The organism is Caloranaerobacter longqiensis, from assembly GCF_050286925.1.
GTDB lineage: Bacteria > Bacillota > Clostridia > Tissierellales > Thermohalobacteraceae > Caloranaerobacter.
On the sequence record NZ_JBFWFX010000001.1, the window covers coordinates 172,842 to 288,184 of the forward strand.

At 30.2% G+C, this 115,343-nt stretch carries 122 protein-coding genes and 2 pseudogenes (1 of these 124 only partly in view); 121 read left to right on the top strand and 3 right to left on the bottom strand.

Annotation, left to right across the window (positions count from 1 at the left end; genetic code table 11):
* The first annotated feature begins 299 nt into the window (after nt 1–299).
* The 22 genes from kal to AB4Y15_RS00975 all read left to right on the top strand — a co-directional run bounded on the left by kal (nt 300) and on the right by AB4Y15_RS00975 (nt 22,656).
* Nucleotides 300–689 carry a 3-aminobutyryl-CoA ammonia lyase gene (gene kal / locus AB4Y15_RS00870; RefSeq protein WP_427337864.1) on the top strand — a complete coding sequence of 130 codons (390 nt, stop codon included), beginning with the start codon at nt 300–302 and terminating at the stop codon, nt 687–689.
* Complete coding sequence (gene kce, locus AB4Y15_RS00875; protein ID WP_427337865.1) at nt 689–1,507, top strand: 3-keto-5-aminohexanoate cleavage enzyme; 819 nt, start codon at nt 689–691, stop codon at nt 1,505–1,507. The genes kal and kce overlap by 1 nt, the downstream gene beginning before the upstream one ends.
* 205 nt (nt 1,508–1,712) lie before the next feature.
* Nucleotides 1,713–3,155 (top strand): RNA-guided endonuclease TnpB family protein, encoded by a 1,443-nt coding sequence (locus tag AB4Y15_RS00880; protein WP_427337866.1) that lies wholly within the window; start codon nt 1,713–1,715, stop codon nt 3,153–3,155.
* A gap of 96 nt (nt 3,156–3,251) precedes the next feature.
* Nucleotides 3,252–3,914 (top strand): hypothetical protein, encoded by a 663-nt coding sequence (locus tag AB4Y15_RS00885; RefSeq protein WP_427337867.1) that lies wholly within the window; start codon nt 3,252–3,254, stop codon nt 3,912–3,914.
* Between the two features lie 212 nt (nt 3,915–4,126).
* Nucleotides 4,127–4,978: a class II fructose-1,6-bisphosphate aldolase gene (locus tag AB4Y15_RS00890; RefSeq protein ID WP_427337869.1), complete on the top strand. Its 852-nt coding sequence runs from the start codon at nt 4,127–4,129 to the stop codon at nt 4,976–4,978.
* Nucleotides 4,979–4,995: 17 nt separating this feature from the next.
* Nucleotides 4,996–5,640 carry a fructose-6-phosphate aldolase gene (gene fsa / locus AB4Y15_RS00895; protein WP_427337870.1) on the top strand — a complete coding sequence of 215 codons (645 nt, stop codon included), beginning with the start codon at nt 4,996–4,998 and terminating at the stop codon, nt 5,638–5,640.
* 88 nt (nt 5,641–5,728) lie between these two features.
* On the top strand, nt 5,729–6,736 hold the full coding sequence (gene glpX, locus AB4Y15_RS00900) for a class II fructose-bisphosphatase (protein WP_427337871.1): 1,008 nt from the start codon (nt 5,729–5,731) through the stop codon (nt 6,734–6,736).
* A 244-nt stretch (nt 6,737–6,980) separates the two neighbouring features.
* Entirely contained in the window at nt 6,981–7,952 is a 972-nt protein-coding gene (glpX, locus tag AB4Y15_RS00905; protein WP_427337872.1) for a class II fructose-bisphosphatase, read from the top strand.
* A 421-nt stretch (nt 7,953–8,373) separates the two neighbouring features.
* On the top strand, nt 8,374–9,585 hold the full coding sequence (locus tag AB4Y15_RS00910) for an RNA-guided endonuclease InsQ/TnpB family protein (protein ID WP_427337874.1): 1,212 nt from the start codon (nt 8,374–8,376) through the stop codon (nt 9,583–9,585).
* Between the two features lie 323 nt (nt 9,586–9,908).
* A complete protein-coding gene (rho, locus tag AB4Y15_RS00915; RefSeq protein ID WP_427337875.1) occupies nt 9,909–11,261 on the top strand; it encodes a transcription termination factor Rho in 1,353 nt (450 codons plus the stop codon).
* Between the two features lie 120 nt (nt 11,262–11,381).
* Nucleotides 11,382–11,582, top strand: a complete 201-nt coding sequence (gene rpmE / locus AB4Y15_RS00920) for a 50S ribosomal protein L31 (protein ID WP_069650551.1) — start codon at nt 11,382–11,384, stop codon at nt 11,580–11,582.
* A gap of 96 nt (nt 11,583–11,678) precedes the next feature.
* Nucleotides 11,679–12,257, top strand: a complete 579-nt coding sequence (locus tag AB4Y15_RS00925; RefSeq protein WP_427337876.1) for a thymidine kinase — start codon at nt 11,679–11,681, stop codon at nt 12,255–12,257.
* A gap of 332 nt (nt 12,258–12,589) precedes the next feature.
* Entirely contained in the window at nt 12,590–12,835 is a 246-nt protein-coding gene (locus AB4Y15_RS00930; protein WP_427337877.1) for a (2Fe-2S) ferredoxin domain-containing protein, read from the top strand.
* The gene (locus AB4Y15_RS00935) at nt 12,835–14,559 is read left to right on the top strand and encodes a [Fe-Fe] hydrogenase large subunit C-terminal domain-containing protein (protein ID WP_427337878.1); all 1,725 of its coding nucleotides are present in this window, start codon (nt 12,835–12,837) and stop codon (nt 14,557–14,559) included. Before AB4Y15_RS00930 ends, AB4Y15_RS00935 begins: the two co-directional genes overlap by 1 nt.
* On the top strand, nt 14,559–15,731 hold the full coding sequence (locus AB4Y15_RS00940) for a SpoIIE family protein phosphatase (RefSeq protein ID WP_427337879.1): 1,173 nt from the start codon (nt 14,559–14,561) through the stop codon (nt 15,729–15,731). Before AB4Y15_RS00935 ends, AB4Y15_RS00940 begins: the two co-directional genes overlap by 1 nt.
* A gap of 22 nt (nt 15,732–15,753) precedes the next feature.
* A complete protein-coding gene (locus AB4Y15_RS00945) occupies nt 15,754–17,214 on the top strand; it encodes a 4Fe-4S dicluster domain-containing protein (RefSeq protein ID WP_427337880.1) in 1,461 nt (486 codons plus the stop codon).
* Nucleotides 17,215–17,364: 150 nt separating this feature from the next.
* Complete coding sequence (locus AB4Y15_RS00950) at nt 17,365–18,321, top strand: DUF1385 domain-containing protein (protein ID WP_427337881.1); 957 nt, start codon at nt 17,365–17,367, stop codon at nt 18,319–18,321.
* Nucleotides 18,315–19,208, top strand: a complete 894-nt coding sequence (gene prmC / locus AB4Y15_RS00955) for a peptide chain release factor N(5)-glutamine methyltransferase (RefSeq protein WP_427337882.1) — start codon at nt 18,315–18,317, stop codon at nt 19,206–19,208. The genes AB4Y15_RS00950 and prmC overlap by 7 nt, the downstream gene beginning before the upstream one ends.
* On the top strand, nt 19,199–19,732 hold the full coding sequence (locus AB4Y15_RS00960) for a chromate transporter (protein ID WP_427337883.1): 534 nt from the start codon (nt 19,199–19,201) through the stop codon (nt 19,730–19,732). Before prmC ends, AB4Y15_RS00960 begins: the two co-directional genes overlap by 10 nt.
* 59 nt (nt 19,733–19,791) lie before the next feature.
* Nucleotides 19,792–20,310, top strand: coding sequence for a chromate transporter (locus AB4Y15_RS00965; RefSeq protein ID WP_427337884.1), 519 nt, complete (start codon nt 19,792–19,794; stop codon nt 20,308–20,310).
* Nucleotides 20,311–20,378: 68 nt separating this feature from the next.
* Nucleotides 20,379–21,443, top strand: a complete 1,065-nt coding sequence (gene prfA, locus AB4Y15_RS00970; protein WP_427337885.1) for a peptide chain release factor 1 — start codon at nt 20,379–20,381, stop codon at nt 21,441–21,443.
* Nucleotides 21,444–21,471: 28 nt separating this feature from the next.
* Nucleotides 21,472–22,656 carry a cation:proton antiporter gene (locus AB4Y15_RS00975; RefSeq protein ID WP_427337886.1) on the top strand — a complete coding sequence of 395 codons (1,185 nt, stop codon included), beginning with the start codon at nt 21,472–21,474 and terminating at the stop codon, nt 22,654–22,656.
* A gap of 96 nt (nt 22,657–22,752) precedes the next feature.
* On the opposite strand, the gene AB4Y15_RS00980 is transcribed toward AB4Y15_RS00975, so the two are convergent.
* Entirely contained in the window at nt 22,753–23,493 is a 741-nt protein-coding gene (locus AB4Y15_RS00980; RefSeq protein WP_427337887.1) for a ZIP family metal transporter, read from the bottom strand.
* Nucleotides 23,494–23,777: 284 nt separating this feature from the next.
* Here AB4Y15_RS00980 and AB4Y15_RS00985 point away from each other — a divergent pair, with 284 nt between their 5' ends.
* The gene (locus tag AB4Y15_RS00985; protein WP_427338135.1) at nt 23,778–24,404 is read left to right on the top strand and encodes a DUF1906 domain-containing protein; all 627 of its coding nucleotides are present in this window, start codon (nt 23,778–23,780) and stop codon (nt 24,402–24,404) included.
* Between the two features lie 41 nt (nt 24,405–24,445).
* Here the strand turns inward: AB4Y15_RS00985 and AB4Y15_RS00990 are convergent, their stop codons facing one another.
* Nucleotides 24,446–24,958 (bottom strand): hypothetical protein, encoded by a 513-nt coding sequence (locus AB4Y15_RS00990; protein WP_427337888.1) that lies wholly within the window; start codon nt 24,956–24,958, stop codon nt 24,446–24,448.
* Nucleotides 24,959–25,409: 451 nt separating this feature from the next.
* Here AB4Y15_RS00990 and AB4Y15_RS00995 point away from each other — a divergent pair, with 451 nt between their 5' ends.
* From AB4Y15_RS00995 to murA, 36 genes are all read left to right on the top strand, one after another.
* Nucleotides 25,410–26,465 (top strand): L-threonylcarbamoyladenylate synthase, encoded by a 1,056-nt coding sequence (locus AB4Y15_RS00995; RefSeq protein ID WP_427338136.1) that lies wholly within the window; start codon nt 25,410–25,412, stop codon nt 26,463–26,465.
* A gap of 34 nt (nt 26,466–26,499) precedes the next feature.
* On the top strand, nt 26,500–27,198 hold the full coding sequence (locus AB4Y15_RS01000) for a low molecular weight protein arginine phosphatase (RefSeq protein ID WP_427337889.1): 699 nt from the start codon (nt 26,500–26,502) through the stop codon (nt 27,196–27,198).
* A 14-nt stretch (nt 27,199–27,212) separates the two neighbouring features.
* Complete coding sequence (rpiB, locus tag AB4Y15_RS01005; protein WP_427337890.1) at nt 27,213–27,662, top strand: ribose 5-phosphate isomerase B; 450 nt, start codon at nt 27,213–27,215, stop codon at nt 27,660–27,662.
* A gap of 64 nt (nt 27,663–27,726) precedes the next feature.
* The gene (gene upp / locus AB4Y15_RS01010) at nt 27,727–28,356 is read left to right on the top strand and encodes a uracil phosphoribosyltransferase (RefSeq protein WP_427337891.1); all 630 of its coding nucleotides are present in this window, start codon (nt 27,727–27,729) and stop codon (nt 28,354–28,356) included.
* A 325-nt stretch (nt 28,357–28,681) separates the two neighbouring features.
* Nucleotides 28,682–29,137 carry a deoxycytidylate deaminase gene (locus tag AB4Y15_RS01015; protein ID WP_427337892.1) on the top strand — a complete coding sequence of 152 codons (456 nt, stop codon included), beginning with the start codon at nt 28,682–28,684 and terminating at the stop codon, nt 29,135–29,137.
* A gap of 135 nt (nt 29,138–29,272) precedes the next feature.
* Complete coding sequence (locus AB4Y15_RS01020) at nt 29,273–30,331, top strand: glycosyltransferase family 4 protein (RefSeq protein ID WP_427337894.1); 1,059 nt, start codon at nt 29,273–29,275, stop codon at nt 30,329–30,331.
* 83 nt (nt 30,332–30,414) lie between these two features.
* Nucleotides 30,415–31,533, top strand: coding sequence for a non-hydrolyzing UDP-N-acetylglucosamine 2-epimerase (gene wecB / locus AB4Y15_RS01025; RefSeq protein WP_427338138.1), 1,119 nt, complete (start codon nt 30,415–30,417; stop codon nt 31,531–31,533).
* A 631-nt stretch (nt 31,534–32,164) separates the two neighbouring features.
* Entirely contained in the window at nt 32,165–33,592 is a 1,428-nt protein-coding gene (locus AB4Y15_RS01030) for a sugar ABC transporter substrate-binding protein (protein ID WP_427337895.1), read from the top strand.
* Nucleotides 33,593–33,658: 66 nt separating this feature from the next.
* On the top strand, nt 33,659–34,615 hold the full coding sequence (locus tag AB4Y15_RS01035; protein ID WP_427337896.1) for a carbohydrate ABC transporter permease: 957 nt from the start codon (nt 33,659–33,661) through the stop codon (nt 34,613–34,615).
* Between the two features lie 15 nt (nt 34,616–34,630).
* Nucleotides 34,631–35,512, top strand: a complete 882-nt coding sequence (locus AB4Y15_RS01040) for a carbohydrate ABC transporter permease (RefSeq protein WP_427337897.1) — start codon at nt 34,631–34,633, stop codon at nt 35,510–35,512.
* 44 nt (nt 35,513–35,556) lie between these two features.
* Nucleotides 35,557–36,654 (top strand): ABC transporter ATP-binding protein, encoded by a 1,098-nt coding sequence (locus AB4Y15_RS01045; protein WP_427337899.1) that lies wholly within the window; start codon nt 35,557–35,559, stop codon nt 36,652–36,654.
* A gap of 208 nt (nt 36,655–36,862) precedes the next feature.
* Nucleotides 36,863–37,522 (top strand): acetate CoA-transferase subunit alpha, encoded by a 660-nt coding sequence (gene atoD / locus AB4Y15_RS01050; RefSeq protein WP_427337900.1) that lies wholly within the window; start codon nt 36,863–36,865, stop codon nt 37,520–37,522.
* Nucleotides 37,522–38,181: a CoA transferase subunit B gene (locus AB4Y15_RS01055; protein WP_427337901.1), complete on the top strand. Its 660-nt coding sequence runs from the start codon at nt 37,522–37,524 to the stop codon at nt 38,179–38,181. The genes atoD and AB4Y15_RS01055 overlap by 1 nt, the downstream gene beginning before the upstream one ends.
* A gap of 83 nt (nt 38,182–38,264) precedes the next feature.
* Nucleotides 38,265–39,614: a TIGR00366 family protein gene (locus AB4Y15_RS01060; RefSeq protein ID WP_427337902.1), complete on the top strand. Its 1,350-nt coding sequence runs from the start codon at nt 38,265–38,267 to the stop codon at nt 39,612–39,614.
* Between the two features lie 169 nt (nt 39,615–39,783).
* Nucleotides 39,784–40,512, top strand: a complete 729-nt coding sequence (locus tag AB4Y15_RS01065) for a LytR/AlgR family response regulator transcription factor (protein ID WP_427337903.1) — start codon at nt 39,784–39,786, stop codon at nt 40,510–40,512.
* A gap of 48 nt (nt 40,513–40,560) precedes the next feature.
* Nucleotides 40,561–41,037 carry a hypothetical protein gene (locus AB4Y15_RS01070; RefSeq protein ID WP_427337904.1) on the top strand — a complete coding sequence of 159 codons (477 nt, stop codon included), beginning with the start codon at nt 40,561–40,563 and terminating at the stop codon, nt 41,035–41,037.
* Nucleotides 41,038–41,051: 14 nt separating this feature from the next.
* Nucleotides 41,052–41,906, top strand: a complete 855-nt coding sequence (locus AB4Y15_RS01075) for a sensor histidine kinase (RefSeq protein ID WP_427337905.1) — start codon at nt 41,052–41,054, stop codon at nt 41,904–41,906.
* Nucleotides 41,907–41,920: 14 nt separating this feature from the next.
* Complete coding sequence (locus AB4Y15_RS01080) at nt 41,921–42,511, top strand: accessory gene regulator B family protein (RefSeq protein ID WP_427337906.1); 591 nt, start codon at nt 41,921–41,923, stop codon at nt 42,509–42,511.
* A 259-nt stretch (nt 42,512–42,770) separates the two neighbouring features.
* Entirely contained in the window at nt 42,771–43,406 is a 636-nt protein-coding gene (locus AB4Y15_RS01085; RefSeq protein ID WP_427337907.1) for a hypothetical protein, read from the top strand.
* 601 nt (nt 43,407–44,007) lie between these two features.
* The gene (locus tag AB4Y15_RS01090) at nt 44,008–44,433 is read left to right on the top strand and encodes a type II toxin-antitoxin system HicA family toxin (protein ID WP_427337908.1); all 426 of its coding nucleotides are present in this window, start codon (nt 44,008–44,010) and stop codon (nt 44,431–44,433) included.
* Between the two features lie 661 nt (nt 44,434–45,094).
* Nucleotides 45,095–45,508: a hypothetical protein gene (locus AB4Y15_RS01095; protein ID WP_427337909.1), complete on the top strand. Its 414-nt coding sequence runs from the start codon at nt 45,095–45,097 to the stop codon at nt 45,506–45,508.
* 159 nt (nt 45,509–45,667) lie between these two features.
* Nucleotides 45,668–45,913 carry a hypothetical protein gene (locus AB4Y15_RS01100; RefSeq protein ID WP_427337910.1) on the top strand — a complete coding sequence of 82 codons (246 nt, stop codon included), beginning with the start codon at nt 45,668–45,670 and terminating at the stop codon, nt 45,911–45,913.
* 129 nt (nt 45,914–46,042) lie between these two features.
* Nucleotides 46,043–46,591: a hypothetical protein gene (locus AB4Y15_RS01105; protein ID WP_427337912.1), complete on the top strand. Its 549-nt coding sequence runs from the start codon at nt 46,043–46,045 to the stop codon at nt 46,589–46,591.
* A gap of 230 nt (nt 46,592–46,821) precedes the next feature.
* Entirely contained in the window at nt 46,822–46,956 is a 135-nt protein-coding gene (locus AB4Y15_RS01110) for a cyclic lactone autoinducer peptide (RefSeq protein WP_427337913.1), read from the top strand.
* 672 nt (nt 46,957–47,628) lie between these two features.
* Nucleotides 47,629–47,850: an AtpZ/AtpI family protein gene (locus AB4Y15_RS01115; protein WP_427337914.1), complete on the top strand. Its 222-nt coding sequence runs from the start codon at nt 47,629–47,631 to the stop codon at nt 47,848–47,850.
* A 4-nt stretch (nt 47,851–47,854) separates the two neighbouring features.
* Nucleotides 47,855–48,253: an ATP synthase subunit I gene (locus AB4Y15_RS01120; protein ID WP_427337915.1), complete on the top strand. Its 399-nt coding sequence runs from the start codon at nt 47,855–47,857 to the stop codon at nt 48,251–48,253.
* A gap of 24 nt (nt 48,254–48,277) precedes the next feature.
* Nucleotides 48,278–48,949: a F0F1 ATP synthase subunit A gene (atpB, locus tag AB4Y15_RS01125; RefSeq protein WP_427337916.1), complete on the top strand. Its 672-nt coding sequence runs from the start codon at nt 48,278–48,280 to the stop codon at nt 48,947–48,949.
* 69 nt (nt 48,950–49,018) lie between these two features.
* Entirely contained in the window at nt 49,019–49,285 is a 267-nt protein-coding gene (gene atpE / locus AB4Y15_RS01130) for an ATP synthase F0 subunit C (RefSeq protein ID WP_054870765.1), read from the top strand.
* A 128-nt stretch (nt 49,286–49,413) separates the two neighbouring features.
* Nucleotides 49,414–49,926, top strand: a complete 513-nt coding sequence (locus tag AB4Y15_RS01135; RefSeq protein WP_427337917.1) for a F0F1 ATP synthase subunit B — start codon at nt 49,414–49,416, stop codon at nt 49,924–49,926.
* Complete coding sequence (locus AB4Y15_RS01140) at nt 49,914–50,480, top strand: F0F1 ATP synthase subunit delta (protein WP_427337918.1); 567 nt, start codon at nt 49,914–49,916, stop codon at nt 50,478–50,480. The genes AB4Y15_RS01135 and AB4Y15_RS01140 overlap by 13 nt, the downstream gene beginning before the upstream one ends.
* Nucleotides 50,477–51,997: a F0F1 ATP synthase subunit alpha gene (gene atpA / locus AB4Y15_RS01145; protein WP_427337919.1), complete on the top strand. Its 1,521-nt coding sequence runs from the start codon at nt 50,477–50,479 to the stop codon at nt 51,995–51,997. The genes AB4Y15_RS01140 and atpA overlap by 4 nt, the downstream gene beginning before the upstream one ends.
* Before the next feature lie 146 nt (nt 51,998–52,143).
* Entirely contained in the window at nt 52,144–53,004 is an 861-nt protein-coding gene (gene atpG / locus AB4Y15_RS01150) for an ATP synthase F1 subunit gamma (protein WP_427337920.1), read from the top strand.
* 69 nt (nt 53,005–53,073) lie between these two features.
* Nucleotides 53,074–54,471: a F0F1 ATP synthase subunit beta gene (gene atpD, locus AB4Y15_RS01155; RefSeq protein WP_427337921.1), complete on the top strand. Its 1,398-nt coding sequence runs from the start codon at nt 53,074–53,076 to the stop codon at nt 54,469–54,471.
* Between the two features lie 24 nt (nt 54,472–54,495).
* Entirely contained in the window at nt 54,496–54,897 is a 402-nt protein-coding gene (locus AB4Y15_RS01160) for a F0F1 ATP synthase subunit epsilon (protein WP_427337922.1), read from the top strand.
* Nucleotides 54,898–55,067: 170 nt separating this feature from the next.
* Nucleotides 55,068–55,880, top strand: a complete 813-nt coding sequence (locus AB4Y15_RS01165; RefSeq protein ID WP_427337923.1) for a YwmB family TATA-box binding protein — start codon at nt 55,068–55,070, stop codon at nt 55,878–55,880.
* Between the two features lie 266 nt (nt 55,881–56,146).
* Nucleotides 56,147–57,397 (top strand): UDP-N-acetylglucosamine 1-carboxyvinyltransferase, encoded by a 1,251-nt coding sequence (murA, locus tag AB4Y15_RS01170; protein WP_427337924.1) that lies wholly within the window; start codon nt 56,147–56,149, stop codon nt 57,395–57,397.
* 293 nt (nt 57,398–57,690) lie between these two features.
* On the opposite strand, the gene AB4Y15_RS01175 is transcribed toward murA, so the two are convergent.
* Entirely contained in the window at nt 57,691–57,867 is a 177-nt protein-coding gene (locus tag AB4Y15_RS01175; protein WP_427337925.1) for a hypothetical protein, read from the bottom strand.
* A 49-nt stretch (nt 57,868–57,916) separates the two neighbouring features.
* Between AB4Y15_RS01175 and spoIID the strand changes: the two genes are divergently transcribed.
* The 62 genes and pseudogenes from spoIID to AB4Y15_RS01485 form a co-directional block, all read left to right on the top strand.
* On the top strand, nt 57,917–58,900 hold the full coding sequence (gene spoIID, locus AB4Y15_RS01180) for a stage II sporulation protein D (RefSeq protein ID WP_427337926.1): 984 nt from the start codon (nt 57,917–57,919) through the stop codon (nt 58,898–58,900).
* A gap of 148 nt (nt 58,901–59,048) precedes the next feature.
* Nucleotides 59,049–59,867, top strand: a complete 819-nt coding sequence (locus AB4Y15_RS01185) for a peptidoglycan DD-metalloendopeptidase family protein (RefSeq protein WP_427337927.1) — start codon at nt 59,049–59,051, stop codon at nt 59,865–59,867.
* A gap of 83 nt (nt 59,868–59,950) precedes the next feature.
* Nucleotides 59,951–60,208: a sporulation transcriptional regulator SpoIIID gene (gene spoIIID / locus AB4Y15_RS01190; RefSeq protein WP_054870754.1), complete on the top strand. Its 258-nt coding sequence runs from the start codon at nt 59,951–59,953 to the stop codon at nt 60,206–60,208.
* 503 nt (nt 60,209–60,711) lie between these two features.
* On the top strand, nt 60,712–61,740 hold the full coding sequence (locus AB4Y15_RS01195; RefSeq protein WP_427337928.1) for a rod shape-determining protein: 1,029 nt from the start codon (nt 60,712–60,714) through the stop codon (nt 61,738–61,740).
* Nucleotides 61,741–61,843: 103 nt separating this feature from the next.
* Nucleotides 61,844–62,917, top strand: a complete 1,074-nt coding sequence (locus AB4Y15_RS01200; RefSeq protein ID WP_427337929.1) for a flagellar hook-basal body protein — start codon at nt 61,844–61,846, stop codon at nt 62,915–62,917.
* Nucleotides 62,918–63,103: 186 nt separating this feature from the next.
* Nucleotides 63,104–63,901: a flagellar basal-body rod protein FlgG gene (gene flgG / locus AB4Y15_RS01205; RefSeq protein WP_427337930.1), complete on the top strand. Its 798-nt coding sequence runs from the start codon at nt 63,104–63,106 to the stop codon at nt 63,899–63,901.
* Between the two features lie 8 nt (nt 63,902–63,909).
* Nucleotides 63,910–64,239, top strand: a complete 330-nt coding sequence (locus AB4Y15_RS01210; protein WP_427337931.1) for a rod-binding protein — start codon at nt 63,910–63,912, stop codon at nt 64,237–64,239.
* Between the two features lie 110 nt (nt 64,240–64,349).
* On the top strand, nt 64,350–65,276 hold the full coding sequence (locus AB4Y15_RS01215; protein WP_427337932.1) for an AEC family transporter: 927 nt from the start codon (nt 64,350–64,352) through the stop codon (nt 65,274–65,276).
* A gap of 170 nt (nt 65,277–65,446) precedes the next feature.
* A complete protein-coding gene (locus AB4Y15_RS01220) occupies nt 65,447–65,932 on the top strand; it encodes a coiled-coil domain-containing protein (protein WP_427337933.1) in 486 nt (161 codons plus the stop codon).
* A 190-nt stretch (nt 65,933–66,122) separates the two neighbouring features.
* On the top strand, nt 66,123–66,725 hold the full coding sequence (locus tag AB4Y15_RS01225; RefSeq protein ID WP_427337934.1) for an IS607 family transposase: 603 nt from the start codon (nt 66,123–66,125) through the stop codon (nt 66,723–66,725).
* Nucleotides 66,718–68,154 carry a transposase gene (locus AB4Y15_RS01230; RefSeq protein ID WP_427337935.1) on the top strand — a complete coding sequence of 479 codons (1,437 nt, stop codon included), beginning with the start codon at nt 66,718–66,720 and terminating at the stop codon, nt 68,152–68,154. Before AB4Y15_RS01225 ends, AB4Y15_RS01230 begins: the two co-directional genes overlap by 8 nt.
* Nucleotides 68,155–68,249: 95 nt before the next feature.
* Nucleotides 68,250–68,891 carry a pyroglutamyl-peptidase I gene (gene pcp, locus AB4Y15_RS01235; protein WP_427337937.1) on the top strand — a complete coding sequence of 214 codons (642 nt, stop codon included), beginning with the start codon at nt 68,250–68,252 and terminating at the stop codon, nt 68,889–68,891.
* Nucleotides 68,892–69,124: 233 nt separating this feature from the next.
* Complete coding sequence (gene nagA, locus AB4Y15_RS01240; protein WP_427337938.1) at nt 69,125–70,279, top strand: N-acetylglucosamine-6-phosphate deacetylase; 1,155 nt, start codon at nt 69,125–69,127, stop codon at nt 70,277–70,279.
* A gap of 116 nt (nt 70,280–70,395) precedes the next feature.
* Nucleotides 70,396–72,105, top strand: a complete 1,710-nt coding sequence (ptsP, locus tag AB4Y15_RS01245) for a phosphoenolpyruvate--protein phosphotransferase (RefSeq protein WP_427337940.1) — start codon at nt 70,396–70,398, stop codon at nt 72,103–72,105.
* A 134-nt stretch (nt 72,106–72,239) separates the two neighbouring features.
* A complete protein-coding gene (locus AB4Y15_RS01250) occupies nt 72,240–72,845 on the top strand; it encodes a TetR/AcrR family transcriptional regulator (RefSeq protein ID WP_427337942.1) in 606 nt (201 codons plus the stop codon).
* Nucleotides 72,846–72,869: 24 nt separating this feature from the next.
* The gene (locus AB4Y15_RS01255) at nt 72,870–74,966 is read left to right on the top strand and encodes an efflux RND transporter permease subunit (protein ID WP_427337943.1); all 2,097 of its coding nucleotides are present in this window, start codon (nt 72,870–72,872) and stop codon (nt 74,964–74,966) included.
* A 2-nt stretch (nt 74,967–74,968) separates the two neighbouring features.
* Nucleotides 74,969–77,149 carry a coiled-coil domain-containing protein gene (locus AB4Y15_RS01260; RefSeq protein WP_427337944.1) on the top strand — a complete coding sequence of 727 codons (2,181 nt, stop codon included), beginning with the start codon at nt 74,969–74,971 and terminating at the stop codon, nt 77,147–77,149.
* Nucleotides 77,150–77,393: 244 nt separating this feature from the next.
* A complete protein-coding gene (locus AB4Y15_RS01265) occupies nt 77,394–78,713 on the top strand; it encodes a GumC family protein (protein WP_427337945.1) in 1,320 nt (439 codons plus the stop codon).
* A gap of 159 nt (nt 78,714–78,872) precedes the next feature.
* Entirely contained in the window at nt 78,873–81,836 is a 2,964-nt protein-coding gene (locus tag AB4Y15_RS01270) for an O-antigen ligase family protein (protein ID WP_427337946.1), read from the top strand.
* Nucleotides 81,837–82,101: 265 nt separating this feature from the next.
* Nucleotides 82,102–82,416, top strand: a pseudogene (locus AB4Y15_RS01275) (four helix bundle protein); the annotation flags it as partial.
* Between the two features lie 81 nt (nt 82,417–82,497).
* Entirely contained in the window at nt 82,498–83,100 is a 603-nt protein-coding gene (locus AB4Y15_RS01280) for a sugar transferase (RefSeq protein WP_427337947.1), read from the top strand.
* 3 nt (nt 83,101–83,103) lie between these two features.
* Complete coding sequence (locus AB4Y15_RS01285) at nt 83,104–84,033, top strand: NAD-dependent epimerase/dehydratase family protein (RefSeq protein WP_427337949.1); 930 nt, start codon at nt 83,104–83,106, stop codon at nt 84,031–84,033.
* Nucleotides 84,034–84,052: 19 nt separating this feature from the next.
* Nucleotides 84,053–85,171: a glycosyltransferase family 4 protein gene (locus AB4Y15_RS01290; protein WP_427337950.1), complete on the top strand. Its 1,119-nt coding sequence runs from the start codon at nt 84,053–84,055 to the stop codon at nt 85,169–85,171.
* A 33-nt stretch (nt 85,172–85,204) separates the two neighbouring features.
* Nucleotides 85,205–86,578, top strand: coding sequence for a nucleotide sugar dehydrogenase (locus AB4Y15_RS01295; protein ID WP_427337951.1), 1,374 nt, complete (start codon nt 85,205–85,207; stop codon nt 86,576–86,578).
* 1 nt (nt 86,579) lies between these two features.
* Nucleotides 86,580–87,554: an SDR family oxidoreductase gene (locus tag AB4Y15_RS01300; RefSeq protein WP_427337952.1), complete on the top strand. Its 975-nt coding sequence runs from the start codon at nt 86,580–86,582 to the stop codon at nt 87,552–87,554.
* 23 nt (nt 87,555–87,577) lie between these two features.
* Nucleotides 87,578–88,681 (top strand): glycosyltransferase, encoded by a 1,104-nt coding sequence (locus AB4Y15_RS01305; protein WP_427337953.1) that lies wholly within the window; start codon nt 87,578–87,580, stop codon nt 88,679–88,681.
* Nucleotides 88,682–88,751: 70 nt separating this feature from the next.
* Nucleotides 88,752–90,116, top strand: coding sequence for an O-antigen polymerase (locus tag AB4Y15_RS01310; protein ID WP_427337954.1), 1,365 nt, complete (start codon nt 88,752–88,754; stop codon nt 90,114–90,116).
* Between the two features lie 49 nt (nt 90,117–90,165).
* Entirely contained in the window at nt 90,166–91,245 is a 1,080-nt protein-coding gene (locus tag AB4Y15_RS01315; protein ID WP_427337955.1) for a glycosyltransferase, read from the top strand.
* Nucleotides 91,246–91,390: 145 nt separating this feature from the next.
* A complete protein-coding gene (locus AB4Y15_RS01320) occupies nt 91,391–92,647 on the top strand; it encodes a lipopolysaccharide biosynthesis protein (RefSeq protein ID WP_427337956.1) in 1,257 nt (418 codons plus the stop codon).
* 2 nt (nt 92,648–92,649) lie between these two features.
* The gene (asnB, locus tag AB4Y15_RS01325) at nt 92,650–94,527 is read left to right on the top strand and encodes an asparagine synthase (glutamine-hydrolyzing) (protein WP_427337957.1); all 1,878 of its coding nucleotides are present in this window, start codon (nt 92,650–92,652) and stop codon (nt 94,525–94,527) included.
* Nucleotides 94,528–94,919: 392 nt separating this feature from the next.
* On the top strand, nt 94,920–95,165 hold the full coding sequence (locus tag AB4Y15_RS01330) for an acyltransferase (RefSeq protein ID WP_427337958.1): 246 nt from the start codon (nt 94,920–94,922) through the stop codon (nt 95,163–95,165).
* A 234-nt stretch (nt 95,166–95,399) separates the two neighbouring features.
* The gene (locus tag AB4Y15_RS01335; RefSeq protein WP_427338140.1) at nt 95,400–95,696 is read left to right on the top strand and encodes a VanZ family protein; all 297 of its coding nucleotides are present in this window, start codon (nt 95,400–95,402) and stop codon (nt 95,694–95,696) included.
* Nucleotides 95,697–95,778: 82 nt separating this feature from the next.
* Nucleotides 95,779–97,662, top strand: a complete 1,884-nt coding sequence (locus AB4Y15_RS01340) for a polysaccharide biosynthesis protein (RefSeq protein ID WP_427337959.1) — start codon at nt 95,779–95,781, stop codon at nt 97,660–97,662.
* 24 nt (nt 97,663–97,686) lie between these two features.
* Nucleotides 97,687–97,809 carry a sugar phosphate nucleotidyltransferase gene (locus AB4Y15_RS01345; protein ID WP_427337961.1) on the top strand — a complete coding sequence of 41 codons (123 nt, stop codon included), beginning with the start codon at nt 97,687–97,689 and terminating at the stop codon, nt 97,807–97,809.
* 41 nt (nt 97,810–97,850) lie between these two features.
* Nucleotides 97,851–98,405: a UTP--glucose-1-phosphate uridylyltransferase gene (locus AB4Y15_RS01350; protein WP_427338142.1), complete on the top strand. Its 555-nt coding sequence runs from the start codon at nt 97,851–97,853 to the stop codon at nt 98,403–98,405.
* Nucleotides 98,406–98,415: 10 nt separating this feature from the next.
* Nucleotides 98,416–98,604 carry a hypothetical protein gene (locus tag AB4Y15_RS01355; protein ID WP_427337962.1) on the top strand — a complete coding sequence of 63 codons (189 nt, stop codon included), beginning with the start codon at nt 98,416–98,418 and terminating at the stop codon, nt 98,602–98,604.
* A gap of 84 nt (nt 98,605–98,688) precedes the next feature.
* Nucleotides 98,689–98,865 carry a hypothetical protein gene (locus tag AB4Y15_RS01360; protein WP_427337963.1) on the top strand — a complete coding sequence of 59 codons (177 nt, stop codon included), beginning with the start codon at nt 98,689–98,691 and terminating at the stop codon, nt 98,863–98,865.
* Nucleotides 98,866–98,894: 29 nt separating this feature from the next.
* Nucleotides 98,895–99,350, top strand: coding sequence for a transposase (locus AB4Y15_RS01365; protein ID WP_427337964.1), 456 nt, complete (start codon nt 98,895–98,897; stop codon nt 99,348–99,350).
* Between the two features lie 85 nt (nt 99,351–99,435).
* Nucleotides 99,436–99,612 (top strand): hypothetical protein, encoded by a 177-nt coding sequence (locus AB4Y15_RS01370; RefSeq protein WP_427337965.1) that lies wholly within the window; start codon nt 99,436–99,438, stop codon nt 99,610–99,612.
* A gap of 650 nt (nt 99,613–100,262) precedes the next feature.
* The gene (locus AB4Y15_RS01375; protein WP_427337966.1) at nt 100,263–100,505 is read left to right on the top strand and encodes a hypothetical protein; all 243 of its coding nucleotides are present in this window, start codon (nt 100,263–100,265) and stop codon (nt 100,503–100,505) included.
* A 195-nt stretch (nt 100,506–100,700) separates the two neighbouring features.
* The gene (locus tag AB4Y15_RS01380; RefSeq protein ID WP_427337968.1) at nt 100,701–100,997 is read left to right on the top strand and encodes a hypothetical protein; all 297 of its coding nucleotides are present in this window, start codon (nt 100,701–100,703) and stop codon (nt 100,995–100,997) included.
* Between the two features lie 293 nt (nt 100,998–101,290).
* Nucleotides 101,291–101,416: a hypothetical protein gene (locus AB4Y15_RS01385; protein WP_427337969.1), complete on the top strand. Its 126-nt coding sequence runs from the start codon at nt 101,291–101,293 to the stop codon at nt 101,414–101,416.
* A complete protein-coding gene (locus AB4Y15_RS01390; RefSeq protein WP_427337970.1) occupies nt 101,409–101,549 on the top strand; it encodes a hypothetical protein in 141 nt (46 codons plus the stop codon). The genes AB4Y15_RS01385 and AB4Y15_RS01390 overlap by 8 nt, the downstream gene beginning before the upstream one ends.
* Nucleotides 101,550–101,584: 35 nt before the next feature.
* Complete coding sequence (locus tag AB4Y15_RS01395; RefSeq protein ID WP_427338144.1) at nt 101,585–101,695, top strand: HepT-like ribonuclease domain-containing protein; 111 nt, start codon at nt 101,585–101,587, stop codon at nt 101,693–101,695.
* Nucleotides 101,696–101,697: 2 nt separating this feature from the next.
* The gene (locus AB4Y15_RS01400; RefSeq protein ID WP_427337971.1) at nt 101,698–101,895 is read left to right on the top strand and encodes a hypothetical protein; all 198 of its coding nucleotides are present in this window, start codon (nt 101,698–101,700) and stop codon (nt 101,893–101,895) included.
* Nucleotides 101,896–102,256: 361 nt separating this feature from the next.
* Nucleotides 102,257–103,702, top strand: coding sequence for a TldD/PmbA family protein (locus AB4Y15_RS01405; protein ID WP_427337972.1), 1,446 nt, complete (start codon nt 102,257–102,259; stop codon nt 103,700–103,702).
* A complete protein-coding gene (locus tag AB4Y15_RS01410; RefSeq protein WP_427337974.1) occupies nt 103,692–104,957 on the top strand; it encodes a TldD/PmbA family protein in 1,266 nt (421 codons plus the stop codon). The genes AB4Y15_RS01405 and AB4Y15_RS01410 overlap by 11 nt, the downstream gene beginning before the upstream one ends.
* A 204-nt stretch (nt 104,958–105,161) precedes the next feature.
* Nucleotides 105,162–105,377, top strand: a complete 216-nt coding sequence (locus AB4Y15_RS01415) for a nucleotidyltransferase domain-containing protein (RefSeq protein ID WP_427337975.1) — start codon at nt 105,162–105,164, stop codon at nt 105,375–105,377.
* A gap of 184 nt (nt 105,378–105,561) precedes the next feature.
* Nucleotides 105,562–106,038 carry a VanZ family protein gene (locus AB4Y15_RS01420; protein ID WP_427337976.1) on the top strand — a complete coding sequence of 159 codons (477 nt, stop codon included), beginning with the start codon at nt 105,562–105,564 and terminating at the stop codon, nt 106,036–106,038.
* A gap of 52 nt (nt 106,039–106,090) precedes the next feature.
* The gene (locus AB4Y15_RS01425; protein ID WP_427337977.1) at nt 106,091–106,456 is read left to right on the top strand and encodes an AlbA family DNA-binding domain-containing protein; all 366 of its coding nucleotides are present in this window, start codon (nt 106,091–106,093) and stop codon (nt 106,454–106,456) included.
* Nucleotides 106,457–106,468: 12 nt separating this feature from the next.
* Nucleotides 106,469–106,672 (top strand): annotated as a pseudogene (locus tag AB4Y15_RS01430) (DUF8451 domain-containing protein); the annotation flags it as partial.
* 119 nt (nt 106,673–106,791) lie between these two features.
* Nucleotides 106,792–106,944: a hypothetical protein gene (locus tag AB4Y15_RS01435; RefSeq protein WP_427337979.1), complete on the top strand. Its 153-nt coding sequence runs from the start codon at nt 106,792–106,794 to the stop codon at nt 106,942–106,944.
* A 296-nt stretch (nt 106,945–107,240) separates the two neighbouring features.
* Nucleotides 107,241–108,353 (top strand): polysaccharide deacetylase family protein, encoded by a 1,113-nt coding sequence (locus AB4Y15_RS01440; protein ID WP_427337980.1) that lies wholly within the window; start codon nt 107,241–107,243, stop codon nt 108,351–108,353.
* A gap of 54 nt (nt 108,354–108,407) precedes the next feature.
* The gene (locus AB4Y15_RS01445) at nt 108,408–108,890 is read left to right on the top strand and encodes an SWIM zinc finger family protein (protein ID WP_427337981.1); all 483 of its coding nucleotides are present in this window, start codon (nt 108,408–108,410) and stop codon (nt 108,888–108,890) included.
* 32 nt (nt 108,891–108,922) lie between these two features.
* A complete protein-coding gene (locus tag AB4Y15_RS01450; RefSeq protein ID WP_427337982.1) occupies nt 108,923–109,864 on the top strand; it encodes an SNF2 helicase associated domain-containing protein in 942 nt (313 codons plus the stop codon).
* A gap of 7 nt (nt 109,865–109,871) precedes the next feature.
* Nucleotides 109,872–110,783, top strand: a complete 912-nt coding sequence (locus tag AB4Y15_RS01455) for a DEAD/DEAH box helicase (protein WP_427337983.1) — start codon at nt 109,872–109,874, stop codon at nt 110,781–110,783.
* Nucleotides 110,784–110,880: 97 nt separating this feature from the next.
* Nucleotides 110,881–111,282 (top strand): hypothetical protein, encoded by a 402-nt coding sequence (locus AB4Y15_RS01460; RefSeq protein ID WP_427337984.1) that lies wholly within the window; start codon nt 110,881–110,883, stop codon nt 111,280–111,282.
* 222 nt (nt 111,283–111,504) lie between these two features.
* Nucleotides 111,505–111,927, top strand: a complete 423-nt coding sequence (locus AB4Y15_RS01465; protein WP_427337986.1) for a MarR family winged helix-turn-helix transcriptional regulator — start codon at nt 111,505–111,507, stop codon at nt 111,925–111,927.
* A 101-nt stretch (nt 111,928–112,028) separates the two neighbouring features.
* Complete coding sequence (locus tag AB4Y15_RS01470; RefSeq protein WP_427337987.1) at nt 112,029–112,385, top strand: carboxymuconolactone decarboxylase family protein; 357 nt, start codon at nt 112,029–112,031, stop codon at nt 112,383–112,385.
* Between the two features lie 51 nt (nt 112,386–112,436).
* Nucleotides 112,437–114,149 (top strand): dihydrolipoyl dehydrogenase, encoded by a 1,713-nt coding sequence (lpdA, locus tag AB4Y15_RS01475; RefSeq protein ID WP_427337988.1) that lies wholly within the window; start codon nt 112,437–112,439, stop codon nt 114,147–114,149.
* Nucleotides 114,139–115,140 (top strand): lipoate--protein ligase, encoded by a 1,002-nt coding sequence (lplA, locus tag AB4Y15_RS01480; protein ID WP_427337989.1) that lies wholly within the window; start codon nt 114,139–114,141, stop codon nt 115,138–115,140. Before lpdA ends, lplA begins: the two co-directional genes overlap by 11 nt.
* A gap of 121 nt (nt 115,141–115,261) precedes the next feature.
* On the top strand, nt 115,262–115,343 hold the 5' end (the start) of the coding sequence (locus AB4Y15_RS01485) for a hypothetical protein (protein ID WP_427337991.1). The gene runs 371 nt beyond the window's last position; the window shows 82 of its 453 coding nt (coding positions 1–82); it begins with the start codon at nt 115,262–115,264; the stop codon falls past the right edge of the window.

A 115,343-nucleotide genomic window follows, 5' to 3' on the forward strand; every position in this document is an offset into this window, starting at 1 on the left:
TAAAGCGGCAAATTTGTCGCTTTAATTTCTTGTAATAAATTGTTTTTATAATCCATAGGAAATTATAATAAAGTCTTTTAATAAAAAAATAATGTTGACTTTATTGAAACTTTGTTTGGCATGTAAACATGCCAGAGTTGTTACAAACCTTACTAAATTATGGATAATTTTAAATATAATTTCCGTAATGGATTAGGGCAAAATCATCCTTAAAATTTATTTAAATCGAAGATTTTGTTTTTTTTAGAAATTTAGTATAATTTAAATTGTAGTATAAAAAAATCTAGGGGGTAAGGGATATGGAAAAGGCTATGATAAGAGTTAGAATGAGCATGCATGATGCACATTATGGGGGGAATTTAGTAGATGGTGCTAAGATGCTTCAACTGTTTGGAGATGTTGCTACAGAACTTCTTATAAGACATGATGGAGATGAGGGACTTTTTGCAGGGTATGAAGAAGTAGAATTTACAGCACCTGTTTATGCAGGAGATTATATTGAAGCAGTAGGTGAAATAATTAAAGTTGGTAATACATCAAGAAAAATGAAATTTGAGGCAAGAAAAGTAATAACTCCGAGACCAGATATAAATGAGTCGGCATGTGATGTTCTTGAAGAGCCAATAGTAGTTTGTAGGGCAGTAGGAACTTGTGTTGTGCCAAAGGATAAGCAGAGGAGGAAAGAATAATGCAAAAACTCATAATTACAGCTGCACTTACTGGTGCAGAAGTAACAAGAGAGCAGCAGCCAAATCTTCCAATTACACCAGAAGAGATAGCAGAGGCTGCATATGAAGCCTATAAGGCAGGAGCATCAATAGTTCATATACATGCAAGAGATAAAGATGGAAATCCTACACAGGATTATGAGGTATATAAAGAAATAAAGAAAAGAATAGAAGCTAAATGTCCTGTAATATTCCAGCCTTCTACAGGTGGGGCTGTATGGCATACACCAGAGGAGAGACTTCAACCTGTTGAATTAAGACCAGAAATGGCTACATTAAGTTGTGGTACATGTAATTTTGGTCCAGATGTATTTATGAATACACAAGAGTACATGGAAAAGTTTGCAAAGAGAATGAAAGAGTTAGGGGTTAAACCTGAGCTTGAAATATTTGAAAGAGGCATGATAAAAAATGCTTTAACATTGGTTAAAAAAGGTTTGATTGATGAACCACTTCATTTTGATTTTGTTATGGGTGTTCCAGGCGCAATACCGGGTGAAATAAGGGATTTACTGTACTTAGTTGAAAGTATACCAAAGGGTTCAACATGGACTGTTGCAGGTATAGGAAGATATGAATTACCACTTGCTACTGCAGCTATATTATTAGGGGGACATGTTAGAGTAGGTTTTGAAGATAATATATATTATAAAAAAGGTGAATTAGCTAAATCAAATGCACAATTAGTAGAGAGAATAGTTAGACTAGCACATGAATTAGGACGAGAAGTAGCTACACCAGATGAAGCAAGAGAAATATTGAATATCAAAAGAAAGTAAAACGGCTTTATAAGCCGTTTTTTTCGTTAACTATTAAAGAAGGATTTATAAAACAAATGAAGAAGTATTAAGAGAAGGAGTAAACCAACTGCTGAAAAATATTTATAAAAACCTCAAAACAATTATAGATTTATTTAATGTGATTATACCATAAGAGAAGTAGACAGCTAATAAAGATAAAAAACAATTAAGGAGTTAAAAGAAAATGAGTAAATCAGTAGATGAAAGTAAAAATATAAGAACATATAAAATGAGAATAAAAGACAAAAAATTCAAATCCAAAGTCATAAATTACATTTACAAGTATAGACATTTTGAAAACATGTATATAATACTCCTTAATCAAGACTATAAACAAAATATTGGAGACTTCAAATTACTAATTAACTATGAAATAATGAGAGCACTATTTAGAGGAACTACTCCTAAAAAGCTAGAAGAAGAATTAACTTATATTAGAAAAAAATATAAAAATCATCAAATAATGAATGACTTAATAAGATTATCTAAAGAACTTAAAATTCATAATCTAGTAGAAATAATGAAAAGAGTTAAATCACAATATAAAGGATTTTTTACGAAAATAAAAAATGGAGATTACAAAGCAAAGCCGCCTAAACCTAAAAAACTATCAAAACTAGCTAACTATACAATTCCATTAGATAGTGCTAAAGGGTTTTCATTAAAAAGAAAAAATAGGCTCGGAATAAACCTTAACGATAAAATGATAAGGACATATATAAACCATAAAGAATTAAAGAAAGTAGTAGGAGATTTATCTAAAATAAAAGCAGTACATCTTAATTTTTCAAACAGTGAATTGTACTTACTCTTTATATATGAAAAAGAAGAAAAAGAAATAAAAGAAAAGCCTTACAAAAGTGCAGGAATAGATATAGGAATAAACAGCCTTTTAAGCATATATGTAGACGATAAATACACACCGAGTTTAATAATAGATGGTAAAAAATTTAAAACATATAACGCTAATTTCAATAGATTTATAGCAAAATTAAACAGAGAAATAATGACTACAAAAGACAAAAACAGAAAAAGGTATTTAGAAAAATACAGAACATATCTTTATGAAAAAAGAAATAGGTATTTTTACGACCAATTTCACAAAATCAGTAAAAGAGTATTAGAATATCTAGAAAAACATAACGTAACAGAGATAGTATTATCGGACAACTTAAACAATCTAAAAAATAATGGTAAATGTAAATTAAATAAAACTAACAAGCAAAGCTTTATACAAATACAATTTGGAAAGCTAATAAGCTATATAGAATACAAAGCCAAAGATTATGGAATAGAAATAAAATTTGTAGATGAAAGCTATACATCTAAAGTAAGCAGCTTAACAGAAGATATAAAAGTAATACAAGAATTATTCCAATATAACCTTGATTTAACTAATGCTTTAAATGGAAAGCGAGTTAAACGAGGTTTATTTAAAGACAAAACTATAAATAAAATCGTTAATGCTGATTTAAATGGTGCGAGGAATATATGCATATTAGGCAATAAAAAAGTACAGCAAAATTATAAAAAAGGAGGTGTAAGCCGTTGGCTTAATGTTAAGCTGTGTAATCCTATCAAAGTAGAAAGCGACTTCGAGTTATGCAAACTTATAAAATCTGCATAATAGAAGTGTCGGATAAGACCTATAAATTTATAAAGATTTATAGGTATGCGTTGCTTTCTATAAGGTTTTTATAGATATAAGTCAACGGTGCACGGTTTGTTAATTGATTCTAATATTGCCATTGCTATTAGGTGTGATATATGTGGAGAAATTACTATACATAATATTTCTTTATTTGATTTTAGCAGAAGTAAAAAAATAACTTTAGAGTGTGAGTGCGGACAGTCTAGTGCAATAATAAAAACGAGAGATTATAAAAGTTTTTGGATAGAATTATTCTGCTTTGCTTGTCAGGATATTCATGTCTTCAAATATAGTTTGCGAAGATTATTAAAAGGTAAAATAATTGCCAGATGTATAGAAACGGGAATTGAAATATCTTTTATAGGGAAAAATTATGATGTAAAACAATTAGTAAAAGAATATGAAAAAGATTTTGAAGAAATATTAAGCGAATTAGGATTTTATGATTACTTTCAAAATTTTGAAATTATGATGAAAGTTATAGATAGAATTAGAGAAATGGATAATGAAGGCAGAATATTTTGTGATTGCGGTTCAGACAATATACAGATAGATTTATATCCTGATAAGATAGAATTAAAATGTCCAGAATGTGGTAGTACATATTTGCTTTATGCAGAAACAGAGAAGGATTTAAAAAAAATATTAGAATGTGAAGAAATACAGATGCATAAGCATTTTCTTCAATGTATAGATATTAAATTTGGTAATAATGATAGTAATAAGAAAAGGTGATATTAGTACTAGGTACTGAGTATTAGTAGTAGTGGAAAATTAATTTTCTATTACTGCAGGATGTTTAGCAATTATTTCTGTTCTGTTTATAAGCATTGAAATTCGAACAGAGGATGACAAATAGCGAATATCGCTGGACAAATAATTATGTGGATAAATAATGATTAATCTATTATAATAGTATTGTGTTAAATAAAGAAGGAGGGGTATTAATGTTAGTATCAGGAAAAGAGATTCTTTTAGATGCTCATAAGAAAGGATATGCAGTAGGAGCATTTAATGTAAACAACATGGAAATAGTTCAAGCTATTATTGAAGCTGCTAGAGAAACAAATTCACCTGTAATCTTACAGGCTAGTCAAGGTGGATTAAAATATGCAGGAGTAGAGTACATAGCGGCAATGGCTAAGGTAGCAGCTGAAAGTGTTAAGGTGCCTGTAGCTATCCATTTAGATCACGGTACTGATTTTGTACAAATAATGAAATGTATAAGAAACGGATTTACTTCAGTAATGATAGACGGCTCAAAATATCCATTAGAAGAGAATATTGCAATTACTAAAAAAGTTGTAGAAATTGCACATGCTGTTGGAGTATCAGTAGAGGCAGAACTTGGTAAAATCGGTGGTACTGAAGATGATATAACAGTTGACGAAAGAGATGCTACATTCACTGATCCAGATGAGGCTGAAAGATTTGTAAAAGAAACAGGTGTAGACTATCTTGCAATAGCTATAGGAACTGCACATGGCCCATATAAAGGAGAACCTAAACTAGACTTTGATAGGTTAAAAGTAATAAAAGAAAGATTAAATATGCCAATAGTATTACACGGTTCATCAGGTGTGCCTGAAGAAAGTATCAAAAAAGCAGTAAGTCTTGGTGTTAATAAAATCAACATAGATACAGATATCAGAATGGCATTCAATAAAGGAGTAAGGGAGTTTGTAAAAAATAATCCTGATGTATATGATCCAAGAAAAATATTAGGCCCTGCTAGAGAAGAAATGAAAAAAGTAATAATTGAAAAGATGATAATGTTTGGTTCAGCTGGCAGAGCTTAAATGATTGGAGGTGAAATATGAAACTTTTTATTGATACAGCGAACATAGATGAAATTAGAGAAGTAAATGACTGGGGTGTAATTTGCGGAGTTACTACAAATCCTTCACTCATTGCAAAAGAAGGTAGAGATTTTAAAGAAGTAATAACAGAAATTACTGAAATTGTAGATGGTCCAATTAGTGCCGAAGTAATTAGCCTTGAAGCAGAGGGCATGATAAAAGAGGCAGAACAATTAGCGGCAATTCATCCGAATATAGTTATTAAAATCCCTATGACGAAAGAAGGACTTAAGGCAGTTAAAGTTTTAAGTCAAAAAGGCATTAAAACAAATGTTACTTTGGTATTCTCTGCCAATCAAGCATTATTAGCAGCAAGGGCAGGAGCAACATTCGTTAGTCCATTTGCAGGAAGAATGGATGATATAGGAAATAGTGGAATGGATATAATTAGTGACATAGTAGAAATATTCGATATACATGGTATTGAAACAGAAGTAATTGCTGCAAGTATAAGACACCCTATGCATGTAATAGAAGCAGCAAAATTGGGAGCACATATTGCAACTGTACCTTATAATGTATTTACAAAAATGCTTAAGCATCCAATGACAGATAAAGGTATAGAAAGATTCCTAAAAGACTGGGAAAATGCTAAAAAGTAGCAGATAAAAGGATAGGTAAAGTCTAATCTTTACTTATCCTTTATTTTAGTATTTTTAGATATTTCTGTAGATTAGGGGAGTGAAAAGTATGGTTTTAGATAGAAACTTATCTTTATCTTTGGTACGTGTTACTGAGATAGCAGCGTTATCATCGGCTAAATTCATGGGTAGAGGAGATAAAAATGGAGCAGACCAAGCAGCTGTAGACGGAATGAGAGAAGCTTTTGAGCTAGTAAATGTTAGAGGAACAGTAGTTATAGGTGAAGGAGAGCTAGACGAGGCTCCTATGTTATATATTGGTGAACAAATTGGAGCAGGTACAATAGATGATATAGAAGTAGATATTGCTGTTGACCCATTAGATGGGACTAGTTTAGTATCAAAAGGGCTTCCAAATGCGATATCAGTAATAGCTATGGCTCCTAGAGGATGTTTGCTTTATGCACCAGATACATATATGAAAAAAATAGCTGTAGGACCAAAAGCGGCAGGGAAAATAGATATTGAAGCTCCTATTGAAGATAATCTGAAGGCGGTTGCCAAGGCTTTAAATAAGGATATATCGGATTTAACTGTAATAATACAGGACAGGCCTAGGCATTATGAAATGATACAAGAAATAAGAAGAGTAGGTGCAAGAATTAAGTTGTTTGGTGAAGGTGATGTAGCAGCAGCTATTGCTACTGGATTTGAAGATACAGGAGTCGATGTATTAATGGGAATAGGAGGAGCTCCAGAAGGGGTTATAGCAGCAGCAGCGTTAAAATGTATGGGTGGAGAAATGCAGGGTATACTTTACCCAATGTCAGATGAAGAAGTTGAGAGGTGCCATCAATTAGGATGGAGTGATGAAGATATTAAGAAGGTTTTAACATTAGAGGATTTAGTTAAAGGAGAAGAAGTATTTTTTGCTGCAACGGGAATTACAGATGGCGATCTATTAAAGGGAGTAGTATACTATGGAAATAACTCTGCTAAAACACATTCAGTAGTTATGAGAGCTAAAACAGGTACAATAAGATTCATAGAAGCAAGACATAAATTAGATAAAAATGATATACTAATTAGATTGATGAAAAAATATGGGCAAGTGTAGATTAAAAAATAGACCTGAATTAATCAGGTCTATTTTTTTATTTATTATTCACCTCTCGCTATTCAACTGCCGACTATTGAATATCGACTAATTTTAAATTTTAAATTTTACATTCTACATTTTTAATTTAATACCTAGCCCTTATTTAAGCTACACTTTATAAAAATAACATATATATTTTGACATACAATATTGAAATAGAATATACTATAATTGTAATATTCATTATAAAGGGGGACACATTATGGATAGAGAATTAGCATTAAATCTTGTTAGAGTAACTGAAGCTGCAGCATTAGAATGTGCTAGACACATGGGTAGAGGTGATAAAATAATAGCAGATCAATCTGCAGTTAATGGTATGAGGAAGATGTTCGATACTATAAACATAGATGGAGTTGTAGTTATTGGAGAAGGTGAAATGGATGAAGCTCCAATGTTATATATTGGAGAGAGAATAGGAAAAGCACAAGAAGGATGTCCTAAAGTCGATATAGCTGTAGACCCTCTTGATGGGACTACTGCAGTAGCTAAGGGATTACCTAATGCAATTTCTGTAGTTGCAATAGCTCCACGTGGATGTTTATTACATGCACCTGATATGTATATGAATAAAATTGCAGTAGGACCAAAAGCGGCGGGTAGAATTAATCTTGATGCTCCAGTTGAAGAAAATTTAAAAGCAGTTGCTGATGCTTTAAACAAAAGTATATCAGATCTAACAGTAACATTGTTAGATAGACCGAGACATAAGGAGTTAATAGATAGAATAAGAGAAGCAGGAGCAAGAATTAAATTATTTGGAGATGGAGATGTTGCTGCTGCAATTGCAACCTGCTTTGAACATTCAGGAGTCGATATATTAATGGGAATAGGAGGAGCTCCAGAAGGGGTTATAGCTGCTGCTGCATTAAAATGTATGGGTGGAGAATTTCAAGGGAAGTTAGTACCGATGGATGAAATTGAGCTTGAAAGATGTTATAAAATGGGCATCACTGATGTTAATAAAGTATTGACAATGGAAGATTTAGCGAAGGGTAATGAAATATTCTTTGCTGCTACAGGAGTATCTGATGGCGAATTATTAAAAGGAGTAGTATATTACGAAAACAATATGGCGAAGACACATTCAATGGTAACAAGAGCAGAAACGGGTACAATAAGATTTATTGAGTCAATTCATAAGCTAGACAAAAAACCAGATTATGCAAAATAATTTTTCAGCTAATAGTTATAAGTTTAGTAGCGGGGGAGTAATCTTCCGCTAAAAATTTTTATTTCAATCCATATGGGGATTATTAGATGATTATTATATAATATACCCATACATAGATATTTTTGAAAATAAGGATTTTTAAACTAAGTAGAGTTAAAAAAGTTTAGAAGGGGGATATTTTTGAAAAAGTTAATTCTTCTTATATTAATAGCTTTATTGATCCTAACTAGTTGTAATTTTAATTCAAATAGAGAAGTAAATAATACAAAAATCAACGAATTATAGCTTGAAAACTTGAGATTAAAAAGTAAAATACAAGAACTTGAAAGAGAAAACAAAAAACTAAAAGAAAAAGATAATATGAAGTTATATTCAAAAAGAAAGGTTAAAAAATCAAAGAACTGATAAAGGAAGATGAGTAATGGAAGTTATTAGAGTAGAACAGCATCAAATAAAACCAACTCACTATCTTTATAAATACTGTAATGATTTATGCTTTAAATCTAAAAACTTATACAATTATGCTAACTATCTCATAAGACAGGAATTTATCAATAATGGCAAATGGTTAAGATATAAAGATATTTACAAAATAATAAAAGACCACGAAACATATAAGGCACTAATGGCACAAACATCACAGCAAATACTAAAACTTTTAGACCAAAATTGGAAGTCATTTTTTAAATCAATTAAAGAGTGGAAGGACAACAAAGAAAAATATTTGGGCAGACCAAAACTTCCGAAATATAAGAAGAAAAATGGTAGAAATATCGTTATTTTTACTAATCAAAACTGTAAGTTAAAAGATGGATATATAAAATTTCCTAAAATAATGAATAAAGAAAAGTTAAAAACTAAAATTAAAGGTAAATTACAGCAAATACGAATAATACCTAAAGGACAAATATATGTAATAGAAATTATCTATAAGAAAGAAATTGAAGATAAAACAACTAAAAATAAAGGCAGAATTATAGGAATTGACTTAGGGCTTAATAACTTTGCAACCATAGTAAACAACATAGGATTAAATCCTATTGTTGTTAAGGGCAAAGTTATTAAGTCAATAAATCAATATTACAACAAACAACTAGCTTACTATAAAAGTATTCTTAAAAAACAAAACAACAAAGATTGGAGTAAAAGATTAGAAAGAATAACAATGAAGCGAAACAACAAAATAAAGACCTTTATGCACAAAGCAAGTAGATTTATTATTAATTATTGTATCGAAAATAACATAGATACAATTGTTTTAGGCAACAACAAGAATTGGAAGCAAGAAGTTAAATTAGGCAAAAGAAATAACCAAAACTTCACATCAATACCTTATGAAACATTCATACAGCAATTGCAGTACAAAGCCGAAGAAGTAGGAATTAAAGTAATAGTAGTAGAAGAAAGTTACACATCAAAAGCAAGTTTTCTTGATAAAGACAAGATGGGACAAGATGCTAAATTTAGTGGAAAAAGAATAAAAAGAGGACTTTATAAAAGTAAAGATGGTATTTTGATTAATGCAGATGTAAATGGTGGATATAATATCATAAGAAAAGTATTCCCAAAGGCATTTGCCAATGGGATAGAGGGTGTAGGGTTACACCCAGTTAAGCTACAAATAGTAGCTTAACAAAGAATGATGTTTATTAAAATTTTTAATGTTATTTTATGAAATAAACATTATTCATAACCTAGAAAGTAAATACATTGAAATAATTGATAATGAGAAAAAAATAATATATAAGCAAAAAAGTAAAGGCAATATTCGTCTATTTTTTGGTATGTAAACATAAAGAGAGAATATCAATGCTTTTTGTGTTCTTGACTTCTTAATAATAAAGTGCTAATATTACATTAATGAAGCCTGTCTAGAAGTTCTTTCCTAATATGTTCCCATTATTATGTTAAGATATAAATATTAATAAAAGCTCTATATGTTTTGGAGGTGAAGCTTTGAATAGTTCTGATTTAAGTAGTAAGAAGATAAACGAGCTTAGAAAGATTGCTAAAGAAGTAGGTATAAAAGGTTATTCTAAATATAAGAAAGCTGAACTGATTGAAAAAATATTAGAATATTATAAAAATGGGAAATCAGAGGAAATAAAAGAAGTAGCAGCTAAGTTAGAAGAAAAAGAAAGACATAAGCAAGAATTACCAGAAAGACTAAGTGAAGAAATAGATAGAAGTGATGAAATTGGTACAGCAGAGGGAATATTAGAGATTCATAGTGATGGTTATGGCTTTTTAAGATCAGAAAATTATCTTTCAGGTGCTGAGGATATATATGTATCTCCATCACAAATCAGGAGATTTAATTTAAGGACTGGAGACAAAATTTTTGGTATCACAAGGCCTCCAAAATCAGGAGAAAAGTATAAAGCTCTTTTATATGTGAAAAAAGTTAATGGAGAAGACCCAGAAACAGCAAATAATAGACCTGATTTTGATACTTTAACACCTATATATCCTAATGAGAGAATAACTTTAGAAACTACTCCAACAGAATTATCTACAAGAATAATAGATTTAATTGCTCCTATAGGTAAAGGACAAAGGGGAATGATTGTCGCTCCTCCTAAAGCTGGTAAAACTATCTTACTAAAAAAAATAGCTAACAGTATTGCAGAAAATTACCCAGATATAGAGATTATAGTTTTACTAATAGATGAAAGACCAGAAGAAGTTACAGATATGCAGAGATCTGTAAAAGGAGATGTAGTTTATTCAACATTTGACGAGCCTCCAAAGCATCATATAAAGGTAGCAGAGATGGTGCTTGAAAGGGCAAAAAGGCTAGTAGAGCATGGAAAAGATGTTGTTATTCTTTTAGATAGTATAACAAGATTGGCAAGGGCATACAATTTAACAATACCTCCAACTGGTAGAACACTTTCAGGAGGTTTAGATCCTGGAGCTCTGCACAAGCCGAAAAGATTTTTTGGTGCAGCAAGAAATATTGAAAACGGAGGAAGTCTTACAATATTAGCTACTGCATTAATAGAAACTGGAAGTAGAATGGATGATGTAATTTTTGAAGAATTTAAGGGTACAGGGAACATGGAAATTCATTTAGACAGAAAATTATCTGAAAAGAGAATATTCCCAGCAATTGATATTAATAAATCTGGTACAAGAAGAGAAGATTTATTATTAAATCAAAAAGAGCTAGAGACAATATGGAGCATTAGAAAAGCTTTAAGTAACTATCCGACGATAGAAGTTACGGAGAGAATTATTAATATGTTAGTATCAACTAAGACTAATATTGAGTTTATTGAAAATATGAGAAATAAGATTTGGGATTAATTTACTCATGTTTATTGAAATAAGATTATGAATATGCTATAATGTATTAGTTGAAAACTGGATAATTATATTAAATATAATATTACAGAAAAGAATGATTTTGGAAGAGAGGTGATTTCGGTGAAAAAAGGAATTCATCCAGAATACAAAAGAGCTAAAGTACACTGTGCATGTGGAAATACTTTTGAAACTGGTTCAGTAAAAGAAGAACTTAGAGTAGAAATTTGTTCTGAGTGTCATCCATTCTTTACAGGGAAGCAAAAACTTGTTGATAAAGGCGGACGTGTTGAAAGATTTAAGAAGAAATACGGTCTTGACTAATCAAAATATGTTCAAGAGGTTAGATGCCATGAGGCTTCTAGCCTTTATTTTTTGAAGATTCATAGTTAATCATTATTAATTAAAGGAGGAATTCTAATGTACGGACCTAATCATCATGGTTGGATTGAGGTAGTAGTTGGCCCTATGTATAGTGGTAAAAGTGAAGAGCTTATAAGAAGGTTGAGGAGAGCTCAGATAGCTAGGCAGAAAATTCAAGTATTTAAGCCGTCTATTGATGACAGATATAGTGTGGATGAAGTTGTTTCTCACAATGGAGAGAAAATTAAAGCTATACCAGTAAAAAATTCTGATGAAATATATAAATTATTATCAGAGGATACAGAAGTTGTAGGTATTGATGAAGTGCAGTTTTTTGATGATGGAATTATAGATTTATGTAGGCATTTAGCAGATAAAGGATTGAGAGTAATAGTAGCTGGATTAGATATGGACTTTAGAGGTGAGCCATTTGGACCTACTCCTAGTTTGATGGCAATTGCAGAATTTGTAGACAAGCTAACGGCTGTATGTGTAATTTGTGGACATCCTGCAAATAGAACTCAGAGATTAATTAACGGAGAGCCTGCTAATTATAATGAACCTACTATTTTAGTTGGTGCTAAGGAGAGCTACGAGGCTAGATGTAGATTACACCATCAAGTTCCAGGGAAATAATATAAATACATAGGCAAAATCTTCCTTAATTCATTTGAATCAAAGATTTTGTTCATTATAGCTAAAATAGACAAAGAAGATATTCCTAATGACTTAAAGAATATATATTTTTCTGATTAAAGAAAGATGAGTTTGTTTTTTAAATGTCTAAAAAAGCAATCAGCAGGAAATAAAAATGCCAACTTTACTAGAACCTACAGTAACTTGACAAAATCGTTATATACAAAAATCTTGATAAAGAAGTAATAAAATAGTATATTTTAAGTGTAAGCTAAAATTTTTTTACCAAACATTGTTTAAAAATTAACAAAGTTTAAAGGAGGAAAATTTTTATGTTAACGATTAATGTATGTATTGGTAGTGCATGTCATTTAAAGGGTGCGTATAATGTAATAAATAAACTTCAAAAGATAATCGAGGAAAGAAAATTAGAAGATAAGGTTGTTGTTAAAGGAGCTTTCTGTCTTGGAGAGTGTACTAAGGCAGTATCAGTCAGAATTGATGAAGGCCCTATTATTTCTGTTAGTGAAGAAACAGTGGATGATTTCTTTGAGCAGTATGTTGCTGGGAGGTTATAATGGTGAATTTGATTAAGTTTGAGAAGGGCAATTGTAATAATTGTTACAAATGTTTACGTTTATGCCCATCTAAAGCTATTAAAATAATAGGAGATCATGCAGAAATTGTTACTGAAAGATGTATTTCATGCGGCTATTGTCAAAGCGTCTGTCCTCAAGGAATAATAAAGATAATGAGTAGCATTGAAGATGTTAAAAAAGCTATAAATGAGGGGAAAAAGGTTATTGCTAGTATAGCTCCTTCTTTTGCTGGAGCTTTTGATATGAATAATGAAGGACAAATAGTGACAGCTCTAAAGAAATTAGGGTTTGATGTTGTTGAAGAAACAGCTATAGGAGCAGAAGTTGTTTCAAACTTATATTCCAAATGCGTTGAAGAGGGAAATTACAGAAACCTTATTACTACGAGTTGCCCTTCGGCTAACTATCTAATTGAAAGATACTATCCATCTTTAGTACAGTATATGATTCCAGTAGTTTCACCCATGATAGCGCATGGAAAGCTATTAAAAAAGATATATGGAATAGATAGTTATATAGTATTCATAGGGCCTTGTATTGCTAAAAAGCTTGAAGCGAATGAATTTCAGCATGATGATATTATCAATTCAGTTTTAACTTTTGAAGAAATAGCTAATTGGTTAGAAGAAGAAAAAATTAATATAAAGGAACTTGAACCACAAGATTTTGATAATGAATCTTATAAGAAAGGGTGTGCTTTCCCAATCAAAGGAGGAATACTTGCTAACTGCTTAGATAAAAATATTTCTAGTAAATATGAAATGATTCAAGTTGATGGGGTAGATGCATGTAAAGATATATTAGATTGTATTAAGAATAACCTTATAAATGGAGTTTGTGTTGAGCTTAATATATGTAAAGGTAGTTGTATAGGTGGTCCTGGTATGCCAAAAGATGAAACGAATTTTTATCTTAGAGAGAAAAGAGTAAAAGATTATGTAAAGAAAAAGAAAAAATGTATAAATAGTGAAGTTTGTATTACTGAAGAATTAGATTTTTCAAAGAAATTTTTCAATAAAGAATTAAAAATTGAAGTAGCTAGTGAAGAGGAAATTCAAAAGATATTAAGGAGTATGGGGAAATATAAAAAAGAGGATGAACTTAACTGTAATTCATGTGGATACAGAACATGTAGAGAAAAGGCACAAGCTGTATATAATGGAATGTCAGAGATTAGCATGTGTTTACCTTTTATGAGAGCTAAGGCTGAAAGTATAAGAAATGTGATATTTGAAAATACTCCTAACGTAATTATCCTATTAGATGATAATATGAATGTTTTAGACTTCAATCCTAAAGCTGAATCGTTATTTGGAATAAAAGCCGATGAAATCAAAAATAAGCCTATTTCGATTTTAATTGAAGATGATTATTTTTATAAAGTGAAAGAGTCAAAGAAAAATTTAATAGGTCAAAAAATATCTTATCCAAAATATGGTTTAGTATTTTATGCAAACATTGTATATCTTGAAGAGCAGGAAATTATTATGGCTATTATGACAGATGTAACAGCAGAAGAGATGAATAAAAGAGAACTAGCAAGGGTTAAAGCGGAGACTATAAATGGGGCACAAAAAGTTATTGAGAAACAGATGAGAGTAGCCCAGGAAATTGCTAGTTTATTAGGAGAGACTACTGCTGAAACAAAAGTTATTTTAACAAAACTTAAGGAGATTGCTTTAGGTGAAGCAGGTGATATATAATGGATTATTTTGTTGATGTTTCCTATGATAGTATTAATAAGGATGGCGAAGAACTGTGTGGTGATAAAGTAGAAGTGATACGTACAGATAATAGTATAATAATTGTTATGGCTGACGGATTAGGAAGTGGAGTGAAAGCAAATATTTTAGCAACTTTGACAACTAAAATTGCAGGAACGATGTTGAAGGAAGGAGCTAGCATTTACGAAACAGTTGACACAATAGCAAACACCCTTCCAGTTTGTAATGTAAGAAAACTGGCATATTCTACACTTGGAATTATAAAGATTCAAGATGATGGAACTGTCTACATAGTTGAAAATGATACTCCACCTTTATTTTTTATAAGAGATGGAGAAATAATTGATTTAGATAAAAGAGAAGTAAAAGTCAATGGTAAAGTTGTGCTCGAAAGTAATTTTAAATTAAAGCAAGGAGATACGCTTGTAATGGTCAGTGATGGAGTCATTCATGCTGGGGTAGGAGGAATACTTAATTTAGGTTGGCAATGGGATAATGTATCAGATTATCTAAAAAGACAGATAAAAAAAGGAAAGTCTGCTAAAAGTATATCTAAAAGTTTAATAGAGACTTGTAGATGTCTATATATGGACAAGCCGGGAGATGATACTACAGTAGTAGCAGTAAGGATAAGAGAGCCGGAAATAATAAATCTATTTGCTGGGCCTCCTGAAGATAAGGAGAAAGATAGTTGGTTAGTAAAGAAATTTATGGAGAGTAAGGGGAAAAAGATAGTATGTGGCGGTACTGCAGCTAAAATAGTAAGTAGAGAGTTAAATAGAGAAATAGTAGTTGATATCAGTACTGCAACTGCTGAAGTCCCTCCTATAGCTAGAATAAGAGGGATAGATTTGGTAACTGAAGGCGTACTTACATTGAGCAAGGCAGTTGAAAAAATAAAAAAATACATAGATACTTCATCAAAGACTGATAAAACATTTAACATAAAAGGGTCAGATGGAGCATCTTTGTTAGCTAAAGCTTTAATAGAAGATTGCACACATTTAAATCTTTGGGTAGGTAAAGCTGTCAATCCAGCTCATCAAAATCCTGATCTTCCTATAGATCTTAGTATAAAGCTTAAAGAAATAGAAGAATTAGAAAGACTTATGAAAAAGTTAGGGAAAAAAGTCAAAGTAACATATGTATAGTAAAATTAAAGGAGGATAAAAAATGAGGAAGTTTGAAAGTCAGGTTCAAATCAAAAAATATGAGGTTTTAAGAGAAGTATCTAGACTAGCAATGGAAGGAAAATTAGAAGAGAAATATCATGAAATTCCAAATAAAATAGTACCAGGGCCAGAAGCGACTACTAGATGTTGTATATATAAAGAAAGAGCTATAATTGCCGAAAGAGTAAAGTTAGCTATGGGTGGGAATAAGGATAATGAAAATGTAATCGAAGTAATCGACTGTGCTTGTGATGAGTGCCCTATTAATCGATTTGTTGTTACTGAGGCTTGTAGAGGTTGTTTAGCTCATAGATGTGTTGATGTATGCCCTGTTGATGCTATCAGCATTATTGGGCATAAAGCGTACATAGATAGTAATAAGTGTATTGAATGTGGAAAGTGTAGACAAGTGTGTCCATATAATGCAATAGCAGACGTTATGAGGCCTTGTAGAAAAGCTTGTCCAGTTGGAGCTATTTCAATAGATGAGAATAAGAAGGTCGTTATAGATAACGAAAAGTGTATACAATGTGGAGCATGTGTATATCAATGTCCATTTGGAGCTATAATGGACAAGTCTTATATAGTTGATGTTATAGAGTTAATAAAAGAGGCGAAAAACAATAAAGACATAAGGGTTTATGCTATTATAGCTCCAGCCATATCAAGTCAATTTACATATGCAAAGATTGAACAGGTTGTAAGTGGAATAAAAAAATTAGGATTTCATGATGTGATAGAGGTTGCTTTAGGTGCTGATATAGTAGCTAAACATGAGGCAAAAGAATTTTCTGAAGTAATTGGAAAACAAAAGTTTATGACTAGTTCGTGTTGCCCAGCATTTGTTTCTTACATATATAAGAGATATCCAATGCTTACAGATAAAATATCTAAATCAGTATCACCAATGATTGCAGTATCAAGATTAATAAAAAGCATGGATGACAAAGCTAAGGTAGTTTTCATAGGCCCTTGTACAGCAAAGAAAATGGAAATAAAGCAGGATGATTTGATAGATGCTACAGACTATGTAATAACTTTTGAAGAATTAGCTGCAATGTTAGATGCAGCGGAAATAAAACTTGAGTACTGTGAAGATGGAGTATTAGACAATGCTTCGTTTTTTGGTAGAATTTTTGCGAGAACTGGAGGACTAACTGAAGCAGTGAGACATGTAATAGATAGTGAAAAGTTAGATGTAGAATTTAAACCTGTAATATGTGATGGGATAAAAGAGTGTGATAAAATTCTAAAAATGGCAATGGTAAACAGGCTAAATGGCAACTTCATAGAAGGTATGGCATGCGTAGGTGGTTGTATTGGAGGAGCCGCTTCACTACATCATGGTCCTAAAGACAGAAACGAAGTAGACAAATATGGTAAGCTAGCAATGGAAAAGGATATCAATGACAGTTTAAGGGTGTTTGATATAGAGAATTTAAAATTAGATAGAGAAATTTAATAAATATCAAAATAAAAAATAACGAAAAACAAACATATATCTGAAGGGTATATGTTTGTTTTTTTGCATTTATAGTCTTCTTGTTATATCATAATAAAATAAGTTATAATGTAATTATGTAGAAAATAATATAAGGAGTAGGCGAGAAATATGATATCAAAAATAAAAGATGCATTCAAAAAACCTAAACACAAAACTAGTATAGGTGGTCAGGCACTAATAGAAGGAGTAATGATGAAAGGTCCTAAAGAAATAGCTATAGCAGTAAGAGAACCAAATGGCAATATTAGATTAAAAAAAGAGCCTGTAAATTCTATTTCATCAAAGTATAGTTTTCTTAAGCTACCTTTTATAAGAGGTAGTGTTATGCTAATAGAGGCAATGGTTGTAGGAGTCAAATCGTTGATGTATTCAGCCGAAGTATACGAAGTAGAGGAAGAAGAACCAGGAGTCATAGACAGAGCTTTAGAAAAAATATTTAAAGATAAAACAGAAGATATAATGATTTATTTATCAGTTATTATATCTTTGTTTTTTACAGTTCTATTATTCATATTAGCTCCTTCGTACCTAACTAACTTCTTAAAAGCTAAAATTAACAGCAATTTAGGGCTTAATTTAATTGAAGGAGTAATAAGAGTTTTTATTTTCTTAATATACGTTTATAGCATATCTAAAATCAAAGATGTAAAAAGAGTGTTTGAGTACCACGGAGCTGAACATAAAACAATACATTGTTATGAACACGGAGAAGAATTGACGGTAGAGAATGCGAGAAAATACACTACACTTCATCCTAGATGTGGTACAAGTTTTATTTTTATGGTAATGATAGTAAGTATACTTGTATTTTCATTATTTGGATGGCCGAATCCACTATTGAGATTTATATTAAGAATAGTTTTACTACCAGTAATAGCAGGAATATCATATGAAATAAATAAATATACAGGTAGAAGTGATAGCAAACTAGCTCAAATTGTTTCATATCCTGGACTTATGCTACAGAAAATAACTACTAGTGAACCAGACGATTCACAGCTAGAGGTAGCTATTGAAGCTTTAAAAGGAGTATTGGTTGAAGATAAGGAGGCTGACCTTTGGTAAAAGATTATACTATAAAATCCTTATTGCAAGAGGGTATAGAAATATTAAATGAGGGGAATTTAAAAACCCCTCTTCTTGATGCTCAGCTTATATTATGTTATACACTAGGTGTTGATAAACTATATATTTATACACATAGAGATGATAAAGTTAGTGATGAAGCTGTGGATAATTTTTTTGAATTTATAAATAGGCGAAAAGAAGGCTACCCAGTACAGTATATAATTGGCAGACAAGAATTTATGGGGCTTGATTTTAATGTCGCAGAAGGTGTTTTAGTTCCAAGACCTGATACAGAGATTCTTGTTGAAAAAGTTATTGAAATTGTGAATAACAGTTTTCTGAAAGATAAAAAGCGGGTTAATATTGTAGATATAGGTACTGGTAGTGGGGCAATTACATTAAGTTTAGCTTATTATTTAAAAAATGCATTTGTATATTCTATTGATATAAGCAAAAAAGCTTTAGATGTGGCTGTAGAAAACTGCAAAAAATTTGAGTTAGAGGATAGAGTACTATTTTTAGAAGGTAGTTTATTTAAACCTCTATCAACACTTAATTTAGAAAATAATGTGGATATTATAGTATCTAATCCACCATATATTCCTACTGATGAGATTGAAAAACTTCAGATTGAAGTATCCAAATATGAGCCCAGGATAGCATTAGATGGTGGAAAGGATGGATTAGATTATTATAGGGAAATAGTTAAAGATTTAAGCAAGTATCTTACAAATAATGGAGTTGTTGCTTTTGAGATAGGATATAATCAAGGGCAAGATGTTAAAAAACTTTTGGAAAATAGTGGATTATTTAAAAAGATTGAGATTATAAAGGATTTAGCAGGACATGATAGAGTGGTAGTAGGTGAAAATTTATGTCTATAGTAAAATTGTTTTTAACTTTTTTTAAAATTGGTGCATTTACCTTTGGTGGAGGATATGCAATGATTCCTCTAATACAGGTAGAGGTAGTAGATAAAAATAAATGGATAGATAATGAAGAGTTTTTAGATATTATTGCTATTGCACAGTCTTCTCCTGGTGCGATAGCAGTAAATAGTGCCATATTTATAGGATATAAGCTAAGGGGGATTATTGGAGCTTTAGCATGTATGCTAGGAGTAATACTGCCTTCTTTTATAATAATTCTCATAATATCTATGTTCTTATTTAAATATAGAAATAATAAAATAGTTTCAAAAATATTTTTAGGTGTTAGACCAGCAGTTGTAGCATTAATTATTTCAGCAGCATATAAGCTCACTAAAACTTCAAAAATTAAAAAGAAACTGCTAATTATTTCTTTAATTACTTTAATTTTAGTTGTATTTGTCAAGATAAGTCCTATAATAATAGTTTTAAGTGGTGGACTTGGAGCAGTTTTATATTATTGGGTATTAGGTACTTGATTAAAAATGTAAAATTAGATAGACGAATAGCGAGTAACCAAATCGAAGGGTGAACTATAATGGTATATATAAAATTATTTATCTCTTTTTTGAAAATTGGTGCATTCAGCTTTGGCGGAGGATATGCAATGCTTACTCTCATCCAAGAAGAAATTATAACTAAAAATGGGTGGATTAATTTAAAGGAATTTGTTGATGTATTAGCAATATCACAAATGACGCCAGGGCCTATAGCAATAAATAGTGCTACTTTTTTAGGATATAAAATAGGAGGAATATTAGGAGCAGTAGTATCGACTTTAGCAGTTGTTACACCATCTTTAGTTATTATTTTATTAATAGCTCATTTTTTAAAGAAATTTAAAGAATCGAAGTATGTCAACTGGTTTTTTAGAGGGTTAAGACCTGTAATAATAGGTTTAATTGCATCCGCAGCAATTCTAGTAGCAAAAAACACAATAATAGATGTAAAAAGTTTAATAATAACATTAGCAATATTTTATCTTGTTACTTACAAAAAGCTTCATCCGATATTATGTATAGTTATCGCAGGCGGATTAGGAGTAATATTATATTAATAGTAGTAAAAATATTAAAAATATGTTATAATCTTAAATTAGACAATTTAGTTTCAGAGGTGAAAGAAATGTTGGAGAAATTAAAGTTCTTAGAAGAAAAATATAAAGATTTAAGCATGAAAATAAGCGACCCAGAGATTATAAATAAAAGAAGTGAATGGCAGAAATATGTAAAAGAGCATGCAGAAATAGAACCAATAGTTATGAAGTACAGAGAGTACACTACAGTATCTAAGCAGTTAGATGAAGCAAAGGAAATGTTAAAAGAAAAGCTAGAAGATGATTTTAAAGATATGGTAAAGGAAGAAATTAAAGAGTTAACTGAAAAAAAAGAAAAACTAACAGAAGAATTAAAACTGCTTTTAATTCCTAAAGACCCTAATGATGAGAAAAACGTTATAGTTGAGATTAGAGCTGGAGCTGGTGGAGATGAAGCAGGTATATTTGCTGGAGACCTTTTAAGAATGTATACAAGATATGCTGAAAGACAAGGTTGGAAAGTAGAAATAATGTCTTCAAACGAACAAGGAGTAGGTGGTTTTAAAGAAGTAATTTTTATGATAAAAGGTAAAGGTGCATATTCACGACTTAAGTATGAAAGTGGTGTTCACAGAGTTCAAAGAATTCCAGTTACAGAATCAGGTGGTAGAATACACACATCTACAGCTACTGTTGCAGTTTTACCAGAAGCAGATGACATAGACGTTCAAATAAATCCGAATGATGTTCGTATTGACGTGTTCCGTTCTTCAGGACATGGTGGACAAAGTGTTAACACAACAGATTCAGCGGTTAGATTGACACACATTCCGACGGGTATAGTAGTTTCATGTCAAGATGAAAAATCTCAGCTTAAGAACAAAGAGAAAGCATTCAAAATTCTTAAGGCTAGACTATACGATAAGCTTCAGGCAGAACGAAATGCAGAAATAGCTGAAGCAAGGAGAAGTCAGGTAGGTACAGGCGACAGAAGTGAAAGAATAAGAACATACAACTTCCCTCAAGGTAGGGTAACTGATCATAGAATTAATATGACTATATATAAATTAGACTCTTTCTTAGATGGAGATATTGACGAAATAATAGATGCTCTCATAACGAATGATCAGGCTGAAAAGTTAAAATCTATTTAGTAATTAGAAGTTATGGGAGATGATTTATTTGAATGAAGAATTTACCTTTTTGTTAGATATAGCTGTTATACTGATATTTGCGAATATTGGAGGGTATATCAGCCAAAAATTTAAACAACCTGCAGTTTTAGGGCAAATATTAGCAGGACTTCTTTTAGGGCCTTCTGCTTTAAATCTTATAACTGTAAATATGTCTATTACTCACATGGCCGAGATAGGGGTAATACTCCTAATGTTCATTGCGGGTTTAGAAACAGATATAGACGATTTAAAGGCATCCAGCAAATCTTCTACTTATATAGCACTTGGAGGAGTCCTAGTACCTTTTGTGCTAGGACTCCTAGCTATAAAATTGATTAGACCAAATGCTGATATTTCAGAGGGACTATTTGTAGGTGTAATTTTAACGGCCACTAGCGTTAGTATAACTGTGCAGGCTTTAAGAGAGTTGGGCAAACTTAGGACAAGGCAGGGTATAGGTATATTAGGTGCAGCTATAATAGATGATGTTATTGGAATTATTTTATTAACTCTGATTGTTGGAATTGTAAAGCCTTCTGAAAGTGGGAGTATATTAGTAGTTATATTCAAAATATTTTTATTTTTCATACTATCTATAGTAGTCGGAACTATATTTTCAAAACTACTTACAAAATATTCACATATAATAAGCAAAGAGAATAGAGTTTTGACATATGCTCTTATATTTTGTTTTTCATTGGCATTCATTGCAGAAGAATTAGGTGTAGCTGCAATAATAGGAGCATATTTTACAGGTATAGTATTTTCGGTAACTCCTCATAGAAATAGAGTGTCGCATGAGATACAGAGAATTGCTTATGCATTATTTACTCCTATATTTTTTATAAATATTGGACTTATGGTTAAATTAGGCAATATTAGCCAAGGATTAGGTTTAAGTATTGTATTATTATTGATGGCGGTTATAGGTAAAATAATAGGTTGTGGTATAGGTGCCAAGCTATCTAACTTTACGAATAGAGAAGCATTGCAGATAAGTATAGGTATGATTCCCAGGGCAGAAGTTGCTTTGATTGTTACGAATTTGGGAATTAAAATGGGTGTAATAGGAAATGATATATTTACAGCAGTTATTTTAATAGTGTTAGTATCAACAATTATTACTCCACCATTATTAAAGTTAGTTTTCGAGAAAGAATCAGGACAAAGCAAGAAAGAGGAAGCATATTAGATTAGGTATTAGATTAAAAATTTAAAATTAAGACTTGTAATCATCAGTTTTCAGCTAACAGAAGTAGACTAGTAGCGTAGAATTAATTCTACGATACTAACTACTAACTACAATAACTATTCCAATTATAAATCCAACAGTTAAACCTATTGTAGAAGCTCTACCGTTGTAGAGCTTTTTTGCATTTGGAATCAATTCTCCACAAGTAATATACAGCATGGTTCCGCCTGCGAAAGCTAAACATAGCGATATGAAAAAATCTGAAATATTGCCTAAAGCTGCTCCTATGAAAGCTCCAATACCAGTAGGAATACCAGAAAGTAACGTTAATAATAAAACCTTTGTTTTTGGCATGCCACTTATCTTAAGAGGGGTTGCCATAGCCATACCTTCAGGGATATTATGTAGAGCGATTACTAAAGCTATATTAAATCCCATTTGAGCAGTAAACATAAAACTAGAGCCTATTGCTAAACCTTCTGGAAGGTTATGAATAGCAATTCCAATGCCTAATATTATTCCAGTCTTTAAAAAGCTACTTTTATTTGTTTTATGGTAAGTTTTATAAAATACGGGAATAAAATCTTCGATTAATATGACAGTAAAAATACCTAATAATATGCCTATGATTTCAGTAAAAAGCCCTCCTATCGAAAAAGATTCTGGTAATAAGTCAAAAGTTACTACAGCTAACATTAATCCACTTGTAAAACCAAGAAGTGAACTCAAAAATTTATTATTTGATTTTACTATGGATAGTGCAATCAAGCCTCCAAGTCCCGTACCAGTAATGCCAACTAAAGAACCTATTAAAGTTAAGGCGAAAATATTCGACATGTAAACACCTCGTTTAGTTGATAATTAACATGTTAAAAAATGTAAAATTATATATTTAACTCTATAATAATTCTATTTCTATAAAATAAATAAATGCTAAGTTTAGAATATTTTAATTTGTAATATGAAAAGTTAAATTGATCTACATTAAAAAATAATCAAAAAAATTAAAATATTTTGTAGTAAATTATTAGTTTCTTTTTAATATAAGAAGTGTAAGATAAAACAAATTGGTCAATAGAGAAAAGTTTTATAAATATTAAAATAAGAAAAGGAGGATTATTATTAGTTTACAAGGATTAGATTATTTTTCTAAACAAAGCACAGGTAAATTAAATGAATTTAGAGCCAATGGGATATCTTTTATTTGCAGATATTATTGTCCAATAGGATATTCTAGTAAACTATTAACTAAAGAAGAGGTTCAGGAAATATCTAATGCAGGAATGGATGTTGTGCCTGTATATGAAACTGACAGTACCTATGTATCTTATTTTACTTATGATCAAGGATATGAAGATTGTTTAGAAGCTATTTCAAGAGCAGAAGCAATTGGTCAACCTTATGATAGTGCTATTTATTTTGCAGTAGATTGCGATATGAGAAATAACCTAGACAAAGTATATGAGTATTTTCATGGTGTATCAGATGCTATGATGAAATATTACCATTATAAAGGTGCTAAATGGTATACGGGAATATATGCAGGATATGATGTCGTTAAATATATGCACAATAAGTGGGGAATTACCCATATATGGCAAACTAAAGCTTGGAGTGAAGGTAGAGTGTATTTAGGTAACAATATATATCAATATGAAGTAGACACTAGTTTAAATCCAGTATATTTTTGTGGTGTAAGAGTTGATAAAAATTCTTCGACTGGAAGTACAGGTGGGTTTAGAATTTAATTACAATTGGGAGGCATATCTTAAATAAGCCTCCCCTTTTTTTAATTGGATATATATATATTTCTAATATTATCTGATATATATTTATTATCTATTTTTGCAATAATTAAGAAGGGATGTATAAGATTATTACGATTTAATGCATATACACCATGTCTATTAGGAGTATGTTTGTATTTTGTAATTAATTTATTATCTACTAAAATAAAACCATCAAGTTCATCTGATAAACCATATTGAATTTTAGGACTAATAGTTAGATTATAAACAATACTTTCTTTTGTGAAGTCTACAGTATTAAACATTGATATTATTGAATTTACCTGTGGGAAATATTTATTACTAAACTTGATCCATTCGTTTTGAGATGTAAATACTAATGTTTCTGTAGGTGGTAAGGGTTCTTTCTTGTCATCAATTAGAATAAATCCATTAAAAAGGATTTCATATTCTATTTTTCTGTTATTTGAGAGATTAGTATAATTTGCAAGCAAAAAAGTTGATATGCCAATAACCAAACATATAAAAATAAAAATTAAACTTTTTTTATTCAAAATATCGCCTCCTAGTACAATATATTTGTAATATAAAGTTACGTTTTTTTCTTTACTTTAATTTGTAATTTTTTTAAAATTCCCAAAATCAAACAGTGAAATAGCTCAAACTGTGAATTTTAAAGATTGGAGAGAATATCAATTTTTGTGATTTTTGGAATTTATATTTTGGAATAAGATGATTATATCAGTAGTGCTTTTATTGAAATACTATCATATTTTACCTTATTTTGAAAACATATTTTGTAAATGTATTATGTAAGTGGATTTGCAAGATTTTTCATGCAATAGAAATAGTGCAAGTAGTTAACTTAAATAGCGACTATAAAATAAAAATGGGAAACTTAAAAAAATAATAATATCTGGACTCTAAGGATGTAATATTGTATAATATATGTTTGAAGTTGTAGATAATACAAAAAAAGATAAGAAGGGAAATGGCATGGAAAAGATAAAAACTCAAGTCATTAGAATAGATAAAAATAATCCTGAAACGGAGAAAATACAATTAGCTGCAGAAGTAATAAAAAGAGGAGGAGTAGTAGCTTTTCCTACTGAAACTGTCTATGGATTAGGGGCAAATGCACTTGATGAAAAAGCAACCCAAAAGATATTTATTGCTAAAGGCAGACCTCAGGACAATCCTCTTATTGTACATATTAGTGATGTAAGTGATTTAGATTCTTTAGTTAAAGAAGTTCCTGAAAGGGCTAAAGAACTTATGGAGCGATTTTGGCCTGGACCGTTGACTCTAATATTTAAGAAAAGTGAAATAGTTCCCGACAGAATAACAGGAGGACTATCTACTGTTGCTATTAGAATGCCAAACCACAGAATAGCTTTAGAATTAATTAAACAATCTGGATTACCGATTGCAGCTCCTAGTGCAAACACTTCAGGAAGACCAAGTCCTACTAATTCCCATCATGTAATTGAAGATTTATATGGAAAGATTGATATGATAATAGATGGAGGAGACACAGGCGTAGGTGTCGAGTCTACTGTTTTGGATATTTCTGCTGAGATACCTACAATACTGCGTCCTGGCTCTATTACATTAGAAGATCTTTTAGAAATTTTTCCTCAAGTAGATATTGACCCAGCAATAGAAAATTTATCAGAAAAATTAAAACCAAAGTCCCCAGGTCAAAAATATAGACATTATTCACCGAAAGCTAAACTTACTATTATACAAGGTGAAGTTGATAAGATTTCAGAAAAATTGATAAGTTTAGCTTCTAAATATGAAAAACAGGGCTTAAAAGTTGGAATAATGGCTACAAAGCAGACAAAAAATAAATATATTAAAGGTAATGTACTAGAAGTTGGAGATAGAGATAATCCTGAAACAATTGCAGCAAATTTATTCAGAGTGTTGAGAGAATTCGATAAAATCGGAGTAGATATAATACTAGCTGAAGGAATAGAAGAGAAGGGTATAGGTAGAGCCATTATGAATAGAATGAAAAAGGCAGCAGGAGGAGATGTAATATTAATTGACAATTAACAATTGACAGTTCTCGTAAAAAGGAGGGGGAAAGTTGAAAAATATTTTATTTGTTTGTACTGGTAATACTTGTAGAAGTAGTATGGCTGAAGCTTTGTTTAGAGATATGCTTGAAAAAGCAGGAGAAGAGCTTAAGGGCATTAAGGTTGAATCTGCTGGTATATGTGCTGTGCCTAATCAGCCAGCATCAAAACAGGCTATACAAGTATTAAGTGAGGAAGGCATAGATTTATCAAAACATAGATCAAGACCATTAACAAAAGACATGATAGAAAGAGCAGACCTTATACTTACAATGACTGTAAATCATAAGAATGCTGTGATTAATATGGCTCCAGAGGCAAAGGACAAAGTCTTTACTTTAAAGGAATTTGCTTTGGAAAATAATAATATAGACGAAATTCTTGACAGGCTTGCGATATTGTATAGAAGGTTATACGAAAAGAGAGACAGGATACTTAGAGAGAGAATGGGAGAAATTAAAGCATTAGAAAAAAGGAAAAGAGAACTTCAGAGAGAAATAGAGAAAATTGACAAGCAGATTAGAGAATGGGAGCAAGAAATTGAAGCGGAATTAGAAGATGATAAAAGAGAAATAGCAAATCTAGAAAAACAAATACCTTCGCTGGATATTACTGATCCTTTTGGATTGCCAGTTGAAGAATATAAAAAGAGTGCAGAAGATATCAAAAAAGCTCTCAAGAAGGTTCTTGAGAAGATTAGGAAAAAATAGAAGGAGGCTAAATTATGAAAATTGCTTTAGGCAGTGATCATGGTGGATACGAACTAAAGGAACATATCAAGAAATTTCTTGAAGAGAAAAATATTGAGTACGTAGACTATGGGACTTATACAACTGAGTCTGTAGACTATCCTGATTTTGGGCATAAAGTTGCAAAGGCTGTTAAAGAAGGGGAATGTGATAGAGGAATAGTTTGTTGTGGAACTGGTATAGGAATTTCAATATCAGTAAATAAGGTTCCTGGTATAAGATGTGCTCTAGTAAGTGACTGTTACAGTGCTAGAATGTCAAGAGAGCATAATGATGCGAATGTATTGGCTTTAGGTGGAAGAGTAGTTGGCGTAAGTTTAGCTTTAGAAATTGTAGATGTATGGTTAAAAACAGAATTCCAAGGAGGAAGACACGAGAGAAGAGTAAATAAAATTAAGGAAATTGAAGCGATGTATAGTAGATAGGTACTAATAACTATCGACTATTGACTAATAATTAATGTCTAAAAAAACAAGGAGGGGTCTTTAAATGGGGAAAGTCGTTGTAATGGATCATCCATTAATTAAACACAAACTTACTTTTATAAGAGATAAAAATACGGGTTCAAAGGAATTCAGAGAGTTAGTTAAAGAAGTTGCTATGCTAATGGCATATGAAGTTACAAGAGAACTTCCGTTAGAAGAAATTGAGATAGAAACACCTGTTGCTAAAACTAAATCTCAAATAATTTCTGGTAAGAAATTAGGCATTATACCTATACTTAGAGCAGGATTAGGAATGGTAGAAGGTATGTTAAACTTATTACCAGCAGCTAAAGTTGGCCACATAGGATTATATAGAGATCCAGAAACATTGGAACCTGTAGAATACTACTGTAAACTTCCAACAGATGTTGAGGAAAGAGAGCTTATAGTATTAGACCCAATGTTAGCAACAGGAGGTTCTGCAATTGCTGCTATTAACTTCTTAAAAGACAGAGGTGCAAATAACATAAAACTTATGTGTCTTATAGCAGCACCAGAAGGTATAGAAGCAGTTCAGAAAGCTCATCCTGATGTGGATATATATGCTGCAGCAGTTGATGAAAAACTAAATGACCATGCATATATAGTTCCAGGTTTAGGAGATGCTGGAGACAGATTATTTGGTACAAAATAGGCAAGGTACATCCTTGCCTCATACTGCTTATAAACTTATCTTTTTAAATATTTTATGAAAATGAAAGCGAATGCTTGAAAGAATTTAGTTAAAAAACTAGGTGAAAATTTTTAAGAAAATCCGTAGGTTTGACAGGATGTCAAACCAGCATCCTACAAGACAGGATGTCTTGATTAGGTGCGTTAGGATTTTCTAAAAATTTGAGCCTTAAGTTTTTTCTAAATTCGTCCGCATAAGCGTCATTTTCATAAATATTTTGCTTTGTTAACAAAATAGGCAAGGTACATTCCTTGCCTTATGATTTTTAAGAAGAGGAGGTAATTTTATGCGTCCTTCTTGGGATGAATATTTCATGGAAATAGTCAATGTCGTAAAAAAAAGATCCACATGTTTAAGAAGACAGGTAGGAGCTTTAATCGTCAAGGATAAAAGAATTCTCTCTACAGGCTATAACGGAGCACCAACAGGGCTCAAACATTGTGATGAGGTAGGATGTATAAGAGAAAAACTTAATATACCATCAGGACAAAGACATGAGCTCTGTAGGGGACTTCATGCAGAACAGAATGCAATAGTGCATGCTGCAAATTCAGGAGTAAGTATAAAGGGAAGCACAATTTATGTAACTATGCAACCTTGTGTTTTATGTGCAAAAATGATAATAAATGCAGGAATTGAAAGAGTAGTATTTGGTGGTGGATATCCAGATGAACTAGCAATTCAGCTTCTTAATGAGGCAGGAATTGAAGTTGTGAAATGGACACAGAAAACAGATGAATAAATTTAAAATTAAAAATTAAAAATGGGAAATTAAGATAGCGTTCCGGTTTTACTATTGACTTATACTTACAAATAAAGTAGAATTATAATTATGGGATATACATGTATTATGGGCAAATAATAAAGGAGTGTTATTATGTCTATTTATTACAAAGCTTTTTTTGTAGCATTAATCACAGCATATTTTCTTACACCTTTTGCTAAATGGGTGGCTAATAAAATCGGAGCAATTGATGTACCAAAGGACAATAGAAGAGTGCATAAAAAGCCTATTCCGAGGCTTGGAGGGTTAGCTATATATTTAGCGGTAGTTTTTTCTATGCTTATATTTCTTCCTATTGATAGAACAGTAATCTCTATTATTATAGGTTCTACGATAATAGTGATAACAGGTATTGTAGATGATACTAAAAGTATTTCACCAAAGCTAAAATTATTTGCCCAAATAGTTGCTGCATCTGTTCTTGTAGTAGGAGGTATAAGAATAGAATTTCTTACAAATCCTTTTGATAAAGGAGATGGCTTATTATACCTAAAAGTTTTTTCAATACCTATAACTATATTTTGGGTAGTTGGAATTACTAATACAATGAACTTAATAGACGGTTTAGATGGACTAGCAGCAGGTGTAGGAGCTATTTCAGCATTATCACTTTTATTTGTAGCATCGAAGTTTGGTTACGTTCCTGTGATGATTTTATGTGCGATTTTAGCAGGTTCGGCTTTAGGTTTTTTACCTCATAATTTTAATCCTGCAAAGATTTTTATGGGAGATACTGGAGCTTTATTTTTAGGCTATATGCTTTCAGTAATAGCAATACTAGGCGTTATGAAGAGTGTTGCAGCTATAACAATAATTATACCTATATTAGCTTTAGGTTTACCAATATTTGATACAACTTTTGCTATATTTAGAAGAATTATTAATGGTAGACCTATAATGGAGGCGGATAAAGGTCATCTGCATCACAGATTGTTAGATAGAGGGCTAAGTCAAAAACAAACAGTATTAATATTGTATATGATAAGTATATTATTGGGTATCTTGGCTTTTATACTTACAGGAATGGAGCCAGAAAAAGGTGTAATAGTATCAGGATTAATTTTAACAATAATACTTTTAGGAGCATCTAGTATAGGATTAATAGATTTAAGAAAACAGAGAATAAGTAAAAGCGATAACATAAAAAGTTAAAGTCAAGGTTTCGCCTTGACTTTTGTTTTAGGTATTTTGTACTTGGTAACTAACAAACGAAAGGTGTGATTGTTTTGAGAAAAATAAAGGTACTGACAATATTCGGAACCAGACCAGAAGCAATAAAAATGGCACCGATTATTAAAAAACTTGATAAAAATCAGTACATAGAGCATAGAGTTTGTGTAACAGCTCAACATAGAGAAATGTTAGACCAAGTTCTAAGAATATTTAATATAACACCAGATTATGATTTGAATATTTTTGAGCCAGGTCAGTCATTAACTCAAATAACTACAAGGGCTATGGAAGGACTTGAAAAAGTAATTGTAGATTTTGGCCCTGATTTAATTCTTGTTCAAGGAGATACAACAACTGTATTTGCAGGGGCTTTAACAGCTTTTTATCATAAAGTAAAGATTGGACATGTAGAGGCAGGTTTAAGAAGTGGTAATCTGTATTCTCCATATCCAGAAGAAGCTAATAGAAAGTTAACGGGTATAATTACTGATTTTCATTTTGCTCCAACAGAAAGGAATAAACAAAACCTTTTAAGAGAAGGATACGACGAAGAAAAAATCTATGTTACAGGAAATACAGTAATAGATGCTTTATTATACGTTGTATCAGAAGATTATAAATTTAACGATGAATTACTCGATAACCTTGATTATAAAAATAAGAAGGTAATATTGTTAACATCTCATAGAAGGGAAAATTTAGGCAAACCTATGGAAAATATATTTAGTGCGGTAAGAGATGTGGTGTTAAAAAATGAAGATGTAGAAGTTGTTTTTCCTATACATCTTAATCCAAAGGTAAGGGAAATTGCTCATAGAATACTAGATGGCTTAGATAGAGTTCATATTATCGAACCACTTGAATATTTACCTTTTGCTAATCTAATTGCAAGATCATATTTAGTAGTAACTGATTCAGGTGGTATTCAAGAAGAAGCACCTTCTTTAGGAAAACCAGTATTAGTTGTAAGAAAAGAGACTGAAAGGCCAGAGGGTATAGAAGCAGGAACGGCTAAATTAGCTGGAATAGATAGAGAAAACATATTTAGAGAAATAGATATTCTAATAAATGATGAGCATGAGTACAAAAAAATGGCCAATGCAGTGAATCCTTATGGTGACGGTAAAGCATCGGATAGAATAGTGGATATTATAGTTAGGGAATTAGGTACTAGGTGCTAAATTAAGAATATAAAATTAATTGGATGTTTGATGAGGTTAGGCTTGAAAAAATATATTTTTCAAGCCTAATTTTTCTAGGTTATTTTTGTATCTGATTTTACAATAAATTTTTCAAATAACCAAATTTTGTTCAAATATTGACAAGAAAAGGTGATATATAGTAAAATATCGAATTGAGATTAGATATAGGGTATATATTTGCAAACAATTGCAAATGTCAGTTACATTTTGCTTCCTTACTAATACGGTTTTTTCTTATCTAAGCAAAAGCTTCTATAAATAGCACTCTACGAAGATATCCAAAAACCACGTTCAGACATAAATATATCGGCTTATATAATTCCTATTCCAATGCTTATATAATTCCTATTCAAGTACTTATATAATTTCTATTCCAATAATTGATGTGTTACATCAATGTCTCTTTTTCCCAAATGATTTATATAATTATAATTAGCTTGTTGATTGAAATTCTTTAGAGGTTATTTTCTTTAATTTATCAATAAGAGGGAGCCTGCTTGCTATATGATGTATATATTATTATTTAATATATACATCAATTGGTCGGGGGCTTAAAACCCCGATTTAATGAGAAATATTAAAAATATATTTTATAAAGGGGGGTTGTGTAATGAAAAAAGTTTTAAGTATTTTACTAACACTTGTATTGATAGTTGGTTTGCTATTAACAGGATGTTCAAAGGAGGCGAAAGAAGAAAAGACAACAACAAAAGAAGTAAAAGAGGAGAATAAAATTGAAACAGTTGTTATTACAGTTGATACTAAAGGTTCGCCTACAGATTCTACGAGAGGATCTAATATTTTTGAAGCTGCAAAAGAATTAAACAAAATATTAGAACAAAAAGGCGATAATAGAAGGGTTAAAGTTGTATATAATCATGATTCGTCAAGTGGCGATGATGAATTTAATAAAAAATTCTTCCTTGCATGGCAGAGTGGAGCAGGTGCAGATATATTATCAACCGGACACAATAACGTTGCTTTGTATGCTGAAGGCGGTTATGTGCTTCAATTAGATGATTTAATTGCGAAATCAGAATTTAAAGACGATTTAGATAAAATTTATCCTGAATTATGGAAAGCTGCAAAATTTAACGGAAAAACATACGCTATCCCTCAAGATGCAGAAGTTAGACCTTTGTATTTCAGAAAAGATGTATTAAAGAAAATGGGCTGGACTGAAGAGCAAATAAATGCATTACCTGACAAAATAAAAAATGGAGAATTCACTTTGCAGGATTTGATAGCTTTAGGAAAAGAAGCAAAAGATAAGGGATACGTAAAATGGGGAGTATACCATAGACCAACCAATGGCCCTTTCTTTACAATGATTGTTAAAAACTTTGGTGGCAAAGTGTACGATGATAAGACAGGGAAAATAGTGCTTGATAAAAAGGCTGTAACTGAAACATTGAAATTTTTTAAAGACCTTACACAAGATTTAAAAATTACTCCTGAAGGTATGACTTCAACGGAATGGAGAGCACTACACAAGGCTTGGGTTGAAGGAGATGTATTATTCTGGTTTGGTGGGACATGGCACTGGGCAGAATACCAGAAAGTTCCTTATCATAGTAAGTTAGGGAAGCTAACTGAAGAGTATATGTTCGAAAATATGGGATATGCATTGGTTCCAGCAGCTAAAAAGGGTGGGAAGCCAATTACGCTTACTCAGCCTTATGTATACATGATTAATAGTAAAACAAAATATCCTGATTTAGCCTTTGCTTTAGTAGCTATAGCATCAAAGCCAGAATACAATGTAATACATGCGGTAGAAAGCGGACATCTTGCAATAAGTCCTGCTGTAGTTGAACAGCCAAAATATAAGACAAAGAAGTTTTTTACATCTGTTTCATATATGTTAGACTATACAACTACTCAGCCAAACACTCCTTTATGGGGGAAATATACTGGAGTATTATATAAAGCAGTTCAGGCTGTTGAATTAGGAAAACAAAGTCCAGAAGAAGCAGTAAAATGGATGGAAGAACAGTTGAAAAATGATATAGGAGATAATCTTGAAATATTAGAATAATTTATGTGAACTTAAAAAAGGGGAGATAATTTGCTCCCCTATTTTAGATTAAAGGGGGATTATAAGATGACTCAACCACTAACTGCAATTGAAACGGAAATTATTGAGAACAAAAAAGGACTAATTCAAAAAATTAAAAAAATCTGTACATTAGTACCTTTTTTGGGCCCATTTTTGATACTCGTAACCCTATTCTTCCTTGTGCCAGTAATATTAACTGCTATTATATCATTGACAGGAATGGATTTTAAACTAAATTGGGATTTTATAGGAATTGCTAATTTTATTAAAATTTTGAAAGATTCAGTGATACCACAGGTTATAAAAAATACTATCGTATATGTGGTATTTACATGTATTATTAATGTGGGTTTTGGTTTTGTATTGGCTGTGATAACGACTTATTTTATTAAGAATGAAAATATAGGGTTGTTTTTCAGAACAGTATGGTTATTACCTCGAATGACACCTGCAGTTGTCTATGCATTGTTATGGCTATGGTTTCTTGATCCAACAGAGTATGGTATGTTAAATGTAATAATGAAAAATTTATTTAATATGCCTTCTCAAAGCTGGATACTAGACAATCCAATGAAAGTAATTATACTTGCAAACGGGATGATAGGTGCATCTTTTGGTATGGTTATTTTTTCAGCAGCGATAAAATCAATATCAGAGGATTATTTCAGGGCAGCAATGATTGACGGTGCAAATGACTTACAGATAATTAGAAATATTATAATACCTTTTTTAAAATGGCCTATAATGTTTTTAACAATATGGCAGACGTTATCTTTGCTGACTTCATATGAATATATTTTATTAATTACAGATGGCGGGCCATTGTTCGATAGTGAGGTATGGGCGTTGTTTGCATATCATAAAGCTTTTGCCAATTTTGAATTTGGATATGGTTCGGCAATAGCAATGATACTTGTTATTGTGGGTATTGTTGTAACACTGTTAATGCTCAAGTTCTTTGGATATGATAGAATGATGAATCCGTCAAAGCTAGAAGACTAAAGGGGAGAGGCACATATGGGAAAGAACAGGATAATAGTTAAATCATCTTTTAAAGAGAAATTACAAATAATGCTACCTAAAATACTAGCATATACAATTATTATCTTTGTCAGCTTGCCTATAATAGTTGCATATGCGTGGCTATTGTTGAATTCTCTGTCTAAGGAAGCGCTGTTTGGATTTATACCTAGGAAGTTGACAATTCAAAATTGGAGATTTATGTGGAGCGAGATACAAATAGGAACTAAGATATTTCCGAGTATATGGCCTATTACATGGAATACTTTTTTATTAGCAGGAGGAATTACAATATTAGAAGTTTTAATAGCAACATTAGCAGGTTTTTCGTTGTCAAGAATGAAATTTAAAGGAAAAAGTTTCATAATGAAGCTGACAATATTTTTACATGCATTTCCGGGCGTTGCATTATTAATAGCATTGTATATAGTGCTTCAAAAATTAGGCTTACTTGATAAACTAATTGGGATTGTACTGGTAAAGGTTGCTTTAAACATACCTATGTCAGTTTGGATAATTAAAGGATTTTTTGATGATATACCTTGGGAAATTGAATGGGCATCATATATTGATGGGTGTACGAAGCTGCAGGCTTGGAGAAAAATTATAATTCCTCAGTTAAAACCTGGAATAGCAGCAATATCAATTTTTTCATTCATGTCAGGATGGTCTGAATTTATTTATGCTTACACATTTATATATAGTCCTAAAAACTTCACACTTGCAGTTTTCCTCAAAAATTTAATAGGCGATTTCAGAATGCTAGATTATGGCCTGTTGTGTGCAGCAGGATTATATTACATGATACCAACCATACTGTTTTTTATACTATCGCAAAAATCACTTATGAAAGTATCTTTTGGTGGAGTAAAAAGTTAAAAACTGTACAATCCGAGTAAAATTCCGATAATGGGGGGTGTAAAATGAAGGTTATCTTTGAAAATGTTACTAAGAAATATGGAAATTTTACAGCGGTTGATAATTTAAATCTGAAGTTTAATGATGGGGAATTTATAGCTTTATTAGGTCCTAGCGGTTGTGGTAAGACAACTACATTACTAATGATTGCAGGAATATATAAGCCGACATCAGGATATATAATATTTGATGATAAGATAATGAATGATGTATTACCTAAGGATAGGAATTTAGGTATGTGTTTTCAAAATTATGCATTATATCCGCACATGACTGTGTTTGAGAATATTGCATTTCCATTAAAGATTAAAAAGGTTCCAAAAGACCAAATAGAAAAAAAAGTAAAAGAAGCAGCCGATAAAGTTGAAATAGGACATTTATTAGATAGAAAACCAGGACAACTGTCAGGAGGACAGCAGCAGAGAGTTTCACTTGCAAGAGCACTAGTGAAGGAGCCTAAAATACTGCTTTTAGATGAGCCTTTATCAAACCTTGATGCAAGGCTAAGAATAAATATGAGAGCTGAAATAAAAAAGTTACAAAAAGATTTAGGTATTAACATGGTATTTGTTACACATGACCAAATGGAAGCATTGTCTATGGCGGATAGAATTGCCATAATGAATAAAGGTAAATTACAAGATTTTAATACTCCTGAAAAGTTATATGAAAATCCCAAAAATTTATTTATTGCGAACTTTATTGGGAATCCACCGATGAATTTTATAGATGTTACTGTTGTAGAAGAAGATGGGAGATTGTTTTTAAAGAATGAAGTATTTAAATTAGAGCTGCCTGAAAGTGCAAAAGTTAGATTTGATTTCACATCATGTTCTAAGGAATTGATATTGGGTATACGTCCTGAAGATTTAGTAATAACAGGAGATGAGGATGAAGTTAATACGGTTAGGTCAGAAATATACGTAATTGAACCTCTTGGAAGAGATAAATTAGTTGATGTCAGTATAGGGAAGTCCAGATTTAAAATACTCACACCATCAGAATTTATAGGTGATATAGGAGAGAAAGTTAATATTAAATTAAACTATAATAAGATGCATCTATTTGATAAGATTACCGAAAATTCGATTAGAAGAATGTAAAGGTCTTGTACAAAAACAAGGGGACGGTTCTATTGTATCCTTTAGAAGCAAAAAGGAAACAAAAGAACCGTCCCCTTGTATATATTTAGATGTCAGACATTTCTTAAAATTTAGTAACATATTTTATTGTGTAAAAGGATTTTATTATTTTACTATAGAATACAAAATACGTAAAGCATAATAGTATATTATATTGGGGGTGTAAGAATTGTCAAAAAACAAATTAATATCTGTAGATCAGGCTGCTGAGTATGTTAAAGACGGTATGACTGTAATGATAGGGGGATTTCTTGGTGTGGGAAGTCCGAATAAAATCATTGATGCACTTGTTGAAAAAGGAGTAAAGGATTTAACCTTAATAGCTAATGATACAGCTTTTCCTGAAGTAGCAATAGGGAAACTTATAGTTAACAAACAAATAAAAAAAGTTATAGCATCTCATATAGGTACTAATAAAGAAACAGGAAGACAAATGACAGAAGGTGAAACGGAAGTAGTATTAGTACCTCAAGGAACACTAGCAGAGAGAATAAGAGCAGCGGGAGCGGGACTTGGTGGTATACTAACTCCGACAGGGATAGGAACAGTTGTAGAAGAAGGTAAGAGAAAAATAGAAATAGATGGGAAAGAATATTTATTAGAATTACCTCTTAGAGCAGATGTAGCTTTAATCAAAGGAGCAAAAGTAGATAAAAAAGGAAATGTTTATTATCGTAACTCAGCTAGGAACTTTAACCCAATTATGGCTATGGCGGCTGATTTAGTAATAGTTGAGGCTGAAGAAGTAGTTGAGGTTGGGGAAATTGATCCTAATGAAGTAATAACACCTGGTATATTTGTAGATTACATTGTAAGGGGTGATGAGTAATGGATAAACAAAGAGCAAGAGAGATAATAGCTAAGAGGGTAGCTAAGGAATTAAGAGATGGAGACGTTGTTAATCTAGGTATAGGACTACCAACTATGGTAGCTAATTATATTCCAGATGATATTGATATAATACTGCAGTCGGAAAACGGTTTCGTTGGGCTTGGACCAGCTCCTAATCCAGGTGAGGAGGACAAAGACTTAACAAATGCAGGAGGTCAGCCAGTAACAATAAAACCAGGAGGAGCTTTCTTTGATAGTGCTACTTCATTTGCGATAATAAGAGGGGGACATGTTGATGCAACAGTTTTAGGAGCACTTCAAGTAGATGAAAAAGGAAACCTTGCCAACTGGATGATTCCTGGGAAAATGGTACCTGGAATGGGTGGAGCGATGGATTTAGTTGTAGGAGCTAAAAAAGTTATTATAGCTATGGAACATACAGCAAAAGGTAAACCAAAAATTCTAAAAGAATGTACTTTGCCCCTTACAGCAGCAGGGCAAGTCAACTTGATAATTACAGAAATGGCAGTAATTGAAGTAACCGAAAGAGGACTTGTATTAAAAGAATTAGGGCCGGAGGCTACTATCGAGGATGTCAAAGCTAATACAGAGGCTGATTTAATTATTGCAGATGATTTGAAGAAAATGGAGATATAGATTAGGTAACGGATAGGGTACTTATATAAGTACCCTAATTTTATAAAAAAACAAATTAATAAAAGACAAGGGGGAGCAACTATATGTTTAAAAAGTTCACTAATGGTTGTGTTGTACTTGTTCAAAGATATTTACCTGACCCATTCCTTTTTGCTGTCATCTTAACATTGATTGTATTTGTATTAGCAATGATTTTTACAAGTCAAGGACCAATAGCAATGGTTATTCATTGGAGCAATCGTTTTTGGGAATTATTAGAATTCTCTATGCAAATGGCACTTGTATTAGTTACAGGATATACTTTGGCTAATGCACCAATTATTAAAAGAGGGTTAAAATCATTATCAGGTTTAGCAAAAAGTCCAACGCAAGCTATAGTTTTGGTAACGATAATATCTACAATTGCTTGTTGGATAAATTGGGGGTTTGGTTTAGTAATAGGAGCTTTATTTGCTAGACAAATAGCAAAGCAAGTAAAAGGTGTTGACTACAGATTATTAATTGCTTCGGCGTATTCAGGGTTTTTAGTATGGCATGCAGGATTATCAGGTTCAATTCCATTAAAATTAGCTACACCGGGAACTGATTTAGCTACTGTTACAAATGATGTAGTTACTAATCCGATATCAACAAATAATACTATTTTTGCAACTTTTAATATTGTTATAGTATTAGCTATATTTGTTGTATTACCTATAATCAATAGGGCAATGCATCCTAACTCTAAAAATGTAGTTACTATTGACCCTGAACTTTTGGAGGAGGAAGAAGAAGCTGCTTATATATCTGAAGATATGACACCAGCCGATAAAATGGAAAATAGTCCTATACTCTCAATGTTAATAGGTATCATGGGACTAACCTTTATAATCTATTATTTCAAGGAAAACGGTTTTCAATTAAATTTGAACATTATTAACTTTATTTTCTTATTTACAGGTATTATACTTCATGGAACTCCTAGGAGATTCCTTAATGCAGTTAAAAATGCAGCTAAGGGTACATCAGGAATAATATTACAGTTTCCGTTTTATGCTGGAATTATGGGTATGATGACAGGAGCTAATGATGCAGGACTTTCATTAGGAGGAGTTATGTCAAATTGGTTTGTAAATATTTCGAATCAAACAACATTTCCATTTTTTACATTCCTAAGTGCGGGTTTAGTCAATTTCTTTGTACCATCAGGCGGTGGACAGTGGGCAGTTCAAGCACCTATTATGATACCAGCAGGAGCTAAATTAGGTGTTCCAGTTGCTAAAACAGCAATGGCAATAGCATGGGGAGATGCATGGACAAATATGATTCAACCATTCTGGGCATTACCAGCATTAGGTATAGCAGGATTAGGTGCAAGAGATATCATGGGATTCTGTGTTGTAGACTTATTAATAACAGGAGCTATAATAGCACTTGGACTAATGCTACTATAAAGAACAAAAGGAAACAAGGGACGTGTATCCTAATTGATATACAGGCGAGAGAACGTTCCCTTGTATCTATGCACAGCAAGATGATATAAAGGAGGTATGACCTGTTGGCTTAATAAAAAGCTGTGCATTATATTATTAAGTGATTTTATATATAAGCCAACGGTATAGAATGTCCATTAGGGTTATTATAGCGGATGATGATGAGAATGCTAGACATATTTTAAGATTATATTTAAAACAGATAAAAGGAGTTGAATTAATAGCAGAGGCTACAGATGGGAAAGAGCTTTTGAATTTTGTATGCAAAATGAAACCTGATGTTGTATTGACAGATATTAAAATGCCAGATATGTCTGGATTAGATGTGGCGAGAATTATTCGAGAGACAGACGAAACTCTTTCCTTGATTTTTATTACTTCTTATGATGAATATATGCCCGAAGCCTTTAATGTTTATGCTACTGATTATATACAAAAGCCTATTCAGAAAAAAAGGCTTTTTAAGACATTAGAACATATCAAAAATATGAAGTTGAAGGTTCAATTAATAGATTTTAGTACAGTTAGCGGACAAATACTAATAAATTCAGATGATATTTTATTTATAGAATCAGTCAAAAGACAAAGAATTATTCATACGGTTACTCAAAAATATTGTACTTATGAGTCTTTAAATAGTATAGAAAATAGGTTAAATAAAGAATGTTTTATTAGAACACATCGTTCATTCATAGTTAATGTAAAAAAAATAAAAGAAGTAGTTTTATACTGTCGTTCGTCTAAAAAAATTTTATTTAAAAATTATAAGGAATGTGCATTGCTTTCAAAAAGGTATGAGCATGATTTTCGAAATAGGATTATGATAACAGCGGCTTATAATTTGAAGCTAACGATTTGAAATTTTTAAGTCCTGGAAGAAGGATTTTCATCATGGAGGATAGATAAAATGCAAAAATTATCGTTAGTTGAATTTTTAATTTTCTCTTTTCCAGAGGCATTGGTAATAACTATTTTTACTTTGGCGTTATGTGGATTTAAGGTGAATTATTTTAAAACGATTCTTATTGGTTTTATCGTATCATTTTTAGCATTTCTGATAAGACCTTATATTAATTCGTATTTGATGAATGTATTTGTATATGATTTAATTATGATTATTGCAATATATCTATTTGTTAAAAACTATTTATTTAATATTTTTTGCGGTGTTATTCTTGCTAGCTGTATCTATATATCTGTTGAAAATTTTAATATTCAAGCGATAATGTATTTTTTAAAAATATCACCAGAATTGATTACTAAAAACATGTCGATAAGATTATTTGCTTTCTTCACTCAAATTTTGATTATGATTATACTATTTCTAATAATTCGTAAATTTAATTTTACTATTATTGATTTTGAGGATGAAAATGATATTTAAAGAGGTAAGGGAAAATGAATATTAAATACTTTAGCTTGAAAACTGTAATAGCTTTTAATGTTATAAGTATATTTTTATTAACTCTTTTTATAATAAATAGCTTTTTAGCTAGTAATCAGATATTTCAGCCTATTGATACTAAAATTTTCAATCTAATTTTTGGGCTATTTATCGTATTATTGAATATATTAGGTATTTTTATCATAAGAGAACTATTTAAGCATATAAAAAAGGATTATATGTATAAGCTTAAGCAAATAGAACTTATAAATATGAGGGAAATGAATGATTTAGTACGTGAACAGCGTCATGATTTATTAAATCATATGCAAATAATATATGGTCTTTTAAAATTAAAAAAGTATGATAGATTAGAAGAATATCTTTTGAAATTCAGTAAAGAAACGGAAAAACTGAGACTAGTTGTAAATACTGGAGTACCAGAAGTCGATATTTTGCTCCAATTTAAAATAAATAAAGCGTTGAGGCTGAATATAGATATTGATTTAACGATTAAATGCAAGATTGATAATATAAAAATAAATCCGTTCGATTTGAATAAGATATTATCTAATCTTTTAGATAATGCAATAGACGCTACATTAGAACTACAAGAAGATAAAAGATTTATAGGTATAAATATATTTCAGACTCCAATGGATTATGTTTTTACTATTGAAAATTCCTCTAAACTATTAGAAAAACGTACACTTAACAGGATTTTCGAAAAGAATTTTTCAACAAAGGGGACTTCAAGAGGAATGGGACTTTATATAGTTAAGAAAATAGTAGAGAAGAATAATGGGAAAATAACGGTTGATAGTGCTTATGATAAAGTCATTTTTACAGTCATGTTCCCTAAAAATTAAATGGAGGCTAAAAAATGATAAATTTAGAAAAGATATCTGAAAGCTTAACCAATAGTATATGTAGACATTCAAATTTTGACCAAAAACAAAAAACCCAAATTTATTATGGTCTACAGTTGATTTTAGGGATTCTAATTGAATTTTTTGTAGTTTTCATTATTTCTTTAATATTGAATATTACAGATTTTGTAATTACAATGATGTTTTCTTCTCTTGCATTAAGAATATTCACTGGCGGAGCTCATTGCACATCCTATGACCGATGTCTTGCTTTTACAGTAATTGTTTATATATTTTTTTCAATGTTAGTTAAAATATCTTTTTTGCCTTATATAAGTTTGATTGTTTTGACAATTGTGATAATCATATTAGGGTTTGTAATAATTAACAATATAAAAATGCAGTTTAAAAATATCGGGATTATCATATTACTAATTTGGGGAACTATGATGATAAGTATGTTGTTATTGAAAAATGACGATTTACACTTTTTAAAAGTTTTATTATCTAGCTGTATAGGTATAAGTATTCAACTATTCAATTTGACATCAATTGGGAGTATCTTCATAAACAAATGCGATTCTTTTCTAAAAAGATTTATATAATGCATTTTCACACAATGAAATGACATTTTCGGAAAATATTATTGAAGATGGAAAAATATTTTTATATAATTGGCGTGAAAGGTTAGAAAAATATTCTAACTTTTCACGTTTTTTCTTATAATTACAGCAATGTTATTCATGATTTCCAACAAGGGAGTAAAGCTTACTTGCATCGGTTGGTTCTATGAAATAAAGATTCTAGAGAGTTTAAAAAAGACAAATAAATTTGTTAAAAGTAAAAAGAGAAGGTGGATATCTTATGTTCAAAAAGAGTATTATCTTCCTATTTATTATTGTACTTATATTATCATTAAAGAGTTTAATTGTATTCACTGATGTTAAGGGGGTGGATAATTTTAGTGATATTAAATTGGTGTCAGAAAGAGAATATTTAGAAGCAATTTCTAAAGCCAAAAATATGTCTTTGAAAGAAGCAAAAAAATATGTTGATGATGTAATTGAGAAACATATGCAAAATAAAGCTAAAAATTATTCTAAAGATGGCCAGCGTCCAATGCTGGATAAAAAGTATTATTACTATGTTATTATACGTGCTAAACAAAAAGTAGCACCCGGTGTGGTTATAGAAATTGGAGTGCCTGGTATTTTATATTCACAAGGGACATTTAGAGAATTTGTAAGTATAGAAGAACAAAAAGCATATACGGATATTGTTTCTTATGATATACATCAATGGAAAGAATTCTATGTGTATGCTGAAAAAATTAGTGGAGCAAGAGTTGTACTACGTGGAAGAGGTTGTGTTGAGATTTCAGAACCTTATGCTATTTTGCATGGGATTAATCTTAAATTTTGGACATATTCAAATACGATAAATCATGCTAAATATTATAGAAAAACGGTAAATTTATTTCATGAAGAGAGTTTGTATTGATTAGAAATAAAATGTTAACATAACAGTGAAATAAAGGATAAAATACATAAAGTGGAGTTTCTAAATCTTAAATTAAAGATTTCTGAAAAAATTTTCGAATTAAATTACTTTTTTAAACTAGTGAGCTAATAGTTTATAAAAATATTTAAAAAGTAGCTAAATTTAAAGAGAGAGGATAGATAAATATGTTTAGTAGGGAAAATTCGAACCATTTAATATTGGGGATTTTAATAATTCTTTTTAGTGGTATTATTGCGGAAATAATTTATCCAATTTTTTATAATCCATAGGAAATTATTAAACTGCATTAATTTGTGGATAATTTTAAATATAATTTCCGTAATGGATTTCAACAAAATCTACCTTATACAAATTTAAATCGAAGATTTTGTTCTTACATACTTTTGTTTTTAATAAAAATAGGTATTATTAAGTTCTACAGCACAGAACTTGTTTATAATAATTTAAGCTCATCAATCCAAATTATAGGGTTAATAGTCGTTTTATTTCCGTTAATTACTAATAGAGCTAAAGATGAATGATTAGATTAATAATGAAATCTTTTAGAATTTTTCACTTAAAGGAGGAGAGCTTGATTATCATGGGAAAAAATAATCGACTATATGTCATTTTAATATTAGTATTAGCATTACTATTTGCAGGATGTTCTAATCAAAAAGATGTTGAAAGTTCTATAAATGAGGAAAATGTTAAAAATGAGGATGTAAAATCTAAACAAATAACAATTGAGGATATAGTTCAGAACCATATTCCTAAAATTTTAAATGGAAAAGTTAAAGAAAATAAGATAGAATTTGCTGGTAAGTGGCCAGGCAATGTAATGCCGGACTTAATTAGTGCTTTGAAAGCTCAAGGATGGGAAAAAGTAGAGCAGCTAGGTTCTAGAATGTTTTTTGTTAAAGAGATAGATGGACAGCAGATAAAAATATCGGTTACTCCATCTGAAAAAGGAGGACCAAAAGAAAAGGATGCAGTGACTATAGTAAATTTTGATTTATGTGAATAGGAAACAGAGGGACGGTTCTAGTGCATACAAAATGAAACAGAAAAGCCGTCCCCTTGTATCTAAAATGCATTTTCGGACAATGAAATGACATTTTGGGAGAATATTATTGAAAATGGAAAAATATTTTTATAGAATTGCAACTACTAGCCAAAGGCAAGGGTGATATAACAAAACAAAGCCCAAAATGGTTCGAAGGTTTAGACAGTAAATGTGGCGGATATATTGGAGGAAAGTGGTTACGCTTACATCGGGAGGACTCAAGGATACGTCATTCAGATGAATTTCAAGATGGCAGCCTATACACTGATGTATAGTTAAACCTTGAGAAGTCAGCGAAGGTTATAGTATCTTAAACCTAGGACAGATAGGGAAGGACCGAATATTAGGGAGTTAAGTAACAAGGGAGGCAAAGACCACAGAAAACTTCATATGAATGCTGTACTGCTGAAGTAGGATTGGAAATCAGAGATAAGCAGGAAGCGTGTAGTAACTTTTGGTATCTTCAAATGTGAAAGCCAGAGCTTAATTAAAATAAAAAAGTAAACTTAACCTAATGAACACCGTATATCGAACGGTATGTGCTGCGGTAGCAAATGATACCTCCTACTCGATTATTTAAAATACATATAAAAAAATAAATGTGGAATTAGAGGTGTTAAATTTGAGTATAATTATAAATCTAATTTTACTATGTTTTGGGTTATTCGTTTTGACTAATAAATTTGATATCATTATACAAATAAATGACATTATTTTTATATTGATAAGTTTGATTTGTTTTATGTTAGCATCTAAAACGTATAAAGATGTAAATGAAATTTTTAAAGTGTATTTACAGAAAAAAACAGTAGAAGATGTAAAAAAATTTATATTAATTATTGAAAGCTATATAAAATTTAGTATAATGGCGGGAATTATTGGTAGTATTATAAAATTAATAGTGTTAGAAACCTATTATGGTGATCATATGTCCTATTTTGTGATGTTACATAGAAGTATTATTCCTATTGCATATGGGCTTTTGTTAGCCTATTTCATTTTTTATCCAATAAAAATATACTTTAAAAAACAATGATATTTAACCAATTAGATTATCTACTTCAAGTCAAATAAAAAAGTAAGATTATTATTTAAGAAAAAGACATTATATTTATTCATAGTTTTAGTTTACTATTAATATTTATGACGTTTGTAATTTTTATGGAATAAATAACAAGGGAAAGGTATTTAAGTTATGAAATTAATTTCTCAAGGTACTATTATACTCTTTTTAATTCCTATAATTACAATTCTGTTAATTGCCTTTATTGGTTATTATGGTTATGGTCGACCTTTTTTATCATCACTAGTATGGAGTATGTTAATGATAGGAGTTATATTTTTAAGAGTTTATTTGAGTGAGAAAGACAGTAAAATTTTACTTTTTTTAGGCTCAATCATTGGAATAGCAGGTGTGTTTTTTGTACTAGTAAGATATTAAATAAATACAGTTCAGCATTATTTGTTACTATAGTTTATATAATTAATAGTTCAGAAATATTTATAAAGGCTATTTTTAAAAGATAAGATATTATTTGTATAGCAGGCTGTAAATTTAGGAGGTTTGAAATTGAAGAAACAATGTAGATTAGTATTGTTTTTATTGCTACTGTTCATCGTGATAACGAGTTGTAGTCCCATTAAAGTCAGAGAAGATAAAGTTTTAGATGTAGATACTATACAAAAGTATGCTGAAGAACGAAAACATGATCAAGATTTTGACTATTTGAAATTTGTAAAGATAGAAATGGAAGAATCTCAAATACTATTTAATAAAACTACTGTAGAACAAAGAGAAGATAAATATTTAGCTAATATAGTCTATAGACTAAAGATTAGAAACATTACATCATCAAATATAAAAATTCATTATACATTATACATACCTAAGGAATTTGCTGAAAGATTTGTAATTGGTGAAAGAGTTTTTAATCTCTTTGTTGATGGAGTAGAAATAAAACCTAATAAGAGCCTTAATATTGGACATGGAACATTAATAAGACATTATAAATTATTATCACAAGAAGAGAAAGAAATATTTAATAAATACAAAGATATAGTATATTTAGTTTTGAGTATTAATGATAAAAAAGTATATTTAAAAGTTACTCCTGATTGATGGAAACAGAGGGACGGTTCTAGTGCATACAAAATGAAACAGAAAAGCCGTCCCCTTGTATCTAAAATGCATTTTCGGACAATGAAATGACATTTTCGGAAAATATTATTGAAAATGGAAAAATATTTTTATACAATTAAAATGAAAGGTTAGAAAAAAATTCTAACTTTTCACGTTTTTTCTTATTTCCTTGAATAAGTAAAAAATATGGTGGGAGAGGGGGTGAGATAATGAGTAAAAAATTCTTTAGAAACTTTTTAACAATAACTACAGCAATGTTATTTATAATTTCTAATGTAGGAGTAAAGCCTACTTGCATCGGTTGGTTCTATAAGCCAGAAGTTCCAGAGATTCTAAAAAAATAAATAATTGTATCTTATTATGAATGATGAAGCAATGAAATCAAAAATGAAAAATTTCTTACTTATTAAGCTTTACATTTTCGGATAATGAAATTACATTCTAGAACAATATTTATTTAAAACGGCATTCCAATTTTTGTATAAAAGTGTGAAAAGTTAGAGAATCATCTTAACTTTTCACACTTTTTTCTTCTTATTATTCATAGAAATATTATAGTAATCTTATTAATTATTTGTCAAATGTTGAAGAAGAAACAAAGTAATAAATTCTTTAATTTTCAAAATACTATATTAATTTCCTATTTATCTTTATCATGAGAATGTTGTAATTTTTCCTATTTAAGTTTAAACTATTTATAATTGAACTTGCTGACAAAGTAATTTATTTTTATGAAAAATAGACTAATAGTGAACTACAGTATCTAATATTTAGATATAAAAAACAGAATATATATGGTTTAAGGATATAATAATTGTGGTAATTATAAGATTGGATTAAGAACAATAATACAATTGGGTTAGACTTGAAATATTTTCTTTTTTTTGAGTTTGGTCTTTCTATTCTCAACTTGATAAAAATTAATAAAAGATTTATCATATTCTGTAGGAGTATAAATTTGTGTATGTATTATATATAGAAATATTTTTAGAAATAATAAAAAGTGGAGTGGTCGAATGGGGAATAATAAATCAAAAATCCTGCAAAATTTAGCTTTAGTCTCACAAATAGGTTTGTCTATGGCACTACCTATTTTAGGAGGTATATATATAGGAAACTTTTTAGATGACAAACTAAATACAGGATTCATTTTTTTAGGAGTCTTTTCAATACTAGGAATAATTACATCTTTCATAAGTTTATTTAAAATAACGACAAAAGGGACTAAAGGGAAGTGATTATTTGAGCCTGCAAGATAATACGCAATCTAAAATAATAAAGAGAGTATTTATATTAACGATACTTATAATAGGCGTGTTTTTTTTGGTATTTCCTGAACCTAAGCCATATATTTATGGAATTATTTTTGGAGCATCAATAAATGTACTTAATTTTAGATTAATGAGCTTGACATTAGAAAAAGCCGTAAAGATGTCTAACAATAAAATAATGCCATATGTTGTAGGGAATTACATGATAAGATACTTAATTTACGGCATAGTGTTAACAATTTCAGCAATAGCTGATTATATAAATTTCTATTCTACAGTGTTAGGACTTTTTATGGTCAAAATTATTATTATATTCGACACATTTTATGATATTATAAAAGGTAGAAAGACATCAAAAATGCAAAATTAATTTTCATGAAAGGAGGTCGGAACAGTGAAAATAGAAATAGCTTTAACACTTTTTGGAAAGGAAATTTTTATACCCGAAACTATAGTTAATACTTGGATTATAGTAATTTTACTATCTATTTTTGCAATATACGTGAACAAAAAGATAAAAAATGCAAAAATAGATGAAAAACCTTCAGGATTACTTAATGTAATAGAATTATTAGTAGAAGGAGTTCAATCACTAGTTGAAACTACTATGGGTTCTGACAAACTAAAATTTGCTCCTTACATAGGTACACTTGTTTTATATTTACTTGTTTCAAATCTTTTTGGATTATTAGGATTTAAACCTCCGACATCAGATTACAATGTAACTTTTGGATTAGCTTTAATTACTTTTGCATTAACACAATATTACGGTTTAAAATCTAAAGGTTTAGGAGGATACATAAAGGGATTCTTTGAGCCTATGCCTTTCTTATTTCCACTAAATGTTATAGGAGAAATAGCAAACCCTATATCATTATCATTCCGTCTTTTTGGTAATATTTTAAGTGGTGTGATAATCATGGGGCTTATATATGGTGCATTAGGTTATTTTTCAGTATTTATAACACCTGTATTCCATGCATATTTTGACGTTTTTGCAGGTGTAATACAGACATTTATATTTGTAATGCTTACTATGGTATTTATTTCAATGGCAATGGAGTAAAGTTAATTCCGGACCTAGTGTCCGTCAAATATAATTACAGTATGTAAACCTTGAAAGGAGGGGAATTACATGCCAACAATAGATCCAAAAGCATTTATACTTGGATGTTCAGCTATAGGTGCTGGTTTAGCTATGATAGCTGGTATTGGTCCTGGAATAGGACAGGGTTATGCTGCAGGTAAAGCTGCAGAAGCTGTTGGAAGGCAACCAGAAGCACAAGGTGATATCATAAGAACAATGATCCTTGGTCAAGCAGTTGCAGAAACAACAGGTATATATGGTCTTGTTATTGCTATAATATTATTATTTGTAAGACCATTACTTGGAGCCCTTTAATATACCTACATAAGAGGTGGGTATTTTCGCCCATCTCTTGTTTCTGTATTAAATTGGAAGTTAATGGGAGAACCATTTAGATATAGAATAGGTACAACGGCTAACAACAGCGAAAGGAGGATTTATAAATGTCAATAGATGTAAGAGTTATTCCAGAGCTTAGTTCTTTGGTAATGCAGATAATAGCAACAATTGTTCTATTCTTAGTACTAAGACATTTCTTATTCAAGCCAGTTACTGAATTTTTAAATGCTAGAAAAGAAAAAATAGCAAGTGATCTATTAGCTGCAAATAAAAATAAGGAAGAAGCTCAAAACTTAAAAAGAGAATATGAAATGAAGATTGAAGCATCTAAAAAAGAAGCTCAAGAAATTATAGAGGCTGCTAGACGCAGAGGTGAAGAAGTAAGAGAAGAAATAATAAAGGAAGCTAAGAAAGAAGCAGAGGCTATAATTGAGAAAGCTAGAAAAGAAATAGAGAGAGAAAGAGAAAAAGCAGTAGAAGAGTTAAAAGAAGAAGTTGTTACAATAGCTATGTTAGCTGCTTCAAAAGTTATAGATAAAAACTTAGATGCTAAAGCTCATAAAGAGATTATAAATAAGTTTATAAACGAGGTAGGGGAAGCTAAATGGCAAAATTAATAGGAAAAACTTATGCCCAAGCTCTATTTGAAGTAGCTGAAGAGGTAGATAAAATACAGCAATTTAAAGAAGAGCTAAATTCAATATATGAAATATTTGATAAAGAAAAAGAGTTTAAAATAATATTTGAGCACCCTAAGTTATCTAAAAATGAAAAGAAGGATATCATAAATTCAGTATTTAAAGGTAGAGTAGCCCAGGAAATATTAAATCTAATATATATTGTAATAGATAAAGGAAGAGAAAAATATCTAATGGATATAATAGAAGAATACATAGAACTATCAAATGAAAAACAAGGCATAATCGAAGCACAAGCTATAACAGCAGTTCCTTTAGATGAAGAAGAAAAATTAAGACTTCAAAATAAATTATCTGAAAAGTTGGGCAAAACTGTTATTCTTGAAAATATTGTTGATGAAGGCATTATAGGTGGAGTGCTTGTTAAAATTCAAGATAAAATAATAGATGCAAGTATAAAAGGGCAATTAGATAGAATTCAAAAGAATCTTAAAGATATAAGAGTAACTAAGATAGGGGTGAGCAAAAAATGAATCTAAGACCTGAAGAAATCAGTTCAATTATTAAAGAGCAGATTAAAAGATATGAAAACAAACTAGATGTAGTAGATGTAGGTACAGTTATACAGGTTGGTGACGGTATTGCAAGAATACATGGTTTAGAAAAATGTATGGCTGGTGAGCTTTTAGAGTTTCCAGGTGAAGTTTATGGTATGGCTCTAAACTTAGAAGAAGATAATGTTGGTTGCGTTTTATTAGGTTCAGATGAAAATATAAAAGAAGGGGATATAGTTAAGAGAACAGGAAGAATAGTTGAAGTTCCAGTTGGAGAGGCACTTATAGGTAGGGTAGTAAATGCTCTAGGTCAGCCGATAGATGGAAAAGGTCCAATTAAAACTGAAAAGTATAGACCAATTGAGTCAAGAGCGCCAGGAGTAATTGAGAGAAAATCCGTTTCAGTTCCACTGCAAACTGGTATAAAAGCTATTGACTCAATGATACCAATCGGTAGAGGTCAGAGGGAGTTAATCATAGGAGATAGACAGACTGGTAAGACTGCGATTGCAATAGATACTATATTAAACCAAAAAGGTCAAGATGTTATTTGTATATATGTTGCGATAGGACAGAAGAAATCAACTGTAGCTAAAATAGTTGAAACTTTAGAAAAAAGAGGAGCTATGGAGTATTCAATAGTAGTATCAGCTTCAGCTAGTGAAATGGCACCACTTCAATATATAGCTCCATATGCTGGTTGTGCTATGGCTGAAGAATTCATGTATCAAGGTAAAGACGTACTTATAATATATGACGATTTGTCAAAGCATGCTGTTGCATATCGTGCTATGTCACTACTTCTTCGTAGACCGCCAGGACGTGAAGCATATCCTGGAGACGTATTCTATTTACATTCAAGACTTTTAGAACGTGCAGCTAGATTAGATGAAGCATATGGTGGAGGTTCTATAACAGCACTTCCAATAATCGAAACACTAGCAGGAGATATTTCTGCTTATATACCAACAAACGTAATATCAATAACAGACGGTCAGATATTCCTTGAGTCAGAGTTATTCTTCTCAGGGCAAAGACCAGCAGTAAATGCGGGACTTTCAGTATCTCGTGTTGGTGGTGCTGCGCAGATAAAGGCTATGAAGAAGGTAGCAGGTACATTAAAGCTTGAATTAGCACAGTATAGAGAATTAGCAGCGTTCGCACAGTTTGGTTCAGAGCTTGATAAAGAAACTCAGGCAAGACTTGCTCAAGGTCAAAGAATAATGGAAATATTAAAGCAGCCACAATATGCTCCAGTTAAAGTAGAGCATCAAGTTATGATTATATATGCGGTTACTAAGAAATACTTAACAGATATTCCACTAGATAAAATAAAAGATTTTGAAAAAGAGTTCTTAAACTTTATGGATAATAACTACCCAGAAGTAGGTAAGAGCATAGTAGAAACAGGTGAATTATCAGAAGAAATGGAAGAAAGATTAAAGAGTGCTATAGAAGAATTCAAAAAGAATTTTAAGCAGGAGCACAATATTTAGGTAGATTGTTCGCTGCTGATTTTTGTTAGATAATTGATGGGTTAGTTTGTAGCGGAGAATTAATTCTCCGCTACAAGGATACTATTGGTTGATGAATGATAAATACCATGAAGGATTGATATGTGCTCAAGACGGGAGGTGAAAACATGGCCCAAGCAGGAATGCGAGATATAAAAAGAAGAATTAGAAGCGTAAGTAATACAAAGCAGATTACAAAGGCTATGGAACTTGTATCTTCGGCAAAGTTAAGGAGAGCCAGAGAAAAATTAGAAAAAACAAGGCCTTACTATAATACTATAGTAAGGAGTATAAAAGATATATTAACTTCAACTTCAGGTATAAGGCATCCATTTTTGGAAAAAAGAGAAGTTAAAAAGGCAGCTTATATAGTTATAACAGCAGATAGAGGTCTATGTGGCGGATATAATAATAATGTAATTAAATTGACTGAGGAGAATATAAAAGATAAAGAAAAAGCGGTAATAATAGCAGTAGGACAAAAAGGTAGAGACTTTTTTAGAAAAAGGGGATATAATCTAGTAGGAGAGTTTGTGCATATTTCAGAAAACCCGAAGTATTCTCATGCTAGAGAAATCGGAGATATAGTTATAAATTTATATAAAATGAGAGAAATAGACGAAGTAAATATAGTTTACACACAATTCGAAAGTACTATTTCACAAGTGACTAAAATAATGAAACTTCTTCCAGCAGAGAATGTAGTAGAAAAAGAAGGCAGAAAAAAGACAACTTTAGTAGAATACGAACCATCTCCTGAAGAAGTATTAGATTATTTAATACCAAAATATATACACAGTGTAATATATGGAGCAATGATAGAAGCATCAGCGAGTGAACAGGCAGCAAGAAGAAATGCAATGGAATCGGCTACAGATAATGCACAGGAGATGATAGAAAACTTAAAGTTAAGTTACAACAGAGCGCGTCAGGCATCAATAACTCAGGAAATAGCAGAAATTGTTGGTGGCGCAGAAGCGCTTAAATAATTTAGGTACTAGATACTTTCTATTAACAAGAAAGATTCACTTTTAAGATAAAAGAAAGGATGTGAAAAAATGGCTGGAAAAAATACAGGTAAATTAGTACAGATAATTGGTCCTGTTGTAGATATAAGATTTAGTGAAGATAACCTTCCTAAATTATTAAATGCTATAGTTATTGAAGGTAATGGAAAAAAAGTTATAGCAGAAGTTGCACAGCATATAGGAAACGATACAGTAAGATGTATCGCGATGTCTTCAACAGACGGACTTGTTAGAGGAATGGAAGCTGTGGATACAGGTAAACCTATCACAGTACCAGTAGGAAGAGCTACATTAGGAAGAATATTTAACGTATTAGGTGAACCAATAGATGAACAGGGAGAGGTTAATGCAACTGAATATGCACCTATCCACAGAGAAGCTCCATCTTTTGAAGAGCAAGAAACAGCAACAGAAATATTTGAAACAGGAATAAAGGTTATAGACCTTATAGCGCCATATGCGAAGGGTGGTAAAATAGGTCTATTCGGAGGAGCAGGAGTTGGAAAAACAGTTCTTATCCAGGAATTGATTAACAATATAGCAACAGAGCATGGTGGATTATCAGTATTTGCGGGTGTTGGAGAGAGAACAAGAGAAGGTAATGACCTTTACTACGAAATGAAAGAATCAGGCGTTTTAGATAAAACAACTCTAGTATTCGGACAGATGAATGAGCCACCAGGAGCAAGAATGCGTGTTGCATTAACAGGATTAACTATGGCAGAACACTTTAGAGATAAAGAAGGCCAAGACGTATTGTTATTTATAGACAATATATTCAGATTTACACAAGCAGGTTCAGAGGTTTCAGCATTACTTGGACGTATGCCTAGTGCCGTTGGATATCAACCTACATTAGCAACAGAGATGGGACAGCTGCAAGAAAGAATTACATCAACTAAAAAAGGTTCTATAACATCAGTACAGGCAGTATACGTTCCAGCGGACGACTTGACAGACCCTGCACCAGCAACAACATTCGCACACTTAGATGCTACTACAGTTCTTTCGCGTCAAATAGCAGAGCTTGGTATTTATCCTGCAGTTGACCCATTGGATTCAACATCTAGAATACTAGACCCTGCTATTATAGGGGAAGAACACTACAGAGTAGCACGTGGAGTACAAGAGGTACTTCAAAGATATAAAGAATTACAAGATATAATAGCTATTCTTGGTATGGATGAACTTTCAGAAGAAGATAAATTAATAGTTGCTCGTGCAAGAAAAATTCAAAGATTCTTATCACAGCCTTTCCACGTTGCAGAGCAGTTTACGGGTCTACCAGGTAAGTATGTACCTATAAAGGAAACTGTAAGAGGGTTTAAAGAAATATTAGAAGGTAAGCACGACGACCTTCCAGAGCAAGCCTTCTACATGGTAGGTACAATAGACGAAGCAGTTGAAAAGGCTAAGAGCATGAGATAAGGCTTTAAAAGCGAGGTGGAGAAAATGTCACAATTCACCCTAGAAATAGTGACTCCGGATAGAAAGTTTTTTGAAGATGAAGTAGAAATGGTAATCGTAAGAGGGATAGAGGGAGATATAGGTATACTTAAAAATCATACTCCTATGGTTACACCTTTATCAATTGGAAAGATAAGAATAAAGAAAAATGGAAAAATTAAAGAAGCAGCTATAGCAGGAGGATATGTAGAAATTACAAAAGATAAGACAACCATTATAACAGATGCTGCTGAGTGGCCAGAAGAAATAGATGTAAAAAGAGCAGAAGAAGCTAAAAAAAGAGCGGAGCAAAGACTTAAAAGTGGTAAAGGTGAAATAGATATTGTTAGAGCTCAGATAGCACTTAGAAAAGCATTAAATAGATTAGAAGTAGCTAAGAAGAAATAAGGTCAGGATTATTCCTGACCTATTTTTTTTACAAAAAAGTGTATAAATTCTATCCCTCCTGTCAAAACTTTTAATAGAGGAAAGGGCGATAAGATAAAAATGTTTTTGTCCCCCTTTACATTTTTATCTGGTTCGTTCTTTCCTCAAATCTTTGAGGGAGGGAAAGAAAAATGAATAGATTAAAAACAGTTTTATCAATAGGATTTATAATTATTCTATCTGTATTAAATTATGTATCGGCTGATAATTTTGATGCTTCAATTAAAGAATATGCTATAATAAAAGCATTTAATGAAACAGATGCCGAATTATTAGAAATAGATATAAATTTTACTGAAAAAATTAATGATACATACTTAGACTTAGATAGCCTTAATAAATTAAGTGAAGAAATTATAAACAAACTAGGTATAGATGGTTTAAAAGTGGACAAGAACCTTTTACAGGAAATGTATAATAATGACAATATAGACAACTACTACTATGAAGATATATCACAGTCAAATGACCTCATACAATTGACGATATGGGGGAAGGATAAATATAAAAGGACTATTACAGCAATAATTTCTTCTTATAAAGATCCATATGATAACACTGGCGAGACAGATTTAGTCATTGATGTAGTACAAGAATATACAAAAGGTTTAAAAAAGACTATAGATGAAATTAGTAATATTTACAACAACTTCAATGCAAAACCAGAAATTACTACTTGTATTATTGGGACATTTGATGGAAAATTAAATGAAGATGAGAAAATAAAAAAAGTATCTAAAGCACTAAGTAGCATAAATGGGAGAAAAGTTGAGGGGTTTTTTAATGATTCTCTTGTCAGCATTTCTGCTTATTCACCTGCAATAGACGAATTCATATATACAGGAAACAATAAAATGAATGTCAACATAGCTTTGAGATACAATGAATACGAAGATAAAACTTATATCTGGATAGGAACACCAATAATTTCAATTGGATACTAGGTTAAAATGTAAAATTGAAAATGAAAAATGTAAAATTAGTCTATGGTTTAATAGTCGATAGTCAATAGTTGATAGACTAAAAACTATTAACTATCAATTATTGACTACAAAAAATTAATTCTACGCTACAGATGACTAACGAATAGCTAATGACGAATAACGAACGACAAATAATACTAACGACTGTTGACTAAAGACTAATAACTTTTAAAATTTAACATTCAACATTTAACATTTAAAATTTATATAGCATGGGAGGAAACAAATTGACAAAAATTATTGTAGAAAAAAGTCCTCCATTAAAGGGGACGGTTAGAATAAGTGGAGCAAAAAATTCAGCCTTACCTATAATAGCAGCTTCATTATTGTCAACAGGAAAATGCATACTAGAAGATATACCAGACTTAAGAGATGTAGACGTAATATGTGAGGTACTATCTTCTTTGGGAGCAGATGTAAAAAGAGTTTCTAGAGAAAAATTACAAATAAATGCATCAATAATAGATAATTTTGAAGCTCCATACGAGCTAATGAAGAAAATGAGAGCATCTTTTTTAGTTATGGGGCCATTATTAGCGAGAATTGGTAAAGCTAGAGTTTCAATGCCAGGAGGATGTGCAATAGGAACAAGACCGATAGATTTACATCTTAAAGGCTTTAAAGCATTAGGAGCCAAAATCGAAGTAGGGCATGGATATGTAGAAGCTAGTGCTGATAAACTTAAAGGAGATAAGATATATCTTGATTTCCCTAGCGTAGGAGCAACGGAAAATATTATGATGGCAGCATCACTTGCAGAAGGAGAAACAATAATAGAAAATGCAGCACAAGAACCTGAAATAGTAGATTTAGCGAATTTCATTAATAAAATTGGAGGAGATATAAAAGGAGCAGGTACTAGTACAATTAAGATAAAAGGAGTAAAAACTTTAAATGGCGGCAGACATCAGATAATACCTGATAGAATTGAAGCTGGAACTTTCATGGTAGGGGCAGCTATAACTGGAGGAGATGTAATTATCGAAAATGTAGTAGTAGATCATATAAAATCAATTATTGCCAAACTGAAAGAAACAGGAGCAGAAATAATTGAAGATGGAGATAAAATTAGAATAATAGGTAAAAAGCCTATAAAGGCTATTGATATAAAAACAATGCCGTATCCAGGATTTCCAACAGATATGCAAGCACAGTTTATGGCATTAATGAGCGTGGCTAATGGCACAAGTATAATTATTGAAACTGTATTTGAAAATAGATTTATGCATGTTGATGAGTTAAAGCGAATGGGTGCAAACATTAAGATAGAAGGAAGAAGTGCAGTCATACAAGGTATTGATAGGTTGATGGGTGCTCCTGTGAAAGCAACAGATTTAAGAGCAGGAGCGGCATTAATACTTTCTGGACTTATAGCAGAAGGAAAAACAGAAATAAGTAACATATTCCATATAGATAGAGGATATTCAAACATAGAACAGAAATTGTCAAAATTAGGAGCGAAGATATATAGGGAGTAGGTGCTTGGTATTTGCGATAAAAAATTTAAAATTGAAAATGAAAAATTAGTTTATAGTCAATAGTCGACATAAGTAGAAAAAGATTTCCAATTTCCCGGGAAATCTTTTTTTTTATGACAAAATACAGAAAACAGTAAACAGGTGACAGAGAACAGGGTACAGGATAAATAGAGTTGCCAGTTATCAAAATGCAGAATAGCCAACAGCTAACAGTTCATAGCGAAGAATTAATTCTCCGCTACCACTACCTAATAACTATTGACTAATTGTTAATGGCTTTTAGCTATCTATTATCATTTGATTTTTAATTTTACATTTCTGCCGTCTGTTTTCTTGCAATTGATTTTTATCTCCTGTTTTCTATTTTCTATTCTCTGTCCTCTAATCTCTGATTTCTGTTCTCTGTTTTCTGTCCCCTGTCCTCTGTCTTCTGGCAACTGTTCCCTGCTGAATGCATATCTTTTCAACATAAATCATAATTATATTTAAGAACAAATTATATAAACTAAGGGGGAGAATATGAGGGAACTAGGTTTATATCTACTTTTTTTATTATTTATAATAATCATAATTCCAGCATTATTATTGATAGGGGGTATTTCAGATACAAAATATAAGGATAAAGATATAGAAGATTCAAATAAAAAGAATATCATAAAAGTTTATAATATCAATACCAAAAAAGTTGAAGAAATTGAATTAGATGAATATATAAAAGGAGTAGTTGCAGCTGAAATGCCGGCTGCTTTTGAGATTGAGGCTTTAAAAGCTCAGGCAGTAGCTGCTAGAACATATGCGATATATCATTTAGAAAAATTTAAAAATGGACATCCAGATCATCCTGAAGCACCATTATGCACAGGAATACATTGTCAAGCTTGGCTTTCTAAAGATGAGCTTATTAAACTGCATTCAGAAAATTGGATGAAAGAATATTGGCCCAAAATAGAACAAGCAGTAGATAGTACAAAAGGATTAATTGTTACATATAATGGTAAACCAATTGAACCTCTTTTTCATTCAACAAGTGGAGGTATGACAGAAGATTCGGAAGCAGTATTTGTTTCGAAAATTCCATATCTTAGAAGCGTTCCCAGTCCTTATGAAGATGGAGCGCCAAAATTAAGAGAAGTAGTAAAAATGACAGTTGATGAGTTTATTTCAAAATTAAAAAGCAAATATCCAAACGTAAAATTAACTAAAAATAATTTACAGCAAAAAATTAAGCTTATAGAAAAAAGCCAGAGTGGCAGGATTATTAAAGTTATGATAGATAGCGAAATTGTTTCAGGCAAAGAAATAAGACGCTTATTTAATCTTAATTCCACTAACTTTAAAATAACATTAAAAAGAAACGGCTATATTGAAATAGAAACTATAGGGTATGGCCATGGTGTTGGGATGAGTCAATGGGGTGCTAATGGTATGGCCAAAAAAGGAAGTAGCTTCGAAGAAATTTTAAAACATTATTATACAGGAGTAGAAATAAAAAAAATATATTAATTAAGAGTTATAGTTAATGCTCTAAAATCTAGGGAACTCTAGGTTTTAGAGCGTTTTTCTTTCTATTCCAAAATTTTATCCCAAAAAACAAAAAACATGTATTAAATACTAATAAATGGTGATAATACTAGATGTGGAGGTGATCTACTTGGAAGACAAAAATAATTATCAGGAAAATAGATGGTTAAGTTTTAGGAATAATATTTCAAAATTTTTAGATAAAGATGGATTCTATCTTATTTTATTCTTATGTATTTGTATAGTAGCGACAACTGCCGTTTGGGTTTCTAATAACAACTTAAATAAATACAAAACAATAGAAAACAAAAATGATTTGCTTTTAGCCGAGGAGTCAGATTCAAATGTAGAGTTTTCATTAATTGATGAAGAGGAAAATGTCAATATTCCAGATATAGAAGTAGTAGAAACAACAAATGATAAAGAGTCTAAGAAAACAGAAGATAAAGAGATCAAGTCTACAGAAAAACAAAAGACAAAGGCTGTAAGTTCTTCAAAAGTGACGGTTAAAAAGAAGGCTAAAAGCAAAGTAAAGTCAATGATAATGCCTGTTATTGGGACAATATCAATGGATTATGCTGAAGATAAGCTAGTTTATTCAAAAACTCTAGAACAATGGACTACACATAATGGCATTGATATTAAGGCAAGAGAAGGAAGTGTAGTGAAAGCAGTATTAGATGGAACTATTACTCAAATAAAAAATGATAATGCCCTGGGAATAGTCATAACTATAGATCATGGAAATGGACTGGTAACTAAATACGGTAATTTATCAACAGATGAGATTGTAACTGTAGGGCAAAAAGTAAAACAGGGAGACCCAATTAGCGGAGTTGGTAAAGGAGTAGGTTTTGAACTTGCTCAAGGACCTCATCTTCATTTTGAGGTTATAAAAGATGGAAAGAATATTGACCCTAAGCTGTATTTACCTAAGTTTACAAAATAAGGACATATTAGTTCTATAATATGCACAAGATGCATATTAATGTAAAAAAAGACTCTAAACAAGTAGGCAAAGGGGGTTGTATATTGAAAGATTATATAGAAGAAAGAGCTATAGAAATTGCAAAATACATAATAAAGGAACAAGCAACTGTAAGGCAAACAGCAAGCGTATTTGGTGTTAGTAAAAGCACTGTTCATAAAGATGTTACAGAACGTCTTCCCAAGATAAACCCTCTTATAGCAGGAAAAGTGAAAAAAGTACTAGATAAGAATAAAGCCGAAAGACATATTAGGGGTGGAAAAGCAACAAAAATGAAATACCAAGCTCTTAGTAGACAATGAACAAGAACAAAATCTTCGATTTAAACAAATTAAGGAAGATTTTGCCCTATCCATAAACGGAAATTATATTCAAAAAATAGTTTATAATCTAACAAAGAATATAATTTCCTATGGATTATAAGAAAATTTATATACAGAGGGAGAATATTATCCTTCCATTTGGAAGGATAATATTTTTTTTGAAAAATGAAAAAATTAAAGGAATTTTATACATTTTGTAGAAATAGATAAAGGGAAATTATGAGCAGATTTTTGATTTAACTTAGTGTTTTATACTAATAAGGTGTAAACTGTCAAGATTTACATAGATATGTTTCTTAAGAATATAAACTAAGTAATTATTGAACAGTTCAAACAATTGGCAAACTTTGTTTTAAAATGTCCAACAATTAACGGTTATCAGCTATCGGCTGTTAGCTGTTAACCTATTTAAGTTTTTAAACTGCAGAGCTTACGGATCCGCTCCAAATATAAGATAATAAAAGAAAGTGAGGTTAGGCTGAATGTTTGGATTTAGGACGGACATTGGTATTGATTTGGGCACCGCTAGTGTACTGGTGTATATAAAAGGAAAGGGAATAGTATTAAAAGAGCCGTCAGTAGTAGCTATCGATAAAAATACTAATAAAGTATTAGCAGTAGGGGAAGAAGCAAGAAGAATGCTTGGTAGGACACCAGGCAATATTGTTGCAATTAGACCTTTGAGGGACGGTGTAATATCAGATTTTGAAATCACACAAAAAATGTTAAAACATTTTATTAATAAAGCTGTAGGCAAAATGCTTTTTAGACCTAGAATAATAGTATGTGTTCCAAGTGGAGTAACAGAGGTTGAGAAAAAGGCAGTAATAGATGCAAGCAATCAAGCTGGCGCTAGAAAAACCTATCTTATAGAAGAACCTATTGCGGCAGCTATTGGAGCGGAATTAGACATATATAAACCAATAGGAAATATGGTAATAGACATTGGCGGTGGAACAACAGATATAGCGGTTATATCTTTAGGTGGTATAGTTGTTAGCAAGTCAATTAAAATAGCTGGCGACAAATTTGATGAAGCTATAATAAAATACATAAGGAAGAAGCATAATATGATGATTGGTGAACGTACTGCAGAAGATTTAAAGATAAAAATCGGTACTGCTTTTCCTAGAGAAAAGGAAGTATATATGGAAGTAAGAGGTAGAAATTTAGTTTCTGGTTTACCAAGAACTATAAGAATATCTTCAACTGAAGTATTAGAAGCTTTAGATGAACCGGTAACTGCTATTGCAGATGCTGTGCATTCAGTTTTAGAGAAGACTCCACCAGAATTATCATCAGATTTAAGTAACAAAGGTATTATAATGACAGGTGGCGGCTCTTTATTATATGGACTAGATAAGCGTATTAGTGAGAGAACAGGGATACCAGTAAAAGTAGCAGAGGATGCTATATCTTGTGTAGCTATTGGAACAGGTAAAGTTTTAGATTCTATTGATGTGTTAGAAAGTGGATTGATTACAGAAGAAGATACAAGGAAGTATTATTAGTAGCAAATTGCAATTATTCCCTGGCAACTTAAGCACACACAAACATCGGACAGTAAATAGTTAAAAGCGAGTGACGAAAGATTAATTACAAGGAGTGAGTTAAATGAACAGAGGATTATATGCATCAGCGACATCATTATTAATAAATCAAAAAAGACTGGATACAATATCTAATAATTTAGCTAATATTAATACTACTGGATTTAAAAAAGATGTACTCATCTCAGAATCATTTCCAGAAGTGCTTTTAAGAAAAATTAATGATATAATAGATATGGATAATCATGGTCAGTTTAAAGGAGTAAATATTGAGAAAGATGGCGATACTTACAAGTTAAGTATTAACTCAGGATATTTTAGAATAAAGACACCTCTTGGAATTAGCCATACAAGAGAAATAAGATTTACAATAGATGAAGAGGGATACCTTAGAACATACTATAAAGATGGCAATGATGCTTTAAAAACAGATGGTGGGAATTATGTGCTTGGGAGAAATGGAAAAATAAAAGTTGATAGTAAAGACATTGAGATTGATAGTAATGGCAATATCATATTAAATGGTAAAATAATAGATAATCTAATAGAATTTCCACAGCTAGATGTAATAGGGACTATAAACTCAGGAGTTAAAACAAGTAGAGTTTTTATTAACTTTAATCAGGGTAATATAATAGAAACAGGAAACGATTTAGATTTTGCACTTAAAGGCGACGGTTTCTTTAAAGTATACGATGGCGAAAAAATACTGTATACAAGAGATGGGTCTTTTTCACTAAATGATAAAGGAGAACTTGTTACTACAGAAGGATATTTTGTTTTAGGAAAATATGGTTCAATAATATTAGAAGGTAGTAACTTTACTATTAACGAAAACGGAGAAATTATTAAAGATGGTGAAGTTATAGACAAACTTGATATAGTTGATATAAAAAACAAAGAATTTCTAAGGAAAAAAGGTTATAATCTTTATAAAATAGAAGACAACGTAGAGCCTGAAGAAGTACCTTTTGATGGACAAGTTTTAAGAGGATACTTAGAAGGTTCAAATGTTGAGAGCATAAAAGAAATGGTTAATATGATAAGTGTGCTAAGAAATTATGAAGCAAGCCAAAAAATACTAAAAATACAAGATGAACTATTAGGTAAAGTTGTAAGTGATATAGCGAGAATATAAAATTTAGAAATTTAAAATTGGAAATGTAAAATGTAAAATTAGTCAACAGTCAATAGATTTAAGATTATTAGCTATCAGTTAAATTTGTAATATCAAAATTAAAAGCTGATAGCGAAGAGTTAAATTTATATTGCTAATAACTGTTGACTAAAGATTAACGACTAATAAAGGAGAGGGGTAAATAAAATGATACGTTCTCTATGGACAGCAGCCACAGGAATGAAGGCACAGCAGCTTAATATTGATACAATTTCAAATAACCTAGCTAATGTAAATACAACATCATATAAAAGTCAGAGAGTTGAGTTTAAAGATCTTTTCTATGAAACGTTAAAAAGAACGAATTTAAATGATGATAAGGGAAGGCCTGTAAATTTAGAAGTAGGGCATGGTGTTATGCCAACAGCTACAACAAGAGATTTTAAAATAGGCAGCTTGATAGAAACACAAAACCCATTAGATTTAGCAATAGATGGAGAAGGTTTTTTTGCAGTATTAACACCAAATGGGCAGATAAAGTATACAAGAGATGGAAGTTTTAAACTTAGTATTGACGAAGACGAAGGGAAACTGACTACATCGGAAGGATATTTTGTTCTAAACGAAGATGATGAAGAAATAGTTATAGACAGTAATTTATCGGACATAACTATAGATGAGCTAGGATATATAACTGCAAAAGATGAACAAGGTGAAATTGTAGAGTTGGGAAGATTAAAATTTGTTAAGTTTATGAATCCAGAGGGACTTATTAGTGAGGGACAGAACCTATATAGTGCAACAAGTGCATCTGGAGAAGAAATATCAGTAGATGCTGAAGAAATGGATAGTAGAATTATGCAGGGTTATCTTGAATCGTCAAATGTGCAAGTAGTTGATGAAATGGTAAAGATGATTACAGCTCAAAGAGCATACGAAATAAATTCAAAATCAATCCAAACAACAGATGAAATGCTACAGATGGCAAACAACTTGAGGAGATAGGTGATTTTATGTTAAACATAAACAAAATAATAGATCAAACTAACATACAAAAATTTAAATCGAATACATTAGATTTAAAAAGAAAAATCGATAATACATGTATAAAAAAAGATGATAAAGAACTTATGAAAGTTTGTAAAGAATTTGAGTCCATATTTACTCATATGCTTTTAAAACAAATGCGTTCAACTATTCCAGATGGAGGACTTATAGAAAAGACTGCAGCAAGAGAATTATTTGAAGATATGTATGACCAAGAGATAGCTAAATTAGTAAGTGAAAAAGGACAGGGAATAGGATTAGCAAAAATATTATATGATCAGTTAAAGAGGAAATAATAATGATTTTTCCATATAATAGGGAAGAAGAGTCTTCCCTATTTTTATATGTTCAGTAGAGTTTCATAATTCATTATGTTATAAACAAATAGCTATTAAGGAGGAATTCAATGGACTTTATGCTAGTTTTTAATCAAGTGTTAGTTCTATTCATTCTATTAATATTAGGCTTTATACTTAAGAAAATAAACATTATGACAGATGAATTAGGAAAAGGCCTATCTACTCTCATAATATATGTAACTTTACCAGCATTAATCATTACATCTATGAACTATAAGTTTTCAAAAGATATATTAAGTAACAGTATAAAATTGCTCATAATTGGAGTAATAGTTTATACCTTTATGATTATAGTTGGTATTGTATTTGTAAAGTTGCTGAAGATACAAGATATGCAAAAAGGAGTATATCTCTTTTTGATAATATTTTCAAATGTTGGATTTATGGGGTATCCTGTTGTTGAAGTGGCTTTTGGTAAAATTGGTGTATTTTATGCAGCAATATATAACCTTATTTTTAATATTCTCATATGGACATTAGGTGTAATATTGGTAAACCCAGAACATGAGAGGAAAATTAATTTAAAAGCATTAATAAATCCCGGAACAATTTCAATAGTTTTAGGCTTTACACTATTTATATTTTCTATAAAACTGCCAAAGCCAATATATATATCCTTACACAAATTAGGTGCATCAACGACCCCTATGGCTATGCTGGTAGTAGGTTCTCTATTAGGAGATGTAAAGTTTAAAGAAATATTCGGTAATGTTAAACTTTTTATAGTAGCCTTATTAAGACTTATAATAATACCTTTATCGGTTCTGTTTGTATTAACAAGATTAAATTTACCATCAGTGGTTGCAGGTGTACCAGTTATCATCAGTAGTATGCCGGCAGCAGCAAATGCAGCAATATTTGCAAGGAGATTTGATTCTGATTACCGATTAGCCTCACAGGGAGTGTTTTTAACTACATTAATAAGCATTGCAACAATACCATTTATTTTATTTATTTTAAATACAATTAAATAATTCAGATTTAAATTTATATTATTTACTGCTAAAAAATTATGTTATAATTAATATAACAAAATTTTCAATTTAGATAAATTAAGGTAAATTTTGCTAATTAATTTTTTAAAAATATAAGATTTTATTATCATTTCCTGTGGGTTATAACAAGGTAAATGTGGGGTGTTTTTATGGAAGAGTTGTTAAGAGAGATTTTAAATGAGATTGGTTCTTTAAAGGACCAGGTTACATCAATGAACGGCAGAATCACATCGATGGAAGGCAAGATTACGTCGATGGAAGGCAAGATTACATCGATGGAAGGCAGGATTAATTCTATTGAAACAGAAGTGAAAGCGACTAGACAAGATATTAAGGAATTAGACGGCAGGGTAACGAAACTAGACGATAAAGTAACGAAATTAGACGGCAGGGTTGTTGAATTAGATAATGGCATGGCTAAATTAGAAGATAAGTTTGTTAAGTTAGAAGATAGAATCGTTAGAGAACACGAAGTAACCAGAGAAGAACTTAAACAAGAGATAGAATATGTGTATAATGAATTAGAAAATGTTCGAGATGACTTAAAATTTGAAATAAATAATTTGACTAAAAAAATAATTCAAACTGACAATGAGTTCATAAAGTTTAAAAGAAGTTTTAGAAATATAAAATAATAATTTAAATTAGTGGTGGGACGGTTATTCCGTCCTATTTTTATAATTAATATTAAATTTATGGATAATTTTAAAAATAATGTTTAGTATGAAAAGGAGGTTGATTAACAGTTAAAAAATATTTATAAAAATTTATAAAAATCTCAAAATTTTTATAAGTTTATATTATAATTATTTTGAGGTGATGAAATTGAAATATTATACCATAGGAGAATTTGCTAAATTAATTGGTAAAACACAGCAAACTTTAAGAAATTGGGATAAATCAGGGAAATTAAAACCTTCTTTTATTACAGAAGGTGGACACAGAATGTATAGCCAAGAACAATTAAATTCAATTTTAGGTATTAATCCTAAAAAAAGAATAACAGTTGGTTATTGTAGAGTATCAAGTAATAAACAAAAAGATGATTTAGAAAGACAAGTGCAGTATGTTCGTGAATATATGATAGCAAAAGGATATCAATTTGAAATAATAACTGATATTGGAAGTGGAATAAATTACAACAAAAAAGGATTGATAAAATTAATTGATATGATTACTAATTCAGAAGTTGATAAGATAGTTATTTTATATAAAGACAGATTAGTTAGATTTGGATTTGAATTAATAGAAAATCTATGCAAAAAATATGGCACTACTATAGAAATTATTGATAATACACCTAAGACAGATGAACAAGAACTTGCCAGTGATATGATACAAATAATAACAGTATTTTCAGCGAAACTTCAAGGAAAAAGAGCTAATAAGCTTAAGAAAATAATTAAGGAGCTAAAAGAAAATGAGTAAGACAAAAGACAAAAATGTAAGAACATATAAAATGAGAATAAAAGATAAAAAATTCAAATCCAAAGTTATAGATTATATCTATAAATATAGGCATTTTGAAAATATGTATATAATACTACTTCATCAAGACTACAAACAAGATATTGGGGATTTTAAATTATTAACTAATTATGAAGTAATGAGAGCATTATTTAGAGGAACTACTCCTAAAAAGTTAGAAGAAAAACTGATTTATATTAGACAAAAGTATAAAAATCATCAGATAATGAATGATTTAATAAAACTATCAAAAGACCTTAAAATTCATAATCTAGTAGAAATAATGAAAAGAGTAAAATCACAATATAAAGGATATTTCACAAAAATAAAAAATGGAGATTATAAAGCAAGACCACCTAAACCTAAGAAGTTGTCTAAATTAACAAACTATACAATTCCATTAGATAGTTATAAAGGATTTTCATTAAAAAGAAAAAATCAGCTTGGAATTAATTTAAATGACAAAATGTATAGATTATATGTTAATCACAAGTATTTAAAACAAATAGTAGGAGATTTATCTAAAATCAATACAGTACACCTTAATTTTTCAAATAGTGAATTATATTTACTTTTCATATATGAGAAAGAAGAAAAAGAATTTAAAGAAAAACCTTATAAATGTGCAGGGATAGATATAGGAATAAACAATCTTTTAAGCATATATATAGACGATAAAGATACACCAAGTTTAATAATAGATGGTAAAAAATACAAAACATATAATGCTAACTTTAATAGGTTTATAGCAAAATTAAACAGAGAAATATCGACTATAAAAGATAAAAACAGAAAAAGGTATTTAGAAAAATATAGAACATATCTTTATGAAAAGAGAAACAGATACTTTTACGACCAATTTCACAAAATCAGTAAAAGAGTATTAGAATATCTAGAAAAGTATGATGTAACTGAACTTGCTATATCAAAAAATCTAGCTAGTCTTAAAAATAATAGTAAGTGCAATCTTAATAAATCTATCAAGCAAGATTTTATACAAATTCCTTTTATTAAACTTTTAAGTTATATTGCTTATAAATCAAAAGATTATGGAATTAAAGTAATTGAAGTTGATGAAAGTTATACTTCAAAGACAAGTTCACTTACAGAAAATATAAAAGTAATGCAAGAATTATCCCAATACAACCTTGACTTAACTAATGCGTTAGGTGGAAAGCGTGTTAAGCGAGGTTTGTTTAAAGATAAAGTTATTAATAAAATTATCAATGCTGATTTAAACGGTGCAAGGAATATATGTATATTAGGCAATAAAAAAGCACAGCAAAATTATAAAACAGGAGGTGGAAACCGTTGGCTTATGAAAAAGCTGTGCAATCCTATTAAAGTAGAAAGCGACTTCGAGTTATGTAGGTTAATAAAATCTGCATAATAGAAGTATCGGATAAGACCTATAAATCTACAAAAATTTATAGGTATGCGTTGCTTTCTATAAGTTTTTTATAGATATAAGTCAACGGTATTATCATGAAGGTTGTAGTGACAGGTTTTGAACCATTTGGAGGGGAAGAAATAAATCCTGCATTAGAAGCGGTTAAAAAACTTGATGATGAGATTGCAGGTGCAAAAATCATAAAAGTAGAGTTACCTACTGTGTTTAGGAAATCTATAGAAAAACTTGAAAAGATAATAGAAAACGAAAAACCTGATATAACAATATGTGTTGGTCAAGCAGGAGGGAGATTTGATATTACAATAGAAAGAGTAGCTATTAACATTGATGATGCTAGGATACCTGATAATGAAGGCAACCAGCCAATTGATGAACCAATTTTTTTAGATGGTTTAAATGCATATTTTGCCAAACTTCCTATAAAAGCTATGGTAAAAGAATTAAGAGAAAATAAAATTCCGGCATCTGTATCAAATAGTGCTGGGACATTTGTATGTAATCATATTATGTATGGGCTTTTGTATCTCATTGATAAGAAATATCCAGATATGAGAGGTGGATTTATACATGTGCCTTTCATACCTAAACAGGTTATAAATAAAAAAAATACTCCTAGCATGTCATTAGATAATATAACAGAGGGCCTTAGACTTGCTATAAAAGCGGCTATAGAAAATAAAGAGGACATAAAAGAAATAGGAGGTAAGATTTGTTAAAAAACAGTTAGATTATATTTGAATAATCGCAATAAATACATATATAATATAAACACAAATTGATATATACAACATAACAATGATACAAATGTATAACAACTAAATAAAACTTTAGTATAAAGGAAGGTTGAGGAGAATTTGAGTGATATAATTTAATAAGTTATAAATGCTTTTTAAGAATGGTGGATTAGCTTGCTACTATGTCGTTTTGCCCAGAAGAAAGGACGATAAATATGAAAAAAATATATGGTCTTATCAATGGGAAAATAATACAAGAAGACTCAATCGTAGAGAACAAAGTATTAATATTTAACAAAAAGATAATTGATATTTTGGATTTACAAGAAATACATAGATACAAAAATATAGAATTAATAGATGTTAAAGGGAATTTTATATCGCCAGGTTTTATTGATATTCACATACATGGTGCTGGTGGAAGTGATGTTATGGATGGTACTATAGAGTCTATAATAAACATTAGTAGCACTATAGCAAAAACTGGAGTTACAAGTTTCTTACCAACTACAATGACTATGGATAGAGATACTATATATAGAGCACTAAGCACAGTAAGACAAGCTATTTATCTAGATATTCAAGGAGCAAAAGTGTTAGGAGTGCATATGGAAGGACCTTTTATAAACGAAAAATATAAAGGTGCTCAAAATGCAAAACATATTTTAAAGCCTGATTTCGAGTTTGTTGAAGAATATTTAAATATTATTAAAATAATTACACTAGCACCGGAAATGGATGAAGAGTATAAATTTTTACGCAAAATAAAGGATTATAGTAACATAACTCTTTCTATTGGTCATTCTAATGCAACTTATGATGAGGCAAAAAAAGCTATCAAAAGTGGAATAAAACACGCTACACATCTTTTTAATGCAATGACTCCTATGCACCACAGGGATCCAGGAATAGTAGGGGCAGTTTTAAGAAGTGATATTACATGTGAATTAATAGCAGATAAAATTCATGTGCATCCAGCTATCTTTCAATTGCTTATAGACATAAAAGGTATAAAAAACTTAGTCCTTATAACTGATTCTATGAGAGCCGGATGCATGAAAGATGGTATATATGAACTAGGAGGTCAAAAAGTTATAGTAAAGAATAGATCAGCAAGATTAGAAGATAATACTCTAGCTGGAAGTGTATTAACGTTAAATAAAGCAGTAAAAAACATATTAGAAAATACCAGCATTAAATTGCATGAAGCTATTAGGTTAGTTACATTAAATCCAGCCAGAGTAATAGGGATAGATAAAAATAAAGGTAGTCTTAACATAGGTAAAGATGCAGACATAACAATCTTTGATCAAGATTTAAACATATACTTTACAGTTGTAGAAGGCAATGTAGTATTCAATAAATTTTAATATTTAGATAGCAAAAATGTATATAAGTACCTAGAAAGGTACGAAAAGGGGGATAATAATCGCAAAAGATGATGAATATTATGGTCTGCCAATTTAAAAACAGGAGGCATAAAAACATGAAAGGTATAGCAGCTTCACCGGGAATAGCCATAGGAAAAGTACTGATAAAAAAAGATGCTCAAGTAAAAATAGAAAAAAAGAATATAGACAGTATAGAAGACGAAATAAAAAGACTAAACAAAGCAAGAGAAATAAGCAAACAACAAATAGATGCCCTATACCAGCATGCACTTAAGAACATAGGGCAAGAAGAAGCAAAAATATTCGAAGCACACATAATGATACTAGACGATCCCGAATACTTTGGACAAGTAGAACAAAAAATAAAAACAGAAAAAGTAAATGCAGAACATGCACTAAAAGAAATAACAGATGCATTTATAGAAATATTTCAAAACATGGGCAACGAATACATGAAAGAAAGAGTTTTAGACATAAAAGACGTATCAAACAGAGTAATAAGAGAATTATTAGGGATACAAACAATAGACTTATCAAAACTAGACGAAGAAGTAATAATAGTAGCCGAGGACTTAACCCCATCAGACACAGCACAAATGGATAAAGAAAAGGTACTAGGATTCATCACAGAAACAGGAGGAAGAACATCTCATTCAGCAATAATGGCAAGGACACTAGAATTGCCAGCAGTAGTAGGAGTAGAAGGAATAATAGCAAACGTCAAAAATGGAGACGTAATAATATTCGATGGAGACGAAGGGAATATAATAATAAATCCAGACAAAGAAACACTAAAACAATACAAAAACAAAAAAGAAAAATACGAACAATTCAAAAATAAACTTAAACAGTTAAAAGGAAAAGAAAGCATAACAAAAGACAGATTTAAAGTAGAGATAGTAGCAAACATAGGAACACCAAAAGACATAGAAGGAGTAATCAGAAATGATGCAGAAGGAGTAGGACTATACAGAACAGAATTTCTATACATGGACAGAAAAAACTTACCAACAGAAGAAGAACAATTTATTGCATACAAAGAAGTAGCAGAAAAGTTAAAAGGAAAACCAGTAGTAATAAGGACACTAGACATAGGAGGAGACAAAGATCTGCCATATTTAGAATTACCAGAGGAGATGAATCCATTTCTGGGATACAGAGCAATAAGACTTTGCCTAGACAGAACAGAAATATTTAAAACCCAATTAAGAGCACTACTTAGAGCAAGCGCATATGGGAACATAAAAATAATGTTTCCAATGATATCAAGCATACAAGAATTAAGAAAAGCAAAACAAATACTAAAAGAAGTAAAAGAAGATCTTAGAAGAGAAAATATAAAATTTAACGAAAAAATAGAAGTAGGAATGATGATAGAAATACCATCAGCAGCAATAATGTCGGACATATTTGCAAAAGAAGTAGACTTTTTCAGTATAGGAACAAACGATTTAATTCAATACATAACAGCAGTAGACAGAGGGAACAGAAAAATATCACACCTATATAGTCAATACCATCCAGCACTATTAAGACTTATAAAACAAGTAATAGACAATGGACACAAAGAAGGAATATGGGTAGGGATGTGTGGAGAAGCAGCAGGAGATCCAAAACTAATACCAATACTAATAGGAATGGGACTAGACGAATTCAGCATGAGTCCGATATCAATATTAAGAGCAAGGTGGATAATAACAAACATAGAACAAAAAGAGATGAAAAAACTAGCACAGCAGGTAATAAACTTATCAACAGCAGAAGAAGTAGAAAAGTTTATAGATGAGAATATTAGGATAGAATAAAGGGACGGATAATCCGTCCTTATTTTTGTTTCAAAAAATTAACGAATAAAAATATTGACCATTGGTCATTTTAATAGTATACTTAAAGCATAAAAAAATGACCAATGGTCATAAATTTTTGAGAGGAGAGTTGTATGGTAAACAAACTGTCAAAAGTATTAAAAAACAAACAAATGAAAGAAAAATCGCTATATGCTGCAGCATATGAGCTGTTTACAACAAAGGGAATTCATAACACAGCAATAAGTGATATAGCAAAAAAAGCTGGCGTAGCTAAGGGAACTTTTTACCTGTATTTTAAAGACAAGTACGATATCTTAGACAGAATTATACTTAAAAAAAGTTCAGCAGTATTAAAAGAAGCTATCAAAGCTACAAAAGAACAAGAAATAACAGATTTTATCGATCAGGTTATTTTCTTCATTGATTTTATTATCGAATACCTTAAAGACAATAAGGTACTTCTAAAACTTATTTACAAAAATCTTTCATGGGGTCTATATAGGAAAGCATTAGCAGATACAAGTGGGTATGATGAAATGAAAGAAGTTTTTAACTTTTTCATGGAAAATATGAAAGATGAAAAATACGATTCAGAAGCTCCAGAAAAGACTTTATTTATGATTATAGAGCTTACAGGGTCAATATGCTACAGTTCAATAATATTAGAAGAACCGACTACTATTGATGAAATGAAACCAATGTTATTTAAAACAATTCGTAAAATGATAGAAAAATAATTCAAGCAAAAAGGAGATGGGCCTATGCTTAAGTTTGGTAGATTTATAGCTAAAAACAGAATATTAGTTTTAATCATCTCAATACTCTTATTAATACCATCTGTTTATGGAATTATTAAAACTAGAATAAACTACGATATATTAACGTATCTGCCAGAAAATTTAGATTCCATGAAAGGGCAACGTATATTAAACGATGTATTCTCGAATGCAGCAACTGGAATGCTGGTAATAGAAAACATGGAACCTAAAGATGTCATCAAAATAAAGGAAAAGATTTCACAAATAGAGGGTGTAGAAAAGGTAACTTGGATAAATGATTTTTTAGACGAAAGCATTCCAAAAGATATATTGCCTAGTGAAATAAGAGATATGTTTTTTAGAGAAAATTCAACATTACTTACAATCCAGTTTGAACATGAAGCAGCATCAGATGAGACACAAAAAGCTATAGAAGATATTAGAAAAGTTCTAAACAAACAGTGCTTTTTAAGTGGTATGTCGGCAATAGTAAAAGATACTATTGACTTGGCCGATAGAGAAACACCGATATATGTAATATTAGCAGTAATATTAGCAGTAATAGTATTAGCTTTAACACTAGAATCTACAATAATACCAATAATATTTTTAGCAGCAATAGGAATGGCAATCGTTTATAACTTTGGAACAAATACTTTCTTAGGAGAAATTTCATATATTACTAAATCACTTGCAGCAGTATTGCAGTTAGGTGTAACGATGGACTATTCAATATTCTTGCTGCACAGGTACGAAGATGAGCTAAAACATACGAAAGATAAAAATGAAGCTATGGCTATAGCTATTTCAAAAACGACAGCATCCATATTAGGAAGTTCTCTTACAACAATAGCAGGTTTCTTAGCTTTAGTTGCAATGCAGTTAGGATTAGGTAAAGATATCGGAATAGTCATGGCAAAAGGAGTATTTATAGGGGTAATAGCTACTGTAACTATACTTCCAGCTTTAATTCTAACATTTGATAAAGTAATTCATAGATTTAACCATGGAACTGTGCTTCCAGAATTCGATAAAGTATCGTCTATTGTAACAAGATACTATAAAGTATTTATTGTCATAATTATCCTATTATTCATACCGTCATTATATGGTAAAAATAACACTGAAGTTTACTACAACTTAGACGAGTCATTGCCAAAAGATATGGAATCAATAGTAGCTTTAAACAAACTCAAAGATGAATACAATATGACAACTACCCATATGATTATTGTCAAAGAAGACATACCTACCTACAAGATAAAGGAGATGATGGAAGAAATAGAAAAAGTAGATGGTATAGAAAAGGTAATAGGCTACGATAAAATATTAGGTCCAGCTATACCAGAAGAATTTATACCTAAAGAGATTAAAGAACAATTTGTAAAAGACGGCTATAAATTAATACTTGCTAACTCAATATACAAAGCTGCAACAGACGAACAAAATGAACAGGTTGTCAAACTAAGAGAAATTATTAAAAAATACGATGAAGAAGCGTACATTACAGGAGAAGGTGCTTTAACAAAAGATTTAGTTGAAATAGCAGATATCGACTTTAAAAGAGTCAGCTTCATTTCAATACTTGCTATATTTGCGATAATTCTAATACTATTTGCATCAATATCAGTGCCAGTTCTATTAGTTGGAGTTATAGAATTAGCAATATTTATAAACATGGCAATACCTTATTACATGGGAACTACAATTCCTTTTATTGCATCAATAGTTATAGGAAGTATCCAGCTAGGTGCAACAGTCGATTATGCAATACTACTTACTACACGATTTAGAGAAGAATTAAGAAATGGACATGATAAATACGAAGCAATGAGAATAGCTCTTAAAAGCTCAGCAAAATCAATTGTTACAAGTGCTTTAACCTTCTTCGGTTCGACAGTAGGAGTAGGGTTTATAGCAAAAATAGAGATGATTAGAAGCCTTAGCATGATGATCGCAAGAGGTGCAATTATAAGTATGTTTGCGATACTGTTCTTACTACCAGCAGTATTGTTAATATCAGAAAGAATAATTTCAGCAACAAGCAAAAACTGGAGAACAAGACCAACACTTAAGGTTTTGACAAAGGGGAGGAATTAGTTATGAAAAGAAATAGAAAATTAATGAAGGTATTAAGCACTACTTTAGTTTTTACAATGATTCTTTCAAATGCTGCATTTGCAAAAGGAGCAATTGAGAAAAAAGAAACAGTTTATGTTATATTAACAGAGCAAGGAGTGCCAAAGGATAAAATAGTTAGCGTATGGCTTCATTCAGATGAAGTAAAAGACAAAATAGTAGACAGAACAATATTGGAAAATGTAAAAAATGTAAAGGGAGAAGAAATACCAGAAAGAGAAGGCGATAAGCTTATTTGGAAAACAGATAAGAATGATATCTTCTATCAAGGAAAAACAGATAAAGAACTGCCAGTCGATGTAAAAATAACATATATGTTAGACGGAAAAGAGATTGCTCCAAAAGAATTAGCAGGAAAGTCTGGAAAGGTAAAAATAAATATAGAAGTGAAAAATAAAGATAGTCATAATGTAAAAATAAAGGGGAAAAATAGAAAGCTATATACTCCATTTGTAACTGTTGTTGTAGTAGATCTTCCTATAGATAAGTTTACTAATGTAAAAGTAAATAGTGGAAAAATTGTTTCAGATGGAAACAATCAGATTATAACATTTATTACATTGCCAGGAATGAAGGAAAGTCTTGATTTAGACAATGACATTCTTAATACACCAGAAAATTTGGAGATTACAGCAGATGTTAAGGAATTTGAGATGGGGCCTATAATGATTACAGTTACCCCAGAAATTCCAGAGATAGATTCATTTAAGGAAGCAGATAATCTAGATGAGCTTATTGATGGTATAGAAAAACTAAAGGAAGCAAGCAGTAAGTTAAGTGATGCAACTGGCAAAATATCTGAAGGGCAGAAAATGTTAGTTGAAAACATTGATAAATTGAAAGACGGTATAGATAAACTAGGTCAGGCTTCTACTCAATTAAAAGACGGAATAATAAAATTAGGAAAAGGTATAAAAGATGCTCATATGGGGGCTAAACAGGTTTCAGATGGAGTAAAGATATTATCAGATAGTGCAGGTAAATTAGGAACAGGAGCAGTACAGTTTAGTGAAGGTGCTGTGCAGTATGCAAATAAATCAAAGGAATTTGCAGATGGAGCCGGGCAGGTAGCTGAGGGAGTTGGGCAAATAGTAGATAATACAGATAAATTGGCTGAAGGTGCTAAAAAACTAGTTTCAGGTACAGAAGAAATAATTAAAGGACAAGAGCAAATAAACTTAGGGCTTTCTCAAAGCATAGAAGGATTAGAAAAACTTAAAAAAGGAAAAGAAAAAGAGTTAAAAGTTATAGATATGCTTATAGCAGGAATGGATAAATTAATAAGCGCAGCCGAAAAGATAGAAAAAGTACCAGGAGTAAAAGAATTAGGCGAAAAGATTGTAGCAGGACTTAAGGAACAGAGAAATAGTTTGCAGCAGTTAAAAGATTCAGGAACACAATTTTTAGCAGGATTAGCTAAAATAGAGGAAGGAATAAAAACAGCACAAGAAGGTTCTGAAAGGTTAAAACTTGAACTTGCAAAAGTTAATAAAGGAGAGAAAGATTTAGCAAATGGATTAGAAAAGTTAAGTAAAGGTGCTGAAATGTTAAAACCAGCTGCACAAAAATTAAAAGAAGGCAGCCAAGGACTATCTGCAGGAGCCGATAAATTAAACAAAGCAGCAGTTGAGTTAAATAATGGAGCTAATAAGTTTGTAGAAGGAACACAGCAGTTAGTAGTAGGTTCGCAAAAAGTTACTGAAGGTCTAGCTCAGCTTGATAAAGGAGCAGATGCTTTAGTAAGTGGCGCTGATGAATTTGGTAAAGGTAGTAAAAAAGTAACAGATGGAATGAATAAATTATCAGAAGGAGCAAAACAACTAGCAAAAGGAACAGAAGAATTGGATAAAAACATGAAAAAATTTGATCAAGAGGGAATAGGAGAGCTTAAAGATAAAGTAGAGGAAAGCACTAAAGATTTAGAAGAAATAATCGAAGTAAAAGATGAAATGTTAAAACTATCAGAAAACTATCAAACATTTACAGGACTAGGCGAAGACATGACAGGTAGTGTGAAATTTATCATGAAAACAGATGAAATCAAAAAGCCAAAAGAAAAGGGAATAGTAAAGACAGAGACAAAGAAAGAAAAAGAAAGTTTCTTCACTTGGATTAAAAATGTTATAAAAGATATATTTAATTAAAAGAGGCGGGTAATCCGTCTCTTTACTATTATAGACCTATTGACATATGAATTGAAACTTGAGAAAATTTAATGTGAAGATATAGAAATAACAATAATGTAACAGAATACCTATGAGAAAATATTATTTTTAGAAGGAATTAGTCAAATTATATCGAATTACTTATATCAGCTTCAAAAATATTAGATAGTTCTATCAAAATAGCTTAAACTATCAATTAACACAGAAAGTGGGGTATAAAGTTATGTCACAAATAGACCAACAAAATTACTATTATGACGAAATCAGTTTACGAGAGCTCATAGAAGTTCTACTAAAAGGGTGGAAACTTATAGCTATTATAACGGTCATAAGTTTATTAACATCAGGAATATTTAGTTTTTTTATAATAGATCCGACTTATGAAGCTAGAACAACCCTTATGGCATCTTTTGCAACAGATAAATTAGTAAATCAGAAAAGTCCAGATGATATACAGGGTATATTAGATACAATATCTACATATCCAATTATGACTATACAGACATATAAAGAGCAGATAAAAAATCCAGAAATTCTGCAGCAGACTATAGACGAATTAGGATTAGATAAAGAAGAGTTTACATTAAATACGCTTAGGAATATGATTAAACTAGAAACTATAAAAGATACTAATCTTATAGCGGTTAAAGTTAAATATACAGACCCTGAACTAGCAGCAAAAATAGCAAATACAGTAGCACAAAAATTTACTTCATTTATATCTAACATGGCAAAACAGCAGGCATCAAAATCTTCACAATTTATACAATCACAGCTAGAGGTAGAGAAGAAAAAGCTAGATGATGCATTATTAGAACTTAAGCAGTTTTTATCACAACCAAGAGGTGTAGATGAGCTTAAGGCAGAAGTTAGTTCAAAGCTAAATTTATTAACTGGATACAAAACCCAACTTGTTCAAAAAGAAGTTGCTTTAAACAAACTTGAAGCAGCTTTAGAAGCTGCAGAAAAAGAACTTAGAGCAACACCAAAGGTATTAGTTACAAAGAAATCTATTTCAGAAGACCCTATATTAAGTCAATTAGTAACTGATGCTTCTAATTTAGAAACTAAAGATGTTCTAAGCTTAACTATGGAGAATGAACAAATAAACTCCAATTATTTAAGTTTAAATAATAAAATTTCAAACTATAAAATATCAATTGCAGAAACATCAAAAGAAATAGAAGACATCAAAAATAAAATAGAAATAACAAAGAAAGAATTAGAAAAAATACAGGTAGAGTTAGCAGAAAAAGAGCATCAACAAAAACTTATTCAAAGAAAGGTAAACCTTGCTCAAAGTACATATGATGCTTTCCTAAAAAAATATGAAGAGACAAGAATAGCTGAATCATCAGAAATAGGAGATTCAAGCATACTTATAGTTTCTAAAGCTGTAGTGCCAGAAACTCCAGTTTCACCTAAAAAAATGTTAAACTTAGCAATAGCAGGAGTGCTAGGAATTATGATAGGAGTATTCGTAGTGTTCTTTAAGGAATATTGGGAGAGTTCAGTGGAAGAAGAAACTAGTAAAGTTAAATAAAATATATTTTTCAAGATAAATGTCGAAAAATGTTGCAACATGACGGGCGGAAGTGTTGAAAAATAGCCGTTTTGGGGTTGAATGTAATATAATTTTTTATTATAATAGTATATGCCTGTATGTTACAAAAAATACAGGAGCACCTTGGGGGTAATAATATTGTCATCTAAAACAGCAAAAGAAACATGGAAAGTAAAATCAACAATTTTAAATATAGAAAATATAGTATTTATATCATTGTGTATCCTACTATTCTATCCTCCATTTTTCAGAGGACTGTACTTTGAAAAAGAGCTTTTACCAACTCATATATTTTCATTTACTTTAGCTTTAGTATGGCTTATTTCAAAGTTTAAAGATAAAGAGTATAATTTAGTAAAAACACCTATAGACATAGCTGCTATAGGTGTAGTAGCTATGTATTTTATTTCTATATTTTATGGAGTAAACACTAGACTGGCGATTGGTGAGTTTTTAAAATATGCTAACTACTTCTTTATATTTTTAATGGTTAGAGATTTAGTATATACAGAAAAAAGGCAGAAGTGGTTGTTAAACGTACTTGTAATAAGTGGAGTAATAGTAGCTGTTATAGGTATAGGTTCTGCAATTGGTACATGGAATTATAACGGAGCATATGTTGGTAATAGAATTAATTCAACTCTGCAATATCCGAATACTCTAGCTTCATATTTAGGGGCTTTGTTTGTTATAACTATAGGCTTAATAACTGCGCACCAGAATAGGATATATAAAGCTATATATGGTATTTTTTCAAACATATTATTATTCACTTTTATACTTACATATTCAAGAGGAATGTGGCTTATATTACCTTTTATACTTCTATTATTGATTATAACTATACCTAATAAAAGAAAATTAGAAACCTTAATATATATATTTGCTAATATAGCTATTAGCATACCTTTAGCATTTTTGTTTTCACAAAAGATTGGAGAAAAAAGTTATATTTTATGGGCAGTATTTATTATTTCATCATTATTGATGGGAATATTAACATACATTATATCGTTTATTGATAATAAATTTAGAGAAGTTTCAATAAAAAAACTTGTAATAGTTTTAGGAATTATTTTAATTATTTTCAGTAGTGGTGTTATATATATTATTAATGCAACTACTTCATTAACATTGGTTAACGATACAGACAAGAATAATTGGACGAGTATTGTAAGAAAAGTTGAAAAAGTTCAACCTAATACAGAGTATGAGCTAGTCATTAAGTATAAAGGTGTAAATAAAAGTGACAAGCCTTATGCAGGACGAGTAAGAGTATATAGTATAAATTCGGAAAGCAAGTTAGAAAAGTTAGAATTCTTTAATATATCAGATTATACAAAAGAAGAAGTTAATATACTATTCACAACACTTGAGAATACAGAAGGAATAAAAATATTCTTTGATAATTATTATGCTGGTACATCTATAACTTTTTATGAAGCAAAAGTAGTTGACCCAAAAACTAAAGAAATTATTAAGAATATAAAATTGAGATATAAGTATATACCAGAAAGAATTGTATCAAGGTTTGAAAGCATTAGCTTAAAAGAAAATAGTGCACAGGGAAGAATTGCGTTTTATAAAGATGCTTTTAAGATAATAAAAGACTATTTCATACTTGGTACTGGTGGTGGTGGATGGGTAACTCTATACCAAATGTACCAATCATATATGTATTGGACAACCCAGGCACATAACTATTTTCTTCAAATGTGGATAGAAATAGGTTTGATAGGATTACTTATATTCATTAGCTTCATTTGTTTTATAACTTACTATACATATAAAAAGTTTAAAAACGAAGATACAGATAATAAAAAGATTTTAACGGCATCATTATATGTATCAATTTTATCTATATTTGCACATGCATTTATGGATTTTGACTTATCACTTTCTGCTTTAACATTTGTGTTGTGGACTTTAATAGGAATGCTGGTTAATGGTGTTAAAATTGATAAGGTTTTTAATGTAAAAAATAGAAACAAGATATTAAAAATTGTTTATATAGTAGGATTAATATTTCTTATATTATCATCATCTTCTTTATATATGGGGTATGTATATGCTCAAAAAGCATTAATTGCTAATAAAGATAAAAATATAAATAATGCAATTAAATACTTTGAAAAGGCATCTACATTTGATCCATTTAAGCCTGAGTATAAAAGTGACTTAGCTACATTTTACAAGGTTAAATATAAAATTACTAAAGACAAAAACTATATAACTAAGGCTAAAATACAAATTGACAAGGCTTTACAATTAGCAAAATACAGTTCAAGATTTAAGGCGATAGGCGCATCTTTCTATATGAGTATAGGACAAATAGAAAAAGGACTTGAGCTAATTGAAGAGTCTATAAAATTGCAACCTATGAGAACTGAAAACTATCTTCAAAAATGCGATGCATATCTTACAGCATTTTACTATTATGCAAATCAAAAGAAAGATATAGATAAAGCAAAAGAAATTATTGAAAGGGCGTATAAAGTAAAAGAACAAATAAATGAAATAAATAAGAAGGCGTTAAGACCATTACAGTATAATGAAGATTTATTATATAAAATCGGAGCAATACAATTTAACTATGAGAATTTAAAAAATAGAGAATATGAAATATCACAAAATTATGTTCTAAATTTTGCTTATTATTTTGATTTAGATATTAACGGTGATGGCAAGATAGATATGATTAGGGTTTGGAATTCTAAAAAAGGAAATATAAAATATGAAATTTTAGAGGAAAATGATAATAACTTTATAAGAATAACAAATGATGGGAAATCATATGGAATAGTGTATCCATATGGATTAAAACTAGAACCTAATACTAACTATAAAATATATTTTAAGGCCAGAGGTAATGTGAAGGAAAATACATTTAAATTCTTTGTTTATGACAATAAAGCTAAAGAAAAAAACCAAGGTTCGTTATCAAATATAAAACTTAATGATGACTGGCAGCTATTTAGTTTAGATATAAAGACAGATGCAGATATAAAACCAGGTACACAATTTTTAGGATTCCAGCATAATGGTAATGATGAGGGATATATTGATTTAGAAGAAGTAATATTATTTAGAAAAATTAAATAAAAGATTATTTGTGCAGGTAAAGTATTGAATATTTATTGAAGGAATTTGTAAATTTGTGTAGAATATATTTCCCTAAAATGTAACAAATCAGACAAATATTAAATGTATATACTATGACAAGCTTAAAGAAATTGTTAAATTAGGAGTTAATTTTAGGATTTATGTTCTACAAGGAGATGTTGAAATTGAGATAACCAACTAACCAACTGGAGGTCTCAAATGTACAACGATACTAATAAATTAATAATGTGGCAAAAAATCTCATAAATTGGTATTAAAGATATATGATATTACAAAAGATTTCCCCAGAGATGAAATATTTGGTTTAACATCTCAAATAAGGAGAGCAGTAGTTTCTATACCTAGCAATATAGTAGAAGGAAAAGCTAGAGGTCCAAACAAAGAGTATAAAAGGTTTTTGCTAATGGCTAGAGGGTCTTTAGAAGAAGTTAAATATCAAATTCTTTTATTTAAAGGTTTAGGATATATAAATGGAGAGCAATACGATAATATAACAAAGTCAACAAATGAAGTTGGGAAAATGTTAAATGCTTTGATAAATAAGCTAACTACTAACTAAGTACTAACCAACTAGAGTATGTGTGTATGTAGCAATTTTGTAGCAATAGGTAAATATGTACCTTTTGGGGGTTTTGAAACAATGTATAGAAAATATTTAAAAAGGATTATAGATTTTACATTATCTTTGATAGCAATGATTATACTTTGGCCAGTTTTTCTGATTATTGCTATTCTTATTAAGTTAGACTCTAAAGGGCCAGTATTATTTAAACAAAAACGTGTAGGAAAGAACAAGAAGCATTTTTACATATTAAAGTTTAGAACAATGAGAACAGATACTCCAAAAGATATGCCTACTCATATGCTAAAGAATCCTGAAATGTTTATAACAAGAGTTGGTAAGTTTCTTAGAAAAACAAGCCTTGATGAATTGCCTCAGATTATAAATATCTTAAAAGGGGAAATGAGTATTATAGGTCCACGACCAGCATTATGGAATCAGTATGATTTGATAGAAGAAAGGGATAAGTATGGTGCTAATGATATATACCCAGGGCTTACTGGCTGGGCTCAGATAAATGGCAGGGATGAATTACCTATAGATATCAAAGCAAAATATGATGGAGAGTATGTTGAAAAAATAAGTTTAGCTTTTGATGTGAAGATATTCTTCAAAACAATATTTAGTGTTCTCAGAAGTGAGGGAGTTAAAGAGGGGGCTAGTGAAATAGAAACTAAGTAAAATTTGTCGATTAGAAAAAATGACATATTGGGGATTGAAAATAAGTTTAGAGGTGAAACTGTTTTGATGAGGATTTTAATAACAGGTAATAGAAGTTATGTTGGTATAAATTTGAAAAGATGGTTAAGTCAATGGCCAGATAAATATAGTGTGGATTCCATTTCTTTGAAAAATGATGAATGGAAAAATAAAGATTTTTCTAAGTATGATGTCCTATTTCATACAGCTGCTATTGTCCATAAAAAGGAAAAATCTGAAATGAAAGATATATATTACAGAATAAATAGAGATTTAACAGTTGAAGTTGCTAAAAAAGCTAAAAAAGAAGGAGTAAAACAATTTATTTTTATGAGCAGTATGTCAGTCTATGGACTTGATGGAAAAATTGGAGAAGAGGTTGTAATCACTAAAGCTACTCGATGCATTCCTACTACTTTGTATGGAAAAAGCAAATTAGAAGCTGAAAATGAACTAAAAAAATTAGAAGATGGACAATTTTGTATCACAATTATAAGAGCTCCAATGGTGTACGGACCAAACTGTCCAGGCAATTACACTAGATTGAAAAAACTTGTGATGAAAACACGAGTATTTCCAATGGTAAATAATAAGAGAAGCATGATTTTTATAGATAATTTATGTGAATTTATAAGATTACTAATAGACAATCGAGAAAGTGGATTGTTCTTTCCACAGAATAAGGAATATGTTAATACTTCTGAGTTAGTTAGGTTAATAACAAAAGAGAATTCTAAAAACATATATTTTTCTAGAATTTTGACTTATGGAATAAATCTTTTTGGTAAAAGAGTAAGTGTTCTTAATAAGGTTTTTGGAAATTTAGTTTATGATTTAGATTTATCTTCATATAAAGATTTTGGATATTATGTTGTTGATTTTGAGAAATCAATTGAACTTTGTGAAAAGAAATAAGAAGAAAAGGTGTTAAATTATGAAGAAAGTATTATTTACAGCTACTGTTGATGGACATATATTAAATTTTCATATACCTTATCTTAAGTGGTTTAAAGAGCAAGGGTATGAGGTTCATGTTGCGAGCAATGGGAATTCAAATATTCCTTTTGTTGACGTAAAATATAATATTCCATTTGAGAGATCCCCATTTAAGGTAACTAATTTAAAAGCTTATAGACAACTAAAAAATATTATAGACAATAATAATTATAGACTAATACACTGTCATACTCCTATGGGTAGTGTATTAACTCGATTAGCTGCTAAAAAAGCAAGGAAAAAAGGTACAAAAATTATTTATACAGCTCATGGTTTTCATTTTTTCAAGGCATCGCCATTAATAAATTGGCTACTATACTATCCAGTAGAAAAATGGTTGTCGAAATATACAGATTGTTTAATTACTATCAATGATGAAGATTACGAATGCGCAGTAAAAAATAAATTTAAAGCAGGTTCTGTAAAAAAAGTAAATGGTGTTGGTGTTGATTTAAATAAGTTTACTCCTCAAACAGTTGAAAAGAAGAAAGAATTGAGAAAGCAATATGGATATAATGATACAGACTTTATTTTAATATGTGTTGCAGAGTTAAATCATAATAAACATCAAGATTTGCTTATAAATGCAGTCAGTATATTAAAAAACAAAATTCCTAATATAAAACTTTTACTTGTAGGAAGTGGAAATTTAATGAAACAATACAAGAAGCAAGTAAAAAAATTAGGTTTAGAAAAATATATTCAATTTTTAGATTATCGTAGTGATGTTTCTAATCTTTTAATAATTTCAGACCTTCTTGTTTCAGCATCAAGACGAGAAGGTTTACCAGTTAACGTTATGGAAGCGATGGCAACTGGATTGCCTCTTGTAGTTACAGATTGTAGAGGAAATCGTGATTTGGTTAAAAATGGTGAGAATGGGTATGTTGTTGGCATAGATGATGTAGATGGGTTTGCTAATGCAGTTGAGGAACTTTATGGTTCACAAGAGTCAAGGCAGGAATTTGGGCAAAAAAGTCTGGAATTTATTAAACAATATTCGCTTGAAAGTGTTATGAAAGAAATGGATGAGATTTATTTACATTATATACAATAGAAATAATATTATCGATAAAAGGAGAGATTACAGATGGGGTTATATCAATCAATAAAAAATAGAAAAGAAAAAATCTCTATCATAGGTTTAGGTTATGTGGGGATGCCATTAGCTATAGCATTTGCTAAAAAAGCAGATGTTATAGGATTTGACATTAATAGAGAAAAAGTAGAACAGTACTTAAAAGGAATAGATGTAACAAATGAAGTTGGAAATGAAGCTTTAAAAGAAACTACTGTATTTTTTACATGGGAAGAAAAATATCTAAAAGAAGCCAAATTTCATATTGTAGCAGTACCAACACCAATAAATCCTGATAAAACTCCTGATTTAAGGCCTATAATTGAAGCTAGTAAAACTGTTGGGAGGAATCTTACTAATGGTTCTATAGTAGTATATGAATCTACGGTATATCCTGGGGTTACAGAAGATATATGTGTGCCTATATTAGAGGAAGAATCAGGATTAAAATGTGGTGTAGACTTTAAAGTAGGCTATTCTCCAGAGAGAATTAACCCAGGAGATAAAGTACATAGGCTTGAAACTATTGTGAAAGTAGTATCAGGTATGGATGATGAGTCATTAGAGGAAATAGCAAAAGTATATGAAATGGTAATTGAAGCTGGAGTACATAGAGCAGAGAGCATTAAAGTTGCAGAGGCAGCCAAAGTAATCGAAAATTCTCAAAGAGATATCAACATTGCATTTATGAATGAACTTTCTATTATATTTAATAAGCTTGGAATTGATACAAAAGCAGTATTAGAGGCTGCGGGAACGAAGTGGAATTTCTTAAAGTTCACTCCAGGCCTTGTTGGAGGACACTGTATAGGAGTTGATCCATATTATTTAACGTATAAAGCAGAACAGATAGGATATCATTCACAGATAATACTTGCTGGAAGGAAGATAAATGATGATATGGGTAAATATGTAGCAGAAAATACAGTAAAAAAAATGATTCAAGCCAATAAACAAATAAAAGGAGCTAAAGTAGCAATATTAGGCATTACTTTTAAAGAAAACTGTCCAGATAGCCGAAATACAAAGGTTGTAGACATTATTCAAGAACTTAAGGAATATGGAGTGCAAGTTCAAGTATTTGACCCTGTAGCGGATCCGAAAGAAGTAAAAGAAGAATATGGAATAGACTTATGCAGTATGGATGAAATTAAAGATGTTGATACAGTTGTTGTAGCTGTAGCCCACGAAGAATTTAAGAATATCAAGCTTGAGGATTTAAAGAAATTATATAAAAGTCGTATACTAGAAGCTGATACTATAGAAGAAGTAGCAGCTACTTTAGATAAAGACTGCGATAATGGCAAACAAGTTTTAATTGATGTAAAAGGAATTTTTGATCGCAAGGAAGCAGAGAATATGAACTACTTATACTGGAGGCTGTAAAATGGGATACGAAAATGTTATTTTTCCTAAAAGAACAAAGTTTTTAGTAACAGGTGCTGCAGGATTCATTGGTTCTAATCTTGTTGAAGCATTACTTAATATGGGATATAAAGTTCGTGGCCTTGATAATTTTTCAACAGGGAAAAAAGAAAACGTAGAAGAGTTTATTGATAATCCTAACTATGAATTTATTGAAGGAGATATTCGGGATTTTGAAACTTGTTTAAGAGCATGTGATGGAATTGATTATATTCTTCATCAAGCTGCTTTAGGATCAGTTCCGCGTTCAATGAAAGAACCATTAATCTATGAGGACAATAATATTAAAGGTACTTCTAATATGATGGAAGCAGCTAGACAAGCAGGAGTAAAACGGTTTGTTTATGCTTCATCTTCATCAGTTTATGGAGATTCGAAAAAACTTCCCAAAGTAGAAGGTGAAGAAGGAAATTTATTATCGCCTTATGCTTTGACGAAGAAGGTAAATGAACAGTACGGTAAGCTTTATACAGAAGTTTATGGGTTGGAATGTATAGGTTTAAGATATTTTAATGTGTTTGGACATAGACAAGATCCGCATTCACAATACGCTGCTGTAATTCCTAAATTTATTAAAGCTTTGAAAGATGGTAAACAAGTCGAAATTTATGGAGACGGAGAGCAATCACGAGATTTTACATATATAGAAAATGTCATTGAAGCAAATCTAAAATCTTGTCTAGCACCAAAAGAAGCTTGTGGACAAGCTTATAATATTGCGTATGGTGAAAGATTTACTGTAAATCAGATGTATAATTTAATGTGTGAACAGTTAGGCATTAGTTTGAAACCTAAGTATGTAGCACCACGTCCTGGAGACATCAGACATAGCTTGGCTGATATAACTAAGGCTAAAAAGCTATTAGGTTATAGACCAGATTGGAATTTCACTAAAGGTTTTGTAGAGGTCATAGAGTGGTATAAAGAAAATTTATAAATAGAAAATTAGGTGACATTAATATGCATAGAATATTACACATAATAACAGGTTTAAATGGTGGCGGAGCAGAAAATATGCTTTTTAAACTATTGAAATATTCAAACAAAGAAAGATATTATCATGAAGTGATTTCTCTTATGGATAAAGGAATATATGGTGAAAAAATACAAGAATTGGGAGTGAAAGTTCATTGTTTAAGGATTAGTAAAAGAAATATGGTTTCGGCTCTAATAAATGCTAGAAACATATGTAAAGGATTTGATATTATTAATACTTGGCTTTATCACGCTGATATTTTTGGGTTTATAGTAGCCAAAATATTATTAAACAAAAAACTTATTTGGAACATTAGACATAGCAACCTAGAAAAAGAAGCGAATAAACCCAGAACATTAAAAATAATAAAAATAAATTCTTTTTTATCTAAGTATGTTGATTGTATAACCTATAACTCTAACAAAGCCTTGGAAAATCATATAAAGTTTGGTTATGTAGATAAAAATTCAGTAGTTATACCCAATGGTTTTGAATTAGATAAGTTTAAGTTTGATTTGGAAAATAGAATTAGAATTAGAAAAGAATTAGAATTAGATGAAGAACAAAAAGTCATTATTACAGTAGGAAGATGGGATGTACAAAAAGATTACTATACTTTATTAAAAGCCCTTAATGAACTAAAAAAACATAACAATAATTTTAAGATGATTATGTGTGGAACTAATCTTGATTATTCAAATAAAGAACTAACAGATTTAATTGATAAATATGAATTAAGAGAAAATATTATTTTGTTAGGGAGAAGAGAAGATATTCCTGCATTACTATCAGCAGCAGATATTTATGTTTCTTCATCTTTAGGAGAAAGTTTTTCAAATGCTATAGGTGAAGCTATGGCTTGTGAATTACCATGTGTTGTTACTGATGTAGGAGATTCAAAGATAATAGTGGGGGATACTGGAAAAGTGGTAGAGGCTAAGAATTATATTAATTTATCTAGTTCAATATTAAGTTGTTTAAACGATTCGCATTTGGAAGAAATAGGTAAGAAAGCTAGATTAAGAATAATAAGAAACTATGATATAAAAACTATCGTTAAATTATATGAAGCTAATTTCTTTAATTAGCCTATAAATCCTAAAGGCTAAAGCTAATTATTTAGATTGTGTTTTATTGGGTAATAAGGAGGAAGAATTTGTGGTAGTGTTTATTGCAGTATTTGGTGGATTGTTACTTTCTCTATTTATCTATTTAAGTATATTTGCTTGGCTAGTTAGTTATAAAAAAAAATTTGAAATGATAGATTGGTTTTTGGTTGCTATAGCTACATTTAATGGTCTTGGATTTGGTTTCGTCATGTGGGCTACATACGAAGGAAATAATACTTATATTTGGACTCCTTGGATAATGAGTTATGATAGTACACTGACGATTATTTATCTTATAACAAATATTATATTCATAGCAGCAGTTTTTTATGGCTGGCAATTAGCAAAAAGTATTTTTAATTCACCAACAATACAAATGAAAAAAAATGAAACAGTATCAGGTAAACAACAGTTTTTTTTAAAAAAGCTAAAGGTAGTTGCATGGTTAATGCTATTTATTGCAATAATAACTTATTGGATTTACACAAAACCTTATGGAGGTTTTATCGGATTGTTGGCTTATTCCAGGGCTATACGTTCTGGAATTAATGTAATTCAAAATAAGTATAGCTTTTTTCAAAGGTTTGGAAGTTTTGCATTTTTTTCATCCTATGTTTTTTTTGGTTTTTTAATTGACAAAGATAACAAAAACTTAAAGAAAAAGTCTAGTTTTATTGGATTTATTATTTCTTTATTGTTTTCTATTTATGTACTTTATAGTTGGGTTGGAAGAATAGCATTTGTTGTGTATTTATTAACTTTTTTACTAGGCTATACTTTGTACACCTATAAATCTATATTTGGCTTTATTAGAAAAATAATTACTTTATTTATAACTGGACTAATAGCAATAGTGCTTTTCGATAAAATTTTAAAGCGTACGTATGAAGGAGTGGGTGTTATTAAATTATTTACTAAGGAATTATCCTTTCCTATAGCCTCTTATGTTGTTCAATTCAACTTACAAGAATATAGGTGGTTTAAAGACATTATAGCAGCTCCTCTCTATATATTACCTATGAAAATTTGGTCTGGAATACTTAATATAGAAACGGCTTCTACATTTAATACTATTGCCTTTCTCGGGGCACGGAAGGGAGAGGCGGGAATAACAGGTTCAATACCTGTTGATATGTTAACATTTTCTATGATGCAAGGTTCTATTTTAGGAATAGTATTGGTAGGTTTAATTTGGGGAGTATTGTTATTTTTTTTAGAACGTCTTATTAACTGTATACCAGTAAAAAGTGTTAAAACAGTTCTTTATAGTTATATGATCTTGAATGTCGTAGTTCTAAGTGTTTTATATGGAGATCCTAAGCATATTATCGTTAGGAATTTTGACACTATCATGGGACTAATAATATTGTGGTTTGTATCAAAAATTAGATATAAAATAGTTTATAAAAGGTAAAATGCAGATATTGAAAAGTTACTACTAAATATAAGTGGGTGGTAATAATATGAAAAAAAAAATAGCTTTCATTCTTCCTTCTTTAGGAGGTGGTGGTTCAGAAAAAGTTGTAATTAATATTATTAAATACTTAAATAGAAATAAATATAATATCAGATTAATTGTTATAAATCTTAAAGGACCGTATATAAAAGATCTTCCCGATGATATTGATATTGTGAATCTGGGTCATAAAAGACTGAGATATTCGTTTGTAGATCTTGCAAAAGAATTAATTAGATTTAATCCAGATTATGTCTTTTCGACACTTGGGTATTTAAATTTTGGGATAATAGTGATAGTTAAATTATTCAAATTAAAATCTCATATTATTATAAGAGAATCATCTACTCCTTCAAAATATATAGAAAGGTTACCTACAATAAGAAAGTATTTATTTAGTTACCTATATAAAATATTATATAATAGAGCAGATATTATTGTTGCTCAATGTGACATTATGAAAGAAGATTTAATTAACAACTTTAATATTAATGCAACTAAAGTAAAAAGAATATACAATCCAATCGACATAGAGAATATAGTAATTAAAGGTAGTGAATTTAATCCTTATGATGATAGATATGTAAATGTAGTTGCAGTTGGTAGGTTGGTTTATGCAAAAGGTTATGATATTTTATTGCATTCAATAAAAAAGTTAATGGATATAATTCCAAACATTAAACTTTATATAGTAGGCGATGGTCCTTTAAGAAATGATTTAATAAATTTAGCTTATGAATTAGGAATTAATGAAATTACAGAATTTATTGGATTTGTTAAAAATCCATATCCATATATAAAAAATGCTCAACTATTTGTGCTTTCTTCAAGATGGGAAGGATTTCCTAATACATTACTTGAAGCTCTGGCATGTGGAACTAAGTGTGTTGCAACTAATTGTATGAGTGGCCCAAAAGAAATATTAGGTGATAATGAATATGGATTTTTAGCGGAAACTGAAGACTCAAAATCACTATATTTGAATATGCTAAAATGTTTGAGTAGTGAGAATAGAACAAAGAATAGAGCAAAGGATTTTGATATTAAAAAAATTATTCATGAATATGAGAAAATATTCGATAATTAGAATAATTTGAATTAATGTGATAAATAAGAGTAGGGTAGTATTGCTCATTAAGTTAAAAATTTACCTTTTAGCAGGGGAATATTTTATCATTAACGTCAAGTTAAAATAATCGATATAAAAATAAAAAATGAGGTTGTATAGTATTATGAAAAATAATAAAATACTTTTATTTATAAAAATAAGAAAAGAATTTATCTTATTTTCGTTACTTAGAGTATTAATTATGATATTGGGGCTAGTTACTAATATATTTATTGTAAGAAAACTAAGTGTTAATGATTATGGGATATTTTCAGTTGCATTTATGTTAGTAGGACTGGTTACTACATTTGGATTTAGTTGGAGTTCTTCTTCTATTTTATATTATGGAAGTAAAGAGAAAGCTAGGTATGGTAGTATAAATAAAACATTTTGGGCAAGAAATATAATTATTGTTTTTAGTATAATTATTGTAACATTAATATTTATAGTATTTAGTAAAGAAATTAATAGCTATATAGGTTTAGATGTATCTTTTCTTATATTAATTTGGCTTTATGTTAGCGTAACTGAAGATTATTTGAGTAAATATTTTTTAGCTATTAATAAACAAATTTTGTCAGTAATGTTATCGGTTACTGCTAAAATTGTTTATTTGATTTTAATTTTTATTATTCAATTTGATGTAAGAAGTCTTTTTTTGCTAAATATAATAAGTCAAGCTACTGTTATTTTCTATATTCTAAAAATAAACAAGAAAGATATTGGGAGATTTGAATTTGATAGATTATGGTTTAAAGAAATTTTAGATTTCTCGTTGTGGCAATTGTTTGGTTTTTCAGGTATCTATTTAATTAATTTTGGTGATACAGCTGTTATAAAATATTTTATGACAACAGAGGATGTGGGTATATATAATGCTGCATATAAACTATTTAATGCAATAGTTGGTTTTTCTTTTGTAATATCCAACTATTTCGCATCTAATATATCTTTATATTATGAAAAAAAGGATTATAAAAAGATCAAGAATTTTTTTTATAAAGAAAGATTTATTATATTTGCAGCTAGTATAGGAGCCCATATCATAACAATAATTTTTTCAAAGCAAATAATTGTTTTGCTTTACGGTGATCGATATATACAAGCATCAGAGATATTTTATATATTAATGATTGGCAGTATATTTAGTTACTTATCCGTATTTTATTTTTTATACTATAATATTAATAAGAAATATAAAATTCTACAAATACTTAATATTTTTCAAGCAATATTAAATATAACTTTAGATATTATTTTTATTAATTGTTTTGGTATAATTGGACCAGCTATAGCAACGACAAGTTCTATAATTATAACATCTACCTATTCAATTGTTTATTGTGAGAAAAGAATTAAGAAGGATACATTAATGAGTTAGAGGTGATTAAAATTTGCGGAATATGTGGTTTTTATCATAAAAAAATTTTAGAAGAAAAAATATTGTATAATATGAACCAAACTATTCATCATAGAGGTCCTGATGATGAAGGATATTATATTAAAAGTTTTGATAATGGCTACCAATTAGGTTTAGCCCAAAAAAGACTTTCGATAATTGATTTATCACGGTTAGGACATCAGCCAATGCTCAGTCAAGACGGAAACATTATAGTTGTTTTTAATGGAGAAATATATAATTTTCAAGAGTTAAAGAAAAAACTTATGTCAAAGGGCTACACTTTTAAATCAAATACGGATACAGAGGTTATAATTTATGCATATAAGGAGTGGGGTATTGATTGTGTTCATCAATTTAATGGCATGTTTGCCATAGCTTTATATGATAAATGGAAAGATGAACTGTATTTAATACGAGATAGAATGGGAATCAAACCTTTATATTATTACTATAATGAAAAAGATTTAGTATTTGCTTCAGAACTTAAACCAATAATGATGTATCCATATTTTCATAAGGAAATTAATATGCATGCTTTAAATATGTATCTTCATCATCAATATATTGCTGCCCCACATACAATTTTTAAAAATACGTATAAATTGACCCCAGGTTGTTATTTAAAATATAAAAATGGACAAATTTCAGAAGTTGAATATTGGAGTATCAGCGATAAATTTGCGAATAAAAGGACTAAAGAATTTAAAAATGAAAAAGAATACATTAAAGAATTAGATGATTTGTTACTAGATTCTGTAAGCCTTAGAATGATTAGCGATGTTCCTTTAGGAGGTTTTCTAAGTGGTGGGATTGATTCTTCTTTAGTTGTTGCTCTAATGCAAAAAGTATCTTCTAGTCCTGTTAAGAGTTTTACTATTGGATTTGAAGAAGATAGCTTTAATGAAGCATTATATGCCAAAAAAGTAGCAAAATATCTGGGTACAGAACATCATGAAACTTATTTATCAGTTAATAAAGCTAAGGAGCTTATTGAGAAAATACCCACCTTCTATGATGAACCATTTGCAGACAGTTCTCAATTGGCAACTATGTTGGTGAGCATAATTGCGAAACAACATGTTACTGTTATCCTATCGGGTGACGGTGGAGATGAATTGTTTTGCGGATATAGTCGATATGATAATATAATCAGACTCAAAAAATATATGAAAATTTCCAAAATCTTAAATAAAGTAGATAATATCCTGCCTCTAAAAAACTTTTTCTTTAAATATAATTTTAATAGAAATTATATTAAATTATTTAACTTAGATAGCGAAAATTCTATTATCAATTCAGATTATTTAACTTTCAAAGATATTTATAAGAACCTTACTTTATACCCATATAATTTAGATAGTAAGTATTTTGACATATTAAAATTGTCGAATAATTTTCAAGAAAAATATATGTTGCAAGATATGATAATATACCTTCCTGATGATATATTAACGAAAGTAGATCGTGCTTCTATGTCAGTAAGTTTAGAAGCAAGAACACCGTTACTAGATTATAGAGTAGTTGAGTATGCATTAAATCTGCCTCATCATATGAAGTATAAGAATAGTATTAAGAAATACATATTAAAAGAAATTTTATATAAATATGTACCAAAGAAATTAGTAGATAGACCAAAAAAGGGTTTTGGAGTACCAATATATAAATGGCTTCATGATGATTTTAGGGGATATAGTAAGAATTTTTTTGATAAAAGTTACATTAAATCTCAAGAAATATTTAAGTTTCAAGAAATTGATAAAATTATATATCAATTCAAGAACAAACCGGATCCGAATATTGATAAATTGATGTGGACCTTACTAGTTTTTCAGATGTGGTACGATCAATATATGAATTAAAATTTTAAAATTAAGCATTAGAAAACATTAAAATCCTATTTAAATATATAAAAAGGAGCATTCCTGTAATAAAAAATATAGGATTGGATAAAAAAAGAACCTCCTGTTAAAATACTAGTTGTCAGATATACCAACACACAAGTCTGACACCAAAGTAATTTAACAAGGAGGTTTAGAGATGAAAAAAAGACTAATTAAGATGTATTCTAGTATGATGTTTACAAAAAATATTTGTGTAGGAAAAGATACTAAAGTTTTGACTAGTATTAAAATCTCGGTACTGAACTGTATTTAGTTGAATAGGGGATAATTGTCTTATAACTTCTGGTATAAAATTTATTACTCATGATGGGTCAGTATCTGTTGTCTTCAAATATACTCAGGGTCTATAAATGGGAGATGTGTATGGGAAATACAATAAATTCCATAGGATCATTATTAAAGACAATTGCTTTATTGGGGTTAACAGTATAATACTACCAAATGTTACAATTGGCCCTAACAGTGTTGTTGCAGGCTCGGTTGTGATGAAAGATATGCACCAAACACTGCTGTTGATGGTAATCCTGCTAAAGTCAAGGAATCAAGGGAAGGAACCAAGGGGATGGTACTTGTGGTCATTAACGAAAGAGGAATAGTAAAGTCAATGAACAATTGACAATTAAAAACATGCAGGAATTTGATATCAAATGGATAAAAATAAAATAATCATCATACTATCATGGATGGGCGTATTATTATGGCTTGTCCTTATATTTTGCCTATCAGCTCAACCGGCAGCAGAGTCAAATGGACTAAGTAAAAAAGTTACACAATTTATTATTGAAAATATAGGTTGATTAGTTGTATTAGATATTGAAAGTAGCACTACAATAGATTTAGTATTAAAATTTAATCATATAGTACGGAAATTTGCTCATTTTGGTATTTATTTTGTCCTTGGGTTATTGGTGACGAATGCGTTTGTGAGAAGTGGAGTTAAGGGTTTTAAAGCATTTATATTTTCTCTTGCATTTTGCATTCTTTACGCAGTAATAGATGAAATACATCAGCTATTTGTACCTGGCAGATGTGCGCAGGTGACAGATGTTTTGATTGATAGTGTTGGCGCTTTTGGGGGAATTGGGATGTATGAAGTGCTAGGGATAGTAAGAAGAAATTTTTATTAATAAATAAATTAATAAATAAAGAGATTAAACAGTTTGAAGATTAGGTTTTTAAAAAAACCAAATTATAAAAGGGGTTTTAGCTATGCAAAAAAAATTAAGAACCATATATTTAATTATAATAGACGTAGTTTTAATCAATTTAGCTTTTTATCTGGCTTTTTACTTAAGGTTTGATGGAATTTTACCATCTGAATACTTTCCTAAGTATTTAGATAATATTTTGGCTATAACTGTTATTAAAATATTTGTATTTTACTACTTTAAACTTTATAAAAGTCTATGGAAGTATGCGAGTGTAGAAGAACTTGTTCAGATAGTAGTAGCAACAGTAGTAGCTAATGCTGCAGTATTGAGTTATCTATTTATAAAACAGATTCATTTACCAAGGAGCATATATATACTTGTAACTATGATTGATATGATGTTAATTGGAGGAATTCGTTTTAGTTATAGAATATTAAGAAGGGTAAAAAATAGAGATTTTAAAATAAGTAGTAATGAAAAAAGGATTATGATTATAGGTGCAGGCGATGCTGGAGCAATGGTTATAAGAGAGTTAAAAAACCATAAGGAGTTAAATAGCAAACCAGTTGCTATAATAGATGATGATGAAAAGAAGGAAGGTCAAAGGATAAATGGCGTTCCAGTATTAGGGCAAAGATGGGATATAGTGAGTGTAGCTAGAAAGAAAAAGATAGATGAGATAATAATTGCGATTCCATCTGCTAGCAAGAAGGATATTAGAGAGATTGTTGAAGAATGTAAAAGAACGAAATGTAAATTAAAGATACTTCCTGGAATGTTTGAACTTATTGATGGCAAAGTTACTATAAATGATATAAGAGATGTTCAGATAGAAGATTTATTAGGTAGAGAACAAGTCAAATTAAATATTGAAGAGATAAGTGGCTATTTGAAAAATAAAAAGGTGTTAGTTACTGGTGGCGGAGGGTCTATTGGTTCAGAACTATGTAGACAAATAGCTAGGTTTAAACCTAATGAGCTTATTATTTTGGATATATATGAAAATAATGCTTATGATTTACAAAATGAATTAAAGAGGAAGTATAAAGATTTAAACTTAAAAGTAGTTATTGCTTCTGTTAGAGAAAAAGAGAGAATAGAAGAGATTATGGAAAGGTTTAAACCTGATGTAATATTTCATGCTGCAGCTCATAAACATGTGCCATTGATGGAAGATAATCCAAAAGAAGCAGTAAAGAATAATGTTTTTGGTACGCTAAATGTCGCTCAAGCAGCGGACAAGTATGGTGTTGAAAAGTTTGTTTTGATTTCTACTGATAAAGCAGTTAATCCTACAAATGTAATGGGAGCAACAAAGAGAATATGTGAAATGATTGTTCAATCTATAGACAAAGTTAGTAAAACTGAGTTTGTAGCAGTAAGATTTGGAAATGTATTAGGCAGTAATGGTAGCGTTATACCTTTATTTAAAAAGCAAATTGCAGAGGGTGGTCCTGTTACTGTAACACACCCAGAGGTTATAAGATATTTTATGACTATTCCAGAAGCAGCACAACTTGTTATTCAGGCAGGTGCTATGGCACAAGGTGGAGAAATATTTGTATTAGATATGGGAGAGCCTGTTAAAATTGTTGATTTAGCAAGGGATTTGATAAAATTATCAGGTTTTGAGCCTGATGTTGATATACCTATAGAGTTTATAGGCTTAAGACCGGGCGAGAAATTATATGAAGAATTACTATTAGATGAAGAGGGGATAACATCAACAAGACATGAGAAAATATTTATTGGTAAGCCTACATTTAATGATTATAAGTTATTAATTAAGAAATTGGACAACCTTAAAAATGTTATGAATAGCTGTAGTGATGATGAATTGAAAAATTACATATCTGAAATAGTTCCAACATATAAACGTGTAGATTATGGAAAATGCGATTTAATGAAAACATCTTCAGTTGAGATAGCAGCTAGTAAATAGTTTCGAAAAATCGGGGGTGAAATTATGTCAATCAAAAAAGCTATAATCCCAGCTGCAGGTTTGGGAACAAGATTTTTACCAGCCACAAAGGCACAGCCTAAAGAGATGCCGCCTATAGTAGATAAGCCTACTATACAGTATACATAATAGAAGAAGCTATTAAATCTGGTATTGAAGATATTCTTATAATCACAGGTAGAAATAAAAGAGCTATTGAGGACCATTTTGACAAATCAGTCGAACTTGAATTAACTCTTGAGAAAAAAGGAAAAGATGATTTACTACATCTAGTACAGGATATATCTAATATGGTAAATATACACTACATAAGACAAAAAGAACCTAGAGGATTAGGACATGTTATATACTGCGCAAAATCTTTTATAAAAGACGAACCATTTGCAGTACTATTAGGAGACGATATAGTAGATTCTCCTAATAAACCATGTCTTAAGCAGCTAATATATGTATACAATGAGTATAAAACTACAATATTAGGAGTACAAGAAGTAGCAAAAGAAGATGTAAGTAAATATGGTATAGTTTCAGGTATGCATATAGAAGACGGTGTGTATAAGGTAAAGGATTTAGTAGAAAAGCCTCCTGTAGAAAAGGCTCCATCAAATATAGCTATTCTTGGAAGATACATAATAACCCCAGAGATTTTTGAAATCCTTGAGAATACTAAACTAGGTGCTGGTGGAGAGATTCAGCTTACAGATGCATTAAAAAGAACTTGCTAAAAGATAGGCTATGTATGCATACGTTTTCGAAGACAAAAGGGATGATGTTGGAAATAAATTAGGCTTCTTGCAAGCAACAGTAGAGTTTGCATTAAAACGTGATGATTTGAGAGACGATTTTAGAGCATATTTATTGGATTTATTGAAGAATGAAAATAATTTGCTGCACACTAAAGAAGCAGTTGTTGGGAAAGAGTAAAATTAATATATAAACAATGTTATTAAAATTTGCTGCAGATAATTTGTTATTTTAAGGATTTCAAAGGAAATTCATTTGGTATAGTTGAAAATTACCATTAGTAGATTTTTAGATAAATTAGCTCAAACAGATGAGCTTGAAAAACTATTTCATGAGTTAGTAATAAAAGCAAAAGAATTAAATATTATAGATGGCGATAGCGTAGCTATTGATTCAACTAAATTAAATTCTTATGAGGTTGCAAAGCAAAAAAAACTATAGTAGATGATGGAACAAACCCTAACTGGGGAATGAAAAAAGATACTAATGGCAATAACATAAAGTGGCTTGGTTGGAAACTACATATAATATGCGACTGTAAAAGTGAATTGCCAATAGATATATTAATTACTCCAGCTAGTACTTATGATGGTACTGTAGCAATACCTTTAATAGAGCAATTTTTAGGTAATTATAAAGGTATTTTAAAACCTACTCATTATTCTATGGATTCTAGATATGATTTTGAATATATCTATATTGACATAATAAATAAATTCAATGGAATTCCAATAATTGCTTACAATCCTAGAGGAAGCTATGCTCCACCCGAAGGTCTTGATGAAGATTTTAACCCAATCTGCTCCGCAGGATATAAGTTAGTTTATTGGGGCAAAGACGGAAATTGTCTCAAATTCAGATGTCTTCATGCTTCAGGTAAATGCAATTGTCCCTTTGGGATGAATTGGTGCTCATCATCTAACTAAGGATATACTTTAAAAATCAATTATAAAGAAAATCCAAGAATATATAGTTATCCATTAAGATCCTCTAGTAAGTGGCAAAAACAATATGATAAAAATATCAGTTGAAAGATGCAATAGTAGACTTAAAAAATATCTTAATTTAGACAATATTAGATCTAAAGGTATTAAAAAAGCTAAAGTTCATGCACTACTAAACTGTATAGCACTTGTTGCAGGAACTATTTCTTTAAACATAAGCAAAACATTAAACAAAACTGCTTAACGGCAAATATTTTAATTAAATTTTTAAGTAGGACATTGTAATCAATTCAATTAAAATTAAATTTTAAATTTAAAATCTTATTTTTAATGAGCTATCGCTCTATGTTCAATTTTTTTAGTTCTAAAAAATCAATTATACAATTTACTCTATTTATTATTATAGAAATAATAGATTATATTATTATTTTAAGTTAATATAAAAATTAAAGATATATAAATAGAAAATAACACCATTAATATCGAAACATAGAATATAATTGTGACATAGCAGATTTATAAATTATGTATGAAACAACTAATGTTTATTAGGTATTATTTTATTATAAGGAGCTAGTACCTTCACTTCATGGATAGATTGCATAATAGATAACGTGATCCAGAGGGACATTAAAAGGTAAATCAGAGAATAAAAAAGTGAGATACCTACATAAGATTTTTATAAGCCATATGGGGGAATAAGGAAACTTTATCACTTGTTTTTAGTATATATGGTCATTAAATCCAATAAAATAACAAATATTTAAACAAAATACAATATATCTGTTTTAAAGTATTGTTTTAATCTTTATTTAAAAATTAAATATAATAGTAATTCTAAGAAATGTCAAAAAATGGGATAATCAATAAAATATAGGAAGAGGAGAGAGATTTATGACTTTTGGTATGATTGTAGAATTATTTGGTGTATTGACTCTTTGTATTGCAGTTATTCTTTTAGTAGTATCGATGATTAGACAAAAAAGAATATATAAAAAAGCTGACGAGAAATACATAACTGATATTAAATTATTAATTTCTAATTTAAAAAAATCTGAAGAAATGCAATTAAAATTTAAAGAAGATATTTTAAAAGAATTAAAAGAAATTAAAAACAAACTTGATATGAAAAAATAAAACCACTGAAGTCAGTGGTTTTATTTTTAAATTGCAGCCACACGTTCAGCAAGGAGTGTAAATAATCCATCCGCTGCTAACGCCGTTGCAACAGAAATTGTTATAGCTCCACTTGCAATAGCTATAAGAATTGTAATAGCTGCGACTAAAGCAATAACTCCTACTGCTAATCTTTTAATTTCATCCCAGTCTGTTTTGATTGAAAAAGTAAGTCTTGCAAAAGCTTTTGTTTCTGGTTTATATGGCGGAATTCCGATATGGAACTTGTCTTGGATTTCTGCTCATACAATTTCGATACTTCCATTAATACCTACATCTATTCGACCAGTTGTAAAAGTAACATCTTCAAAGCCTAATTCTTTCAATTTTTTAGCAATTGTATCTCCTAATAGTGGTAAATCTTTTACTGCATGTGGTAAGTCAATAGATGAACCACCTATACTAATGCCATCAAAAAAGCCATTGCTAAAGTTAATAGTACCTATTCCATAAGTATCAGCTGAATGCTCTGTATTAACTAATTCTGTTCTAAGTTTTAAGTTAAGGGTGTTTATGTTAATCGAAAAGTCTCCACGATATTAATTGAAAATTCCCCCACTTCAAGAAAAAGTACCATTATTTTAATTCCAGTAGAATTTACATGGAGAAGCAGGTATGGTAGCCTATTGAAATTGGCTAAGCCTTTTATTTACTAGTTTGCCATATATACCATACTTGCAGAGGATCCATGTCAATTCACCAATATAGATTCCATATTTGTTATTTATTTACTGGGGAATTTTCGATTGAAAAATGGGGGATTTTTCAACTGTGAAATGCATTTTTCTATTACAGTTAGAAAATGTTTAGATTTTGAACCTTTTATTGAAGTACAGCGAAGATATCTTAAGGAGAGATTGTTAAATGATTAATAAAAATGTTTTGTTAAAGAGAATTGAAAAGGCAAAGGAATATATAAACCATATTATCGCTGATGAAAATTTAGGGAAGGTTGAATTTTTCCAAAAATATCATATGAAAATAAATATACTGGAGATAAATTAAAAGATGTATTTATAAAGATTATAGGTTTTAGAAATATTTTAGTTCATGATTATCTTGATGTCGATTTAGATATAGTTTATGAAGTTATTGATAAAGACCTTATAGATTTAGAAAAAATTATTAAAGAATTTGCAAAATTACTTTAAATGTGCTTAATGATAAAAATTATTATTTTAATGAAGATGTTATGATACTAATTAAAACAATAAAGAAGGATATTGAAAGTTCTGAAAAAATAATGACAGTTGAAGAGGTAAATCAGTTATATTCAAAATTACAGAAATATGCATTGGCTGATGGAACAGTTAAAAAGGCTCATGTTGATAATATTCAAAAAATTTTTTGACATAATCCAAATAAACATCTTTTCGTAAGGTATAAATAAAAGATTGAGTTTATTGAAGGTGATATAAAAGCGATAAGAAAAGATAATGTGTTTACTCTGATTATAAAATAGAACTAAAATAGGGTCAGGTTTGAAAAATTTCCATTTAAAAAGGAAAATTTCAAACTGACCCTATTTTATTATATCCATTGAATACGAGTGAGTATATTAGATTAAGCAGTTATTTTACTTACTATTTCAATCGATATTTGTATTTTATGAAAAAATTTTTGAAAATTTTTAAAATATGGCAGGGATTTTATTTAGAGAGTCGAAAGATTTATTTAAGTAAAATTAACAAGTGCAAAAGGTGGGATTTAAATTGGAAGAAAAAATTAAAAAAGTGCTGTCTATTTTAAAAGAAAAAGGAGTTGATTACGCTGATATTAGAATTGTAGATACGATTAAAGAAAAGATTAGCACAGAAAATCTTAAAGTACAGGATTTAGAAAATTCTAGAAGTAAAGGGGCAGGAATAAGAGTAATATTAGACGGATCACTGGGCTTTGCAAGCACACAAAATTTTGAACAATTAGAAGAGACTGCATTAAAAGCACTAGAGATTGCGAAGAGCAGTAGATTATTGCAAAGGGAAAAAATAAAACTTGCACCAAAGGAAGTTGTTGTTGACCATTATGAAACTAAAATTGAAATTGATCCATTTACTGTATCAAAATCAGAAAAAATCAAGCTATTATTCGATGCAGAAAAAGCGATGAGAAAAAGTGCTAAGCTTATTCGAACTAATGCTACAATGGATTTTCAAAAACAGGAAAAGATATTTGCAGACACAGAAGGGAGCTACATTACTCAACTGCTTTACGAGAGTGGAGGGGGAATAGTTGCAACTGCAAGAAATAACGGTATAACAGAGATAAGAAGTTATCCTAATTCATTTAGGGGTAATCATGGAACAGCAGGATATGAATATGTGCTTAAATTAGATTTAGTAGGACATGCTGAAAAAATAGCTAAAGAAGCAGTTATGTTAACTCATGCCGAGGAGTGCCCATCAGGATATTATGACATAATACTTGATGGGGGACAGCTAGCTTTGCAGATACATGAAAGTATTGGACATCCTATAGAATTAGACAGAGTTTTTGGTTCTGAAGCAGCATATGCAGGAATGAGTTTTCTTGGGGTAGAAATGATGGATAATTTTAAATACGGTTCTGAACATGTTACTGTAGTAATGGATGCTACAATTCCTACTGCACTTGGCACTTATGGTTATGATGATGATGGAGTAAAGGCTACAAGAGAAGTAATTATAGAAAAAGGAATTTTTAAAAACTTTATTTCATCAAGAGACACAGCAGTTAAAATTGGACGGATGTCTAATGGTAATAATCGTGCTGATGAGTGGTGGAACATTCCAATAGTTAGGATGTCAAATATTAGTTTAATGCCTGGAGACTTTGAGTTTGATGAATTAGTAAAAGGAATAGAATATGGTTTTTATATGGTTACTAATAAAAGCTGGAGTATAGATGATAAAAGACTTAATTTTCAATTTGCATGTGAAATAGCATATGAAATTAAAAATGGAGAATTTACTGGAAAAATTTACAGAAATCCAATTTATACAGGTATAACTCCACAGTTTTGGAGAAGTTGTGATGGAGTATGTAATAAAAAATATTGGAAGGTATATGGCACGCCAAATTGCGGTAAAGGACAGCCACCACAAACGGCTCATGTTGCCCATGGGGCATCACCAGCTAGATTTAGAAAAGTGAAAGTGGGTGTAAAAGATGTTAAGTAAAAAAGAAGCGTATAACATTATAGATAAAACGTTATCTCATTGTAACTATTATACAGAAATTTTTGTAACTGCTGAAGAAGAAGGACTAACAAGGCTTGCAAATTCACAAATACATCAAAATGTATTTAAGTATGATGTAAATGTAACAGTAAAAGTTATTGATGGAAAAAGAGAGTCAAAAGTTACTACAAATTTGTTGGATGAAAAGAGTTTAAAAAATGCGGTAAAAGAGGCTGAAGAAAACCTAAAGTTTTTACCTGAAGGCGAAGTTGAAATACCTAAACTTTCTGAACCAAAGGAAATAGTAAATGAAGAGTATGATGAACAAATATCGAAAAAATTTGACATCTCAAACAGGAGTAGATTATTAAAAAAGGGAGTTGAAATATTAGAAGATGAATTTACCGCTGCGGGGGCATTATCTTTAAAAAAATTTGTCTATGCAATTGGAAGTAGTACTGGAGCTAAAAGATATTCTAGGATAGATACTGTTAATTTTAATACAGTAGTTATGCATAAAGACGGTTTTTCTGGGTATGCTGCGCTAAATACTAATAAGGCAGAAGATTTAGATGTAGTTAAAGAAATAAAAACAGCATATGAAAAAGCAAAGTTAGGAATAAATCCTATTTCTATTAAGCCTGGCGAATATACAGTTATACTTGAACCTTTAGCTGTAGGAAATTTATTATCATTTATGAGCTATATAGGTTTTTCAGCAAGAAGAGTACAAACAGGGATGAGTTTTTTGACAGGGAAAATTGGGAAGAAAGTTTTTGGGGAAAATATAACTATAATAGATGATGTTAAAAATAAGAATACTCTTCCACTTAAATTTGATTTTGAGGGATATGAGAGAAAAAAATTAAACATAATTGAAAAAGGTGTAGCGAAAGAGTTAGCTTATGATGTACATAGTGCAGCTATAGATGGAGTTAGTACAACAGGACATTCTGTTGGCAGAAAAGAAATAGGTGGGGTTGCATTAAACTTGGTAATGAATAATGGAGAAGATACTTTAGAAGAGCTTATTAAATCTACAAAAAGGGGATTATTAGTAACAAGATTCCACTATATGAATGCTGTAGATCCGACTCAGGCACAGCTTACTGCACTTACGAGAGATGGCTTATATTTGATTGAAGATGGAGAAATAAAATCCGGTGTGAAAAATTTAAGATTTACTGAAAGTATGTTTAAAGTATTTAACAATGTAGTAGGTATTACTAAAGAAAGAAAGTGCCAGGATTCTTAGGTTTTAGTTATGTACCAGCATTAAAAATCGAGAACTTTCATTTTACAGGCAATGCATAAATAAACGAGGGTTAATACCCTCGTTTGTTTTATGTAGTATTTAAAATCCAAAAATTTCTTTAGAATTATTAAACAAATTGTTGGGTAACTTGAAGCAAAACGGTATAATTATAATAGAAATATAAAGTTATCTATTCTTGTTGATTTGGCTGAAGTTGGCCTTTGTAATATAGATTTAGTATTACTTAATGAAGCACCTCTTATGTTGAAGCTTGAAATTGTCAAATATAACAATATAATTTATAAGAGACAAGACTTTGACTCAGTTGGATATTTTTCTATTACAGTTAGAAAATATTTAGATTTTGAACCTTTTATTGAAGTACAGCGAAGATATTTTAAGGAGAGATTGTTAGATTGAAAGTTCTGAAAAAATAATGACAGCTGAAGAGGTAAATCAGTTATATTCAAAATTACAGAAATATGCATTGGCTGATGGAACAGTTAAAAAGGCTCATGTTGATAACATTCAAATGAAAAAATCATAGTGGGCGATTAAATTAAATGGTGAATGCATAAGAAGGAGATTGAAAAGGATGCAGCAAATGGGTAATCATAAAAACAAAATAATCATCATATTATCATGGACAGTTGTATTATTATGGCTTGTCCTTATATTTTATTTTTCATCTCAACCGGCAGTAGAGTCAGATAGACTAAGTAAAAAAGTTACACAAGTTATTATTGAAAACGTAGGTCGATTAGTTCCATTAGATATTGAGAGTAGTACTACAACAGATTTGGTATCAAAATTTAATCGTATTGTAAGGAAATTTGCCCATTTTGGGATTTATTTTGTTCTTGGGATATTAGTTATGAATGGCTTTAGGGCAAGTGGAATTAGAGATTTTAGGGCATTTATATTTTCTCTAATATTTTGTATACTCTATGCTGCGAGTGATGAAGTCCACCAAATTTTTGTACCTGGTAGAGGTGCACAGGTGCTTGATGTTTTGATTGATAGTTTAGGGGCTTTTGTTGGGATTGGAATTTATAAACTAGTTGAAAAGATTGTACTTTAAAAAATAGAAATTATGAATACAATAAAGTAAAATAATATTAAAGAAATTAATAATGCCAGGAAGTGGTTGCTATGAAAATAGAGAGAATAAAAAAATACTACAGAATGGAGAGAATATAAACGTAGAATTTAAAGAAAGTAAAAGCAAATTAAATAAAGATGTTTTTGAAACAGTATGTGCATTTTTAAATCGAAATGGTGGCGAACTACAAAGCTCACAGGTACACAGATGTAATGGTAAAATTTTTGATAGAAATGAGGATGGCGATTTTGAAATTACAAATAATACAAACTTAGTAGCAGTAATGTATATGAGAAAACAGAGCACATATACAGAAAATAGGATTTTTCATTATGCAAAGCTTTCAGACCTAAAAAGAGAAATATTTATAAAGGTTAGAAAAATGGCAGCTAATTAGAGGCCAAATCATCCATGGAAGTCAATGGATGATTTAGAATTTTTAAAAAGTGCTGGATTATGTTTAAGGGATTTACAGAGTGGTAAAGAAGGTATTACATTAGGCGGTATACTAATTTTTGGAGATGAGCAACTAATCCATGCTGCACTTCCTCATTATAGAACCGATGCTATTTTACGAAGGGAAGATACAGATGCAAGTTTTTTAAGGAAATAGGGTGGGTAGATGAATTTGGTTCTGGAGTTAGAAATATATATAAATATAATAAGATTTATTCTGGTGCAGAACCTACTTTTATAGAAGGAGATGTTTTTAAGACTATTATTCCTTTAAGCGTGCAAGCAAGTGACCAAGTAAGTGATCAAGTAGGTAATAATAAAATAAATGAAGAATATATGATAAAAATAAAAGGTGATTTGCTAAAACTTACAATACCTAATAAGCCTACAAGTCCAAAGCAAAAATACTATAGTGAGAAAATCAAATAATTTTTGCTTGCTAAAAGACAGCAAAAAAATTAGTTGCTAATAGCAGAAAGAAGCGGACCCTGCAAGAGGGTTCTCTTTTTTTGTTTTTTTGCAGGAAAATATATATTTTTGAAGAAATAATTAATGAAAAAGACAAAAAAGTGCTATTTAGGTAAATAAGTGAAAAATGTGTGTAAAATTTTGTAGAAAAGTTATATAAATAACTGCATTTTTTTTGCTATTAAGAATGATGATTTAGTTGGGAATGTGACACTGATGAAGAATTTATAAAAAGCTGAGTATAGGGGGATGTAATAATGAATGAGAAAAGGAATAGAGTATTATTTAAAAGTATAGTTTTATTACTATTAGTAGTATCAATTGTCATGTTTAATACTATTGTATATACAAATTCTGATGAAATTTTGGGCAATGTTACCATGGATGATAATGTAGCAACGAAAAGTGTTCTAGTATCTGTAAACCATATTTTTAGTGAGCTTGGCTATCAAATGATTCCAGATTATGAAAGGAATCTTTTAATTTTTTTAAAGGACAATAATTTTAAAGTGATATTAAATATAAAAAGCAAAAAATTTTTAATAAATGATAATGGTGTTAACATAGAAATGCATACTGATATACAAACTATAGGTAGAAAATATTATGTACCATTAAATGTATTGTCGAAAATAGTTAATACTAATAAAATTAATTTTGCAGAAAATGTGCCAGTACTTATGTATCATCATTTATTAGAAAAGAAAGATATAAAAGGAAAGCTTGTAAATAATTCAGCAGTTATTGCAGTAGAAAGTTTTAGTCAGCAGATGAAGGTACTGCATGAACAAGGATATACAACTATAACTTTAGATGAATTAGAAAAATATTTGAAAGGAGAAATACTTTTACCTAAAAAAAGTGTATTAATAACTTTTGATGATGGATACAAGAGTAATTATGTTTATGCTTATCCATTACTAAAACAATATGGTTTTAGGGCTACTGTATTTATTATTACACAACATATTCCATATCAAATGACAGAATTTAATCCAGAGAAGCTACAGATTATTAGTTGGCAAGAAATTAAAAAAAGTATGGATGTTTTTGATTTTGCATCGCATACTCATGATTTACATAGATTAAATGATAAAAATATTAGTTATGTTATTTGTAAAGATAAAGAAGAAGTTCTTAAAGATCTTAAACTCAGTATGGAAATACTAGATACAAAGTATTTGGCTTATCCTTATGGACAATATAATGAAGAAACTTTAAATATATTGAAAGAATTAGGTTATACTTTAGCATTTACAATAAAAACGGGAAAAGTTAAACCTGGAGATGATCTATTGCAATTGAAAAGGATAAGAATTAATCCTAATGTTAGTATATGGAAATTCAAGAAAATTATTAGTGTAAAATAAAAGTAATATGATATACTAAATAACAAAGAGAAATAAGAAAATTTGAGGTGAAGTATGTTTAACATTAGTGAATTTATGTTATTAGATATTTGCGAAAATATGGGTACTTATATTAGAGGAAGAAGTTATTATTTAAATAATAGAGTAAAAGAGCTTGAGTATTTTCAAAGCTCTAATTTATTTAAAGCTATAGTTAAGGGGAATGAATATTATTATGTAGAAGTCATATTTGATAGGGAAGGTTTTTTAAAATATACAAGCTGTACATGTCCTGCATATGAAAAGTATGAGAGATGTTGTAAACATATTATAGCAGTTTTATTTGATATAATAGCTAGAGATAGACGTGGAGAATTTGATTCATCAAAATCTTCAGTTGAAGTAGAAGGAATTATAGATTACTTTAGAAGTTTAAATACAGATAAAAAAGTACCTTTAAATTTAGAGATAACCTATGAATTTGCTCCTTATGGATATGAAGTAGAGAATGCATCATATTTAAGCCTTAGAATTGGTGAAAAAAACTTTATAAAGTAAAAAGCATACGAAAATTCCTCGAAAGCATAGACATGAAAGAAGAACTATATTTTGGGAAACAATTTACACTTAATTTAGATAGACAGGAATTTAAAAAGGAAGACAAGCCAATTATTGATCTATTAATGGAGATTTATAAGAATGAAAGAATTATAAATAATTTATCATATAACTATACTGGAAATAGCCTTCTTAAAGGGAATAAAGTAGCATTAAATCAATATACATTAAAAAGATTTTTTGACATAATGAAGGATAGAAAGTTCAATGCAATTATACTTGGTGAAGAGTTTTCAAATGTTTGTATAGTTGATGAGGACATGCCTATAAGATTTGATTTAGGAAAGGAAAAAGACGATTTATTATTAGAAATTAATGCTTTAAATGGAGAGTTAATTTCTTTGACAACCGATGGAGAGTACTTTTTTACAAATAATAAAATCTATAAAAATTCAGAAAGTTGTAAGAAAACATTTGTACCATTTTATAATGCTATAACAAGACGACGAGATAATGTTATAAGAATTCCTAAGAAATATAGTGAAACTTTTATATCAGAGATATTGCATAAGATAGAAAAGATTAGTGAAGTAAATATTGATAAGGAAGTTAAGGATTCTATATATAGTGTAGAGATTAAGAGAGAAGTTTATTTTGATAGAAAAGGGAATAGCATTTTTGCCGAATTGAAATTTTTATATGGAGATATAGTTATAAATCCTTTTTCAAAAAATAGATATGAAAATTCTATAGATGGAAAAATTTTACTTAGAGATTTTGAAAAAGAAAAAGAATTAATAGATATATTTGAAAGAGCAGATTTTAAGGTAAAAAATAATCGTATATATTTAAAGGATGAAGAAAAGATATATAATTTTATATATTATGAAATACCAAAGATTCAAGAAATAGCTGATGTCTATTATTCTGAAGCATTTAAGACTATGAAAATAAGAGATATTTCATCCTTTTGAAAACTCTTTGACAGAGCTTTGGTCAATATTTGATTTTATCATGCCGGGATATTTATTATCTCATACAAAATTCAAGAAAAAATTTGAAAAACCTATTGTAAGGGACAAAGATAGTAATGCATTAAATGAACTTAGTAAACATATACGTCCGTTTATTCTTAGAAGACTTAAGAAAGATGTATTAAATGAGCTTCCAGAAAAAATAGAACATAAAATAGTAGCGGAACTTACGAAAGAGCAGAAAAAAGTTTATCTTGCTTATCTTAATCAAATAAGGAATGAAATAGATGAAGAGATAAAAAATAAGGGATTTGAGAGAAGTCATATAAAAATTTTATCAGGGCTGACAAGACTTAGACAGATATGCTGTCATCCGTCTCTATTTATAGAAAACTTTAAAGGGGAAAGTGGTAAACTCCTTCTTTTAGAGGAGATAATTGATGAGTCGATAGAAAGTGGGCATAGAATACTCTTATTTTCACAATTTACAAGTATGCTTAAGATAATTAGAGAAATGCTTGAAAGGAAAAAAATAGATTATAAGTATCTTGATGGTTCTACAGATACTAAAGAAAGAGGACAATTGGTTAGAGCCTTTAATCGAGGAGAGGGAAAAGTATTTTTAATTTCATTAAAGGCAGGGGGAACTGGTTTAAATTTGACTGGGGCTGATACGGTTATTCATTTTGATCCTTGGTGGAATCCAGCCGTAGAAGAACAGGCTACAGATAGAGCTTATAGAATAGGGCAGAAAAATTCAGTTCATGTTATGAAACTTATAACTAAAGGAACAATAGAGGAAAAGATTTTTAAGCTGCAGGAAAAGAAAAAGGAGATGATAAATGCAGTAATAAAACCAGGTGAAACATTAGTAACTAAACTAAATGAAGAAGAAATCAGAGAATTATTTGAATTTTGATTCTTTTATTGAAGTATAGCGAAGACATTTTAAGGAAGAATTATTTATTGATTAAATTATTTTGTATGATATACTAATTAATAGGGAGAAATATAAGTTGGTGGAAATAATGGATGTGGGTTTAGTAAGTGCAATCAGAGATATGCTTAGAGAAGAGCTAAAACCTATAGACGAAAGACTAGGAGCGCTAGAGGATAACATCAAAGGTGTGGACAAAAGATTAGGAGCGGTAGAAGATAACATTAAAGGTATGAATGGAAGACTAGAAAGAGTAGAATTAGAGATTAGTGGAATAAAAGAAGAGCACGGTTTATTGTTAAGAAGCATAGAAGAAAAATTACAAATACAATCTAAAGCAATAGAAAAAATCGAATTTATTGAAGGAGATATAAAAGCGATAAGAAAAGATATTGATAGGATGAAAAAAGATATTTGTTTAATAGAACGGGTAACTGCTAAAAATTGGGTCGAAATTAATGAATTAAAGGCAGCTAAATGAATGATTACACTTTAAAGAGAGAAGTGAAGATTATTTTTTTAAATTTTATGGTATTTTTATGATATAATAAATAATAATTTTTATTAGGAACATTCCTTTCGTAGTTAAGATGATTTAATAATATTAGAAAGTGAATGTTCTTGATTTGTTTTTTGAAGATATTATTGAAAGCCCTTAATAATTTTTCATTAAGCTAAAAATTATAATATTGGAGGCGTTTAAATGTTTGATATTGATACTTGTTTATCATTTGTAACAAGTAAGGCCTGTAAAGAGATAGCAGAAGCTTTTAATAAGAGATTAATGAAGTTAGGTGTTACACGAGTTCAATGGATTGCGCTATATTATTTAGGTAAGTGTGAGGGGATAAAACAAAAAGAATTAGCAGAAAAGATGAATATTAAAGATTCTACAGTTGCTAGACTTATTGATAGAATGGAAAGGGAAGGTTATGTTATACGTGTTAAAGATTTGGAAGACGAGAGGATTACAAAATTGTATCTGACGGAAAAGGGGATTGAATTAAGAGAAAAATTACTTCCTGAAGGTAAAAAGATGAGTGAAATTCTCTCTAAAAATATTACAGATGAGGAAATGGAAATTTTTAAAAGGGTTCTAAAGAAGATGGTGGATAATGTAAGATAGTACTGTAAAGTTAGATTTGGGAAAAAAAGGTTGAAGTACGACCAAATATTTGCTATACTAATAATTAGCATAGCAAATACATATCAAAAGGGGGATTTAAAATGGCAAAAAATCCAAGGGAGATTTTAAACAGTTTTATGGAGGGGCTAAAAGAAGTTAGCAAAACTAATGAAGAACAGGTAAATGCTTTTATGAATTTACTTGGAGCAGCTTATAAACCAGGAGCTATTGATACAAAGACAAAAGAGTTAATGAGTGTAGCAATTGCGGCTTATAACCGTTGTGAGTATTGTATAGTATTCCATGTTTATAAAGCTCTTGAAGCAGGTGCAACCCGTGAGGAGATTATGGAAGCAGCTATGGTTGCTGTAGCTTTTGGTGGAGGTCCTTCTATGGCATACACTGTATCTTTATTAAAAGATTCAATAGATGAGTTTGCACCAGATTTTAATAAGTAGTAAATAAGGCAGTGTTATGCTGCCTTATACTTTTTAAAGGGAGGTATAAAAATGAGAATTGAGATTAAGGTAGATAAATTACCAAACAATAGTATAAATTGTAAGATTATAAGATTACATAAAAAAGTTGGAGACGATGTGAAAGCAGGAGATATTTTATTTGATATAGAAGACAATAAAAGCAGTATGCCTATAAAATCAACTGTTTCTGGGAAAATAGAAGATATAAAAGTTAAGGAAGGAGATATAATTAATGTAGGAGATATATTAGCTATAATAAATGGAGAAAAGGTAGAGCCAGAGAATACGGTTGTGAAAAATGGTTTTGAGTACTTTGGCAATTTATTAAAACCTAAAAAACAAGAGATAGAAAGCGATATTACTATTATTGGTGGAGGACCTGGAGGATATGTGGCGGCAATACAGGCTGCTAAAATGGGTGCTAAAGTTGTTTTAGTAGAGAAGGATACTGTAGGAGGAACTTGTTTGAATAGAGGATGTATTCCTACAAAATCATTAGTTCGCAGTGCAGAAATTTATAAGAACTTAAAAGAGGCGGAGAAATTTGGATGTTATGCTGAAAATGTTAATATTGATATTAAAAAAGTGATTACTAGAAAAAATAATATAGTAAATCAGTTGGTGAAAGGAATACATTATCTTTTAAGCAAACATAAAATACAGGTAATAAGTGGTGCAGGAAAGATACAAGACAAAGAAACAGTTTATGTAAAAAAAGGAATGGAAGAAACAATAATTAAGACTAAAAATATAATAATTGCTACAGGTTCTAAAACATCTAAACTACCAATTCCAGGTATAGATATAGAAAATGTAATATATAGCGATGAAGCTTTGGAATTAAAAGAATTGCCGAATAAATTGGTTATTGTTGGTGGCGGTGTTATCGGAATGGAGTTTGCCTTTATATTTGCAAATTTTGGAGTAGATGTAACGGTTATTGAATATTTAGATGAAGTACTTGCAAATCTTGATGAGGACATTATTAAAGAGATAAGTAAAATTGCAATCAATAAAGGAATTAAGATATATACAGGTGCAAAAGTAGAAGAAATTATTAAGAGTGAAGACGGGCAATGTATCGTTTCATTTACAAAAGATAACGAGAAAAAATATGTTACTGCAGAAAAAGTGCTTATGGCAGTAGGAAGAGTACCTTGCTTTGATGGTTTAGATATTGAGAAATTAGGAATAGAATTAAATGATAATGGCAAAGGAATTAGAGTAAATGATAATATGGAAACTAATATTCCTGGCATTTATGCGATAGGAGATGTAACTAATAAAATACAACTTGCCCATGTAGCATCACATCAAGGAATAATAGCTGTAAAAAATATTATGGGAGAAACTTGTGAAATGGATTATGATTGTGTACCTAGTGCTATTTTTACAGATCCCGAAATAGCAGTAGTTGGAGTTAGTGAAAAGACTGCTGAAAAAGAAGGTATAGAAATAGAAGTAGGCAAGTTCCCATTTGTTGCAAATGGCAAAGCATTAACATTAGGGGAAAGTGAAGGATTTATCAAAATTATTAAAGAAAAAGCTACAGGAAAAATTATTGGAGGTGCTATAATAGGACCACATGCAACCGATCTAATAGCAGAAGTTACATTAGCAATCAAAAATGGGTTGACTGCAGAACAAATTGTAGAAACGATACATGCACATCCAACAACAGCAGAAGTTATACATGAGGCAGCATTAGCTGTAGAAGGTGGTGCTATACATTTTGTCGAATAAAAAAGTAGCAACAAAGATAATTCAGTCTTTATCATTTGACCCATGGTATAATTTAGCATTAGAAGAGTATTTGTTAAATAAAGTATCTGAAAATCAGATGATTTTGTATTTATGGCAAAACGAAAATACAGTAGTTATTGGTAGAAATCAAAATCCATGGAAGGAATGTAGATGTAGTGAATTAGAAAATGAAGGTGGAAAATTAGCTCGTAGATTATCAGGGGGCGGAGCGGTTTTTCATGATTTAGGTAATTTGAATTTTACTTTTATAATGGATAAAAAATTATATAATCTGGAGAACCAGCTAAAAATTATTTTACGAGCGGTAAGGAAATTAGGTATAGAAGCTGAATTTTCCGGGCGAAACGACCTTACAGTTCAAGGAAAGAAATTTTCAGGAAATGCTTTTTATTTCGATACTAATTCAGCATATCATCATGGTACACTTTTAATTAATACAGATTTTGAAAAATTAAATCGTTATTTACAAGTATCGAAAGAAAAATTGAATTCAAAAGGTGTTGATTCTGTTCAATCAAGAGTAGTGAATTTATCGAGTATAAAAAATAGCATTACCATAGAGGATATGGTGAAAAGTTTAGAAGAAAGTTTTATTGAATTTTACGGAGAAACTACTAAAGAATTTCATCAGGTTATTTTCACAAAAGATGTTGAAAAGTTATACCATAAATATGCTTCTTGGGAATGGAGATATGGAGAAACCCCTAGCTTCGATATTACTTTCAGAAATAGATTTTCGTGGGGAGATATAGATATAGGATTAAAATTAGAAAATGGATATATTAAATCATCGGTAATTTATTCGGACGCTATAGAATATAACTTAATTCAAGAAATCTCACGATTATTAGAAGGAATTCCATTTTGTAAAGAAAATATTATTAGCAGAATAGAAAGTATTTCTACTAATTCAAGTAATAGAACTATCATTGAAGATTTAAAAAGATGGTTTAGTACAAAGAATATATAAAGTAAAAAACCTGAATTCATTACAAATTATAGAAAGTAAAAATTGCATTGCTTTTTGGATTAATTTATAATGATAGTAATGAAGTGTTTTTTTGTTTTAATTATATTAAGGCGGTGTGATTATGGAAAAAGAATTATTATTGACAATTAGAGATATGCTTAAAGAAGAATTAAAACCTTTAAAAGACGAAATGAAGGGCATAA

Coding starts and splice junctions, on each gene's coding strand:
- kce (WP_427337865.1), top strand. CDS start 689: ATGCAAAAACTCATAATTACAGCTGCACTTACTGGTGCAGAAGTAACA.
- AB4Y15_RS01440 (WP_427337980.1), top strand. CDS start 107,241: ATGAATGAGAAAAGGAATAGAGTATTATTTAAAAGTATAGTTTTATTA.
- AB4Y15_RS00880 (WP_427337866.1), top strand. CDS start 1,713: ATGAGTAAATCAGTAGATGAAAGTAAAAATATAAGAACATATAAAATG.
- AB4Y15_RS01210 (WP_427337931.1), top strand. CDS start 63,910: ATGTTAAACATAAACAAAATAATAGATCAAACTAACATACAAAAATTT.
- flgG (WP_427337930.1), top strand. CDS start 63,104: ATGATACGTTCTCTATGGACAGCAGCCACAGGAATGAAGGCACAGCAG.
- AB4Y15_RS01220 (WP_427337933.1), top strand. CDS start 65,447: ATGGAAGAGTTGTTAAGAGAGATTTTAAATGAGATTGGTTCTTTAAAG.
- AB4Y15_RS01070 (WP_427337904.1), top strand. CDS start 40,561: ATGCAAAAATTATCGTTAGTTGAATTTTTAATTTTCTCTTTTCCAGAG.
- AB4Y15_RS01030 (WP_427337895.1), top strand. CDS start 32,165: ATGAAAAAAGTTTTAAGTATTTTACTAACACTTGTATTGATAGTTGGT.
- AB4Y15_RS01290 (WP_427337950.1), top strand. CDS start 84,053: ATGAAGAAAGTATTATTTACAGCTACTGTTGATGGACATATATTAAAT.
- upp (WP_427337891.1), top strand. CDS start 27,727: ATGGGGAAAGTCGTTGTAATGGATCATCCATTAATTAAACACAAACTT.
- AB4Y15_RS01365 (WP_427337964.1), top strand. CDS start 98,895: ATGAAAAAAGATACTAATGGCAATAACATAAAGTGGCTTGGTTGGAAA.
- AB4Y15_RS01255 (WP_427337943.1), top strand. CDS start 72,870: ATGCTTAAGTTTGGTAGATTTATAGCTAAAAACAGAATATTAGTTTTA.
- AB4Y15_RS01115 (WP_427337914.1), top strand. CDS start 47,629: ATGGGGAATAATAAATCAAAAATCCTGCAAAATTTAGCTTTAGTCTCA.
- fsa (WP_427337870.1), top strand. CDS start 4,996: ATGAAACTTTTTATTGATACAGCGAACATAGATGAAATTAGAGAAGTA.
- AB4Y15_RS01465 (WP_427337986.1), top strand. CDS start 111,505: ATGTTTGATATTGATACTTGTTTATCATTTGTAACAAGTAAGGCCTGT.
- AB4Y15_RS01200 (WP_427337929.1), top strand. CDS start 61,844: ATGAACAGAGGATTATATGCATCAGCGACATCATTATTAATAAATCAA.
- AB4Y15_RS01390 (WP_427337970.1), top strand. CDS start 101,409: ATGATTAATAAAAATGTTTTGTTAAAGAGAATTGAAAAGGCAAAGGAA.
- AB4Y15_RS00950 (WP_427337881.1), top strand. CDS start 17,365: ATGATATCAAAAATAAAAGATGCATTCAAAAAACCTAAACACAAAACT.
- AB4Y15_RS00940 (WP_427337879.1), top strand. CDS start 14,559: ATGGATTATTTTGTTGATGTTTCCTATGATAGTATTAATAAGGATGGC.
- ptsP (WP_427337940.1), top strand. CDS start 70,396: ATGAAAGGTATAGCAGCTTCACCGGGAATAGCCATAGGAAAAGTACTG.
- AB4Y15_RS00965 (WP_427337884.1), top strand. CDS start 19,792: ATGGTATATATAAAATTATTTATCTCTTTTTTGAAAATTGGTGCATTC.
- AB4Y15_RS01140 (WP_427337918.1), top strand. CDS start 49,914: ATGGCAAAATTAATAGGAAAAACTTATGCCCAAGCTCTATTTGAAGTA.
- kal (WP_427337864.1), top strand. CDS start 300: ATGGAAAAGGCTATGATAAGAGTTAGAATGAGCATGCATGATGCACAT.
- AB4Y15_RS01315 (WP_427337955.1), top strand. CDS start 90,166: ATGAAAAAAAAAATAGCTTTCATTCTTCCTTCTTTAGGAGGTGGTGGT.
- AB4Y15_RS01280 (WP_427337947.1), top strand. CDS start 82,498: ATGTATAGAAAATATTTAAAAAGGATTATAGATTTTACATTATCTTTG.
- lpdA (WP_427337988.1), top strand. CDS start 112,437: ATGAGAATTGAGATTAAGGTAGATAAATTACCAAACAATAGTATAAAT.
- AB4Y15_RS01165 (WP_427337923.1), top strand. CDS start 55,068: ATGAATAGATTAAAAACAGTTTTATCAATAGGATTTATAATTATTCTA.
- prfA (WP_427337885.1), top strand. CDS start 20,379: ATGTTGGAGAAATTAAAGTTCTTAGAAGAAAAATATAAAGATTTAAGC.
- AB4Y15_RS01035 (WP_427337896.1), top strand. CDS start 33,659: ATGACTCAACCACTAACTGCAATTGAAACGGAAATTATTGAGAACAAA.
- spoIID (WP_427337926.1), top strand. CDS start 57,917: ATGAGGGAACTAGGTTTATATCTACTTTTTTTATTATTTATAATAATC.
- AB4Y15_RS01090 (WP_427337908.1), top strand. CDS start 44,008: ATGGGAAAAAATAATCGACTATATGTCATTTTAATATTAGTATTAGCA.
- pcp (WP_427337937.1), top strand. CDS start 68,250: ATGAAGGTTGTAGTGACAGGTTTTGAACCATTTGGAGGGGAAGAAATA.
- AB4Y15_RS01420 (WP_427337976.1), top strand. CDS start 105,562: ATGGGTAATCATAAAAACAAAATAATCATCATATTATCATGGACAGTT.
- AB4Y15_RS01020 (WP_427337894.1), top strand. CDS start 29,273: ATGTCTATTTATTACAAAGCTTTTTTTGTAGCATTAATCACAGCATAT.
- AB4Y15_RS01250 (WP_427337942.1), top strand. CDS start 72,240: ATGGTAAACAAACTGTCAAAAGTATTAAAAAACAAACAAATGAAAGAA.
- AB4Y15_RS01355 (WP_427337962.1), top strand. CDS start 98,416: ATGTATGCATACGTTTTCGAAGACAAAAGGGATGATGTTGGAAATAAA.
- AB4Y15_RS00925 (WP_427337876.1), top strand. CDS start 11,679: ATGTACGGACCTAATCATCATGGTTGGATTGAGGTAGTAGTTGGCCCT.
- atpA (WP_427337919.1), top strand. CDS start 50,477: ATGAATCTAAGACCTGAAGAAATCAGTTCAATTATTAAAGAGCAGATT.
- AB4Y15_RS01080 (WP_427337906.1), top strand. CDS start 41,921: ATGATAAATTTAGAAAAGATATCTGAAAGCTTAACCAATAGTATATGT.
- nagA (WP_427337938.1), top strand. CDS start 69,125: ATGAAAAAAATATATGGTCTTATCAATGGGAAAATAATACAAGAAGAC.
- AB4Y15_RS01195 (WP_427337928.1), top strand. CDS start 60,712: ATGTTTGGATTTAGGACGGACATTGGTATTGATTTGGGCACCGCTAGT.
- AB4Y15_RS01085 (WP_427337907.1), top strand. CDS start 42,771: ATGTTCAAAAAGAGTATTATCTTCCTATTTATTATTGTACTTATATTA.
- AB4Y15_RS01450 (WP_427337982.1), top strand. CDS start 108,923: ATGAAAGAAGAACTATATTTTGGGAAACAATTTACACTTAATTTAGAT.
- AB4Y15_RS00930 (WP_427337877.1), top strand. CDS start 12,590: ATGTTAACGATTAATGTATGTATTGGTAGTGCATGTCATTTAAAGGGT.
- AB4Y15_RS01330 (WP_427337958.1), top strand. CDS start 94,920: ATGGGAGATGTGTATGGGAAATACAATAAATTCCATAGGATCATTATT.
- AB4Y15_RS01215 (WP_427337932.1), top strand. CDS start 64,350: ATGGACTTTATGCTAGTTTTTAATCAAGTGTTAGTTCTATTCATTCTA.
- AB4Y15_RS01370 (WP_427337965.1), top strand. CDS start 99,436: ATGATAAAAATATCAGTTGAAAGATGCAATAGTAGACTTAAAAAATAT.
- AB4Y15_RS01320 (WP_427337956.1), top strand. CDS start 91,391: ATGAAAAATAATAAAATACTTTTATTTATAAAAATAAGAAAAGAATTT.
- AB4Y15_RS01060 (WP_427337902.1), top strand. CDS start 38,265: ATGTTTAAAAAGTTCACTAATGGTTGTGTTGTACTTGTTCAAAGATAT.
- AB4Y15_RS00935 (WP_427337878.1), top strand. CDS start 12,835: ATGGTGAATTTGATTAAGTTTGAGAAGGGCAATTGTAATAATTGTTAC.
- AB4Y15_RS01295 (WP_427337951.1), top strand. CDS start 85,205: ATGGGGTTATATCAATCAATAAAAAATAGAAAAGAAAAAATCTCTATC.
- AB4Y15_RS01055 (WP_427337901.1), top strand. CDS start 37,522: ATGGATAAACAAAGAGCAAGAGAGATAATAGCTAAGAGGGTAGCTAAG.
- AB4Y15_RS01425 (WP_427337977.1), top strand. CDS start 106,091: ATGCCAGGAAGTGGTTGCTATGAAAATAGAGAGAATAAAAAAATACTA.
- AB4Y15_RS00890 (WP_427337869.1), top strand. CDS start 4,127: ATGTTAGTATCAGGAAAAGAGATTCTTTTAGATGCTCATAAGAAAGGA.
- AB4Y15_RS01230 (WP_427337935.1), top strand. CDS start 66,718: ATGAGTAAGACAAAAGACAAAAATGTAAGAACATATAAAATGAGAATA.
- AB4Y15_RS01340 (WP_427337959.1), top strand. CDS start 95,779: ATGCAAAAAAAATTAAGAACCATATATTTAATTATAATAGACGTAGTT.
- AB4Y15_RS01305 (WP_427337953.1), top strand. CDS start 87,578: ATGCATAGAATATTACACATAATAACAGGTTTAAATGGTGGCGGAGCA.
- atpD (WP_427337921.1), top strand. CDS start 53,074: ATGGCTGGAAAAAATACAGGTAAATTAGTACAGATAATTGGTCCTGTT.
- atpE (WP_054870765.1), top strand. CDS start 49,019: ATGCCAACAATAGATCCAAAAGCATTTATACTTGGATGTTCAGCTATA.
- AB4Y15_RS00980 (WP_427337887.1), bottom strand. CDS start 23,493: ATGTCGAATATTTTCGCCTTAACTTTAATAGGTTCTTTAGTTGGCATT.
- AB4Y15_RS01040 (WP_427337897.1), top strand. CDS start 34,631: ATGGGAAAGAACAGGATAATAGTTAAATCATCTTTTAAAGAGAAATTA.
- glpX (WP_427337872.1), top strand. CDS start 6,981: ATGGATAGAGAATTAGCATTAAATCTTGTTAGAGTAACTGAAGCTGCA.
- AB4Y15_RS01260 (WP_427337944.1), top strand. CDS start 74,969: ATGAAAAGAAATAGAAAATTAATGAAGGTATTAAGCACTACTTTAGTT.
- AB4Y15_RS01100 (WP_427337910.1), top strand. CDS start 45,668: ATGAAATTAATTTCTCAAGGTACTATTATACTCTTTTTAATTCCTATA.
- AB4Y15_RS00945 (WP_427337880.1), top strand. CDS start 15,754: ATGAGGAAGTTTGAAAGTCAGGTTCAAATCAAAAAATATGAGGTTTTA.
- atpG (WP_427337920.1), top strand. CDS start 52,144: ATGGCCCAAGCAGGAATGCGAGATATAAAAAGAAGAATTAGAAGCGTA.
- AB4Y15_RS01015 (WP_427337892.1), top strand. CDS start 28,682: ATGCGTCCTTCTTGGGATGAATATTTCATGGAAATAGTCAATGTCGTA.
- AB4Y15_RS01375 (WP_427337966.1), top strand. CDS start 100,263: ATGACTTTTGGTATGATTGTAGAATTATTTGGTGTATTGACTCTTTGT.
- glpX (WP_427337871.1), top strand. CDS start 5,729: ATGGTTTTAGATAGAAACTTATCTTTATCTTTGGTACGTGTTACTGAG.
- AB4Y15_RS01410 (WP_427337974.1), top strand. CDS start 103,692: ATGTTAAGTAAAAAAGAAGCGTATAACATTATAGATAAAACGTTATCT.
- AB4Y15_RS01300 (WP_427337952.1), top strand. CDS start 86,580: ATGGGATACGAAAATGTTATTTTTCCTAAAAGAACAAAGTTTTTAGTA.
- AB4Y15_RS01065 (WP_427337903.1), top strand. CDS start 39,784: ATGTCCATTAGGGTTATTATAGCGGATGATGATGAGAATGCTAGACAT.
- AB4Y15_RS01445 (WP_427337981.1), top strand. CDS start 108,408: ATGTTTAACATTAGTGAATTTATGTTATTAGATATTTGCGAAAATATG.
- AB4Y15_RS01135 (WP_427337917.1), top strand. CDS start 49,414: ATGTCAATAGATGTAAGAGTTATTCCAGAGCTTAGTTCTTTGGTAATG.
- rpiB (WP_427337890.1), top strand. CDS start 27,213: ATGAAAATTGCTTTAGGCAGTGATCATGGTGGATACGAACTAAAGGAA.
- AB4Y15_RS01045 (WP_427337899.1), top strand. CDS start 35,557: ATGAAGGTTATCTTTGAAAATGTTACTAAGAAATATGGAAATTTTACA.
- AB4Y15_RS01265 (WP_427337945.1), top strand. CDS start 77,394: ATGTCACAAATAGACCAACAAAATTACTATTATGACGAAATCAGTTTA.
- AB4Y15_RS01110 (WP_427337913.1), top strand. CDS start 46,822: ATGAGTAAAAAATTCTTTAGAAACTTTTTAACAATAACTACAGCAATG.
- AB4Y15_RS01160 (WP_427337922.1), top strand. CDS start 54,496: ATGTCACAATTCACCCTAGAAATAGTGACTCCGGATAGAAAGTTTTTT.
- AB4Y15_RS01470 (WP_427337987.1), top strand. CDS start 112,029: ATGGCAAAAAATCCAAGGGAGATTTTAAACAGTTTTATGGAGGGGCTA.
- AB4Y15_RS01345 (WP_427337961.1), top strand. CDS start 97,687: ATGTCAATCAAAAAAGCTATAATCCCAGCTGCAGGTTTGGGAACAAGA.
- AB4Y15_RS01175 (WP_427337925.1), bottom strand. CDS start 57,867: ATGTTGAAAAGATATGCATTCAGCAGGGAACAGTTGCCAGAAGACAGA.
- AB4Y15_RS00960 (WP_427337883.1), top strand. CDS start 19,199: ATGTCTATAGTAAAATTGTTTTTAACTTTTTTTAAAATTGGTGCATTT.
- AB4Y15_RS00910 (WP_427337874.1), top strand. CDS start 8,374: ATGGAAGTTATTAGAGTAGAACAGCATCAAATAAAACCAACTCACTAT.
- AB4Y15_RS01075 (WP_427337905.1), top strand. CDS start 41,052: ATGAATATTAAATACTTTAGCTTGAAAACTGTAATAGCTTTTAATGTT.